Source organism: Bacillus pacificus, from assembly GCF_020861345.1.
Taxonomy (GTDB): Bacteria; Bacillota; Bacilli; order Bacillales; family Bacillaceae_G; genus Bacillus_A; species Bacillus_A pacificus.
On the sequence record NZ_CP086328.1, the window covers coordinates 519,045 to 633,538 of the forward strand.

The following is a 114,494-nucleotide window of genomic DNA, read 5'->3' on the forward strand; positions in this document are numbered from 1 at the left end:
TAGCATTAACGACAGCAGCAGGGATTGTTTCACCAGTTATTCAGCACATGTCTGGTGTGAATTTAGAGTTGCTTGTTATTGCAACCGGAGCAGGTTCATTAATGTTTTCTCACGTAAATGATGCAGGGTTCTGGCTTGTAAAAGAGTATTTAGGTTTGACGGTGAAGGAAACGTTTAAAACGTGGACGGTACTCGAGACATTGTTATCATTTATTGCATTTGGTTTTGCGCTTTTATTGAATATGTTTATTTAGAAGAGCCGATTTAAACGAATAGAGCACACAGAGAAAATGTAATTTCTCTGTGTGCTTTATTCGTTTTTTTGTGCTTTCTATCGCTCTATTACTTAATGGAACGGACATACTGATCTTCTCCATCGTCTTTGACAAAGACTCCTAGCTCATTCAAATCTTTGCGTAAATGCTTCTTTTTTTTCGAGTTTCCTTCTCGAAGGGCATTTCGTCTTTTATATAAAATCGTATTTACACTTTTACTAAATCGCTCATCCTCTAATTTCCATAGACTATAGTCCTGTTTATAAGGATCTTGTTCCACCCATGGAAAACCGTGCAGCAAGAAAATATCTTTAATTTTACGTGGATTTATATCAGATGTTTCACGTAGCCATTCTCGGTCTTCTTGATCAATGACCACCACTTGACGATTCTCTACAAAAACGACTTTTACATTCGCCTTTGTAATTTGTTTTTCTTGCTCATCTTTACTCATATGAATACCTTCTGAATTGATTTTCATCTTTAAAGCTTCACTATAAATAATGAAAGAAAATAAAATCCCTGCAATAGCGCCAATTGACATGAGGATAATTGGAAGCCAGAAAGGGTTAATAGAATGTAAAAGTTCTATAATTTTTGAATCAGAAAAGAGAGGAATCTTTTTTATAATCTCTATTAATTTAGGTGAAAAATATCCAATAACGCCTAAAAGGATTGGACTTACTATAGCAAGTAATTTTTCTAAAAAACCTAATCCAATGACAGATGCCTTTTTCATGTGTAGTTCATCCTTTCTAAATCTATATTTTTTCAAAATCAGGGCATTTAAATAGTGAGTTTCTTCACCATTTTTATGAGCTCATCTGAGTAATTTTCTATAGATATAGATGAATTCGCCTTTAGCATTCTTTCTTCGATTGCTCCTAAAATAAATGAAGCCAATGTGTCAATTCGGAAAGAGTTAGAAAAGACTCTATTTTGTTGACCAGTCTTCAAAATATTTAATAACATCGTTCTAAGTGCATCATCTTCTTCATCGTCTTCAATTCTGTAATAAGGAATATTCTCTTCATTTCTTGCATTAAAGACGATCTCAATTAAGGCAATATTATTTTTGTAATGAGTTTCTTGATAAGCCAAATGTGCTTCAATAAAAGCTTCTAGTTTGTTTATTTCAGATTGGGCTAATAGCACTCGATTGCTAATAAATTCATGTTGTTTCTCAACTAAAAATTGTAATGTCCGATTCATAAGATAAAGCTTATCGTTAAAATGATAAGAAATAAGTCCAGTACTAATCTTAGCTTTTTTTGCTACCTTCGTTAAGCTTAAGTTGTTATATCCAACTTCTTCTAACGTATCAATACATGCAAGAATAATTTGTTCACGCCTAGCCTCTGCAATAAAAGAATCAGTCACGCTATTCAACTCCTGATTTATATAATTTGAATGTATAATCAAAAAACTGATTGGTCGTTCAATTAAATTTTAGTAAGAAATTAGAAGTATGTCAAATGCTTTATGCTTACATCTTGAAAAGGCTAATTCGCCTATCAATGAAGCCCAATTGCCAAAACAAGCCCGTTTTTAAGTAAGCCAAGCTTCCGATTCGCCCTGAAAACATAATATAAATGGAATCCCCTCATTTAGAGCAAGGTGAACTTGTTATGAATGATACTAAAGGAGGAATAGAGTAATGAGCGAAAAGTGTGAACACAGACATGATGATTGTAACCGCAGACATGGGTGCGGAGGCGGTTTTGCGCTTCTAATCGTATTGTTTATTTTATTAATCATCATCGGTGCTAGCTGCTTCGGCGGAGGCGGTTGTGGTTATGGCGGTTACGGCGGCTACGGATATGGTGGCTACGGCGGATATTGCTGCTAATTAAAAACTATTGAAAATGGCCTTGTGCAATACGCACAAGGCCATTTTATTCATATTTTGATCTGCTGTGATAATTTATTAATGTACAGGGAACGAATTAAGAAGAAGAAAGTAATCTCGATCATCCCGAAAAAGGTGAGTACGATACATGTCTCTTTTAGTAATGAGAAAGAAAACATACTTTGTAAAAACTTAACGGCAAATAATGTGTGAACACCAGCAACGATGTAAGGAACGAAAAATAAAATTCCTAATTGAATCGTTGCGGAGCGAAACATTTCTGACTCAGTTAATCCAAGCTTTGTAATCGTAATATACTTTTGTCTTTCAGTTGTTAAGTCATTATACATACGGAAGTATAAAACACTAGCTGCTCCGATAAAGAAAATAAAGCCGAGAAATGTCCAAATAAAGAAAGTGGCAATTGAATTTCTTTTACCGTAAATGAGTTCATCCGTAGCTGTGTAAATGTGAAAAGGAATTTGAGCATGTTCTTCTTTGGTTTTTTTAAAGAAATCACTTGCATCATCACTAATTGTACGTAAAATATTTTTCGTCGGAACGATTGCATTTTCCCAATTCTCTACGAAATAGTTATAAATTATAGTCGTTTCAATATGAGGAATCATATTATTAAATACATAATCTTGTACGACAACTAAATGTGGGAATGCAAAGGATGGCTCGATCCCCTTATTAATAAACCCTTTAATGTGAAATTCTTTTTTATTAGAGTCAAGTGTAATCGTATTTTGTTTTGCAAATGGATTAGATACGAGATTAAGAAGTTCTGGTGAGTAGCGAGAAATAATATAAACTTGTGTAGAATCAAGTGTTATTTCCGGTCTTTTCAATTGTTTAGCAATTGCGTTATAATCACTCATCTTCATAAGCATAATATCTTCTTTTGAAGCTGTATCTTTTAATACTGTAAACTTATATTTTTTATAATCGAAATTGCTATTTGTAAGCTCAGTTTCAATTGTAATAATATGTTTTTGTTCAAGGTAATTGTCACCTTCTGATGTATAAGTGAAGGGGACAGGATACCGCTCTAGTACCGATGCCTTCGTATTATTATTAGCAGCAAATAATCCAATAATAATCGTAAATGCAAGTGCCGATAACATAGAAACGATAAAGAGCACATTAATATTACTACGAGTGCGGCTAGTTAAATCTGAAATCCATAACATATTTATTTGCTTCATATAAAACTTTCTTCGTCTTTTTAAAATCAAGATAAAGAGAAGAAATGTTTGGGAAAAGAATAAATATGTTCCGACTACTACGAGTGGCAAAATAGATAACATGATAAATAATACAGATCCATTTTGAACATTTTTTTCTGTTATGTAGCCTTGCGGATAACCAGCGATATAATAACATACTGCTAAGCAAATTAAAGCGAATATCGAAATGAGTATAGATGGTTTTTTTTCTTTATCGCCTTTTTTAGTCCCTTTAATGAGCTGTGTTGTTTTACGAGTGCGAATGAACATCGGTGTAAACGTAGAAACGATGAAAAATAAAATAATAAAAGTTACGGTTGTAACGATAATTGCTTCTGTTGGCCAATATAAATAGAGGCCTTTTGCACTTGTTAATTTAGAAGTAACGAGTAAGAAAAAGTTAGAAAACACAAGACCGCCTTGAATACCTACAAAGATAGCGAGTATTCCAATGATCATATTTTCAGTAAACAAAAGACGTTTTAATTGTTTTTGGGATATACCGAGAACAGTTAAAATGCCAAATTGTTGTTTTCGTACATTTAAAAATGTCCCAATAGAATATAAGAGAAAGAAGAACGAGAACAAGACGATAACAAACTGTGCCATTCCAGCTAAGTTCATGAGCGGATCTTGTTCCTGTAATTTATTCATAATTTGTAAGCGTGGATGATACGCGTATACAGTAAATGAAAAGAAAACCATGATAGAGAACGCACTACTTACAAAATAAGCGAAATATGCTTTAGAATTACGCGAGACATTTTTAAATGCAAATTGCCAAAATGTCATCCACGTCTTCCTCCTAGTAATGCTAGAACATCCAATATTTCTTGATAAAATTTCTCTCGGTACAATCCGCGGTGTAGTTCATTGTAAAGTTCGCCATCTTTAATGAAAATGACGCGGTTACAATAACTTGCTGCGAATGGATCGTGCGTAACCATTAAAATTGTTGCATCTTCTTCTTTGTTCAATTTCGTAAATAGCTCCATTACGTCAATAGCCGCTTTTGAATCTAAATTTCCTGTCGGTTCATCGGCAAGTAAAAGTGACGGATGATGAATAACAGCACGTGCTACTGCGGTACGTTGTGCTTGTCCTCCTGACACTTCAAAGATACGCTTGTCTAAAATATGATCAATTCCAAGTTTTTTTGAAATGTTATCAAGCTTTTCATCCATTTCTTTTAAAGGAACATTATCTAATGTTAAAGGTAGTACGATATTTTCACCGATTGTTAATGTATCTAGTAGGTTAAAGTTTTGGAAAACAAATCCTAGCTCTTGGCGGCGGAAAATAGCTAACTTCTCTCTACGAAATGTGTGCGGTTTTTTTCCATTAATCACGACATCACCAGCAGTCGGAGAATCAATGGTAGAAATAACATTTAAAAACGTAGATTTACCGCTACCAGATGGTCCCATAATCGCAACGAATTCACCTTTATCTACATGTAAATTTATATTTTTTAAAGCAGTATGAGGGACCTTTCCTTCATACACTTTTGAGACATTTTTAATGTGTAATACTTCTTCCATAATAATCACCTTTCTAATTTTAAAACTTAATGTGTTGTGATAATTTTTGCATATAGAAGGAACGAATTAAAAGGAAAAATAAAATTTCAACTGTTCCAAAAATCACCAGTACGACTGTAATCTCAGCGAAGAACGAGAGATGTAAAACTTCTTGCAGCATCTTTGTCGCAAACATCGTATGAATTGATGCCATAATGTACGGAACAAAGAAAAGAATCGCAAGTTGAATTGTAGCAGATCGTTTCATTTCGGCTTCTGTTAAACCAATTTTTGTAATCGTTACATACTTTTCTTGTTCATTTGTTAAATCTGTATGCATCCTGAAGTAAAGAACACTGCCAGCACCAATAAAGAAAATAACACCTAAGAAAGTACCAATTAAGAAGAACGAAGCGACATTTTGTTTTGTTGTGTATAGAGAATCGCTCGCTTCACTTGCATGGAAAGGCGGGTGCTCTGCTTGAATGTTGTTCCCGTCAGTATTAATTTTGTCTATGAATACCGCGCCGATGTTATTAGCTTTTTCCCAGTCCTTAACTTTAAAGCTATATACACTCATCTGTTTTGAAACAGTGGATAATGCTTCTACATTTTCATCAGATAGTATGAGCAATTGGTATATTAAGCGATTTGGGAATGGGTTATAACTTTTATATTCTTTCACTTGTAGTTGTAAATTGTTTTGCGTAAGTGTAAGAGTATTTTTCTTGTCTTTATTATGAAGCGTTCCAATAACTTGATCATCTAAGTCTTTCATAAGAATATAAGATTCATTCTTATTTACCTTGAGTGTTTCCCAATTTAAAGCCTTAGCAAGTACATTATAGTCACTTTGTTTAATTGCATAATAGAGCTGCGAATTTTCTTCCGCTGAAGATACTTCATATATATCCGTTTTAAATTGTTTATAAGTAAATTGCTCTTCATTAAATCTTTGTTTTAACCAGTTTAAATGTTCATCCGCCAACGTATTTTCAGTATGTGATAAATATGTAAAAGGAAAAGGATTTTCTCTTACTGTATCGAACTTCATAAATTTACCAAAACCATATAAGAATGTAATCATAGTAAAAGCAAGGGTTGATAGCATCGCTACAATAAAGAGCATGTTAATGTTTGTCCGAATGCGCGCTGCTAAATCAGAAATCCAAAGCATATTAATTCGCTTCATATAAAATGTTCTGCGCGTTTTTAATATACGAATGAGTAAAAAACTAATTTGTGAAAAGAAAAAGTATGTTCCAGCTGTAACAAGTGACGGAATGAGAAATATACTGGTGGCGGCGTACAAGAGCCCAACTACGTCGCCGAGCGACATGAAATATAGCGGATTGGCTGCTAGTACGTATCCAGATATTAAACATGTTGCACCAAATAGAGAGATGAGCACAGATGCTTTTCTTTCTTTTTGTTTTGTTCCTTCTTTTAAAAGACGTACAGCCTTTCTCGTCCGAATGAGCATCGGCGTAAACGATGAGACGAGAATGAAGAGTCCTAGAAAAATGATCATAGTTAAAATAATGGCAGCTGTTGGCCAATATAAATATAAACCAGGAACATGTGTAATCTTGGCAGTAACTAATAAAAAGAACTGCGAGAAGACAAGTCCAAGCTGAATGCCGAAAAAGATGGAAAGAACACCAATTAGCATGTTTTCTAGAAATACGAGTCTCTTTAATTGTTTTTGGGATATGCCAAGTACTGTTAAAATCCCAAATTGCTTTTTTCGTACTTTTAAGAAAGTACCGATTGAATATAGTAAAAAGAAAAATGAAAAGAATACAATGACAATTTCTGAAATTGTCATTAATATGTTCAGAGCAGCATTTACGCCTGTCATATGTAGTTTAGGATGAAATAAATAAACCGCAAACGAGAAAAAGATTGCGATAGAGAACGCACTGCTTACAAAATAGGCGAAATAAGCTCTGGCGTTTCGTGTGACGTTTTTAAATGCAAACTGCCAAAATGTCATTTGCCTAGCCTCCTAGTAGGGTGAAGAAGAAAAGGATATAAGAGATACCCTTTTCCTCTACTAAATACATTCATAAAATTTAACCATTCGTATACTCTGATAACTTTTGCATGTAAAAGGAACGAATGAATAAGAAAAAGACGATTTCAACTACGCCAAAAATAATAAGAACAGCTGAAATTTCTTTGAATAGTGATAGATCAATTACATCTTGGAGCATTTTCGTTGCGAACATTGTATGAATGGATGCCATAATGTAAGGGACGAAAAATAAAATACTAAGTTGAATGGTTGCAGATCGTTTCATCTCTTTATCTGTTACACCGATCTTAGAAATCGTTATATATTTCTCTTGTTCGTTCGTCAAATCTGTATACATTCTAAAATAAAGAACGCTCCCCGCTCCAATAAAGAAAATGACTCCTAGAAATGTCCCGATTAGGAAGTACGTGGCACTACCAGATGTGATTCTGTATAATGAACCTGCTGATTCATAGGAGTATATAAGGGCCCCTTCGTGCTGGAATTCTTGTAGATCTTTTTGTATTTTTCGTATAAAATCATCAGCAATTTTATACGTCTTTTCCCAGTTTTGTACTTTATAATTGTACGCTGCTACATGCTTTGTTGTATGTGGCAAGTTATTTACAACAGTATCAGGTAAAATTAAAGTTTGGTATGAAAAATTAGATGGAATGGCCCCTGCTTGTTCATAGCCCTTTACTTGTAATTGCGTATTCGTGCTAGAAAGTGTAATAGACTTTCTATTGTAGCTTGGCTCAAATTCGCTGAATAAGGTTACATAAGCGTTACCTGTTAAGACATATGCTTCATTTTCGTTCATGAATAGTTGTTTCATTCGCAGGGAAGCTGCGAGTTTATTATAGTCACTTTGTTTTATTGCATATATGTCATTATAAGCTGTTATACCTTCATCTTCTTTTAGTGGTGTTTCATATAAATCAGCCTTTATTTTTTTATAAGAGAAATTCTCTTTTTTTAATTGTTGTTCAAGCCAATTTAAATGATCGTCCACAAAAGGATTTGCGTCATAAGAAAAATAAGAGAATGGAAACGGTGAACTTCGCGTAACCTCTAGCTTTGTAAACTTTCCGACTCCATATAGGAACGTAATCATTGTAAAAGCAATTGTAGATAGCATCGCTACAATAAACAGCATATTAATATTCGTTCGGATGCGGCTTGCTAAATCCGAAATCCACAGCATATTAATTCGTTTCATATAAAACTTTCTTCTTTTCTTTAAAATATAAATAAGTAAGAAACTAATTTGAGAAAAGAAAAAATATGTCCCAATTGTCACAAGTGATGGAATCACAAAAATACTTGAAACCATATATATAACGCCTACTTGCGGGTTTATTGAGAAGAAATATTTAGGATTTGCAGCTAAAATATAACCACCTAATAAACAAATCGCACCAAATAGAGAGATGAATATGGATGGTTTTCTTTCTTTTTGTTTCCCACTATTATTCGTTTTTAAAAGGTTTACCGCTCTTTTCGTACGAATTAGCATTGGTGTAAATGAAGATACTGCAATAAAGAGACTCAGAAATACAATTGTTGTTAAAATAAAAGCATTCGTTGGCCAATATAAATATAGTCCTGGTACATGCGTAATTTTCGCTGTTACTAATAAGAAAAATTGCGAAAAGACAAGTCCAAACTGCATGCCGAAAAAGATAGATAAAATACCAATTAACATATTTTCAGTGAAAATGAGTCGATGTAATTGCTTTTTTGATATACCTAAAACGGTTAACACACCAAATTGCTTTTTCCGAACTTTTAAAAACGATCCGATTGAATAAAGTAGAAAGAAGAACGAGAACAAGACAATGATAACTTCTGAAAAAATCATTAATCCTGAAATTTCTGAGATCATACTGAAATTTTGTAATTTAGGATGAAATAAATAAACAGCAAACGAAAAGAAAACAGCAATGGAAAAAGAACTGCTTACGAAATAAGCAAAATAAGCTCTGGAATTACGTGTTACATTTTTAAAGGCAAACTGCCAAAATGTCATAATACGTACCTCCCGCTAGAAGACAAATATGTAGTTTTATTGCAAAAAATGTATGAGAGTAAGTTCTCATACATTTTGCTAGCATATGTTGCGATCATGCTTCGGTCACCTTCTCCGTATGTTCTGCTTGATTATTTGCAGCGTTGTGGAAGATGATTTTAATCGTCGTTCCTTTACCAACTTCAGAATCTAGTTTGACAGAGTGACCTAAATAATCACAAATTTTACTTACGATATAAAGTCCCATACCAGTAGATTCTCCGAATGTACGGCCGTTTTTCCCAGTGTAAAACGGTTCGAATACTCTTCGAATATCTTCTTGCGGAATACCAACACCTTCATCACGAACTTCTAAAATAATATCTTTTCCATTTCGGTAAGCGGATAAGAATACTTTCTTTCCGCGCTCACCAGAGTAACGAACAGCATTTGTCATTAACTGATAGATGATAAATTTTAGCCATTTCGCATCAGAAGCAACCTTTAAATCAGAATGAACTTCTAAAACAGGGAAGACTCCATTACGAATGAATAGCTCTTTTAATCCATTAATATTTTTTGTTACCGTGTCTTTTAATGAAATCGTCTCAACATGGAAGTCTTCATGGAAGTTATTTAACCTTGCCATGTATAAAGCCATATCAAGCCCTTGGTTTAGACGTTCTAATTCTTTTTTGAATTTCGGAATCAAATGTTCATCTTCCATTTCGAGAACCATAAGCTGCATAACAGAAACGGGTGTTTTCATTTGATGCACCCAGTGGTTAATAAATAATTGATGTTCTTGTTGTTTTACTTCGTACGATTGTAGCTCTTTTTGGAATAGACGATACTGCGTGCGCACGAGTTCATTTACACCGTGAGGCATCGGAGCAGTTGCTCTTTCAATAAACGCATCTTCCATTTTTTCTGGTTGCTCACTTAATCTATGGTACATTCTACGATTGCGGACGTAACGGTAAGCGAGGAAACAAATAAATAAGTATAAACTTAAAACGACGAAGTAAAATTTATTATTTTGAAATCCATCTACTGCATCATAAAGAACGAAAATGATACCGAAGTTTAATACGTACAGTAGAAAAAATGCAAAATGATCACGTAAAAATAGCTTCATGCTTATTCACTCCAAGTTGCGTTAAAGCGATATCCAAGTCCACGTACTGTTTCAATAGAGTTCTCAATGCCAAGCTCATTAAACTTTTTACGAAGACGTGTAATGTTTACGTTTAATGTATTTTCCTCAACGAAACTTTCGTCATCCCATAGAGCAGCTAATAAATCTTCACGGCTCGCCGTACGAGGGAATTTAGATAATAACATTTCTGCTAAAATAGCTTCTTTCTTCGTTAAAAGAACTTGCTCAGATCCAAAATGAATTTCTGGACGCTCTGGGAATAGTTTTAAACCTTCTACTTCAACGATACGTTCAGAAATATTTGGTGCATAATCACCGTAAATACGGCGTAATTGTCCTTTAATTTTCGCCATTACAACGTCATAGTGGAACGGTTTTGTAATATAATCATCCGCACCGCTTTCAATCGCCATAATTTGTTCCATTTCACCAGCACGAGCTGAAATGAAAATAATAGGACAAGTAGATTCATGACGAATTTGGCGGCACCAGTAGAATCCATCGAATTTCGGTAAGTTTACATCAAGTAAAACAAGATGTGGTTTCACTGTGTTAAACGATTCCATAATATCATCAAAGTTTTCAGTAACAACAGCGTCGTAACCGTACTTTTGAATATGAGATTGCAGTAATGATGAAATATTTGGATCGTCTTCAACGATTAAAATTTTATACATATGTATATTCCTCCTAAAAAAACAATTGTAGCTATAGTGTATCATGTGTTTCAAGTCTTTTCATTAAGTTGAAAGATAAGCTAGTAAACAGTATATGTCAAAAGCGTAGAAAGTAAAAAAGGGCTTCTTATATAATTGACAATTAACCGAAATCATTTTAACATTTAGATAAATATCTAAATGTCTAATTAGTGAAGGGAAGAAAGACATTGAATCAAGCATTTAAAGCATTAGCAGATCCAACAAGGCGAAAAATTTTAGACTTATTAAAAGAAGGTGATCTAACCGCTGGTGAGATTGCTGAACATTTCAATATGACAAAGCCAAGTATTTCACACCACTTAAACGCACTTAAAAATGCTGAACTTATTCAAGATGAAAAAAAAGGTCAGTTCGTTATGTACTCTCTAAACACAACTGTATTTCAAGATTTATTAACTTGGGTGTTTACGTTTACGAATAAGGGGGAAGAGGGGAAATGAGAAAACATGTATTTCCGTTATTATTAATTGCTTTAACGATTATTGCATGGTGCGTTGCTTGGCCGAATTTACCAGAAGAAGTTCCGAGTCACTGGAATGTTTCGGGTGAAGTAGATGGACATATGTCTAAAATGGGAGGTATGATTTTTGATGTGGCAATTATGGTTTTTATATATGCTTTATTGACTGTATTGCCTAAGATAGATCCGAAGTATAAGAATTATGATAAGTTTTCTAAGGGATATAATGTAATAAATTATAGTGTATTGATCTTATTATTTTTAGTAAATATCATTGGAATTGGAGCTGGATTAGGTTATGACATTCCAATGAATAGTACACCGCATATTCTTGTTGGTCTTTTATTTATGGTTATAGGTAACTATTTACCACAATGTAAACCAAATTACTTTGTAGGTATAAAAACACCGTGGACATTAAGTAACGAGGAAGTATGGAGAAAGACACACCGTTTTAGCGGAAAAGTGTTTGTTGTATTAGGGGTTATTATGATTTTAAGTATTTTTGCCCCCGTAGCGTGGAAAGGTTTCCTAATCATTGGAATTATTGTCGGGGCAGTAGGATTAACGATGGGATATTCTTATGTTGCTTATAAAAAAGAACTAAAAATGTAAACAAAGCTGCTTTTCCTTTCAAGGAAAAGCAGCTTTGTTTTTTATCACTTCTTCAAAACCGGTATCCAAATTTCACTTTTAAAGTTTGGAGAGGATGTATCTTTCTGTTCATTCCACAATATTTCCGGTCCTTCCGCTAGTTCATAGTTTGAGGAAGGAAACCATTCGGAATAAATACGGCCCCATATGTTTTGTAATGTTTCAGGAAATGGGCCGACAGCTTCAAATATAGCCCACGTTGAAGCTGCGACTTCAAGTTGCGCGAATTGCTCTGGACAATCTTTCGTTGTGGCTACTCCAATGTAGTGATCGAGTTCGCCTTTTTCCTCCATTCTGCCTTCAGAAAAGTTAGTAGAAGCACTAATGATTCCATTCGGTGCCATGTTTGAAAGTGACTTTAACGTTTGAATGGACTTTGGATTTAAACGATTCCACATAGAAGCGATTTCTTCATTTACACCGTTAAATACAATCGGTACTCGTTTTGTAATACCTATAATTCGAAATGGTTCTTTTTCTTCAATTCGATAGTTCATTTCGTTTCCTCCTTGGATGGATAATTGGAAGGTCATTGGTGAATAGGCTTTTAAGGAATGACTACTATTTCGGGCCTCTGAAGGTGTTATGCCGTGTAAGTTTTGAAAGGCGCGAGAGAATGAATCTGGTGAGTTGTATCCATATTTGATAGCGACATCAATGACTTTTGCATCGCTATTTTTTAGTTCAAAAGCAGCGAGAGTAAGACGTCTACAACGAATGTATTCTGATAGTGATATGCCAGCTAGGAAAGAAAACATTCTTTTGAAATGATATTCCGAGCAGTAAGCTAGCTTCGCAACTTCTTTAAAATTAATTTCATTTGTTAAGTTGTTTTCAATATATCGCATTGCAGCATTCATATTTTTAAGTGAATCCATATTATGACCTCCTCTGTACATAGAATAGCAGGAACGAAATAGCTCCACCCGACATTTCGTGCACAACTTTGTAGGGTACATTTTGTACCTTACAAAATTGTAATGTTCCTGTAAGGAGAATGAATGGATGGCATGATATCCCAATGTTATAGTAACAAAGTACTTTGATTCATTAGGTTAAATTTTGATTTCTTTGCTTACCGGTCTTACATAACTGTCATGTTTGTGTAAGAAACATCGATAGTGGAAAAAGTAGAGAATGTATATAGTGAAAATAGAGAATAGATGAAATGAGGGATGTCGAGATGAAAACAGTGTTAGAAGCAAAAAATATTGAAAAAGTGTATGACACGGGTGGTAATAAATTTGCAGCGTTAAAAGGTATTAACTTACAAGTAAAAGAAGGTGAGTTCGTTGGAATTATGGGACCTTCTGGTTCTGGTAAGACGACTTTACTAAACGTTCTTTCTACAATTGATAATGCGACGAACGGTGAAATTTTAATTGATGGAAAAGATATCGTGAAAATGAATGATGATAAGTTAGCGTTATTCCGCCGCGATCATTTAGGTTTCATTTTCCAAGATTATAACTTATTAGATACGTTAACTGTAAAAGAGAACATTGCGTTACCTCTTGCGTTATCAAAAGTGAAAGCGAGTGAGATTGATCGCCGCGTTCTTGAAATCTCAAAGAAATTCGGTATTGATCATATTTTAAGTCAGTTCCCATATCAAGTATCTGGTGGACAGAAGCAAAGATGTGCGGCATCACGTGCAATCGTTACAAATCCAAGTATGATTTTCGGGGACGAGCCGACTGGAGCGCTTGATTCTAAATCAGCAACAGATTTACTTGAAAGTATGAAGTCGCTAAATGAATATGACAACTCTACAATTTTAATGGTAACGCACGATGCGTTTGCGGCAAGTTACTGTAAACGAGTTATTTTCATTAAAGATGGTGAGTTATATAAAGAATTGCACCGCGGTGAATTAACGCGTAAACAGTTCTTCCAACAAGTCGTTGACGTAATGTCTTCTATTTCCGGAGGTATGGCTGATGACCTTATCTAGCATTGCCCTCCGCAACATACAGCGGAACTTTAAAGACTACTTTGTATATTTTGCATCTATGATTTTTAGTATCGTTATTTACTTTACATTTAAAGCACTGCAATATAATTCACAAATGGAAAAAGCTGCGGAAGCTTCTAAAAAAATTAGTGGAGCTTTCCAAGTTTCCAGTGTCATGCTAATTATATTCGTAGCGGTGTTCATTATATATTCAAACGGTTTCTTTACAAGGAAACGTAAAAAAGAAGTTGGATTATATTCCTTATTAGGTATTCGTAAAAGACAGATCGGTAAAATGCTCTTTTATGAAAATATGTTAATGGGATTAATGTCTTTAATTATCGGAATTGCGATTGGTAGCGTCCTTTCGAAATTATTCCTTGAACTGCTAGTAAGCATGATGGGATTAAACTTAAACGTTCATTTTGAAGTACCGATAGCTGCCATTATTGATACAGCACTTATTTTCTTTGTGATTATTTTGTATACATCACTTCAAGGATATCGTTTAATTTATCGCTTTAAGTTAATTGAACTTTTCCGTGCAGAACGTGAAGGAGAAGCAATGCCAAAAGGATCTGTCATTATGGCATTCATTTCAGTTGTCTTAATCGGTTCAGGTTATTTCTTAGCATTAATGTTCATGAAGGCAGTTAAATATGCAGACTTTATGGCAGTTGCACTTTATATTTTACTAGCAACAGTATTAGGTACGTACTTACTATTTATGTTCTTTACAGTATTCGTATTGAAACGTGCAAGAACGAATAAATCATCGTTTTATAACGGTATGAATATGGTAACGACGTCACAGCTACTATATCGTATTAAAGGAAATGCAAAGTCACTTGCGACAATTTCTATTTTAAGCGCGGTAACATTAACGGCAGTTGGTACATCAGTTACGATGTATTACAACACATTTACACAGTCAAAAGCAGTTGCACCTTACAGTTACTCTTATGAGAAAAAAGATGCAGAGCTTGATAAGAAAGTAAATGCGATTTTTGCAGAAGAGAAGAAAGATCACCCGATCAAAGATCAATTTGAAATTGAGACAGTTCCTGTAAAAGGGAAGTTTGAAGGAGACAAAGTTGATTTCATTCTTAACATGAACTATAGGATTTCAGAGAAATATCAGTTTATGTCTCAGTCAGAATTTAATAAATTTGCTAAAAAAATCGACGCAGAAACAGTGAATGTAGCTGCTGGTGAAGCATTTATATATGATAGTTCGTATATGGAAGGGCATGAGTTTAGTCCAACATATAAAGGAAATAAAACGGTATTCCAAATTGGAAATGAAACGAAGACATTAACAATCAAGGATGCAAATAATACTGCAATTACAAACTTAGGTGAACTAGTTGTTGTCGTTTCAGATGAAATGTATGAACAAGCGAAGCAAGCATTTGGAACACGCGTTGTAAAAAATATTGATGTAAAAGATGAAAAAGATAGTAAAGTGTTAACAGAAAAATTAACAAAAGTGATGCCAGCTGGTGAATCAGAAATGGTACTATCATTTAGAGATTTCTACACTGGTTTCCATATGGGGCTTGAAGGAACAGGACTAATGATGTTTATTGGAATGTTCTTAGGTCTTGTATTCTTACTAGCAACAGGTTCTATCATTTACTTTAAACAATTAACAGAAGCAAATGCTGATCGTGAGCGTTATGTTGTACTTCACAAAATAGGGGTCACAAAACAAGAAATGAAAAAAGCTATCGCCAAACAAGTAAGCTTTATCTTTGCAATTCCGTTAGTGATTGGAATTTTGCACAGCTTATTTGCACTAAAAGGTTTAGCAACACTAATACAATTTGAAATTATGATTCCGCTTCTAATGAGTATCGGAGTATACGGTGTTATTTATATTGGATATTACTTCTTAACGGTTCGTTCTTATTATAAGATTGTGAGTGCGAAGTAATAAAGGAGCAGCTATCGCTATAGGCGATAGCTGTTTTTTATTCTTCATAAAATCTTAAGAAATCTCCTCAATTTTTGTTAAGAAACGATAGTTATACTTAGAAACAAGTTAAAAACTATTGAACGAATGGGGAGATGGTTACATGCAACTCATAACATTCTTACACGAATTTATTAAACATCCGAAACATACTGGTGCAATTGCGCCAAGTTCAAAAATATTAGCAAGAAAAATGGTAGATGTAATTGATTTTCATAGAGCGAAATGCATCGTAGAGTTAGGGCCTGGTACAGGGGTTTTTACGAAGGAGATTATGAAGAGAAAAAAGAAGGAAACAATATTTCTTCTTATTGAAATTAATGAAGTGTTTTGCAAAGAGCTAAAGAGAAAATATAAAGATGAGCAGAACGTCATTGTTGTACACGGTTCAGCTGAAAATATAAAGAAGTATATGGAAGAGTTCCATATAGAATGCGTGGATTACGTCTTATCGGGATTACCTTTTACCTCTTTACCAGAAGAAGTTTCAAAGCGTATTTTAAACAATGTAATGGAATCGATACAAGAAAACGGTGAATTTATTACATTTCAATATTCACTTGTGAAAAAAGGATTTATACAGCATTTCTTCCCTGAAATTAAGCTAGAAAAAGTGTGGCTCAATTTCCCACCAGCGTACGTCTTTAGCTGTAAAAAAGAGCTAAGGAGAGCATATGCATAATGGAATTACATGAATTATTATCTTATATTGAACAATACGGTTATTGGGCTTTATTTTTCTGTTTATGGTTAGGCATTATCGGTATGCCAATTCCAGACGAAATGATTGTAATGAGCGGTGGTTTTGTATCATCACTAGGGATATTAAGTGTCATTCCTGCGTTTTTATTAACATATTTAGGTGTTGTATCTGGGCTTTCTTTAGGTTATATATTGGGGAAAATATTTGGTACAAAAGTACTTCATAAGCTAATGAAAAAGAAAAAGGCGAAATATCTTTTGAAATCTCAACAAATGGTAGAGAAATATGGTCATTATGCGTTAGTTACAAGTTACTTCATACCGGTTGTAAGACATATCGTACCGTATGTAGTTGGGATGAATAATATGTCATTTAAGATGTATGCTTTGTATTCTTATACGACAGGATTTGTTTGGACACTCGTTTACTTTATGCTAGGTTCTTTATTTGGGAAACATATTGAAAGTATTGTCGCAGTTGCGATAGAGTATGGTGTGTATTTTGGCGTAATTGTCGTTTTGATTGGCAGTTTGTTTTATGTAAAAAGAAGTGCAGTAGTTAGTAAATAGAGGAGGCTGTTCCAAAATACATTTTTGGAACAGCCTCTTTTGTTGTCTCTACTGTCAGTTTTTGTCGGTAAGTCGATATTCCTTGTCGAAACGTCGATATATTGAAAAAATCGTTGATATATTTTGAGTTGTGTTCGATATAATTTCATGTACCTAGATGTGATGCCAAATTTCTTCTGCATTAAGAAAAAGTTAAGAAACTGTACGAGTTTTTATTAAGAAATGCGCTCTATACTTAGAAATGTCATAAATAAAAACATAATGAAAGGCGGAATATAGATGAAAAGATTCATTTTTGGAGCAATGATTGTTATTGTAGCAGGAGCGGCATATTTATTAAATGGGAGTGCTGCAATTGATCGAATGAATCCGTTTATTGATTTAGAGAATCATTACGCAATTATTGATAATGATGGAAAAGAATTAGGCGGAAATAAAGGCCGTGAGTATACAGTGAAAGCCTATGATGAGAAAGGCGAGTCAAAAGAAGTTACGATTAGTGAGGTTGATGAGTTACCGAAAGGTTCGTATTGGCACGTAATTACAAGAGGGAAGTTTTTACATGATAAAGTGCAAGTAACGATAGATAAAATTCCTGATGGTGCGAAGGTAAAGTTAGGATTGTAAGTATAAACCCGATTCTTGATGAGAGAATCGGGTTTGTTATTTTATAGTAAAATAGAGAGGGGAGGAGTGAGAGTGATGCTACTCATTGTTAGTCTTATATTAATTGGGATTATGTGTAGTATGAGGATAGTATCTTTACATATGATAGAACGCCAAAAAATAGAAGAACGATATGTATATTGTCCAAAATGTGATACGAAAATTAGAAAAGGGAATTCTGCTCCTTTTTGTTCGAAATGTAATTTAATATTTTAACTATATTAAATCCAAAATCATAAGAATTGATTTTGGATTTTTCTTTTTAAGAAAATATTAAGAAACCCCATTACTATTTGTTAAGAAAATGTATTTATACTGAATTCTGTTGCTTAAAGAGAACATCACGACTTATAACAGGAGGTACAGATAGATGAAAATAATGTTAGAAGCGAAAGGGATTTCGAAAATATATGATACAGGCGGAAATACGTTTGAAGCGTTGAAAGATATTCATCTGCAGGTGAAAGAAGGAGAGTTTGTCGGGATTATGGGACCGTCTGGTTCTGGTAAGACGACGCTTTTGAATGTCCTTTCTACTATTGATACGGCTTCAAAGGGTGAGATTTTAATTGACGGAAAAGATATTGTGAAGATGAATGATGATGAATTGGCACTATTTCGTCGTAATCATTTAGGATTCATTTTTCAAGATTATAACTTATTAGATACGTTAACAGTGCGAGAAAATATTGCTCTGCCGCTCGCTTTATCAAAGGTGAAGGCGAAAGAAGTAGAATCTCGCGTTGAGACGATTGCGAAAAATTTTGGAATAGATCATATTTTAAATCAGTATCCTTATGAAGCGTCAGGTGGACAAAAACAACGCTGCGCAGCATCAAGAGCGCTTGTAACAAATCCAAGTATGATTTTTGGAGATGAGCCAACCGGTGCGCTTGATTCCAAGTCAGCGACAGATTTATTAGAAAGTATGAAGACATTGAATGAAAAAGATTTTGTGACGATTTTAATGGTAACGCACGATGCGTTTGCGGCAAGTTATTGTAAACGAGTTGTATTTATTAAAGATGGAAAGTTATATAAAGAATTACATCGTAAAGGGATGACACGAAAACAGTTCTTCCAGCAAATTATGGATATGATGTCTTCCATATCTGGAGGTGCGACAAATGAGCTTATCTAGCATTGCACTTCGTAATATAAAACGAAATTTTAAGGATTATTTTATATACTTTGCCTCTATGATTTTTAGTATTGTCATTTATTTTACGTTTAAGGCGTTGCAATACAATTCACAAATAAGTAAAGCCGGAGATAACATCGGACGAGGATTCCAACTTGCGAGTGTCATGCTTATTATTTTCGCTGCGATATTTATTATATATTCCAATGGTTTCTTTACACGAAAGCGAAAGAAAGAGATAGGTCTTTATTCTTTACTCGGTATTCGAAAGAAAGAAATAGGTAAAATGCTTTTTTATGAAAATATGTTAATGGGTTTATTATCGTTAGTAATCGGAATTGTAATTGGTAGTTTACTTTCAAAAGGGTTCCTAGAGTTATTTTTAAATATGTTAGAGCTACATGTAAATGTTCATTTTGAAGTGCCAATTGGAGCGGTTATAGATACAGCAGCTATTTTTTGTTTTATTATTTTATACACGTCGTTTAAAGGATACCGCGTTATTTATCAATTTAAGTTAATCGAGCTATTCCGTGCAGATAACGAAGGCGAAGTCATGCCGAAAGGTTCTAAAATAATGGCTATCATTTCTTTATTATTAATTGGATCAGGTTATTTCTTGTCAGTAACGGCTATTAAAAATTCGAACAATGATAACTTTATGCCACTTGCACTTTACATTTTATTAGCAACAGTACTTGGAACGTATTTATTATTTATGTTCTTTACAGTCTTTGTATTAAAAAGAGGGCGAAACAAAAAATCTTCATTCTATAACGGAATGAAAATGGTGACAACATCTCAATTACTATACCGCATTAAAGGAAATGCAAAATCGTTAGCGACAATTGCAGTATTAAGTGCAGTAACGTTAACAGCGGTTGGAACTTCTGTAACAATGTATTACAACACGTATATACAGGCAAAGAAATATAAACCAGTTAGTTATTCATATGAACTGAAAGATACTCATGTGGATCGTAAAGTAAATAAGATTTTAAAAGAAGAAAAGACTGAAGTCATTCATCAATATGAGTTAGAGACGGTAAAAGTAATAGGAGAATATGGTGATGGAACTTCATTACAATCAAGAACAACAGAAATTATCGCACAATCATCATTTAATACAATCGCAAAATATTTAAATGAAGAAACTGTAGATTTAAAGAAGAACGAGTTGTATGCATTTGATGGCATGTACAGTGAAGGTAAGAGAGATAGTGGCGTATATAAAAATCGAAAAGCTACATTCCCAATTGGAGAAGTAGCGCCAGTACAAGTGAAAGATGTACAAGCACAAAACATTACAAACTTATATGAACTTCTAGTTGTTGTTCCAGACGAAGTATATGAGCTAGCAAAGAAGACAATTGGCTCTCATACCGTGAAAAATATTGATGTGAAGGACGAAAGAAATAGTAAAGTATTAACAGAGAAATTAAAGAAAGTAATACCGGAAGAAGATGCAGAAGGTAAAGAACAATTTAGTGATTTCTACACTATTTTCCGTGAAGGCATTGAAATATCAGGTTTAATGATGTTTAGTGGTATGTTCTTAGGACTTGTATTTTTACTTGCAACAGGATCTATCATTTACTTCAAACAATTAACAGAAGCATATGCAGATCGTGAGCGTTACATCGTTCTTCGAAAACTCGGTGTCACGAGAAAAGAAATGAAAAAGGCAATTGCAAAACAAATGAGATTTAACTTCTTCATTCCTTTAGTAGTTGGTATATTACACACTTTATTTGCGCTGAAAGGATTAGCGACAGTTATTCCATATGAAATTGCAGTTCCGTTATTAATTAGCATCGGTGTGTATAGTGTTATTTACATTGGTTATTATTACGTAACGATTTGTTCTTATTTTAGGATTGTTAGTAAATAAAAAATGGATTCAAACTAAAAAAAGCGTAAGAGAACATAGTGTAAATGATGTTCTTTTACGCTTTTTTATCATTATTTATGTCCTAAAATATGCTCAATCTCATGCAAACTTAATTTACTTGCCTTAGCAATCGTTTCAAGTGGTATACCAAGATCATACATACTTTTAATCATTTGAATTTTTCCTTGTTGAACCCCTTCTTTTCGCCCTTTTTCTATACCTTGTTCTAAGCCCTTTGCTAAGCCTTTTTCCATGCCTTTTTCCATGCCTTTTTCTATGCCCTTTTCCATGCCCCTTTTCATACCTTCTGTCTCTGCATGGGCGAATTTTGCGGCCTCATCCATTAAAACTTTCTCCCTTGCGTCATAGGCTTGTCGGAAAGAGGAATCTTGACTCATACGTTCCCACTTGTTTATTGCTTTTTGTAAAATAGGATCTCGGTTCATAGCAATATCCTCCAATGTTTTAGTTAAGTGTTCATCCTCATTTGCTGAAAGCAATAAAAGCCAACGAACAAATGGATCTTTCCACGGATTTACTTTTTCTTCATGCCATTGTGTTGTTAACTTTGGAATTTCTATAATGTGAATCTCTATGTCATCACTCAAGAGTTTCTGTTGTTGTGTATTCCATAACGTTCCAGTTGTATGAAATTCTTTGTGATCTAAAAACATTATGAAGTTCAATAAATTAATGGTGATGGTTTTACGAAGTGCACTGTAGGGCATACCTTTTTGTAACTGAGATGTGTATAATTTTCCCCAATAATATAAACTGCGTTTCATCATATCATGATTATTATTAAGCTGTATTTCTACATTTACTTTTGTCCCTGTGTCTAATGTTGCTGAGATGTCTAGAATTGATAATTTATCATTTGCGTGTTCTCGGTGTAAATGTGGATCTTCTAATTGTAGAGAAGCAATAGGTGACTCTAAAGACTCTTGTAACATCGCGTTTAAAAAGGCAATGAGAATATCTTCACTACCATTCGTACCAAACAATTGTTTAAATGCAAAATCAATGCGTAAATTCACTAATTGTTGGTTGAACAAATTTTGTCCTCTCCCTTATAATAAGGTGCTTCTTTTCTTCATTGTATCTAATAATAACTAGAGTATGCAAACAAGCCATTCTTCTATTTTTGAGTAGTATTGTTAGAATGTCACAGGCAAGCATATCTATGTTATACTCTAGCGAAATTGAAAAGTTTATCCGACTTTAATGGGCAGTAAGACCCCCACCTCAAAATGCAGCGGAAGCAAAGAAGTTAGGTGGGGGATGAAGAAAAAAACCACTGAATAAAGTTTCACTTTATTCGTGCCAGTTAGCCCATTTAGTATTTAACATATTTTTTTCTTCTTCTGAAATTATATTGTCTTTATACCAGGGCAGATGTTTACATGTAAAATTATCAGCTACCCTTACGGCATTATAAAAACCGTTACTAATAAATTTTTTATTGTAAACAGCAAAAGTCGTATCAATCCCAGCGTTGAAAACTTTAGGGTTATTGTATTTAGTTATAGGAAAAAGCCAATACTGCATTTCCCATTCTGTTACTGTACATTCCTCGTTTGACATGAGGTCCCAGTTGAAATTAGGCGTAGGTATAATGTCTAAAGCAAGTCCGGCTTTAAAGAGTGAAAGCTCAATTGTTAATTGCTTTAAATACTCTAAAAAGTTATCTGGCATTTTTTCATTAAAAGATAAATCAGGATCAGTTACAGCAAAGAAATCTGGAAGTAAATCGAAAAAATAGGGAATTACAAAAAAACGTGGCCCATAGTTCTCTGCATTCTTTACTAAATTATATTTAGTTGATATTTGCTCATAAAAAGCAAGCAGAGCAGGAGCGGTTGAATTATTATCCCAAATCCATATATCTTCATTTTTTATCTTTTTGTTTTCTAATTGTTTTAACATATTTTTTACATAAGTGACATTATTGAAGGCTATCACTATTATAGGAATGTTGGAATTATATTTTAAGTTTTTTATATTAGAAAGACTTAGTTCGTTCTTACATTCGAACATGATTTATAACACCTCCCAGCAAAAATAAAATACACTGCATTAGAAACAACATTCCAATATATGCGTAAGTAAGAGGAATGGAAGCGGTGTGCGGCCTATATATGATGGAAGTAGGAAAAGTAGTTTTGTTAAGGTAGATTGAGTATACGAATAGTGATGAAAGAGGAATTTTTCTAGCTACATGAGAGCACGGTAAACGTTAGATAATATTAATGAAAAGGTGATACATGTGCAAAAAGAGATTTTAAGGTTATTAGATAAAAAGCAAAGTAACTATGAATTTCCTGCCTTTGATAATGAATATATGGATATTTCGCAAGTGAAATTCTCTCTTTTTTTTAAAGATAATAAGGATTGGTTAATGGCGTTTCAACTTGTTGGTGTAGGTTCATTGGGTGTGTTTAATGATATTCAAGTATATGGAGATAGAATTACTCATTCAATGGGTGATGATTGTATTTTACAATTAAATGATGGCGATTATGAGTTGTTTGATGATGAAGGTGAATTTATACCGAATATTTATAACGGCAGTTTAAAAATTCGTGAGCATCATTTTGAATATCAATTTACAGAAGAAGATTATATAAATAATGGAATAGAAGTACAAACGACAGAGCATTATCCAACATACTTTATGCGTATGCTTGCTACTAATAATGAAGCACGAAATTTATTATGGTGGAGTAAAGAAGAGATTTTAGAAGAGTTTGATTTAGAAGGCAACTGGGAAGTAGCGTATGAAACGGAAGAATGGCAACATGTTGAGGAAGAGAAAGTAAGTGAAAATGAATTCTTCCAATCAGTAGCCGCTGCAATAGAGAAGAAAGATCCAAGTGTTATTGTGAATAAGAACGCTAATACACATTGGAAAAATTGGGTGGAGTTTGATTACGAAAACTCATATTAAAATATCTTTCTAATAAAAAAGACGAGCTAAAATGTTAAAACTTTAGCTCGTCTTTTTGTATTACACAACCGCAGGATTATAAATCATCGTAAAGTGCCCTTGTAATACTTCAATATAACAAGGTGTATGCAGTGAGCTTTCTCCATCTGTATCTACTTCTTTTTCTTCTTCTGTTTCAATATGAATGGATTTCGCTTTTACGTGGAAGATGTCATTTTCATTTGAGTCTTCAAATAGTTTCTTTCCGATATAATCTTTAAATGCTTGAATGCCTGTTGATTTTACGACGAAAATATCAAGTGTGCCGTCATCACATTTTACGTTCGGAATAAAGGAAGGAATACCGCCAAGATATTCACCGTTTCCAACCATAACAAGGACAGCTTCGTCTTCATATACTTGTCCGTCGTACGTGATTTTAACTGGGAATGTTTCAGCATTTTTAACAGTTCGAATAGTGCTTAAGTAGTAACCAATTTTACCAAGCTTTGCTTTCTCTTCTGCATCGATATTGTTTGATACTTCAGATACGAGTCCAATGCCCCAGAAGTTTAAGAAATGTTGTCCGTTTGCTTTTGCAACATCAACTGGTTTTACATGTTCCTGTGTGATAAGCTTTGCTGCTTCTGCAATGTTTTGCGGAACGCCGAGTGTGCGAGAGAAGTCATTGCAAGTTCCCCCTGGAATGATTGCAAGTGTAGGTCTAGTTTCAAGAGGCGCTAAGCCATTTGTGCATTCAAATACAGTGCCGTCACCACCAAAGACGATAATTAAATCTACTTTACTAGCAAACTCTTGGCAATATTTCGTTGCATCACCTTGCTTTTTCGTATGAAGGATATGTAAGTCAGGAAAAGTAGCCGCAAGAGGTGGTACGATTTTCGCCAAATTTGTATGTAAGTCGCCTTGTCCAGCTTTTGGATTTACGATGAGGAGTACTTTTTCAAATTTTGTCTTTGTCATATTTCATCTCTCCCTGTTTTTTGTAATGGAAAGAAAGGAGCTGTCCTCATGTATTTCAGAACAGCTTCTTCCTATTTAATAGGGTGCTAAGATTGTCAGTTATTGTCGGTAAGTCGATATATTTAAAAAATCGCCGATATAATTTGAGTTATGGTCGATATATTTAAAAAATCGCCGATATAATTTGAGTTACGGTCGATATATTTTGAAAATCGCCGATATAAATTTCATGTACTATCGATTTTTTAAGTTATACGATTATTCCGTTACAACTGAAGCGATAAATGGTAAGTTACGATATTTTTCTGCACAGTCGATACCGTAGCCAACGATAAATTCGTCTGGAATTTGGAAGCCAACATATTCAGCTTTTAAGTCTACTTTACGACGCTCAGGTTTATCGAGTAATGTACAGAATTTGAGTGCCTTCGGCTTATGCATAAAGAAGTGATCTTTTAAGAAGTGAAGTGTTAAACCAGAATCGATAATGTCTTCTACAACAATTACATTTTTTCCAGTAATGTTTACATCGATATCTTTTAATAGTTTTACTTTGCCAGTTGTTTCTGTTTGATTTCCGTAGCTAGATGCAGAAATAAAGTCGATTGTCACATCGTTTTTAATGTGACGAATTAAATCAGCAGCGAATACGAAAGATCCTTTTAATACAGCGATGACTACGATTTCTTCTCCTTCAAAATCACGTTCGATTTGAAGTGCTAGTTCTTTTACTTTTTCTTGTAATTGTTCTTCAGAAATTAAAGTGTCTTTTATTTCAATATTCATTGGAGTCCTCCTACAGTGTAAAACTTGCGAACATTTCGACTGTAAAGGATAGAAAGGAAAAAGTCAAAGAAGATATAAGTTTTTTACAAAAATACCCACAAAATAGTCAGATGATATGATATACTGATTATAATAAAGAAAACGCTTCCATAAAGGGTGATTATGATGAAAAAGAAAGAGTATACAAGTGCAACATTTATAAAAGCATTACTTTTAACAATTGTTCTTGGCTTGTTAGCTTACATAATTGATGTACCAGCGATTCGGATTTCACTAATTGGAATGACTTTAGTATTAGGCGCAATTTCTCATGGTATGATGTCGCAGCTACAAGAAGCTGGACTTGATGATATGAAAGATCATATAGATAAGAAATAAGAGACCTTCACATATGCATAGTGAAGGTTTTTTTGTTTCTTACAAAAATGTAAGGTAGTTGTAAGGGAAATCGATAGTTGCATAGTAGTGTTTTGGATAAACTATGGGTGTAAGGTAAAAGGCAAGCATATTTTAGGTAAATTCAGTTTTAGGCACTCTATATGTGAAAAAGGAGTAGGAGGGCATGGAGAAACGTTGGACGACCTTTTCTTTTTTAGCAACTAGCAACACCGTAATGCTAGCTGGCGAGATGGATTTTTTGCACTTGTTTGATCGAGAAGACGATCATTCTTCTTCTAAATTTACAATGAAATGGAATAAATGGAGCGAAAGTTGTAGGTTGGAAGAAGAGGCCCCTAACGAAGAGCAAAAAATTATTTTGACAAACCCTATTAAAGCGTGGGTTGTTCAACGTCGTAAGTGTAACGTCAAAAATCACTTAAAGAAAACTGAGCCGAGACAATTAGTTATCGCTCCGGCCCGTTCTACTTCTAAATCACGCGAAAGTAACATGTAAATAATTGAGACACACACCCGAAAAGAGCATTGATACAGTGCTCTTTTTCTTTTTTGCAAAAAGTCTTTTGTTTGAGGAAAAATTTGTTATGATTATGGAGGAATCTTACATTTTACATTTAGTATGAAAATATGAACGTAATAAAATTTGAAAAGGTGTGTGTATGATGAAAACATATAGTGTAATTGCAGTAGCGAGTTTGTTAGCGACAAATCTATTAACATTTCCTTCTAGCTCTCTAGCTGAAATTGAAAATAAAACGAGAAATAGTATAGAAGCTGTATCGCATATGCAGAGCAATGAGAAAAGTGAATTACAAAAACAATTAGAAGCTGCAAAAGAACGAGAAATGAAATTAGAAAAAAGAGAAGAAATTTTAAAACAGCAGGAAGAATTATTTATTAAAATAGATGATTTAAAACAGAAAAAAGAAGAGTTACTGGAACAAGCTGGTGAACATAACGTACAGATAGAAGAAGTGTATCAGGAATTAAATGAGCTGAAAAAGCAGCAAGAAGAACTTGAAGAGAAGAATCCATTACAGGTAAAGAGCAATGATCAAGAGAAAAAAACGAATGAATTAAAAAGCCAAGAAGAACTTAAAGAAAAGGATGGAGTAGAAGTAAAAGAAAACAATGGCCAAGAAGAAAAAGCTCATGAAGAATTTGAAGAACAAAAAAAGAAGGAAGAGTTAAAGAAGCAACAAGATGAATTGCGAAAACAGCAGGAAGAATTGAAGAAGCAACGACTAGAGCTGGAGCAACGAATAAAGCAAGAACTTGAACGAAAACAGCAGGAAGAACAGGCGAAGCAAGAGCTTGAATTAAAACAGAAAGAAGAACAGGCGAAGCAAGAACTTGAATTAAAACAGAAAGAAGAACAGGCGAAGCAAGAGCTTGAATTAAAACAGAAAGAAGAACAGGTGAAGCAAGAGCTTGAATTAAAACAGAAAGAAGAACAGAAGAAACAAGAGTTTGAATTAAAACAGAAAGAAGAACAGAAGAAGCAAGAGCTTGAATTAAAGCAAAAAGAAGAACAGGAAAAGGGAGAAATAGAATTAAAACAAGCTGTAAGTTCGATACAGGCAGCGCCGCAATCATTTCCTGACGTTCCAGGATGGGCACAAGAGTCTGTTTATTATTTAGTTCATAAAAAAGTTATTTCTGGGATGCCAGATGGAACATTTTCACCAAGCAAAGTATTAAGCAGAGCTGAAGCAGCTACAATTATGGCGAAAATTTTAGAATTAGAAGTCAGTGAAGGTGAGAAACCAACTTTTACAGACTCTCAAGATCATTGGGCAACTCCTTATATTGCTGCTGTGGAAAAGGCAGGAGTCATTAAAGGGGAAGGCAACGGGAAATTCAATCCGAATGGTCAAATGACAAGAGCTGCTATGGCAACGATGTTAGTCCAAGCCTATCAATTAGAGAAAAAGGTTCATGAAGAATTACCAACATTATTTCCTGATGTAAAAGATCATTGGGGTGAGAAATTCATTAATATTTTAGTTGGCATGGGTATATCAAGTGGTGTTGATGGAAGACGTTGGCAACCAGATAGATCCATTACACGTGCAGAGGCAGCACAGCTCGTCGCAGTTACAGATAAGTCTAAAGACAATGAGTTGAAGATGAAGAAGGTAAGCATTTCGAAAAAATTCTTTACGTATAACGGACCATCTTTATCATCTGGAATTTCAAAGGAATATGGCCCTAGGGAAGTAACAGTGTATGAAGAGCGAGATGGTGGCTGGATTAGAATTCATACGGATACTGGTTTTAAGTGGGTTTGTTTAGTTGAAAAGAAAGTGAATATGAATAAAAACTTTTTGACGTATAATGAGGCATCCTTATCTTCAGGGATTTCAGGTGAGTATGCTCCGCAAATTGTAACGGTTATTGAAGAAAGAGAAGGAAATTGGATTAAAGTTTATACGGACTTAGGCTATAAGTGGGTCTGTTTAATAGACAAAAAAGTTCAGATTGATAGAGACTTTACTACTTATGATGCTCCTTTCAGATCTGCGAATATACTAGATTATTATGGTCCTCAAGCAGTAACGGTTGTAGAGGAAAGAGGAACTTGGCTTCGTATACGTACATATGCAGGCTATCAATGGTTAGATACGAAAAAAGAAGCGAAGTATTTATCTAAAGTGTTCTTTGCTTATGATAGTCCAAGTTTTGTATCTCGTGTATCAGGAAAGTATGCACCACAGACAGTCGAAGTTTATGGTGAAAGAGAGGGTGGTTGGATTCAAATTCAAACTAGTAATGGGTTAAAGTGGGTTAATGAAGGAAATATTAATCGCAGTCAAGTTATACTGAACGTACCGTCACTGTATCAATTCCCAGAATTGCATAATGGCTGTGAAGTCGTTTCTTTACAAATGCTTGTAGAACATCAAATTGGTCGCTCATTAAATAAAGTAGCATTTGCTTTTGAAATGCCTTTTGATCAAGCGAAATTAAAGAACTATAAAACATCATCACAAATTTGGGGAGATCCAGATGTAGGGTTTGTAGGTGATGTGACGGGAAATACGCCAGGATATTCTATTAATCCAGAACCATTAAAACGTTTGTTAGATAAATATGCGAGAGGAACGAATTTAACTGGAAATGATCTTTCTGTTTTAGAAGACTATGTGAGAAATGGGAAGCCAGTAGTGACGTGGGTAACGGTCGCTTTAAATAATCCAAGAGCGGTTACAACGTGGAAAACACCAGGCGGAAAAATAATTTATGCAAGAATGAATACGCATGCGGTTGTTTTAACAGGTGTGGATGATAATTATGTATACTATAATGATCCGTTCTATGGGACGAAAAATGTAAAAGTGAGTAAGAGCCGGTTTGCAAGTATTTATAATCAAATGGGCAAGAAGGCTTTAAGTGTAGATTAATTTTAAAAGGTTATCCGAAGATGATTTCGGATAACCTTTTTTACAATGAAATCTTTAAATGAAATATATTTCATCTGCATCTTATATTTATATCTCTTGTTTATTCTAGTGATACATCCGATGCGAAGTGATGTAAAACGTATAGAAGGAGAGAAATGAAATGAAAAAGAAACTATTACCAATCTGTGCAATGGCACTTTTAACAGTAGGATATTCTTCAGTAGCAAGCGCGGATACTGGAACAGTAACGAAGGAAGAAGTGGTGCAACAGCAGCAAGATAAGGCTAAAAAAGAAGAAGAGAAAAAACAAGCAGCACAAGCACAAGAAAAAAGTGACATGGCTAAAAAAGAGGAAGCGATAAAGGCTGCACCAAAGAGTGAGGAAGAGAAAAAGAGAATCGCACAAGAACAGTTAAAAAATGATATAGCCAAAAAAGAAGCAGCGCAAGTACAACAAACAAATGCTGCAGCGAAAAAAGAAGTAGCAAAGCCAGCGGTACAAGGTGAAAAATTACCAAATACAGCATCTAATCATGTAGCAATGATGGCACTAAGCGCATGTCTTGTAGGGATAGGGACATTATTTGGTTTGAATCGTCGTAATAAAGTTAAGGCGTAAATAAAATATTGTCCTATAAAGAATGGGATAATTTCATATATTAAAAATGGTAGGTTATTCCTACCATTTTTGGCATGGAGGGATAAAACATGAAGTTACTCAATTATATCGGTATCATATTGATGGCTATAGGACTATGTATGGGATCATATTATGCTATGGAATGGTATAAAGGAAAAAGCTCTGCCGGGCAACTAACGAAAGAAGAAATAAAGAGCCTTAACAACATACAACGTAATCAAATTTCACATGAAACTCCCGTAACTTCTCAAGTGCCTTCTTCTCAAACAGAACATAAAGAAGGGGAAAAGGTTGCACTATTAAATATACCGAAAATAAAGAAGAAGTTTTCTATATATTGGGGAGCAAGTGAGGCAACGTTGAAAAAAGGAGTAGGAATGTTTGTTAGTGATGTAACGACAACGCCATCTGGAGGGGGCCATACTGTACTAAGTGGGCACCGGGATACTGTATTTACAGATTTAGGAGAGTTAAAAGAAAAAGACACCCTTGTTTTAGAGTATGATAATAAAACGTACACATATGAAATTCAAAAGATATGGATTACCGATGCAGATGATCGTACTGTTATTATAAAAAAAGAAGAACCGATATTAACACTGACAACTTGTTACCCATTTAATTATATAGGGGATGCGCCAGATAGATATATTATAGAGGCGAAGTTAACTGCTAGTTATTCAAAGTGAAATTATAGTTTATGAAGGCGGGAGGGAGATATATAAGTTATGTCAAAAAATATTTTAATTGTGGAAGATGAAGATATATTACGTGAAATATTAAAAGATTATTTTTTAAGTGAGCAGTATATAGTGTTTGAAGCAAGAGACGGGAAAGAAGCTTTAGTTGTATTTGAGGAAGAAGAGGTTGATTTAGTTATTTTAGATATTATGTTGCCGAAACTCGATGGGTGGTCCGTTTGCCGAAGAATCCGTAAAACATCCGAGGTTCCTATCATTATGTTGACGGCACGTGTAGATGAAGATGATACGTTACTTGGATTTGAACTTGGGGCGGACGACTATGTGACGAAGCCATATAGCCCACCAATTTTATTAGCAAGAGCAAAAAGGTTGTTAGAGAGTAGAAAAGTGACAAAGCAACTTTTAGAGAATGAAGATGATACATTATCGATTCATGGTATCCATGTCCATTTTCCGTCGCGTACTGTTATGGTAGATAAAACAGATATTAATTTAACACATACAGAATTTGAAATATTAGCGTACTTTATGAAAAATCAAGGGATCGTTTTAACAAGAGAGCAACTCATTTCAAGAATTTGGGGATATGAATTTGCTGGTGATGACCGAACCGTTAATAGCCATATTCGTAATTTAAGAAATAAATTAGGAGAGAAAGCAAAGTACATTACAACTGTAGTACGAACAGGTTATAAATTTGAGGGGAATGTATGAGAAAAGGGATTGTACTAAAATTATTTATCCTCACAACAGCATTATGTATGTTAATTTTAGCGACGATATTTATTGGACAAACGATATTTTTTAAACAATATTATGCGAATAGAAAAGTGGAAGATATTAAATTGAATTTAAATTCCTTCGAAAAAAATTATTTGAACTATGCAGGAAGTGTAGAAGGAATGCAGAAGCTGGAGCAAGACTTTTTAAGAGAAAATAATACGTGGATTACGACATTAGATCAGAACGGGAATTTAAAACATGCAGATGATTTTTATTTTGAGGTAACGATAAATCGTTGGCAACAAAAGAGATTTGGACAACAAATATTCAAAATTCCCCTATACAATCTCGTCAATATAGAGGAGATTGATAATAAACCATCAAATCAATTTTTAGGCCAAGAAATTTATTTTTCTGGAGTGAAAAAAGAAGATCGTTTTATTCCATTTTCTTTCTCTCTATCTAAGGAGAATTTAAATGGATTGAATAAACCGTTAGAAAAAGCATTTAAGGAGAAGATGAAAGCAGTTGGGGAACAAGTTGGTAAAGAAAAGAGGCCGGCCGTTCAGGAACCAGCTGCTCAAGAACTAGATGCTATCATAGGCGGACGTATTACGAAAGTACAATTCCCTGATGTAAAAGGACCCATAAATCCAATTTATAAAAACACTTTATTTTTGGATAGTATAAAAGAATTTCAAACAGATGTAGTATTAAAAGAGAGTAATCAAATCGAATATTCAACAAAGACAATGGACTATGAAAAAAATGATATAAAATATAAATTATTAATGAAACCAATAAAAGAAAAAGATGGATCGGTAACTTATATATATGCGATGGCTTCTTTACAGCCTGTAGATGAAGCTGTACAAATGGTGCAAGATTACTACATTTACATCATTGCATTTGTAGTTGTTCTTATTTTTCTAGCGTCATTCTATTATTCAAAACAAATTGCAAAGCCGCTATTAAAAATAAATGATACAACGAAGAAAATAGCACATTTAGATTTCACAGAACAAATACCGATTACTTCAAAAGATGAAATTGGTGATTTATCAAAAAATATTAATGTATTATCAAATAAACTCCATTCCCATATTGGACAGCTAGAACAAGATATTGAAAAGGAAAGAAAATTAGAAAATACGCGGAAAGAATTCATTTCTGGTGTTTCGCATGAACTAAAAACACCACTCAGTATTATGAAAAGCTGTATTTCTATTTTAAAAGATGGAGTAGCTGAGCATAAAAAAGAATACTATTTTGGGGCGATGGAACGAGAAGTAGATAAAATGGATACGTTAATTTTGGATATGCTGGAGTTAGCTAAATTTGAGTCAGGCACATATAAAATGAAAAAGGATCCATTTTATATCGATACAGTAATGGATGATATATGTGAACACCTTTCTGTAGAAATAGAGAAAAAAGAACTTCATGTTCATAAAAATATAGGTCCATTTGAAGTAGTCGCAAATCAAGGCCGCATTGAACAAGTCATCGTGAACTTCATTACGAATGCAATACGTTATACACCAAATAAAGAAGATATTATTATTTCTACAATAGATGAAAAAGATCGTATAAAAGTATGCATTGAAAATAAAGGTACTCACATTGAAGAAGAGCAATTAGATAAAATTTGGGATCGTTTTTATCGCGTGGATGCAGCTCGTCAGCGTTCACAAGGTGGGACGGGGCTTGGACTTGCCATTTCAAAGAATATTTTAGAACTACATGATGCTGAATATGGGGCAGAAAATACAGAAGATGGTGTGTTATTTTACTTTTATTTACCGAAAAAAGTGTAGACAATATGATCTACGCTTTTTTTAATTATTTTCATATAATCTTTACCTAATCTTTATTTTTAAACGATATAATCTGGTTAGAAAATGAGGTTATGTAAGGAGTCGATGAACCGTGCATAGCAATTGGCTAAGTATAATGGTATTTATTTTCTTTTGTGCATTTATTGTATTTTTAATTGATATTACGATATGAAAAAAGAGCGCTCATTAAGCGCCCTTTTTGTTTGCATTTAGTTGATAAGCACTGATGCTCTTAAATAAGCGTGGTGAAGTAAGGAATAAAAAGATAAGTAAAATGGTACATAGAATATAGGAACCAATCATTGTACTACCATTTACGATTAATGAATATAGCACAGCTGATTGACCTTTCGGTGCATATTGTCCCCAGAAAATAATACCAGCAATAAAGTGGCAGAAATAGCGAGCAAAGCTACCGATAAATGTAGCAAGGATAATATAAGCAAGGACTTTCTTACCTTCGTTTTGTTTTGATGAAGGTTTGTCTTTACGGCTACCTAAACTGGGTTGTTCTAAGTTATTTTCATTAGACGTTAAAAGTGCTTTTTGAATTGGACGATAGAATAAGCCAGCAAATCCGATAAAAGCAAAGGCAATGAAGTACTCAATGAATGCTTGAACAGGTGTTAAAATGTAAGCATCTCCCACGACAATTTGTAATAGTCCCCAAACTAAACCACCTAAGAAAGCCGATTTAAAGCCCCAGCGGTATGCAATAATAAAAATAGGAATCATAGCAAATGAAATGGAACCGCCTGTTGGAAGTTTGATTGATAATGGTAAAATGTCGATGACCAAGGCGAAGGCTGCAAGAATAGCAGATTCGATCATCGCTTGTAAATTGGTGTTACGCATGTTGTCTCCCCCTAAATCCAAGTTGTACAAAAAAGAATAGATATCATAGGAGGATACGAAATACGTAAATAAAAAGAGGTATGTATTTCGGACGTTTGCACAATCCCTGCGTTAGCATTAACTAACAGGTTCGAAGGGTCGGAACGAAGTGTTCCCTCTCAGCGGCATGGCTCCCCCTGTGATAACGAGATTCTTTATTTGCTACTGTTTATTGTAAGTGAAATGGATGAGAATGGCAAATGAATCTGTTATGACAATGATTGAAATAGAATTGTAGTGAAATGTTAATAAATATGAAGCAAAAGGGTATAGTACAAGAGAAATTGGGTGTGGTATAATTTTTTTGAAAATAATTATCATTCTCTTCTGAGGGGGAAGGTTATGAGCTTAGTAGATATTAAAATTGGCGAGAAAGTGTTAGTAAAAAGTATTCAGTCTTTAGATCAGCTATTAAAGCGTAGACTAGCTGCTTTCGGTCTTGCTGAAGGAAGCGAACTTCGCCTGAAACAGAAAGCGATGTTTAAAGGTCCTTGTACATTGGAGTGTCGTGGACAGTTAATTAGTATTCGTCATTGTGACGCGAAAATGATAAAGGTGGAATTAGCGTGAATAAGGTAGCTTTGCTAGGGAATCCGAATACAGGAAAAACATCATTATTTAATGCACTTACTGGTTCTTATGAGTATGTAGGAAACTGGAGCGGTGTAACAGTAGAAAAGAAGGTTGGTAAATTAAAAGATAAGCAAGGAACATTAATTGATTTACCAGGTGTGTATGATTTAAATCCAGTTTCACGTGATGAAGGTGTTGTAACAAACTTTCTATTAACAGAAGAATTTCATCATATGTTAAATATTGTGGATTCTTCGCAGTTTGAACGAAATATGCATTTAACGTTGCAATTACTTGAATTTGGTAAGCCCGTTTCAATTGGTTTAAATATGATTGATGTGGCGAAGCAAAGAGGAATTGTCATTGATGTAAAACGATTAGCAGAACTATTAGGTGTAACAGTCGTTCCTGTCGTTGCAAGAAGTGGAAAAGGCTGTGAAGAATTACTTGCGACTCTTAAAGAAAATGACAAAAACGAGAAAAAGCCATTCATTATTTCATATGGTGTACGAATGGATGAAGGAATTGGAGAAGTAATTTCTCTTTTAGAGAAAGCGAATTATGAGCATCCAAGATGGTTAGCCCTTCAATTTCTAAGTAATAACGAAGTAGTAGAAAAAGAAATGAAAGCATTACCAATCTATAAGGAACTCATAGCCATTCGATCTCGCTTAGAAGAAAAACTTGATTGTACGTTGGAAGAGCATATTTACAAAACTCGTGAAGCGTATATTGAAAAGTTAAAAACAAATGTTATGAAGCATGAGAAAGAAGGAAAAATTCCTTTTTCAGAAAAAATTGATAGATTAATTACACATAAAATTTTAGGACTTCCAATCTTTTTAGCAGTTATGTTTTTTATTTTTCAGGTTACGTTTACGTGGATTGGGACACCTTTATCGGATATGTTAGATGAGTTTTTTGGTGGACAGCTTACGGATTGGGTGACAGCTGGGCTTACAAGTGTTGGAGCTTCTGATTTTATTCAAGCACTCGTTACAGAAGGTATTATTGCCGGTGTTGGTGCCGTATTAGTATTCGTTCCACAAATCTTTGCACTATTCTTTTTCATTTCATTATTAGAAGACTCAGGATATATGGCGCGAATTGCAGTTGTTATGGATCGAATTATGGAGTTCTTCGGTTTAAACGGAAAAGCGTTCATTCCGATGATTATCGGTTTTGGATGTAATGTTCCAGGTATTATGGCAGCGAGAACGATTGAACAAGAAAAAGAACGTTTACTTACAGTTCTTGTAACACCGTTTATGTCTTGTTCGGCACGTTTACCTGTATATGCATTATTTGCGGGAGTATTCTTCCCTCATAGTCAGGCAACTGTTGTGTTCTCCTTATATGTTGCAGGTATTGTCCTTGCGTTATTAGTTACAAAAATTATGTCTCTTACCATTTTAAAAGCGGAAAAATCTATTTTCGTTATTGAACTACCTCCTTACCGCGTGCCACAAGCGAAAACATTATGGTTAAGTACGTGGGAGAAAGGGAAGGGATTTGTTCGCAAAGCAGGTACATTTATCTTCGGTGGTTCTGTTGTCATTTGGCTATTAAATTATGCAGGTCCATCAGGATTTGGTGTTGATATGGGAGACAGTTTCTTAGCAATGATTGGTGGATTTATCGCACCACTATTTGCACCGCTTGGCTTTGGAACGTGGCAAGCTGCAGCATCCCTTTTAACAGGATTTTTAGCGAAGGAAGTGGTCGTTTCTACAATGGCCATTATTTATGCGGTGAAAGAAGATGTGCTTGGAAATGTAATGGGAGCACATTATACAGCATTATCAGCTTATGCATTTATGTTCTTTATTTTATTATATGTTCCGTGTTTAGCGACAGTAGCTGTTATTAAACGTGAAACAGGATCAGCGAAGTGGACGATTTTCTCTGTCGTGTATCCACTCGTTGTTGCTTATGTATTAACGTTCATTATATACCAAGTTGGATCCTTACTCGGATTCTAGAAGGAGATGTATTGTGATGATGGTCAATATTATAATTGGAGCTATCATTTTTGGTTATGCAGCATACACGTTAGTTCATTTTGTAAAGAGAAGTAAAAAAGGAAAATGCGCGGCATGTTCTTTAAATAAGTCATGTCAGTCGAATACTTGTAGTCCGGATATGGAGCAAATTGCTCATAAATAGAAGAAAGCTTTGCGAATGTCGCAAAGCTTTTTTTATTACTTTTTAATTTTTACAAGTTGAGAAGCTTCTACACCATTTTTTCCAGGGAATTCTTTACTTGGATCTTTATCGAATTTTAATACCCCAACAGATTTTTCATCACCTTTTACATTACTGTAAGTTGCGTCATCAACAATTGCATACATATCTGTGTATGCACGGCCACTTCCGATAATTGTGTTGCCTTCATATTTTAATTTTGCCCCATCAAGTGTAGCATTTTCTACTTTTTCTTTAGCAAATAATACACCTTGCTCTGCTGTTACAGCTGGTAATTTATCAAGTGGTTTCGTGTCGTCTTTTTCATCAACTTTGCTAAGTAACTCTTTTTTCACTAGTTCTTCACCAGTTTTCTTATCCATGACAAGAACTTTTTTGCCATCTAATGTTGTCATTTTCATTTTATAGAAGTCTTTTTCTTTCACTTCTTTTTTATTTTTATCCGTAATTTGCTGAACTTGTTCTTCTGATCCGTATAGTACAAAGCCGTTTGCTTTCTCTCCTAATAAAGAACAACCTGATAATGCTCCGAATGAAATTGCTGCTGCTAATCCGATTCCTACTAATTTTTTCATGATGATTTCTCCTTTTATATGTTTTATAGTCAATACAATTTTTGTATTAGTCTTGAAATGATGAGAAGCTTGTTTGTCGCTTCTGGTATTAGTGTATAAGAAATAGGGAGACGTAACTATCGAGTTAGCTTACAGTAACATTACAATAATGTAATTTAGTGAAAGTACATAAAAATGAGTCAATTTTGAAGAGAATTAATGAGAATATATTAGGAATACAATGTTTTGTAGGTAATGTCATATTATATTGGCTGTATTTTGGAAATAACATGTAAGGACATATTAGTTTTGTTATAATAAACACATAGGCTGTAAAAATGAATATTCTTTACTGTAAAGGGAGATTCTTAAGTTTTCCAAGTAGTGAATTTGAAATATGAGGTATATCATAGGAGGAATTTAGATGTCTGTATTTAAACGATTAAGAGATTTAACAATGTCGAATGTATATTCATTAATTGAAAAAGCGGAAGATCCAGTTAAGATGACGGATCAATATTTACGCGATATGCAAGCGGATGTACAAGAAGCTGAGAAAAGTGTAGCAGCTCAAATTGCGCTTGAGAAGAAATTCAAAATATTATTTGAAGAGCAAGAAGCACTTGTGAAAAAACGTGAAGAGCAAGCTCATATGGCTGTTCAAGCTAACAACTTAGATCTTGCGCGCCGTGCATTAGAAGAAAAACAAAATGCAGAGCAAAAGATGAATGAGTATAAAGCAAGCTATGAGCAAAATAAAGTTGCTGCTGATAATCTTCGCCTGAAGCTAGAAGAAATGCGTAAGCAATTAACAGAGCTGAAAAATAAACGTGAAACACTTGTAGCACGTGTAAATGCGGCGAAAGCACAAAAGAATATTAATCAGGCGATGTCTGGATTTGATTCAAACTCAGCGAAAGCTGGTTTAAGCCGTATGGAAGAGAAAGCTCTTCAATTAGAGGCTGAAGCAGAAGCAAGCGGTGAAGTGTACAAGAAAGAAAAATCATTAGATGATGAATTCGCAAGCTTAAACAAAAATTCTGCTGTTGATGATGAATTAGCTCGTATTATGAAGCAGTATGAGAAATAATATAGAATAGAGACAAATGAACCGACATGTCTAAACAAATTCATGTCGGTTTTCTATTATATTTAGAGGAGGTTTTGCAATGACATGGACAAATGTATTAGCCATGCTTGTATGGACTGGAGCGAGTGCAGTCCTTTTATTTGCAATTATGTGGGTTGATTCAATTTTTACAAAATACAATGATTTAAAAGAAATAAGAAATGGGAATACAGCTGTAACAACTCGTTTCGTTATGAAATTATTCGCACAAGGGTACATTTTATCTCAATCGATAACGAAAGCAAATGACTTATGGCAAGCGCTACTTGCATCAGCAGTTTCTTTCGTTATTTTATTAGTGGTAGAAATGTTTATCGAATTTGTGTTAAAGAAAATGGCTGGTTTAGATTTAGAAGAAGGTACGAAAGAAGGCAGTGTTGCTCATGCGATGTTGGCCGGATCATTACATATTGTTGGTGCACTTATTTTAGGTGCTTGTTTATAAAGAGAGAAGGAGGGGTAGCTCATGAGTTTATTTAAACGAATTAAAAATATAATGAAAAGCCCAGAACCGCCGAAACCAGAGAAAAGTTTGTTAACGTTAGCTCCTGGCGATATGGTTGAAGTTTCATTAGTCATGTATGAATTAATTGGGAAAACGAGTATGCATTCTCGTAAAGAAATTGTTTTAACACTGCAAGACGGAAAAGATATTCGTTATTTAAAAATTGAAGACCGTGAAAATACGTATTACAAATTATATACACCAATTGATGGTCGTTTAGATTCGATTGATGAAATTCCGACGACAATTGAAATGGATGATACAGAGTACCATATGGAAGAGCAATATAACGGACGTGTTGTTGTGATGGGGAAAACACCATTCTCAGCTTCAGAGGAACAGTATGTATGGGAGTTCCAATCGGATAATCGAAAATTATTACGTATTGAATGGCAAAATGGTCGCACAATGATGTATGAGGGAGAAGCAATTATTCCTGCTGATGTACAAATTATAAGAGCAACGTAAGGGGGCGTAATCATGTCAAACCGATTGTTTACCATGATTAAATCGTTCGTGATCCCTATACTTGCTATCGTTACATTACTTGTTGTTGCTGGATATGCCTTATCAGGTTGTCAGGGCGGGCAGACAAAGTCGATTCAAGACCGTTATCCGCTTGAATCTGTCGCAAAGGAAGGTAAACAAGAATCTTACGTGTATAGGGCCGCCAATCGGTCAGTTCCTGAAGTCGCAAAGGAACTCATGAATGAAAGAGAACCGAAGCAAGCATCTAAAGAAGACGAAAATCAAATGTTCCTCGTTTATTCTGATAAGATTTATAATCTGCAAAAGGATAAAGAGAAGCCATCTGATACGTTAATTGAAATAAGTAATAAAGAGTTTGTCCGTCAAAATTACCAACCGTCCTTCCTGCAAGGATATATTATGGGTAGTATATTAAATGATATATTCGGTTCGCGAAAATCATCGTACGGTGATTATCGCGGATATAATGACCGACAAAATCATAAACCAGTTATTCCAGAGAGACCGCCTACGAAAGAAGAAAAGAAAACCCCGCCTCCAATTACGAAGGAAGGGAAAGGATCTATCATTAAGCGTGGCGATAATGTAGATTCAAAATCTTCTGTAGGAGATACAGGAAGTATTACGAAAAAAGGAAGCAGCACGCCTCCGCCTTCTACTGGAAGCAAAGGGAAAATAACGAAAACACCAGGTGGTTCGAGCGGATCAGATGTGAAGCCGAAATCATCTATTAAAACGCCGCCAAGGAATACATCTCCTCCGAAAACGAGGGTCGGTGGTTCAGGAAAGATTACGAAGAGAAGATAGTAGAGAGACTGAAAAGTGGAATTTGCTTTTCGGTCTTTTTTGTGGGAATTAATTCCTTATAGCTGGTACAATGAATTTATAAGGAGGAGATTATTATGACTATGTATAAAAGATTTAGTGTAATGATGTTCCTCGTCTTATTCTTAAGTTTATTCATTAGCACAACGATGAAATTTCACTTTGTAGTAGGTATTCTATGGATACTATGTACATGTACTCTTTTTCTGTATGTTCCGCTTCGTTTCCAACAAGAAGTGCCAGCCTTTCAAAAATACGTGGCATGGATTAAAAGTGGAGGAAGATGGGGGGAGTAAAAATATATCAGCGATTATTGGAATATATCGACTTACCGACAAAAACTGACAACAATAACAGAAGAGGGTGTGCCAGCATATTGGCACACCCTCTTTATTCATAATGATTAATGAATATCACGTTTCTTAAAGTTACCGCCTTTTACTTCTGCTACGTCATAAACTGTAATAAAGGCGTGTGGATCGATTTCATTAATAAGTTCTTTCATTTTACTTTCTTCTAAACGGTTAATTACACAAGAGATTTCTTTGAATTTCTCTCTAGAATAACCACCGTATACTTCGTTATATGTTGCACTTCGGCCTAAACGATCGCGAATGGTTTCTACCATCAATTCAGGCTCTTTTGTAATGATTTTAAATGCTTTCGAACCACTTAAACCAACTTCAACGATATGAATCACTTTCGAAGCAATAAAGTAAGCAATTGCTGAAAGGATAGCTCCTTGAAGACCGAATACTGTTGATACGAAAATAAATACGAACATGTTTAAGAATAAAATAAGGTCACTCGTTCCAAATGGTAACTTACGAGAAAGCAATACAGCTAGCATATCGATTCCATCTAATGCCCCGCCATTACGCAATGCTAGTCCCATACCGAAACCGATGATAATACCACCAACAACTGTAACTAATAATGTATCGCCTTCAATAATAGCTGGTATATCATGCATGACAACGGTACCTATTGCTAATGAAGCAATCCCGATAATGGAATAAATCGCAAAGCTTTTACCGATTTGCTTATATCCTAACCAAACGAAAGGAATGTTAATAATTGCGATTAGAGCTCCTAATGGCAATCCAAATAATGTTGAACTAACGATACTTAAACCAGTTACACCACCGTCTGATACGTTATTTGGAATTAATACTGCTTCTAATCCGTACGCTGTGATAAATGCCCCAATAATAATCATCAAAGCTTTAGAAGCAATTCTTAGCTTATTGGGCTTGTTTTTGATAATTTTCTCCATGTAATTTCCTCGTTTCAAACTAGTTTCTTGTTTGTTACATCATTCACACCTAAATTTTATTTTAACATTTAATTTGAAAAAATTCTCCTTTAATGGATGTATGCAGGGAATATTATGACCATATTAACTTTAAAATATTTTTGAAATGAGTATAAGAAATCCCATCCTTTCAAAGGATGGGATGCTATTAAGAAATGATAAAACTAAGCACGGTTAGGAATAAAGCGAAGCCTAAAATAGTTCCACATATTTTCATATGGCGTTTACGTCCCATCACGACAATCGCAACATACTCACGAATCATTGCATTAGGCCAGTAATAAAATGCAGTTTTTGATCCGATTCCTTGGCTATTAAGACCTGCTTGTCTTGCATATATACCAGCGCGGAATAGGTGGAAGTTGTTCGTTGTAAAGATACTATTATACTTACCTTCAGGCTTTAAAGAATCCATAATTTCTTTAGAGAACAACATATTTTGATATGTGTTTACAGAGCGATTTTCTTGCACTGTATGTTCAAGCGGAATTCCTTTTTGAACAGCGTACTTTTGCATCGCTTCTGCTTCAGGAAGACCTTCATCTGGACCTTGTCCACCAGAGAAAATAATTGTTGGTGGCGTATTTACAGCGGCTTGTTTCCAGTAAAAGTCGATTGCTTTATGAATACGACTTGCAAGTAAAGGCGGTACTTTATCATTAATTAAGCCGCTACCAAGAACGATAATGAAATCTTGATTACGTCTTGGTCTGTTGAATTGGTATAAAAAATACGCGCTTAAGAAGTTAGATAAGTGTATAAAGAAATATACTGTTATAAGAGAAATACCAGCGAAAATAGGCTGGAAATGTGATGAGAACAAACTTGCTGGACTTATAATAGGCAATAGCATAAAGAATAATATCCCAAAAGCAGCAAGGAGTGTTAAACAGTTAGTGAAACGTCGTCCTTCTCGCTTCATTAAAATTCTAGCATTCAGAAACAGCCCAAACATTAAGGCAATAATACCGAAAGGAAGCATAATGAGAAGTGCTAAAATAGGTAAAATTATAATATAGCGTAAGACATCACTACTTGAATTCACAGATATAATCACACAAAAAAGAAGGAAAAAACAGATAAAGGTATTAAATAAAAACCCATTTATTATTTTTCGCGGATCCTTTAAGTAAGAGATAAGAAAAATAATAAACAGTATAAGAGGGATAATTCCGAAATACAGCATAAATATAGTACACCTCGACTTGTATAAGAATTTGACATACCTTTTATATTACATGATTTTATAATTGGAAATGAAAGAAAAAGGATTTTGAATTTTCTCAATAAAATATATGGATACATATGTTACAATGTATGTAAAGCGATATATTAAAAGTAAAATGGTTGAAGAGGCACTCTATGGAGTGTCTTTTCTTTTTTGTATGTAATTATGCATATTATATTTATTTTCAAGTGAAGAGGATTAAAATATAAGTGGTAGACATACTTTATAAAGCAGAATTTAATACAAACATTTCCCTCTACTTTTTGTATCTAACAATCGTATAACAATAAATAATTCTGTTTTATAGTGTCTGTTTATGGAAGGTGTCTTCTTTGAAGGCCCTTTTTTTATTTAGTATAGAATGTTTTTACTGTTTGCATAGTGGAAACTATCTATACTAAACATTAGCAATCTTCCGTATAAACATTATCAATTTACTATATATTCCAGTGGTGTTAACCTACATATGAAAGGCTTTCTTTTTCAAAATATTACCCCTAATAAATTTTTGAAGAAGTCAACTGTCTCCAAAATTGCCATTCATGCTTAGCAAAAAAGAATCCTGCAGGATTCTTTTTTGTGTTCGACAGAATATGGAAAAATACATTAACGTTTTGCTAATTGCAAAGAAGCAAACGATGCGGGATATTATGACATTACAAGAGATAGTCCATATTACGGTAAGCATTTAGACCGTGATGGCGATGGAATTGCTTGTGAGAAAAAGAAAAAAGGTAAATAAGAAAAAGCACTCAAATTGAGTGCTTTTTCTTATGGAAACATGCTATTTTTTTAGGCACTTTTCATAAAATGAAAGTAAGGAAATGAAAGTAGGTGACAAAATGCCGTCAGTTGTGGAAGGCGTTATTATTGAAAACTGCAATGGAACGATTAATTTAGGAGATAAATATAACGTGCAGCCGATTGAAAAAACGAAAGCGTATAATGGATCAGGATCATCGAATACAGGAATGAAAGTACAAACATTTAGTGGTATTAGTACAGCAGATGTAGGGGATAGCGACGTGAATGATCAAGGAATACAGTTTACTTTATAGAGAAATATGTAAAATTGCATAAAATGATGAACTTGTCCTGTGCTACAATCTAGCTGTGAGCTGTTAATGATTCTTCTGTATTATAGTTGTTAGATTAGAAATATAACATCTTATCGAAAATCATACGTATAAAAAAGACACTTCAAACGAAGTGTCTTTTTTCATTTTAGTGATACCCTTTAGCAGAGTCTTTATGAATTTTATTTTTAAAGATACTGTAGCTCCAAAGTTGATAGCCAATAACAATTGGTACCATAACCATTGCAACGAAGAACATAATTTTTAAGTTTAATTGACTACCAGCTGCGTTGTATAACGTTGTACTATAAGCATCATTAATACGAGATGGTAACATTCTTGGGAACATACCCGCAAAGCCAGTTGTCATAAACATTGCGATTGTTAAGCAAACGAATGTGAATGCAAGACCAATTTTATGTTTGTACACCATAATTAGTGCGAGTACACTCATTAACATTGCAAGTACTGGAAGAATGAATAGTACTGGATATTCTGTGAAGTTTTGGAATAAATTTGTACGATTTGCAGTTGCTACATAGAAAATAGCTAAAATGATAGCAGCTGCCATTGAAAATGGTCTAGCGATTTTATAAGCACGGTCAGATACTTCACCAGTCGTTTTAATCATAACCCAAAGTGCACCAGATACGACGAATATAGCAGTGAAGAACAGACCTCCTAAAATACCGTAATGATTTAGTAAGCTAAGTAAATTTCCTTCATAGCCATTTTTTCCGATTTGTAGCCCGTAATAAAGATTAGCAAATGTAACACCGAATAGGAAAGCAATTAAGAAACTACCAATTGCAAATGCCCATTTACAAGTTTTTTGCCAAATTGGTGAATCATCTTTATGCATGAACTCAAGTCCAGCAGCACGAGCAAATAGTGCAAGTAATACTAAGAATAACGGTGTATATAAATAACTAAACATATTTGCATATGTGACTGGGAAGGCAGCAAATGTTGCGCCACCAGCTGTAATTAACCACACTTCATTACCGCCCCAGAACGGGCCAATTGCTTCTTGTAATTGATTTCGTTCTTGTCGGTCTTTCGTAACGAAAGGAAAAATCATTCCGTTACCAAGTGCATATCCATCAAGAATAAAGTAAACTGTCCAAATCACGCCCCATAAACCAAACCAGATAATCGCAAGCATATCATGAGACATGAGCTGCACCTCCCTCAGTAGCAGGTTCCTCTAATGCTGCGGGTCCTTTTTTGGCGAACTTCAGCATTAAGTATACGTCTGCGATTAAAAGTAAAGTGTAGAACAAGATTAAACTAATTAATGAGAACCAAATTTGTGGGACAGATATAGGTGATACGGATTCTGCGGTACGCATTAGTTTATATACTGTCCATGGTTGACGACCTACTTCGGCAACAATCCAACCAGCATTAATTGCGATATATGGTAGTAAAACAGACCATATTGTAATTTTTAAGTAACGTTTTGAGTTTTCTAGTTTTCCTTTTCGGTTTAAGTAGAAACCGTACCAAGTTAATGCCATAAAGAACATACCAAGTGCAACCATTAAGCGGAAGCTATAGTACACGAGGTTAACATTTGGACGATCTTCTTTTGGAATATCTTTTAAACCAACAATTTCCCCATCAAATGAATTTGTATAGAAGAAGCTTCCTAACTTTGGAATCGTTAAGAATTCAAAGTTCTTTTCGTTTTTGACATCAGGAATTTGCACAATTGAGAAGCCTTGTCCTTTTCCAGTTTCCCAAACAGCTTCCATTGCAGCACCTTTAGCAGGTTGATATTTAGCCGCTGATACACCAGATTGATGTCCCATAAACGGTGTAATTGTTGCGGCGAATAAGCCTAACATTAAGCCAAACTTAAATGATTTTTTGAAGAATTCAACTTCATTTTTACGTAATAAGTGATAGGCACTAATTGCCATAACGAAGAAAGCACCAACAATATAACAACCAACTACAGTATGGAAGAACATATTCCAAGCGTATGGATTCGTAACGAGTGCCCAGAAATCATTTAATTCAGCGCGGCCGTTACGTACGACGTAGCCAACAGGGTTTTGCATAAAGCCGTTTGCTGTAATAATCCAAAGGGCGGAAATATTTGTTCCAAGTGCAACCATCCACATACAGAAGGCACGGAACTTTGGTGAAATTTTGTCTTTACCGAATAACCATATTCCCATGAAAGTAGATTCTAAGAAGAAGGCAACGAGTGCTTCGATTGCGAGAGGTGATCCGAAAATATCTCCCATATATTTGGAGTACTCAGACCAGTTTGTTCCAAATTGGAATTCCATCGTAATCCCGGTTATAATCCCCATTACGAAGTTAATTGTAAATAATTTACCCCAGAAATTTGCCATTTTGCGGTATGTTGGATTCAATGTGCGGGCGTATTGAGTCTCCATACACGCTACTAAAATCACAAGTCCGATTGTCAAAGGTACAAATAAAAAATGATAAAAAACAGTAATTGCAAATTGAAAACGACTCAGTAACAGAACGTCGGACATAATAAATATTCACTCCTTTTTTACATTATCTACAATCAGTTTATAGTGAAAATGCGTTTAAAGTATGTGAGACTTGTTACAAAGCTGTGTGTATATTTTGAAAGAATTATGTCGATTATCTGAAAATATCTTATTTTTACTATAAAGCGATATCCTTTTTGAGTTTTTCATATTTTGGTACACTATTTATGTAGTGTAAATGAGAGAAAAGAGGGTTCCTTACTATGAAGTCATTAGAAGAGATTTTGCAATACAATGAGAAATTTGTTGAAGAGAAAAAGTATGAAGAGTTTGTAGCGGGGAAATTTCCAAACAAAAAGATGGTAATTATTTCTTGTATGGATACAAGACTTGTTGAACTATTGCCGAAAGCGATGAATATGCGTAACGGCGATGTGAAAATTATTAAAGTAGCAGGCGCTGTTATTTCACATCCATTTGGAAGTATTATGCGTAGTATTTTAGTCGCTGTATATGAGCTTGGCGCTGATGAAGTATGTGTAGTTGGTCACCATGATTGTGGTATGGCAAAAATTCAAGCAAGCAGTACGATTGAGAAAATGAAAGAACGCGGTATAACAGAAGAGAAATTAGATATGCTTCGTTATTCTGGAATCGATTTAGAACAATTCTTGCGCGGTTTCTCTAGTGTGGAAGAAAGTGTAGAACATAGCGTATCAGTACTTCGCAACCACCCATTACTTCCGGAAGAAGTACCTGTTCACGGTCTTGTTATCGATCCTGATACAGGAAAATTAGATTTAGTTGTGAATGGTTACGAAAATTAAGAATGTACTTTGTCATCCTTTTTATCTGGGACAGGATCAAATCCTCCTGGATGGAAAGGGTGACATTTTAATATACGCTTACAAGTAAGCCAAAAACCTTTGAATGCGCCATGCTTTTGAAACGCCTCTAATCCGTAATGAGAACAAGTTGGATAAAAGCGGCAAGTTGGTGGTGTCATCGGAGAAATGAACTTTTGATAAAAGCGTATAATACCAATAAAAATCTGTTTCATAACGATCTCCTTTTCAGCATATTCTTAAAGTATTATAGCACGACTGTACATAATACTTTACTAATGTGCATTTCCGTTATATCATATTGGATATAACGGAATTAAATTAAAAGCGGGAGAGATGTTGTATGCCATCAGTAGAAAGCTTTGAATTAGATCATACGATTGTAAAGGCACCTTATGTAAGACATTGCGGAGTTCACAATGTAGGTAGTGACGGTATTGTAAATAAATTTGATATTCGTTTTTGCCAACCGAATAAACAAGCGATGAAGCCAGATGTTATTCATACGTTAGAACATTTATTAGCATTTAATTTACGTAAATATATTGATCGTTATCCGCATTTCGATATTATCGATATTTCACCGATGGGCTGCCAAACAGGATACTACCTTGTAGTAAGCGGAACACCGACAGTTCGAGAAATCATCGATTTATTAGAACTAACATTAAAAGATGCGGTTCAAATTACAGAAATTCCAGCTGCAAATGAAACGCAATGTGGTCAAGCGAAGCTTCACGATTTAGAAGGAGCAAAACGCTTAATGAACTTCTGGTTAAGCCAAGATAAAGATGAACTTGAGAAAGTATTTGGATAAAGAAAAACTGCCTGTAAAAGGGCAGTTTTTTTGTGTCATGATAATAAATCAAATTATATCGACGATTATTTAAATATATCAACGATTTTTATAATATATCGACCGTAAATCAAATTATATCGGCGATTCGACATGGAATATCGACTTACCGACAAAAACTGACAAAAAATCATCCCTATTTTACTACTTGCTTGTAAATGCGAAAATGCTCAAGATTTCATTCTATACGTAGCGAAGGTAGTTTGATATGAGAACGAAGAGCGTAAGAATAGACACGAAAAAAAAGGAATGCTCATGGATTTTCGTCCAGATATAAATTCGTTAATTCCGACAAGAATAAAGAAACAACTGAGAATAAATTGTACGTATGGGAGAAGTGAGAAATGATCGGTAATCTGGATATAAGTGCAAAGAGAGAGTATGAGAAGCGTGAAAAGTCCTAAAACAATCCGTAATCCAATTAGCATGTAATGTCCCCTTAAATAGATTATTTACCGAAATAGTTCTGAGAAGCTAAGAAATAAAGCACCAGATCCAGCGAGAAAAGCAAATATACCACTAGATTTTCTGTCTTATTTTATTTCCCCTAGTCCTATAGTGAAAGCCATTAACCCTAAGAAAATGAACATGTAAGGCATTATTTCTCTATTACCAGTAAAATATCCATAGATTACTATACATAATGCAATGAGTGCAAAAGTAATCCGTAATCCTTTTAACATGTATATTCCCCCTACTATTTTATATGGCTAATGATGAGAACGATCCAGGTGAAAACTCCAGCACCAATACAAATAAATCCTGTTCCGGAATCCTTTTTCTTTATTTGTTCAATAGCAATGACAAACATTAAAGCTCCTAATAGAAATTGTGAAAGGGGGAGAAAGGTATTTTGCCCCGTATAGAGTCCGATTGCTGAAATAATAATTACAGTGAGCGCGATTCCAATGCGAAGTATACGAAACATATTATGAATTCTCCTTATTATTTTTTGTATAAGGATTATCTTCTAGTTTATCGACGGAATGTTTATAAGCGTAGCCTTTATTAATCGTCATGATGGAGAGTACTAGTATGACTAGGACGATGATAATACCGATAATTAATATTTTAAACATGGAATCCCTCCTTTTCTTTATTTTACATAATTTTGTAATTGATGAAAACAATAGACATAAAAAGGATGAAAGAAGGGTGTTACATGGAGCAGAAAAAAACATATTATATATCAATAGGAAACGGTCAAATTTCACAAGTGAAGACAGCGGATACGTATAATTTTGAGATTTCCGCAAATGATGAGGAAATTACGGAGTTAAGAGAGTACTTTGATCAAGCGTATGTTGAGGATTTAGGTTCATTTGTACGCTCCCACGTTCCATTTGTTGAGTATCATCATGATTCAAATAATGACCGATATGATGAACAACTACAAAAAGCATATAAAATGATTTACGATTTAGGAAATCATGAGACGAAAGAATTAGTCGCGCAAATGGGAATAATCAATGGATTATAATTGGATAATATTATGCAGAAAAGCGAGAATATGCTACAATTTGTGGTAGGAAAAACTTGTAACCATCAATAGGGGAGTAATGGCATGTACAAATTTAAAGATTATTACCACAACACTGTACAATTATCGTTTGAACGTTATCCATTTTCTCCTGAGCCAAAGCATGTTTGGGTTGTATGCCGGTACGGGGATCAATGGTTATTAACGCATCATTTACGTCGCGGTCTTGAATTTCCAGGTGGAAAAGTAGAACTAGGGGAAACACCGGAAGAAGCGGCAGTTCGAGAGGTTCATGAAGAAACCGGCGGCATAGTTTCTGATTTAACTTACTTAGGACAATATAAAGTATCTGGAAAAGACAAAATAATCATTAAAAACATTTATTTTGCAACAATTAGTGCGGTAGAAGAACATACGCATTACGAAGAAACGAAAGGATCTGTTTTATTAACAGACATTCCTGACAACATTAAAACGGATAGAAAATTTAGCTTTATAATGCGCGACGATGTATTGGCGCGTACGATGAAACATATAGAAGAAATCGGCTGTTTTACGAAGTAAAGTGGCCGGTTTCTTTTTTTGTGTGTAAGATTAAATGTAAATATATCTTTACATAATTTTGGTTATATTATACAATTTTGTAAAGATATATTTACATTTTAGGAGGGGGAAGATGGATAAAAGGAAAGAAACGACTGTTACTGTTTCGATGGTTAAGTTAAATATCTATTCATTACTTATAATATTTGCGTTGGCGTTTGGAATTGGTTATTTGCATATATTTCTTTCAGGCGGGGTTCAATTTGAAATTACATTACCAACTATGTTTCTTTTGATTATTGGAATGATTGTTTTCGTTTGTATTCATGAGGCAATACATTTAATTGGATTTCGTTATATCGGAGGTGTTCCGTGGAGTGAACTAACATGGGGCGTCAATTGGAAATTAGGTGTAGCATACGCTCATTCTAAAAAAGAAATTACAGTAAAGCAAATGAAGAAAGTGTTAATGTTACCGTTTCTACCGACTGGAATTTTGCCAATTGTATTGGGATTAGTTATGAATCTGGAGCCACTCTCATTTTTAGGAATTTTACTAACAGCGAGTTGTATCGGTGACATTGCCTTATATCAAAAAGTTTCAAAGTTTCCAGATGATGCGCAAGTTAAGGATCATCCGAGTAAACCGCAGTTTACAGTATATGAGTCATAAAGGAAGAGGAGGCGTCCGGGAAACGAAGCCTCCTTTTACTATTGTCTTGTTTTTGCCTCTATCTCTAAAAACGAAAGCACCTCCAACAAATCATCCACCACACGCGAATGCTCAAAATCACCCCAAAATGAATCTCTTTTCCAAACACCAAGAATCCCTACTTGTTCAGAACCCAGTATATCATTTTCAGGATGATCCCCAACGTAAAGACATTCTTCTGCCTTCACATCTAGCTTTTTTAAAGCTCGTTCGAAAATTTCAGGATGTGGTTTTTTTATTCCTTCCGCTTCTGAAACGAGAATTGTATTTGTATACGTATGTATGTTTAGTGCGCGAAGATTGTTCATTTGAAAGTCAGTAAAGCCATTTGTGATAATCCCAATTTTAATATTTTGTTGTGTTAAACGTTGAAGTAATTCATGCATGTTTTGGAAAGGGATACAATGATGTTGGAAGTTAGTAATGTAGTCGTGCAGCAGTTGCTCTGGTGTTAAAGTAGTAATGTTGTATTCGGAAAGGAGAGTAGCATATACTTTATCCTTCCACGTGTATCCATTATTATCTAGTTCGAGAAATCGAGAACAATACTCGGATTTTTCTATGTTCATTAAATGAGAGGTAAAACGATTATATTGATCATGAATAAATTGTTCTAAAGATTGACGACGATCTAATAGTGTTCCATCTAAGTCGAATAAGACTGCTCGAATCATAGGAAACCTCCTTACAATTTTTATAATTTATTATCGCATATTCATTAAAAAATGATTATGATATTTTTGTAGAATGTATTGATGGAGGAATGTATGAAGAGACTGTATGGCAAGTTAGTAGGGGTTATCGTTGCAATCGGCTTACTAGCAGGGTGCGAGAGTTCTATGAAGAGTGTGAAAGAAAAAGAAGTGTGTAAAACAGAAAAAGAATGCGTGGAAATAGGAGATAAGAAACTTCAAAAAGTATATGAAAAAATAGATGGATTATCTGAGCTTGAAGCAGTAGAGGATTATGAAATAGAAGAGCATGAAAGTGCAAATATGAAAAAGGCAGAGCGGAAAAAAGAAGAAGATGATGATGAAAATTACTTCTTTTTAGCTTCTTATTATATTGATGGTGATGAAATTGTAGATCCTTATTTTGAAAAAATAGAACGGAAACGTTTAAATAAAGTATTTGCTAATGATAAAGAAGCGAAAGAAGAGGTGCTACAACAACGTCAAGATAGAGGGTATCATGAAGATTTATGGGATATGTATCGCACGCTCATTCCAGCAAAATATCGCGGGAATATAACGGAATTTGATCTAATAACGGATGGTTATGACGGTGTTGTTGCTCACGTTATGCCTAGTATAGAGAATCCGAAAGACTGGACTCTTAGCTTAGATACGCTTGATTCTGCGGTAAATATTGATGAAGTGATGAAAACATTAATTCATGAGACGGCTCACGTGTTAACGCTCGGGCATAAGCAAATACCAGTAGATGAAAACTATGTAAAGGATTTTGAAGAGGATAAAGATATTTCGACGTACCGAAATAAATGTGGAACTCTTTTCTTACAAGAGGGATGCGCGAAGGAAAACTCTTATATTAATCAATTTTATAATTCTTTCTGGAAGCCTATTGAGCAGGAGTGGACAGAAAAGAAAGTAGAAGAAAGTGAAGAAACGCAAATTGCATTTTTTAAAGAAAAGCATGATGAGTTTGTATCACAGTATGGAACGACAAATGTAGCGGAAGATATTGCAGATACGTTTACAGCATTTATTTTACAAGATTCAAAAAAGGTGAAAGAAGGATCGGAGTTAAAGTATAAAAAAATCGCCTTTTTCTATCAATTCCCTGAGTTTGTAAAAATGAGAGCGGAAGTGTTGTCGGGATTATATGATGTTTCGAAAACGATAGAACAATACAGCGGAAACTAATGAGAGTTATATATGTTAGCTAACAAAACGTAAAGAATTTTAGTTCTTTACGTTTTTTATGTTGATAAAATTGAAAATTCTGTATTTTTATCAAAAAGAAGAAGGAACTATCATTATAAAATAGAATTAGTATAAAAATGTCACAATTTAGACACAATTATAATGCGCGTGTTATAGGGACTATAAGTTTACTCTCGAGGAGGTAATGAAACGTATGAAAACGATTCTTGCTGTCGCTGGTCTCATTTGGGTAATGTCTCACGGTTTTCCGATTTTTGAAGGGGAGCAAATTCGTAGTGCATTGGATAAAAAGTTTAATGATTATCATGTGATAGATCGAAAAGATAATGTCGTTACAGTACGTGTGAAAGATTGTTTCCATACAGTTACGGTTGCGGATGGAAATGTTAAAAATGAAACAAAGATGTGTGATAAAAAGTAAAAGAAAGAAGCTGACTATAGTCTATCGCTCTAAGTCAGCTTCTTTTTCGTTTCCCAATTAGAAGTTTTTCAAATGCCTCAACAAACACATACATAAGTGTTGCGAGGACGCACGTGAGTAGTACGCTCAGTAAAACAAGTGTGAAATTAAATACTTGGAATCCGTAGCTAATTAAGTAGCCAAGGCCTTGTTTAGAGACGAGAAGTTCGCCGAATATAACACCGACCCAAGATAATCCAACGTTCACTTTTAACGTTGAAATAATGGCTGGGAAAGATGCAGGGAGAACGACTTGTTTATAGCATTGCCATTTATTTGCGCCAAATGTGTCCATCACTTTTATATAGTTAGAATCGACTTCTTGAAATGCGCTGTAAATAACGAGAATGGTAATGATGATGGAAATGATTACTCCCATTGCAATTGACGAAGAAATATTTGGACCGAAGATTACAATGATAATCGGACCAAGTGCTACTTTTGGCATGGCGTTTAGGACGACGAGGTATGGATCGAGTACGCGGGCGAGAAGTGGTAGCCACCAAAGGAAAGTAGCGATAATAGCGCCGAGCACTGTTCCAAGAATGAAGCCTAATCCCGTTTCAAGTAATGTCGTCCATATGTGAACCAAAAGCGAACCGTCCATCCATTTACTAAGGAAGAGCTCCCAAATGCTTGAAGGAGAGCTAAAGAGTAAAGGATCAATCCATTCTTTCTTGCTAGCTATCTCCCATAGTGCAAAGAAAAGAATGAGCAGTAAAAGTTGTAAAGAGCGTGCTAACCATGCGCGCCTGCGTTCTTTTTTCCGAAACTGTTCATGTAGTTGTTTTATATTATCCAAGACGCTCCAGCTCCTTCCATATATTTTGGAAGAGGGATGGGAAGTCATGGTGGTGGCGTGATTCTAACGGTGATAAGGAACGGATGCTTTCTGGGACGATAAATGTTTTTGCAATTTTTCCAGGATTCGCTTGCAGTAAATAAATACGATCACTCATCGCAATGGCTTCTTCAATATCATGCGTCACGAGTAGTGACGTTTTCTTATATTTGTGTAGTAAGCTGAAAACGAGATCTTCTAGTTTCAATTTCGTTTGATAATCGAGCGCTGAAAAAGGTTCATCTAGCAATAAAATTTTTGGGTCGGTCGCTAACGTTCGAACGAGGGCGGCACGTTGACGCATACCACCGGATAGTTCACGAGGATATTGCTGCTCTACATCATGTAGACCGACTTGCTTTAAAAGCTGTAAAGTATGTTCTTTCGTCTGTTCATCGTAAATTTTTCGTATATGAAGTCCAAGCATAATATTTTCTTCAATTGTCTTCCAAGGAAACAAGTAGTCTTGCTGTAACATATATCCCATAGATGAAGTTTTCGTTGTAATGGGCTCACCATCTAAAAAGACGATACCTTCAATTGGATCAAGAAGCCCGGCAATAATGGAGAGGAGTGTCGTTTTGCCACAACCACTTGGGCCGAGTATCGAAATGAATTCGCCTTCTTCCACTTGTAAGCTCATATCTTCGAGAATCAATTTGGCATTCTCTTTTGCGAAAAAGCAGTGAGAAACGTTACGTATTTGTAAAAAACTCATACACTTCGCCTCTATTTCTTAATAACGCTTTCGGCAATTTTCGTATTGACGAGCGCTTCATGTGGAACTTCTTTTTGTAATTCGCCAGCGTCTTTCATAATCGTTTGGAGCTGTTTCCATTCTTCAGCATCTAATAGTGGATTTGTCGCATAAGAATGTTGCTTTTTATACCGTTCAATTACTTTTACTGTAATGTCTTTTGAAGTGTCTTTAAATAACGGAGAAACGGCATCAGCAATTTCTTCTGGGCTATGAGTATCAACCCATTGTTGTGCTTTATAGAGCGCCCGTGTGAATTTTTCAGCAGCAGCTTTATCTTTCTTTAAGAAACTTTCTTTTGCCATGAACGTTGTATACGGAACAGTACCAGATTCATTTCCGAACGAAGCGACGATATAACCTTTACCTTCTTTTTCAAATATACTTGCAGTCGGTTCAAAGAGCTGTACAAATTCTCCGGTACCAGATGCAAAGGCATTTGCAATGTTAGCGAATTCGATGTTTTGGATTAAATTTGTATCTTTGTGAGGATCAATGCCATTTTTCTTTAAAACGTATTCTCCAACCATTTGTGGCATGCCGCCTTTACGCTGTCCTAAAAACGTAACACCTTTTACGTCATTCCAATTAAAAGAGTCTAATTTTTTACGCGAAACTAAAAATGTTCCATCTGTTTGTGTAAGTTGTGCGAAGTTAATGACTGGGTCCTTTGCGCCTTGTTGATGAACGTAAATAGATGTTTCAGAACCGACGAGAGCAATATCAATCCCGCCAGATAATAGGGCGGTCATCGTTTTATCTCCACCAGCTGTTGTTTGGAGGTCAACATGTAATCCTTCATCTTTAAAAAATCCTTTTTCAATCCCGACATATAACGGGGCATAGAAGAGAGAATGGGTAACTTCGCCGACGCGAACATTTTGAGTTTGTTCTTTCGTATCTTCTTTTTTACTACTGCAAGCAGCAAATGTGAAGACAGCTAGTAACATGATACAAAAAACAGCTATTAATTTTTTCACTATATAACACCTCCTAGAAGTCACTCTACAAGCATGATATGTAGGTAAGTGCCCATATGTGAGTGTAGATAGCAGGAATTTTTTTGGGGATAAAGAAGTACAAATATAAGGGGTGATAAAATGGAGTACGAATATGATGATAGCGTACATTTACATCTTGATTATTTCGGAACAGAATGCGATATGGAATCGATTGCTTATAAGCGGAAGAATGAAGACGTGTGGGATGTATATTTTAATTTTGGAGCATATGGTCTTCAGAAAGATGGGATTGAGACGGGGAAATTTATGGACGAATATGCTGGTTATTACGTTTTTTCTGTACATGCTCGTGATCTTAGTTGGGAATTTGGAAGTGCTCAATTTGAAGAGTGGGTTTTGAAAAATCATATCGTAGAAAAATCGCTGCAAAAATAAGGAGGAATTTTGTGGTCGATTTTCTTATTTTCTTGTTTATTTTTGTAGTCGGGTTTTTTATTATGCAAGTGCTCATTTACCGATTTGCAAAGAAAAACATCCAAAAATACACAAAAATAAAATGGCTTCATTTATGGCTAGAGATGAATATGAAAAAAGGACCGAGATTAGATTTTTTTGATTTTGTAGTTATTGTACTCGTATGTATCGTATGGAAAATATGGCTGTTTCCTTTTATATAATACTTTATCCCGCATTAACGGGCAGCCCGCCCCGCACCTCAAAATTGAGCGAAAGCAAAGAAGTTAGGTGGGGGCGGGTTCTTTTGTTATAGTAATAGTTGTAAAAAACTTGAAGTTATAAGTGAAATAGTGAGTAGTGTTGTGAAAGATATTTTGACAAATACAGAAACACATACATACGGAATTAAAGTGTGATTACAGAATGGACAAATTGGCTGTGTGCAAAGTGTGGGGTAATAAGAAAGAGGTCGTCCACCGTTGGACGACCTCTTTCTTATTATGCTTGGTTAGTGCGGAAGAATGGAAGCTTCTGCACAATGTGAATTAATCCGTATGCAAGAATTAAGCACATAAGGGGATTAATGAAAAATCCATAGCGATTAATTGCTAAGAATAAGTTTGAGAAGATAATGTAAATAATAGAACTTGCTACTAGCATCATAACGCGTTTATGTTTAAATGAATTTAGCATGAAGCAGAAGCTGCTCAAGAATGTGCCGATAATAAACACTCTATGACATAGTTGCATAAAGTTATGAATACGGTATTGGTCTACAGCAGGAGCTGTTTTGAATAATTCAATTGTTTTACCGACAGTGAACCAAGAGAACCAATAAGTGAAGTCCGTCTTAAAGCCGTTCTTGATTAATTCTTTTGCGTATGCCCCTTTGTCATCTAAGCCTTTGGCTCTCATTTCATTTACTATATTTTCATATCCAATTTTATTAAATGGATCAGCACCCGCAATTAGTGGGTCAGCACCTTGGGTTGAGAATAAAATAAATTGGTTGAGTGCTAAATAGTTACGAACAACCCATGCACCAATAATAAAGAAAGGTCCGATAAACCATAACAATCCGATTCGAATGGAGTCTTTAAATCCATATGTAAATAACACAACAAGAACAGGAATGAGCATCATTGGAGCTGGATTTGGACGGAACATAAGTAAAATTGAAACGACAATTCCAAACCATATATGGAATTTCACTTTATTGTATTTCCATGCGAGAACAAATACATATACACATAACGCTAATAAGAATATGGATGGAACTTCTGTTAGCAATGTACGGAAGTATGTATAGTTACTTGGATAAATAGCATATAAAATACTTGCAACAATTCCATAAATGTTTTTTTCGAACAATTCTTTTCCTATTAAGAATACTAATAGCACTGTGCATAGGTTCATAATCATGTTAATAACAGTTGCTACGTAATAGTAAGGAATTGATGTAATATCAGAAATAATCATAGCGCCAGCTAATAGTAATGGCTGACCTGGTGTAATATATGCATTTTTCCCTGGAACTTCACTAGGTTCTAAATACACATAACCAAATACACCATGTTTTAATAGTTGTTCAGCTGTTAACGAATAGTTAAAGGCATCATTTGCACCATATGTTACTTTGACTAACTCTCCATCTAATCCTGGCTGTTTTACTAAACAAAAAACGTGCAACAGGAAAGAAAGCGCCAAAATTGCATATACCGCTTTAGGCAAACTCTTAAACTTAGTAAGCAAAAATGAGCAACTCCTTTTTTATTAATTCTTTCGTATTTTCATGTGAAATCTTTAATAGTATTAAGGATTTCCAAAACATAGTTATTATATCATAAAGTGGAATGCTGAAATTAAGTTTTTCAAGAATGAGTATTAACTGGTGATTAAGGGAATATTAAGACAATACATTTATGATAGAAGCAAGTATGCAGACGAAATATGTCATATATGTTATTTTAATAGAAATAGTTCTTTCGATGCGGGGGAAATTAAGACATAGAAACGAGGGAATGAATTGAATTATGGTTTTACACTTTTTGATCTTCCAAAAAGAAATATATTAATTTCTAGCATTATAAGTAGTATGGTGACTTTATTAGTAATAACTATGCTGTTTATGATTTTAAAGGTTTTTAATTTAGACATAATGAAAGCTCAATTAAATCAAAATCTTGTTTTAATTGTCATGATGATTTTCATATGGGGCATAACATTTTATATTTCACATTTTAATAAAAAAGAGATGTCTACACTTAGGGCATCCCTACGAGTGCATTTTATATTATTTTTACTAGCTCATACAGTAGCGTTATTTTATATTGTCATGCAAGTTAATATGAGTTTCATAGAGGCAATGAATTGGATTTACTTGTATAACATGCAGTTTATATTAAGTTTTGTAGCAATTTATGCAATATACATTCTTGTTTATAATGTAATAGGCAAGGTTTTTCTAAGTATGATTTTAACGAGCTGTACGTTAGTCATTTTAGGTATTGTGAATTATTTAAAGCTTATTTTTAGAGGTGATCCGCTGTATCCTTCTGATTTCACACAAATTATGCATATGCAATCTGTTATACCGATGGTGATGGACTATTTTAGCTGGAGTTATATTTTTGTCATTATCTTAAGTATCGTGGCTTGTATTGTAGCAGGGATATATATGAGAAGATATATTCAAAATGTAAAGACTCATCTAGGAATAAGAGCTTTATTAGTAGTAGGATCTATTTTTGTTCTATATGCGTACGGTAATTTTGCGAACACATTTATGAATAAAGTATTTCAAAAATCAGGTGTAGATTTTGTTTTGTGGGATCAAAATGAGAACTATGCTTCAAATGGTTTTGTACTTGGGTTTATTAGCAATTTAGATACAACAGTTATGGAAAAACCAAAAAATTATTCTAAAGAAAATATGCTTCAAATAGCAAACGATATAAAAAAACAATATAGTGGAAATATAGGGAGCCAAAAGAAAAAAGAGAAACCGAATATTATTTTTGTAATGAGTGAATCGTTTTGGGATCCGACGAAAGCAACTAACCTTTCTTTTAGTGAAGATCCTGTACCAAATTTGCATCATTATATAGAAAACTTTCCTGGTGGACAAACTATTTCTCCTACATTTGGGGGAAATACGGCGAACGTTGAATTTGAGGCATTAACGAGTTATTCAATGAGTTTGTTAAAGCCAGGTTCTATACCATATCAGCAGGTTATTACAAATAAGAAAGAAATTCCATCAATCCCTACGGCGTTGAAAAAAGAAGGGTATTACACAAGTGCAATTCATTCATTTGGTCGCACATTCTTTAAACGTGATGATGTATATAAGGTGTTAGGATTTGATAAATTTAATGCAGCTGATACGATGGAAAATGTAGATGTTGATGGAGATTATATTAGTGATTTAGCGATGAGTAAAGAGATAATTGCTGAGTTAGAGAAGCAAAAACAACCTACATTTATTCATGCAGTTACGATGCAAAATCATTTTCCATTTACAGAAGGCCGATTTGGTGAAAACCTAATAGAAATTAGCGGGCTAGAAAATGAAGAATCAAAGGGAGAATTAGAGACGTATACAGAAGGGTTAAGACGTTCAGATGAGGCCCTTCAATATTTAATAGAAAAACTAGATAATTTAGATAGACCTACATTATTAGTATTCTTTGGAGATCATCTTCCATCATTAGGAACAAATAAATCTTTTTATAAAGAAAATGGGTATATAACGAATGAAAAAACACCGAGCGAACGTTTAGCGATGGCCCAAACGCCGCTATTAATGTATGCAAACTTTGATATGCCAAATGATAATTTAGGTGTAGTAAGTCCAATTTATTTTTCCAATCTTATTTTTGATTATGCAGGATTAAATAAATCCTTATTTTATCAATTTTTATCGGCATTTTACAAGGAAATACCGGTACTTAGAGATGAATTAAAAGTTGATAAAAATGGAGAAGTAATCAATGATTTAACAAAGAAACAAAAAGAAATGTTAGAGCAATATAAAATGCTCCAATATGACTTACTCGTCGGAAATCAATATAGTAAAGATATCCTCTTTAAATAAAGTAAAACTTTAATCAGTGGGGGTTTTCTTCATCCCCCACTGATTATCAGCCCTCACCAATTGGACTTTTATGGGCAGCCCGACCCCCACCTAATTTCTTTGCTTTACTGAATTTTGAGGTGGGGGTCTTACTGCCCGTTAAAGCGGGATAAAAGAAACAAAAAGAACTTGTATAACGATACAAGTTCTTTTTTATAGTATTTAACGGGGTAACCAGACAAGCTGGGTTTAGGGAGTATTACTTGTACATTTAGTATAAATGAAAATGTAATCGTTTTATCAATTGATTTGTGAGAAATGTGTGAATTTTAACGTTTTTGAAAACTACGTTCCTATCGATACGATTTGGCATAGATTTTTATGAATGTAAAAACTTTATAAGTTCTTCGTTTAATTCATCCGCTTGATCGATTGGGGAGCCGTGACCACTATTGGTGAGAGGATGTAACTGAGAATTTTTAATCCGCTTTTGCGTAAGTTCAGCGCTTTTGTATGGGATAAGTTGATCGTGAATACCGTGGAATATTTTTGTTGGCACGTTAATTTTACTTAAATCTTTCGTTACATCTTCATTTGCGGCTGCTTGCAATATTTTGATGAGAGCATAGGAAGCAGACTGCATACCGAGATAAGAAAACCATTCTAACGTAGCGGATCCTAAGTTTCTATTAAAAAATGATAAAGACACATCATTTAAAAATTTAGGTAGATTAGCATACATTTGATTAATGAGAGTATCTGCTTGTTCTTTTGGGACACCATAGGGAGATTCTTGATTTTTAACGAAAGAGGGGGAAACGGCATCGATTAATACAAGTTTAGAAATACGTTGACCATTATAGCGAGACATGTACCGAATGGAAAGAGCACCGCCTACTGAGAAACCGACTAATGTAGCATTTTCGACTTGAAGTGCTTCTAGGACAATGGCGATATCGTCTGCTAAACGATCGTATGTGTAACCAGTCCATGGTTTATCGGATTGCCCATTTCCGCGTATATCCATAGCGATGCAGCGGAAATCGTGCTGTGGTAATACGTTGAGCTGATATTGGTACATTTGATGATTTAAAGGCCAACCGTGAACGAAGAACACGGTTTTACTACCGGGACCGGGATTAACATCTTGCACAAAAATATGCACATCTTTCTCGACGGTAACAAACATGAATGAGCCTCCTATTCATACGCCAGGAGCGTAGGTTTTCGTTCTATTAAGACACCAAACTTTCCTTCATTTTTTACCATTTATATAAAATCTCTCCCACATAATATACGTATTATTGTTTATAATTTTTATGATTACATATCGTCTGAAAGTATTAAAACGTTGGGATGATTTTCCTCAAATGTTCGATTTATCTTTGTTTGTATAAGAAAATCATTTATTATAATAAATGGTATTCTTCGAGATATTATGTTGAAGGGGTGTTGAAGTGAAAGAAAGTTTTCTATCATATAAAGAAGAAGAAAGGAATGCCAAAATCTTTTTGTGGGTGCTATACGTCATTGTTGTTTCATACCAAATTCTCTATGCAATCGTATTAGAAAATAAATCACTAACGGATAAGGGACATAGCATACTATGGCAAGTTATTTGCGGAACTGCAATACTCGGTGTAAATGTATATTTAATAAAAAGAGAGAAAGTGAATTTTGTGAAATATGCATGTGTATTTGCATACATAGGAATAGAAATTGCTAACATATTTTCGTATATGCTTTATAATAAGGCGGCATTTGATGGGGGAAATATAATAGAAATTATTTTCATCTTCTTTGTACCTATATTTTTAAATAAAAAATATTTTGTGTTTGTACTTTCAACTATTGTAGGGAAATATGTAATTTACTTATTTGTATTAAAGGAAGTAAAAGGATTTATGTACCTCATTATGTATACACTCATATTAATAGCGGCATATATCATTTTAAATCGATTTATACAATACCTTTCAGCGGTAAAGGAAAGTATTAAGATTGCTAGTGAATCACAAAAATTAGCAGTAATCGGAAAGATGGCAGCGACAGTGGGACATGAAATTAAAAATCCACTTGCTTCATTAAAAGGGTTTACGCAATTACAACGAGAGAAGCATGAAGAGGACCCTATTTATAAACAGATGATTTTTGAAATAGAAAATATGAATAATATGATAAGTGAATTGATGGAAGTTGCTACATGTAAACCCTCTATTTATAAAAAACATAATATAGGTGAAATTGCATTACAAGCAGTAGCAATTCTTCGAGAAAAAATGAATGAATCTACTGTCCAGCTTATGTCTAATATCGAAGAAAAGATAATAGAAGTTGAATGTGATGAGCGGAAAATAAGAGGAGTCTTTCTATATGTCATAAAAAATGCTCTGGAGGCAATGGAGCAAGGTGGCACATTAGAGTTACGATTAGAAAATAAAGGACAAGATTATGTAATATTAAGTGTAATCGATAATGGTTACGGTATTAAGAAAGAAAATGTGGCTCGTGTTACAGAAGCTTTTTATACAACAAAACAAGATAAAATTGGTTTGGGACTTACGGTAGCAGATCGAATTGTCAACGAACACCTTGGTACGTTACATATTTCAAGTGAAAGAGATAAGGGAACGAGAATAGATATTATTCTTCCAAAAAAGTGTGGAAATAATGAAATACAAGTGGGAGAAAAGCTAGGAGTTACCATATGAATAAAGACGGTATATTTAAAAATGAAGAAATGAAGGCGCTGAAAATATATTTAAGTTTATTTTTCATTATATTTTTTGTATACGATCTTGCCTACGAATTTATTGTACCTTTAATAGGAGGAGAGCAAGAAGGAGTAGGACAATTTGAAGATGGTTTAGGTTTATGGCTTTATTTTCTGATGGTGTTTTTATTTTGCACTGGAATATACTTTATGAAATGGAAAAATCCATTTGCAGTAAAGTATATTATTCTAATTGGGTATAATCTATTAGATTTTATCCATAATATTATGATTTACTACGGTAGTGATGCTGAGTTTGATGGTGGGAATATAGTAGAAGGATTTTTTATTTTATTTGCCCCACTTTTTGTGAATAAAAGATATTTTTGGTTAGTTCCGAGCATACTTGTTGGAAAATATGCTCTTATAGGAATCATGATTCACTCATCACTCGTTTTAATCCCGATGGCATTATATAGCGTATTTACTATCATATGTTGGATTATGTTTTTAAGGTTCCAATCTTACGTTCGTACGTTTGAGATGATGAATAAAGAAATACAACAAACAGAAAAATTAGCAACTGTTGGGAAAATGGCTACAGTTATTGGTTCCAAAATTAAAAGACCTTTAGCTAATTTAGATAAATTTGTAAATAAGCAAGCGGTTAAATATCCAGAGGATAAAATATATAGTGATATTATGAAACAAGAAGTAGAACGAATTCATACAATCGCTACAGAACTTAGTGGATTTGAGAAATCTAAATCAATAGAATCAGAAGTTCATAATATAGGAGAAATTATCGCTTATGTTATTCGAGTTATGGGGAAGCCTGCTTTAAATCAAGGTGTGCACATACAAGGTATTTATAGTAAAGACATACCATCGATTACATGCGATGAAAAACGATTAAAACAAGTGTTTTTTAATCTAATTAAAAATGCGATTGAAGCAATGTCAGTTGGCGGAACGATTACGATTAAAGTGACTGTAGAAGATGCAATCATTGTTCAAGTTAAGGATGAAGGTTGCGGCATTCCAAAAGACAAAATCCCGAAGCTAAATGAAGCCTTTTACACAACAAAAGAAACGGGAACAGGTTTAGGCTTAGTAGTTACAGAAAAAATTATTAAAGATCACAACGGTAAAATAAGTTTTGAAAGTGAAGTTGGGGTTGGAACGACGGTGAAGGTTGTATTGCCGATATCATGAAAAGTTATTTTAAAAAGGGAGATCACTTATTTGAGAGTGAACTCCCTTTTTTTTTGAATAAAAATTCGAAATTGTTCACACTATTAGTGCAGCATGCGAAAAAATCCAAAATATGGTTATTTTACAGTGAAAGTATATAATGAACTTGTCTGTTATTTGTTGACCCGAATCTTGGGTCTTTTTTGTGGAATAAATGGTTTTAAGTGTGGGTTATATGTCAGTGATTAGAAAAATAGAATATACAGCACTCGCAGTAATTCCAGGGTTAATATAAAGGGATATAGCATCTCCTCTCGAAACAAGGTTTCCAGTTGTAATACTAGTCCAAGTTACAGTAGCGGGACCTACTGCGGGAGTAGGATTAAATACTTGAATTTGTCCGGAACCAGTATCCGTCGGTTTAATGGAAAATACTATAGTTCCGGTAATTTTGTCTGTGGTAGTTAAAGTAATAGTAGTTAGAATGTAACTGGAAGTAGGAGCAGTGAGGTTTGTAGGGACATTCCTGCAAATATCAATTGTATAAACAGCAGCAGGTAAGTTATTTACATTTATAGACGCCGTAAAACCAACTATACTACCAGATCCAGCAGTGACATACGGAATAACATTGGAGTCAATTCCAGGAGATCCCGCTATACGTTGAAAACCAGCATTTGTTCCTTGAAACACAATACTTTTTGCTGAAGCACTACCAGCGGAGCCAGTGGGTCCAGTACTTCCAGTGATGCCGGTGGGTCCGGTGTTTCCGGTAGATCCGGTGTTTCCGGTAGGTCCAGTATTCCCGGTGGGTCCAGTGATGCCAGTGGGCCCAGTGATGCCAGTGGGTCCAGTGATGCCAGTAGATCCGGTGTTACCAGCAGGTCCGGTGCTCCCGGCAGGTCCAGTATGTCCAGTATTCCCGGTAGGTCCAGTGATGCCGGTGGGTCCAGTGATGCCGGTGGGTCCGGTGCTTCCAGTGGGTCCAGTGTTGCCAGTGGGTCCAGTGATGCCGGTGGGTCCAGTGATGCCGGTAGATCCGGTGATGCCAGTGGGTCCGGTGCTTCCAGTGGACCCAGTGATGCCAGAAGGTCCGGTGCTTCCGGTGGGTCCAGTGATGCCAGTGAATCCGGTGCTTCCAGTGGGTCCAGTATGCCCGGTGGGTCCAGTGATGCCGGTGGATCCGGTGATGCCAGTGGGTCCGGTGCTTCCGGTAGATCCGGTGATGCCAGTGGGTCCAGTGCTTCCAGTAGATCCGGTGTTACCAGAAGGTCCGGTGATGCCAGTAGATCCGGTGCTTCCAGTGGGTCCAGTATTCCCGGTGGATCCAGTGATGCCAGTGGGTCCAGTGATGCCGGTAGATCCGGTGTTACCAGCAGGTCCAGTGCTTCCAGTAGATCCGGTACTCCCAGTAGGTCCAGTGTTCCCGGTAGATCCAGTGCTTCCAGTGGGTCCAGTAGCCCCACTTTCTACTAATACGATATAATCTGGGGATACATTCGGAAATCCTTGAGGTGCATCCTTTTTTACAACATAGCCGCTGCTCGTATAAGTAACAACTTGTCCGGCTTTATAGTTGGGAGCGGCTGCAAGACTAAAGGCGGTAGTACTTTGTAAGCCAGCTCCTGGACCCCCAGTAGCGCCGGTAGCTCCAGTGGGTCCAGTGATGCCGGTAGGTCCGGTGATGCCAGCAGGTCCAGTGCTTCCAGTGGATCCGGTGATGCCGGTGTTACCAGTGATACCAGCAGGTCCAGTGATGCCGGTAGCTCCAGTGGGTCCAGTGCTTCCAGTGGATCCGGTGATGCCAGCAGGTCCGGTGATACCGGTAGATCCGGTGTTACCAGTGGGTCCAGTAGGCCCACTTTCTACTAATACGATATAATCTGGAGATACATTAGGAAATCCTTGAGGTGCATCCTTTTTTACAACATAGCCGCTGCTCGTATAAGTAACAACTTGTCCGGCTTTATAGTTGGGAGCGGCTGCAAGACTAAAGGCGGTAGTACTTTGTAAGCCAGCTCCTGGACCCCCAGTAGCGCCGGTAGCTCCAGTGGGTCCAGTGATGCCGGTAGGTCCGGTGCTTCCAGTGGGTCCAGTATTCCCGTTAGAACCACTGGGGCGTCTGCCGTCGCAACTAAAACAATTACGTGGGTACATGCATGTTCTCCTTTCTATATTTTGAAAATCTAGTTTTTAAAATAGAACTACTATATGTATATTAGGAATTCTATATTTTTGTGTGGTTGATTGTATTGTGTGTTTAGATTTTAACAGTAGGGTGAAAGTGTATTGTATATCGAATTTTTTCTATTTTAAGTTTAGTAAAAAGAGATAGCTAAATTAGCTATCTCTTTAAAAATTTATAACCACCATTTTTCCTGTGGAACCAAAGTAACATCCACTTCAAAATTCTCTTTAAACCAATCATACATCAATGTTTCTTTCACTAAATATTCAGAGGCAGAGTGTGATACACCGATGAGTGACATATTCGTTTCTTTTACGTAATCCATAATGAGCGAGTATTTCTGTTTACCGTAATTATTGTCGATATGGCAATGGATTTCCCCAGTAATATATGCTTCAGCACCTTTTGCTTCTGCTTGTTTCATGAGAGAAACGACATCGCCACATCCCGCAATAATTGCAATTTTTTTGATAGAATCATGTTGTTTACCTTCGAAGTCTGTATAAGGAATATGGAAGAGATTTTTTAGACGCTTTTGGAGTGCTTCTGTGGATGTTTCATCTATTTCACAAATAAGGCCAACTGGCTCTTGTTCTGGGCCTTCATATGCAAAGCCGTCAACTACGTGAGCATGTAAGACTTTTGCAATTGAAATGCTCGTTCCATGCGTTTGATGAATATCCATTGGTCCGTGACATGTATATATAGAAAGTTGTTTTTCTTTTATCGCTTGCAAATATTTTTCAGGTATTGGAATAAAACCACGACCTGATTTTCCAAGCGGATCACCGCATTCCATTACAAGTGGGTGGTGCATAAAAAGTAAATCACCAGATGTGGATTGTGAAATGAATGTTTCAAGAACGTCATTTGTAGGAAAAACAGCTAAAAATACTTTATTTACAGTTTCAGCTCCTCGTATCATAAGACCGTTAAATAGCTCAATAAAATTGGCTTCAAAAAAATTTTGCCATGGAAATGGGATAGGATCATATACGGCCGGGATAAATCGACTAAAGGCACTGTCTTTTCCGTATTTTTCTATTTCGAATAAATGATTGAGTGATTGTTCTATTTCTTTTAAAGTTGGCATGTTATCCTCCTTGAATTAATTAGATGTTTTTGTTTTTCATAGCAAAATAAGAAGCGGATAGAAAACAAATAAAACCTAAAATCCAACCAATAGAAGGAGTATAGGGAAATATATGGTGTAATACTATACCGCTAGAAATAAAAAAGCTACCGAGTAGACCTAGGAAGATGGGGTATCGTAGTAATTTGAGCATGAGTGATACAACCTCCTTTACTACATACATTGTATATTGTTCATAATTTTCTGTATATATCTTTTAAAAAAAATGATGGTACAATATATGAAGGATACGAGAAGAGAGGATGAAGATTAGAGTATGTACGTTACTGTAACAGAAGCAGCATATAAAAAGATTGTGGATACGATTCCAAATGAAGCGAAATATATAAAGTTATTTTACGATAATGAAGGTTGCGGTTGTGTAATGAGCGGAATTATCGATTTAGTAGCTGTAGCAGAAAAAGATGAGCGCGATGTGGATATTGAATCAAGCAAGTTTAGCTTTATCGCAGATCGCACAAAGCTTGTATTTATGGATGATAAGTTAACAGTTGATTGGCATGAAGGTGGAGGGACTTTTCAACTGAAGAGCCCGAGCCAATTTTATAATCCAAATATGAAGTTACATGTTCGAGTGTAGTAAAGGAAAGGTGGTTCCAAAATGTATTTTGGAACCACTTTTTTTATTGAATAAGCTGCTATTTTTGTCGTTTTTTGTTGATAAGTCGATATATTTAAAAAATCGCTGATATAATTCGAGTTGCGCTGATATATTCGAAAAATCGCCGATATAATCGGAGTTACGCTGATATATTCAGAAAATCGCCGATATAATTTCATGTACCAAAACGTTTCATACAATACAAAGGTTTTTTCACATAATGAAATGTACATATGATTGAATTTTCTGTATAATCATATTTGCGGAGGGGATACGCATGAGAAGATGGGGAATTGAATTATTAATTTTAGCAGTCGTTATTATTTGGGGGATTAATTTTACGATTGCGAAATATGGACTTTTAGAATTTACAGCAATTGAATTTACTGCACTTCGGATGATATCAGCGGCACCGCTTATGTTACTCCTTACATTTTTTATTGAAAAGTCGGTTTATATGGAGCGCAAGGATATACCTAGATTAATTATCGTTAGCGTTGTAGGTATTGTACTGTATCAAACGTTATTTATGGAAACTGTAAAATATACATCCGCTACAAATGCCTCTTTACTCATTTCTATTTCACCTATTTTTACAACTGTATTTGCGATTATCTTAAAACAAGAAAAGTTTTCTTCTCGAAAGCTTATCGGTTCAATCATTGCCTTTTGTGGTGCAGCCTTAGTTTTAGTAGCTGGGAATTCACTTGCTAGTTCTTTTTATGGAAATGGGATTGGACTCATTACATCAATATGCTGGGGGCTTTATCCTGTTTTAGCAAGCCCATTAATTAAAAAATATTCAGCGCTACGTGTTACCGCATGGTCAGCACTAGTTGGCGCGATTCCACTCTTGCTTTTAAGTGGACCATACGTATTTATAATGCCATTTCACATTACACATGGAATAACACTATTCGCTTTACTATATTCTATTTTCTTTGTAACAGTGTTCGGTTTAGTGATGTGGTATGTTGGTGTTCAAAAAATTGGAGCGTCACATACGATGGTATATATGTATATAACGCCACTTGTAGCTGTTTTATTTGCAGCTGTATGGGCAAATGAAGATGTATCGTTTCAACAAATAATCGGTGGAATTATTATTTTCTTCGGTTTATGGTTTGTGAAATCGGAGAAAGTAAAAGTGCATTCTACTGCGGGGGAACCTATATCAAAATAGGAAAACAGATCACCTATGATCTGCTTTCCTATTTTTTTATTTTTGGTAAGAATATGAGAAATAAGATAGCAGTAACAAGAGGAATTAAGTTTAAAAATGGAATACGGAAGAGTGTGATAAGAATAATACCTGGAAGAAGGACACCGAGGACAGCGTAGAAAATACTATGGTTTTTCGTGTACCAATACAATGAAAGTCCAATAAGTGCAGGGATAATGAGGTGAATGAGAGCCATTAAAAAATAAATCATTAGACGCCCCCTTTATTTGTGTACTTATTACATCATATCCGTATGTTCATAGATTGATATCAATTTTTTCATAAATGGACGAAAAATGTTTGAAAAAACGTCACAAATTATGAAAATATGATGTTGGAAATCTTGTATAATATTATTTTCTAAAAACATTTAAACAACATAAACATTGTGTTTATGTTGTTTTTTAATTTGAGTGAAATGGGTTTAAGTAGTATGAACTTGAAAGAAGTCTTTCGTTGGATAGATAAAAATTACTGAAGAAGAGGAGAACAGCATGATTAGTATGTCGTTAAGGTCGTTTAAAATTCAATCGTATTATATACTAGGTTTTCTTTTGCTAGGCTGGATGGTAACACCGTTTTCAGCACATTTTTTAGGTGCAGGAATTGGACTTATTGTAAGTATGTATTGCGTGTGGCTTTTAGGGAGACGAATTGAGAAGCTTGGAGATAGTATCGTAAAGAAAACGAAAGCACCGACGCTCGGTATGTTTAATCGTTTTGCGGCTGCTATTTTGGGCGCTATTATTATGTACGAAATTGAGCACCATATGGTTATGTGGGCATTTGCAGTAGGGATTATGGGCGGTTATTTTTTAATCGTCGTTAACTTAGGTTATTATAGTATGAAAGATGAAAAGGAACTAACCAAAAGATAAAAAGCCTCTTTTTAGATGGAATAGAGGATCTAGCGAGGGATATATCCGTAAGTTATATGTGTAAAAATGAATTTACCCTGGAATAAGGGATCCGGCGATGAATAGTACAATAGGAAGCGAAACTTTTCATAAAATACAGGTTTCTGCTTCCAATAAGTTAACATAAAATCACGTAATAGTATGACTTTTATGTTCTTTAAAAAAGTTGGATATAATACAAAAAACTATTCCGATAATTAGAATAATATATTTTATTGTTTCGCTTGTATGCTCAAATACATTAACGTTAAGCATTACAAGTCCCCAAAACATTTGAATCGCTCCGTAACTGAATAAAATTTTTCCTGTACGAGAAAAATTTTTCATAAGCTTCACCCTTTCCTGTATATGTAAATTATAGCATAGGAAACTAAAAACGAATGATTATAAAATGAATTTTCTGTAATTTTATAGGTGACGGTAAGTGATTTATGAGCTAAGTCACTATATAAGATATAGAAAGAAGCTTACGTAAAAAACGTAAGCTTCTTTTTTATGTAAGTGTGTGTAACCGTTAAGCCGCATTGGGTTTTGTCGGTGAGTACGCGAAACTTTACGGTTACACGACACTTATTCATATGAGTAAAGGGTGATTCCAACAGAAAGTTTGTACTTAAGCGATTGGGCCGCCTAAGTTAATAATGTCTTCAGATACGCTGTCGAACTTTTTGAAGTTAGCTTTGAATTCATTTGCAAGTTCGATTGCTTTTGCTTTGTAAGCAGCTTTATCAGCCCAAGTTTGTTCAGGCATTAACACTTCGTCAGGTACACCTGGTACGTGAAGTGGAACTTCAAGACCGAAGATGTCATGTTTAGCTGTTTCAGTTTTCGCAAGTTCACCGTTTAATGCTGCTTGAATCATTGCACGAGTGTAACCTAAGTTCATACGTTTACCAACGCCGTATTCGCCACCAGTCCAGCCAGTGTTTACTAAGAATACTTTCGCATCGTGTTTCTCGATTTTTTCACCAAGCATTTCAGCATAGCGAGATGCATCAAGTGGTAAGAATGGTGAACCGAAGCAAGTTGAGAATGTTGCTTGCGGAGATGTAACACCGCGCTCTGTTCCTGCTAGTTTACTAGTGTAACCACTTAAGAAGTGGTACATAGCTTGTTCTTTTGATAACTTACTGATTGGAGGCAATACGCCAGATGCATCAGCAGTTAAGAAGATAATTGTATTTGGGTGTCCTGCAACACTTGGCAGTACGATATTGTCGATCGCATGCATAGGGTATGCAGCACGAGTATTTTCTGTTAAAGTAGTATCGTTATAGTCTGCGATACGCGTTTGGTCATTAATGATAACGTTTTCTAAAACAGATCCAAATGTGATTGCATCGAAAATTTGTGGTTCTTTCTCGTGAGAAAGGTTTACACATTTCGCGTAGCAACCGCCTTCAATATTGAATACACCGTTATCAGACCAACCGTGCTCATCATCACCGATTAATTTACGGTTTGGATCAGCAGATAATGTTGTTTTACCTGTTCCAGATAAACCGAAGAATAGTGCTACATCGCCTTCTTCACCTACGTTTGCAGAGCAATGCATAGAAAGAATATCTTGTTCAGGTAATAAGAAGTTCATAATAGAGAAGATTGATTTTTTCATTTCTCCAGCGTATTCTGTACCACCAATTAGTACGATACGTTTTTCGAATGAAACCATAATAAATGCTTCAGAGTTTGTGCCGTCAACAGCTGGATCAGCCTTGAAATTCGGTGCAGAAACAATTGTGAACTCTGATTCATGAGTTGTTAATTCTTCTTCAGTTGGACGAATGAATAATTGATGTACAAATAGATTGTGCCATGCATATTCATTAATAACTTGAATTGGTAGGCGGTAATTGCGGTCAGCGCCTGCAAATCCTTTGAAGACGAATAACTCTTCTTTCTCTTTTAAGTATTCTAAAACTTTCGTATATAATTTATTAAAATGTTCTTCAGAAATCGGTTGGTTCACTGCTCCCCAAGCAATTTTGTCAGCAACCGATGCTTCTTTCACAATAAATTTATCTTTAGGAGAACGTCCTGTATATTTTCCAGTTGAAGCAGAAACGGCACCAGTCGAAGTTAATTTCCCTTCATTTCGCATTAATACTTTTTCCACTAATTGCGGAACACTTAGTTGAATCTGTGCATTGCTTCCGTTCAATAATTCGTGTAAACCAATTTGGACATTCACAGTACTCATATTTATATACCATCCTTTTCATTTAATGAAATATTTCTCGTAATCCCCAACAAGAGTATAACACAATTATATAAATAATGTATACTATTTATTTCTTTTTGTTTGTGTGAATGCATTATTTCCTTATTAATATTTCATTTCAGGCGCACTGAGAAAAACTTTCAGGAAAATGTGAATATTAATTGACAAATGAATATCATTTCTTTAGTATAGGTTGGGACGGATACTCTCTTATCCCGAGCTGGCGGAGGGACAGGCCCGATGAAGCCCAGCAACCTCACTTGTATTGGTAAACACAAGTGAATAGGTGCTAAAACCTGTGCGAGGCTACAGGTCTCGAACGATAAGAGCGAAGGGCAAAAAGCAGTATGCAAGTAGCAAATTAAACCTTTCCTCTCTATTATGTAGGAAAGGTTTTTCTGTATGCTTGTGTGGGAGAATAAATGTATGTCGCAATCTGTGGCAAATTAAGGATGAGTTCCGTACAATATATACAATTACTGTAGGGAGGTTTACCACATGACAAAAAAACGTCATCTGTTCACATCTGAGTCTGTAACTGAAGGACATCCAGATAAAATTTGTGACCAAATTTCTGATTCAATTTTAGATGCGATCTTATCAAAAGACGCAAATGCACGTGTAGCTTGTGAAACAACTGTAACAACTGGTTTAGTATTGGTAGCGGGGGAAATTACGACTTCTACTTACGTAGATATTCCAAAAATCGTTCGTGAAACAATTCAAGGCATTGGTTACACACGCGCAAAATACGGATTCGATGCAGAAACTTGTGCAGTTTTAACATCTATCGATGAGCAATCTGCTGACATCGCTATGGGTGTTGACCAAGCGCTAGAAGCACGCGAAGGTCAAATGACTGACGCTGAGATTGAGGCAATTGGTGCAGGAGACCAAGGTTTAATGTTTGGTTTCGCATGTAATGAAACACAAGAGTTAATGCCACTTCCAATCTCGCTTGCTCACAAATTAGCTCGCCGTTTAACTGAAGTACGTAAAGATGATACATTATCATACCTACGTCCGGATGGAAAAACGCAAGTTACAGTTGAGTATGATGAAAATGGTAAACCAGTACGTGTTGATACTATCGTAATTTCTACACAACATCACCCAGATGTTACATGGGAAGAAATCGATCGCGACTTAAAAGAGCACGTAATTAAAGCTGTAGTACCAGCAGAATTAATCGATGGAGAAACAAAATTCTTCATTAACCCAACTGGCCGCTTCGTAATTGGTGGACCACAAGGTGATGCTGGTTTAACAGGACGTAAAATCATCGTTGATACTTACGGTGGATACGCTCGCCACGGTGGCGGTGCATTCTCTGGTAAAGATGCAACAAAAGTTGACCGTTCTGCAGCATATGCAGCTCGTTATGTTGCGAAAAACATCGTAGCAGCTGGTCTTGCTGAAAAAGCAGAAGTACAACTTGCATACGCAATCGGTGTAGCACAACCAGTATCAATTTCAGTTGATACATTCGGCACTGGTAAAGTATCTGAAGACGTATTAGTAGAACTAGTTCGTAACAACTTCGATCTTCGCCCAGCTGGTATTATTAAAATGCTAGACTTACGTCGCCCAATTTACAAACAAACAGCAGCTTACGGCCACTTCGGACGTACTGATGTAGATTTATCATGGGAACGTACAGACAAAGCTGCAGCTTTAAAAGAGCAAGCTGGTCTATAATATATGAAAAAAAGCTTTGCGCGGTGAGTGCAAAGCTTTTTTTATTTATAATTACGTTGGAATAAAGCGAAGAGTTCAATGTCATGCCAAGTGCCGTTGCGGAATATAGCTTCTTTACAAGTTCCTTCATGTTGAAAACCGAGTGATTTATATAATTTAATTGCTCTATCGTTAAAAGAAAATACTCGTAAAGAAAGGCGATGTAAATTTAATTCTAAAAATGCATAATTCAATAATAAGGTGAAAGCTTCCTTCCCATAACCTTGCCCCCAGTAATCCTTTTTACCAATATCAATAATGCATTCAGCGTTTCGATTATACGAATCAATATGAATTAAAGAAGTAATGCCAATTGGAAGGTTCGTAGCTTTTTCTTCAATGATATAGCTCTTAGCGTTTGGAGAATGAATAAATTGCTGGCAAAGTTTTTCTGTATCTTGAAAGGAATATTTATCAAGGTTAAGTGTAGTTGAACTCATAACGTCTATATCATTATGCCATTTATAATACGTTAGAATATCATCTTCGGAAAACTTTCGTAACTGGATACGGTTTGATTCAAACAATATAAGCCCACCTTTTGTATTTACTAGTTTTTGTTCATTATTTCAATACACGAGCTACAATAAATGTGTCCTTCTAGTTCAATATATTTTCTTATATTAGTCATACCACTTGGCGGAAATGGCATATGAATCCACGCTTTTTCATACGTTTTTATTTCTTTCCCGCATGATTTACAAAGGATTATATATAATCAGCCTTTCATTTGACGTGCTTTGCCCGCGCAAAAAGCACTGCTTAGTAAAAATAGTGTTGCAAATATAATGCTCACCAATGTCGCGTATGGGATTGCTCCTTTTAAGGAAAAGCCGACAGTGATGGAAGCGACGAATAAGAGGATGAATGTTGTTGTTAATTTTTTGTATAGTTCCATAATGAATCTCCTTTTTAAGAAGTATATAGTGTCATCTATCTGATACATATGTGGAAACTATTCCTGTAGAGTGAGTAATACCACCATCAGGCATAATAGCATACAATTTTAAAAAGTTAATATCGAACCCGTAAGCGATGCATTGAAAAAGGGATAATATAATTAAGAATGGTATAATGGGTACGTATCGTTTTATATTTTGAATCATGAAAAGCTCCTTTATATGGATAAATATACTTATATTGTATCATGTTGAATTCTTTGATTCATACATAATTTTACAATGAAATGAAAGGAAAGATAAAAAAATGAGCGTAACCGAACATAAAAAACAAGCACCAAAAGAAGTGCGTTGTAAGATCATAACGATTTCCGATACACGTACAGAAGAGACAGATAAGAGCGGACAACTATTACATGAATTGTTAAAAGAAGCAGGGCATACAGTGACTTCTTATGAAATTGTAAAAGATGATAAAGAAAGTATTCAGCAAGCAGTTTTAGATGGTTATCATAGAGAAGATGTAGATGTTGTATTAACAAATGGCGGTACTGGCATTACGAAACGCGATGTGACGATTGAAGCAGTATCAGCGTTATTACATAAAGAAATTGTTGGATTTGGTGAGTTGTTCCGCATGATTAGTTATTTAGAAGATATCGGAAGCAGCGCAATGTTAAGTAGAGCGATTGGTGGTACAATTGGGCGCAAAGTAGTCTTCTCGATGCCAGGATCTAGCGGCGCAGTTCGTCTTGCGATGAATAAATTAATTTTACCAGAATTAGGTCATATTACATTTGAGTTGCATCGCCAATGAGTAAGTGGGCTGGAATTGTATTAGCGGGCGGTATGTCGAGTAGATTCGGTGAGCCGAAAGCATTAGCAAGCTGGCAAGGGAGTACGTTTATTGAGCATATTTTGAAAGTGATGACAAGTGCGCTCCAAGAAGTTGTAGTCATTAGTCATTCTCATATAAAAGAGCGAGTAGAGCAATTCGTACAAGTTCCTGTTATCGAAGATATTCCGCATTATAAAGGGGACGGACCACTTGCTGGAATTGTATCAGGAATGGAATATATAGAAGCAGATTGGTACGCTATTATGCCATGTGATGCGCCAAATGTTTCGCAAGAATGGTTTACCATTTTGCTCGAGCAAACGAGCAAGGAATACGATGCGGTTGTACCTATTATTAATGGAAGGAAACAACCGTTACTTGCGGCGTATCATAACCGCGTGAAAGAAAAGATTTATGCTTTGCTTCAGGAAGAAAAAAGAAGTATGGGTCAGCTTTTATCACAATGTAATGTGAAATATATTGCTGGTGAAGATGTACAAGCAAATGCGGATTGGTTTATAAATGTGAATACGAAAGAAGAATATGTGCAGGCTCAAAAAGACCTTTCAAATGAATGAAAGGTTTTTTGGTATACAGAAATTGGGGAACAATTACTGTATAAAGGTATGTGAGTAAGTTGATTTTAAGGGGAATTTCTTAAAATCACTATACAGTTAAAATACCGTATAACCATATTTTAATTTTTATGGGTTTTTATTACAAGTCTATTTAGTTATGTTTATTTTTGTTATAATGAATATAGGGATAATGTGATATTTCACCTTGTGTATTATTTATCCGACTTTAATGGGCAGTAAGACCCCCACCTCAAAATTCAGGAAAAGCAAAGAAGTTAGGTGGGGGGCGGGCTGCCCATAAAAGTCCGATTGGTTCAACTAATAATCAGTGGGGGATGAAGAAAACCCCCACTGATTAAAGTTTCACTTTATTTAAGTAAAGTTTACAACTGTGTAATAAACTCCCTTCGTTTTTTGAAGGGAGTTTTTCTATTTAAGCAAGTAACTCTGATGCGTTATGTTGAAGGACTTCTTCATATTGGTTAAGCAAGTCACGAAAGATCTCATCCCAGCTTTTTGATTTCGCATAAGATGAAGCTGCTATTCCCATCTGCTCCAGTTTTTCTTCATTTTGTAATAAAGAATAAATGGATGATAGAAATGCGTCCTCATTTTTGGGCGGACAAAGAACCCCCGTTTTTCCATCTGTAATAATATTTTTAACCCCGCCACTATTTGCACCGATGACAGGTGTGCCGCATGCAAGCGATTCAAGTACGACATTTCCAAATGTTTCAGTAGTTGATGGAAATACCATCAAGTTAGAACAAGCATATGCTTCAGCTAAATCGGCCCCTTGTAAATAGCCAGTAAACGTGACATTTGTTTTCGGAACAGCTTCACGCAAATTTGTTGCTAGAGGACCGTCTCCTGCAATGAGCCAATGAATATCGTTTCGAGTATGCGTTGATTTAACGATAAGATTTTGCAACGTATCAATATCTTTCTCAGGAGCAATCCGTCCAATATAGGAAAGGACGTACTTCGCTGTAATATTATATTTTTTTCGGAATAGGTCTGTATTGTAAGCTGGATGAAAGAGATTGCAATCTACACCACGTCCCCATATGGAGAGGGCCTGAAAGCCTTTATGTTTTAATTGATGTAATGTTTCAGGGGATGGAACGAAATTTTTTTGCATATGACTATGAAACCATTTTAAATAGTTCCAAAGCATATTGGAGAGAAATTCGATTTTGTAATAACGTAAATAAGCATCGAAATCAGTATGATAAGAACCGACAACTGGTATGTTTAACTTTTTTGCATAATACAATCCACAAAGTCCCATGTTGAAAGGTGTAGCAATGTGAATCATGTCAGGTTTAAAGGAAAGAAGTTCTCGTTTAATGCGCGGAGTAGGAAAAGAAAAGCGACATTCTGGATATAATATTGTTAACGGGATACTTCTCATCTTGTTCACATTCGCTACGAAATTATCTTCAGCTGTATGCTGAGGAGCGAAAACAGAATAGGCGATTTTTTCTTTCTGAAAATATCGTGTTAACCGCTCTAACGTTTTCGCAACCCCGTTCACTTGTGGGGTAAAAGTATCGGTAAAAATGGCGACTCTCATCATATCACTCCTTTATGTGAAAAGTGGGATGAATTGATAAAAAGAGATGATGCCAGAGCAAGTGCCGAGGCACATACCGACGAATACATCAGACGGATAGTGAAGCCCTAAATAAATGCGCGAAATACCAACGCATAATGCTAACGGTAATAGGAAAATAAGTAAGCTTGGATTATAGCAAATAAATGGAATAAAGACAGAGAAAACAGCTGTTGTGTGACCAGACGGGAAAGAGTGGTCTTGTAATGGATGGACTGGATATTTTGCATCCTGAATTGTTAAATAAGGACGTTTTCGTGGATACCATCTTTTTAATATTTGCACAGGGACATGGCTAATTGCTAACGAAATAGCAGTTGCAATTGCAGCTTGGTGCAAAGTTCCATCTGCGAAAATTAAAAAGAACAGTGTGAGTGCGATGGAGAAAGTCGCGCCACCGATATGAGTAATATTGCTGAAAAAGACGTTTAACGTTTTTTGATCAAAGTATCGGTTAATTCCTTTGAAAATGTAACATTCTATTTTATACAGTCCACTGACCTTCATGAAAATTCTCCTCCCTCGTTTACATATATATGGAGATATTAGCTTTTATTTTAATAAGATTTTGTTGAGGGAGTAATAATGTTTTGTAAAGAAAAAGTTAGATTTTATATAAAAAAGCTGCCAGTGTTATGGCAGCAGTAAAATCATTTTTGTAGTGATTTATAATATTGACCTTTTTCAACGTATTGCGTGCGAATTCGCTCCATGTCTTTACGGTCTTCCTCTGTTAATTCACGAACGACTTTCGCTGGACGACCGAAAGCTAACGTGTTCGGCGGGATTTTCTTTCCTTGTGAAACGAGGCTGCCAGCACCGATAAAGGCTCCTTCGCCAATTTCAGCACCATCTAATATAATAGATCCCATTCCAATTAAAGCATCTTTTTTAATATGACAGCTATGTAAAATAACTTGATGCCCAACTGTAACGTCATCTTCTAAAATAAGAGGATACTGTGGGCTTTGGTGGAGTGTACATTGATCTTGTACATTTACCCGGTCTCCGATGATTGTTGGTGAAACATCGCCGCGTATGACTGTATTAAACCAAATACTTGATTCTTCGCCAACGGAAACATCACCTGTAATGGTAACGTAGTCAGCGATAAAAGCACTACTCGCAATTTTCGGATTTTTTTCTTTATAAGGATATATCATGTAAAGCCTTCCTTTCCTAGAGACTAGTTTCAGTGTATCAAATTATGAAAAAGAGTGAAATGGAGGAGGTTCGTATGTGGAATTACGAAGCGGAGGAAGCAAAGGCTGTAATCGTTATTGTGCATGGAGCGATGGAATATCACGGACGTTATGAAGCCGTTGCGGAAATGTGGAATCATAACGGCTACCACGTTGTGATGGGAGACCTTCCGTCACATGGAACGACTTCAAGAAATAGAGGACATATTGATTCATTTGATGAATACATAGAGGAAGTTAAATTATGGGTGAAAGAGGCAAGAAAGTATAGGTTGCCTATCTTTTTATTTGGTCATAGTATGGGTGGTCTTATCGTCATTCGTATGATGCAAGAAACGAAGAGAGAAGATGTAGACGGTATTATTTTAAGTTCGCCATGTTTAGGCGTATTAGCTGGACCTTCTGCACCGCTGCAAGCTGCCTCAAAAATATTAAATATTATCGCACCAAAATTGCAATTTGCAACGAATCTTACAGTGGAAATGTCAACTCGTAATCATGAAGTGAGAGATGCGATGGAGAATGATTCATTGTTCTTGCGCAAAGTATCAGTACGTTGGTATAGTGAATTGATTAAGTCTATCGAAATTGCCCATAAGAAAATAGATGATTTTCCAGATGTTCCGCTCTTGCTAATGCAAGCATGTGAGGATAAACTTGTAGATAAAACACGTGTCCGCACTTGGTTTGATAATGTTAAAATAAGTGATAAGGCTTTTAAAGAATGGCCGAATTGTTATCATGAGTTATTAAATGAGTATGAGCGTGATGAAATTTTGAATTATATTCAGGCATTTACTGAAATACGCATCAATAACATAATAGAAACAAATAAGTAAATTATTTGTACATTGAATAGAGGAGATGAAGGAAGAAGTGAACGTACCGAGTAATCCCATAACGCTCATGGCGAAAGTATACCGTGATGTGTTTCCGGTTGTACACCATGAGCTAGCGATGTGGAAAGAGCGTGCCTACCATATTCCGAATGATGAGCTTCATAGTCAGGCAATCGCAAGTATTGAGCATAAAACGTTTCATTGCGAAGGCGGTGGTATTTTAGCGCTATTAGCAAATGAACACCGAGAGGAATGTATTCGTTTTATCGTAGCGTATCAAACGATCAGCGACTATTTAGATAATTTATGTGATCGCAGTACATCACTTGATCCAAATGATTTTGCCGCGTTGCATGAATCTATGTTAATGGCATTATCACCTGAAGTAGAAGGTGGCGGTAATTATTATCGCTATCGTGATGATCAAGATGATGGTGGTTATTTAGACGAACTTGTTGAAACATGCCAAGATGTTTTAAAGAAAACGAAGCACTATGACAAAATTGCTCCTATTCTTCATGAACTTGCTTGTTATTATTGTGATTTGCAAATTCATAAACATGTAAAATTAGAAGAAAGAGAACCACGATTACAAACATGGTTTGAAGCGCATAAAGAAAACTTACCGGAGATGAGTTGGTTTGAATTTTCAGCATGTGCTGGTTCTACACTTGGAATCTTCTGTCTTGTCGCATATGCCTTCCATGATGAATTACATGATGAAGATATTGCGAAAATTAGACAAGGGTACTTCCCTTACGTACAAGGACTTCATATTTTACTTGATTATTTCATTGATCAAGAAGAAGACCGTATAGGTGGAGATTTAAATTTCTGTAGTTATTACGAAAACGAGCAAGTGATATTAGATCGTATGAAACATTTTGTAGAAGAAGCAGAGAAGAGCATTGGTGACTTGCCTCATGCGAAGTTTCATCGCCTTATAAGCCGAGGATTACTTGGTATTTATTTATCAGATCAAAAAGTATCAGCACAAAAGAATATGCACAAAATGGCACGGCGCATTGTAAAATACGGGGGGCTCACTTCACGATTCTTCTATTGGAACGGGAAGATGTACCGAAAGAAAACAGCGCAGTGATGAAGAAAACCACTCATGTAGAGTGGTTTTTTGTTATAATATGGTAAAAGTGGTGGCGAAATGAAGCAATTGTTTCAAAAGCTATATGACCATATTGAAATAACATTACTCGTGCTACTTTCCGTTTCATTTGTAACTGGAATGTATATGATGATGAATAGGCCAAGTGGTCCTACTATGATGGATTATGTAGCCCAAGTTATTATTGCATTGATTATTATAGTAGATATTATCTTTTTAATAAGTGGTAGAAAAAAAGAAAATAGTAAATAAAAAGCATTTGTACACGGTAGTACAAATGCTTTTTCATTATGAGCGTATTTTTGAAAATACATATATAAGAAGTTCAATCGCAAAAATAACTAACACAGATAGTCCAAATAAAGGCATGACAGCGCCTAGTATAACCATCATGATAAAGAAAACGATTATGCTTTTCTTATCTCTTTGCTTTGGCGGTGCTGCTAATTTTCCTTTCGGTTTTCTTGCTAACCACATTTTTACTCCGTAATAAATGAGAAGTAATAAAGATAATGTCGTTAGTAAGCATAATATTTTATTGGGCCATCCGAATAAATGACCTTCGTGAAGCGGGATACCGTAAGTGAACCATTGTGCAAATAAGCCATAATCACGATAGTCCGTTTTGGAAATAAGTTCTCCGCTATATTGATCAAAGTAAGCTGTTATTTCTTCATTTGGTGCCACATCCATGCCCGTAATACCAGAACCGCTTGATTTCGAAACGGTGAATACACCTTTCGGATCAGTTGGTAGTGAAATAACGTATGGCTTCTTTATTTCAATTCCTTTTTGTAATGTATCAACTGAAATTGCTTTTGGCTCATTCGAATTCGATTCAGGAGGAGCTTCTTTTCTAGTTGCCCACGGCAATTCTTTTACCTTTGATTCAGGCGGTGCCATATACAACTTTGGATATCCGATCGATTCATTCGACGATGCAATTTTATAAATTTGGTTACCCATAAATCCTGACCATGGCAATCCAGATGCAACTAACAAAACGAGAGGAATTGTAAATATAATACCGATAATAGAATGACGTCGTTTTGCTTTTTCTCGCTTATTGGATGCCGGTGTGTTTTTGAATTGGCGTATACTCATATAGAGCCCAGTAGCAATTAAGAAGATTGTCCAACATGCCGCAAGTTCTACAGTATAGTTGACAACAGTGCCACCAACTAAAAGAGAACTATGTAATTCTCGCATGACATTGGCAAACGTTTCACTTGCGTTTTGATCTCCGACAATTTGATTATTACTATCTAAATACACATACTTTTGTTGTCCAGTATACTCATTTGCAATCGTAAGTCTCGTATTGTAATCCCCATTAAACTCACTAATTTTCGCCACACTATAATGTGGATATTTTTTCTCTGTTAAGGAAATAGAATCAGCCATCGAAATAGATTCTGTTTGAGCACTCTTCCCAAAATATAAATCTTTATAGATGAAATCCTCAACCTCTTCCCGAAATAAATACCCAATTCCGCTCAGTGACAACGTAATAAGAAGCGGTGTAATAAAAAGCCCAGCATAAAAATGCCAACGCCAAAAAATGTAATGAAGCGAACGATTTACTTTCATACTTTCAGTTCCCCTAACCTTCCCTATATGAATAACTACTTATTTAATATAGCGAGATTAAGTGTGATTACTTTGAAAGAATTGTGAAGAAAGTTAAAAGTTTTTAAGGATTTTTATTGGCGAGACATACAATGTTCTATGCAAAGTGTAGTTGAATGAATTAGCTCTTCATCTCCTTTTTGTAGCCTGATTTGAAGCGCTTTTTGAAAATAAGTAAGCGCGGTGTGGAAGTCACCCTCATCTAATTTGCTTTTTCCATAATGTTGGTAGAAGAAGTCTTTATAAGTAGGAACGTTCGGCAACATATGTTGAAGCTCGGTAAAAAGTGTATTTGCCGTATGGAAATTTTGTTCCCAATGATATGTATGTGCGAGACGAAGTTTGTTAATAAAAATCCCTTGGATGTTGTCTGTTTGTGTGTAATATTCAATGGCCTCCTGTAAGTAATACTTACTGTCAGAAAGGTTGCCAACGATTCGTTCATAAACACCGATTAATCCGCAGTTTTTTCCGTATAACGATTCTTTATGTAAATGTTCTTTCAAAAATACAATCCCTTGCTTCATTTCAGCAAGGGATATAGGTTTTTCTCTAAGGTTTTCGTCAAATGTGTATCCCATTTCAAAAGGTATATTCACTGGGGCCTCCTTATATTTCCTACATACATCCTAACAACCGCTTTCGCAAGACATTGAGAAGAATCAACAAAATCCTCACTCGCCACCACATTCAAATCGGTACATGCGATAATTGCCGTATCAACTACCTCTCTCAATTGTAAAACGAGCGCATTCCACAATTCGCGAGCTTCTTCAACCTCTCCAGATTTAATATAAGTAATGATTTGATTAATCATCTCCTGCCATGTTTCATGATGAATGTACTCTATATCACGTTTTGTAATCCCATCTTGGTAAATCCCAGCTTGAACAGTTGCTTCTGTTGCAAGAAGAGCGACTCTTTTTACGTTTTTAGGAATTGCTTGTAACGTTTCATCGACTATATTTAAAATCGGGATAGAAAGAGATTGCTGTAATTCTTCAAAATAAAGATGCGCTGTATTACACGGCATAGCGATAAAGTCTACGCCAGTACTTTCAAGTTTTTGTGCGCCTTTAATAATCGCTTTTTTCATCGCTTCGTGATCAATAGGGCGATCCATATAAAACGGTGTTGGGCACGAGTAAATCATCATATGAGGAAAGTCCATATCATGCTTTGCTCCGTATATTGTTTGGCACTTTGCTACAACTGTATCGACGAATGGCCCAGTTGATTTTGGTCCCATTCCTGCTAGTATTCCGATCATTGTTTTGTCTCCTTTCATATGTAATTAAAAACGTTTTTTGCGAACGATAAACAGAAATAAGGTAAATAATAAAAATGAATATACGATAGCCCAAGCTGTGAGCCATAGCGTGTGAGTCAGTATATTATATTTGTATTGTCCAAGCATGAGAAAGCTTTCGACAGGTGGTAAAAACCATAGTAACTCTTTTTTAAACCGGATAGATGCAATCGTTATAAGCAATATAAATGTAAGGCTAAGCCAAGCAGTGCCTGCTTTTTGAATCGTATTTCTAGTAAATAATGTTGCGATTGAAATTCCTAGTATAGAGAAAGACATATGAGCGAGAAATCCGACTAAAAATAAAGAAACTGTCATTTTTTCATTAAACATTTGCAAAATAATGGGATAGATTACGGATATAAAAGATAATACAGTACAAATGAGAAGAGCCGTAATATATTTCCCAACGTATAATGCGGAAATGTTATTTGTATGTGAAATAGTGATTTGCTCTTGTACAGGATCTTCGGTATGAAAAATCGTGACCGTAATCCAGGCAGATAATAAATAAAGCGCGAGAGCTGTTTCTAAGTATGTCGGTACAATAGGAGTCGGTTTATATGCATATACAAAAAGTAAGCTCATGAAGTACATCGCAATAGGAGGGACGTACTTATACGATTTTGTATAGTCGAGAAAGTGATAACGAATAAGAGCAAACATAATAAACCTTCTTTCGATTTAAAAGTTAGGTTGTAGCAGTGTGATAGATGCTTTTTTATGTAATAAAAACTGAAGTATGTCATTTGTATATTCTTTTTCGATGTGCAATTGAATAAGGTTTTGATTTGAATTGTGTGCAACGTGTATAAAACCGGATTGTTTTTGTAGTTCTATCGCTGAAAATGTTTCGTGAACAATTGCTTCAATATAGACTTGTTCTGCTCCTTTTTGTGCAGAGATATTTTCTGTGATTGTATGATTTGCTAACGTCACAATTCTATCAGCGAAGTTTTCTAATAGTTGTTTTTCGTGACATGTAAATAGCACGGATATACCTTGTTGTTTTAATGAGAGTAAAATATGTTCTAATTCTTGCTGAGAGTTAGGATCGAGCCCAGAAAGCGGTTCGTCTAAAATTAATAAATGTACGTCCGTAAGTAACGCTTGCATAATGCCTGTTTTTTGTTTCATACCTTTTGAAAAGTTTCGTACAACGGAATGCCTTGCATGAAGTAAATGAAACCTTTCAAGAAGCAGCGGGATTTTATCTTTTACATATTTTGTTGATAAACCGTGAATGTGACCGAGATGATATAGATAATCTTCTAATGTAAAACGAATCCCTTCAGGAAAATGTTCAGGTACATAACCGATTTGTATATGTTCTTTCCTTTGAATTGTCCCTGCCGTATGTGAAATAAAGCCTGCAATTATTTTGAGTAGAGTACTTTTTCCAGTCCCGTTCCCGCCAACAATGGCGAGTGCTTCTCCTTCTGGAATGGATAAATCAATGTTGTCTAGTATAAGTGATTTGCCGTACTTCTTTTGAATTCCCCTTAGTTCTACTAGCAAAGTTCTATCCTCCTATACAGTGTATATATCCATTATATAGGAGAATAACAAAAAGACGTGCAATAAGTGCACGTCTTTTTTTGTTATGTTTTGTCGAATCGTCGATATATTTAGCGCTTCTCAATCGCCACAATAAATGGCGGGTTATTTTGTTGGTTAATGAAGCCGTAGCGCAGTACGTGTGCTTGTTTTTGGTCTAATTCTTCGGCAAATTTGAGAACAGCGTCGCGTTCTACTTGTCCTTCTGGATGTCCGTGGTAAATAACAAGGACGATGATTCCTTCAGGGGCCATTACTTCTAGTAATTGTCCGATCGCTGAAATTGTTGAGTTCGGTTTTGTAACGATATGCTTGTCTCCGCCTGGAAGATAACCTAAGTTGAAAATTGCGCCTGTTACTTTTCCTTTTGCATCTTCTGGTAGTACGGATAGAAGTGTATCGTGACTATCGTGAACTAAAACAGTGCGTTCGAAAAGTTCTTTTTCTTTTAGACGCGTCGTCGAGCTTTCAATTGCCTCTTTTTGAATATCAAATCCAAATACTTTTCCGTTATCGCCAACGATTTCAGCTAGGAAGCAAGTGTCATGACCGTTTCCTAAAGTTGCATCTACAGCGTAATCGCCTTCTTTTACTGCCGTTTGCAAGAGAGTGCGAGCAAACGGTAATACACGTTCTAATTTCATTTTTGTTTCTCCTCATTTGCATATTTTCCTTGCCAGCTTCCGCGGCGTACAAATTCTGCATCGATGGAATTTAATACTTCCCATTTATTTAAGCTCCACATTGGACCAATCATTAAATCAGGTGGACCGTCACCTGTGATGCGGTGCACAATTACGTCCTCTGGAATTATTTCAAGTTGGTCAACAACGAGACTTACGTAATCCTCAAGAGAAAGGAATTCTAGTTGTCCTTTTTCATATTGCTTCACCATTGGCGTTCCTTTTAATAAATGAAGTAAATGAATTTTAATTCCTTGTACATCAAGCTTCGCTACTTCACGAGCTGTTTCCATCATCATGTCGTAATCTTCAAGAGGAAGACCGTTAATAATATGAGAACAAACTCGAATGCCGTGCTTACGTAATTTATTTACGCCTTCAACGTAAGAAGGATAATCGTGAGCGCGATTAATAAGATTTGCAGTACGTTCATGAACAGTTTGTAATCCGAGTTCAACCCAAAGATATGTGCGTTTATTTAAGTCCGCTAAATATTCAACGACATCGTCTGGTAAACAATCTGGACGAGTTGCGATAGAAAGACCGACAACGTCTTTTTCAGCTAGAAGCGGTTCGAATTTTTCTTTTAATACTTCAAGTGGTGCATGTGTATTTGTGTAAGCCTGAAAATAAGCGATACATTTTCCATCTTTCCACTTTGAGCGCATTTTTTCTTTCATTTCATGATATTGCGTTATAACATCATCGCGGCGATCGCCAGCGAAGTCACCAGATCCAGCAGCACTGCAAAATGTACAACCGCCATAAGCAACTGTACCGTCACGGTTCGGACAATCGAAGCCAGCATCTAATGAAACTTTAAAGATTTTTTCACCAAATTCATTTCGTAAATGGTAATTCCACGTATGATAACGTTTATTGTCGTTTGTATATGGAAAAGGGTTTTGAACCTTCATTACTTTCCCTCCTAAGCCGAGTCAAAATGAAACAAAATCCATTATAACATACTCATAAGGTTCATATGGAAGGGACACACTAAAGGGGAATTGAAGCAAGGAGGGACAATTATGGCAGAGCGTCAATCACTTGAATCGTATATTACACAAGCGGAACAAGCTGTGGAATATGCGAAAGAACAACTAAATCTTGGTATGAGACAAGAGCATTATAATACGATGGAGTATTCAGATGCGCAGTTACAATTAGAACAAGCATATAACGATTTACAAACGATGCAACAACATGCGAATGATGAGCAACGTGAGCAATTAAATAGAGCACGTATGGCAATTCGCCAATTGCAACATCAAATGATTATTACACCGCACTAATAAGGAGTGAATGTAATGGCGAAACGTTCAGATCAAAATAATCCAGAACAAAAAACGCAAAATGGACATAACGCTGAGTTTTCAAATGAACTTGATCCGATTGTGCAAGTGAAGCAGCGTAATAGTAAAAAAGGACAACCTCAAAAATCGAAACAATCAGAGTAAACCAGGTCGCAATATGACCTGGTTTTATTTTTGCTATATGACAATAATGTAAGATTTTTGTAAGGTTTGTCGATAGTTGTAAGACTACATTTCCAGTAGAGTAGGGGAGGATTAAATTTTGGACAAGGAGTTGCTTTATGGGGAACAATATGACAAACAAACGAATTGATGAGTTAGATTACATTCGTGGCTTCGCATTACTGGGGATTATTTTAGTAAATATTCTTGCACTACTTAACATTAAAATCCCGGATCCTAATACAGTAGATGCGAGTTATCAAAGATTTCTATACTTATTTGTAGAAGGGCGTTTCTTCTCAATCTTCTCATTCTTATTTGGAGTGGGATTCTATATCTTTATCTCTAGAGCAATTGCAAAGGGGAAAAATGGATATGTTTTATTTTTCCGCCGTTTAGTTGCACTATTTATTTTCGGTTTGATTCATCAAATGTTTCAGCCTGGAGAAGCACTAGCGTTATACGCAATTTGCGGGTTAATCGTTTTACCGTTTTATAAGGCGAAAAAACAAGTGAACTTAGTCATTGGTCTTATTTTGACAATAGCTTTTAGTGTAATGGGAGTTAAAGAATTATTACCACTTGGCTTAATTTTATTAGGGCTTGCTGCAGGACAATATCGTGTATTTGAAAATCTTACGCAGAACATAAAGAAAGTCGCTATTTTTACAGGTATTATGTTTGTTTTAAGCGTAATAGCTGTATGGTATCAATATGGGCACGTTCCTGCTGAACCATTTATAAATGGGATAATGGAAATTGAAGACGGAACAATGGATGCTGCAAGCCAATTTTTAAAAATTGGTATTACAGTTGGACCAATTATTTCAGCTTTCTATATTGGAGCATTAATTTTACTACTTCAATTAAAACCAGTTCAAACATTGTTAGCGCCACTGAAATATTATGGTCGTATGGCTTTAACGAATTATATTGGACAAACTGCAATGATTTTAATCGCAGGAAGTGTATTTAACTTTGCAGGTAACTTAACGTACATGCAGACGTTATATGTATGTATCGCAATTTATGCAATTCAAATTGTGTGTAGTGTGATTTGGATGAAAATCTTTAAAATGGGTCCATTAGAATGGATTTGGCGTGTTATTACGTATTGGACGGTAACACCTTTAAAGAAATAAAGTGGGATAAAGAGAGAAGTGGGCTGTTCCTTTTGTGGAGCAGCTTATTTTTATTGTCAGCTTTTGTCGATAAGTCGATATATTAAAAAAATCGCTGATAAAAGTAGGAGAATCGTCGATATATTTGAAAAATCGCCGATATAATTTCATTTATCGATTCAATATGTCACTAGTATTAATAGCCAAGCTTACAAGTACACCTTTGTTATATTACAAAAGTGTAAGGTAATTGTAATGTTAACAAATAGCAGTTCATCTCCAAAAGGCGCAAAATAGGTAATGGAAAAACAAGCGTAGGAGGATATATATGACGAAACCAGTTGTAGACGTGAAAAACGTTCAAAAAGTGTACGGTAAAAAAGGTGAGAATCAATCACATGCATTAAAAGGTGTATCATTCTCAATTCAAGAGGGTGAGTTTGTTGGGATTATGGGACCATCTGGTTCTGGTAAAACGACATTATTAAATGTAATTTCAACGCTAGATAAAGCAACGGGCGGCGTTGTTGAAATTGCAGGAACGGATATTACACAAATGAAGCAAGGTGAGCTTTCAGATTTCCGTTCACAAAAATTAGGATTCATCTTCCAAGACTTTAACTTATTAGAGAACTTATCTATTTACGAAAACATTGCACTTCCACTTTCTCTTCAAGGTGTCTCGTCGCGAAATATTGGGCCAAAAGTAGAAAAGGTAGCAGATATGTTAGGCATTTCAGCAATTCTTCAAAAGTATCCATCTGAAGTATCTGGTGGACAGAAACAACGTTCAGCAGCGGCGCGTGCATTAGTGCATGAACCTGCAATTATTTTAGGGGACGAGCCAACAGGAGCGCTTGATTCTAAAAATGCAACGAGTTTACTTGATGCGATGACAAACTTAAATAAAGATCAAGGTGTATCCATTATGATGGTTACACATGATCCGTACAGTGCAAGTTACTGTCAGCGTATTTTATTCATTCAAGATGGTGAGCTATATAAAGAAATTCACCGCGGTGGTACACGTGAAGAATTTTATAAAGAGATTTTAGATGTGCTTGCAGACTTAGGCACACAAAAAGCGTAAGAAAGGAGGCTCCAGTATGTTATTTAAACTTTCCATGTCAGGACTGAAAAGTAAGCTGAAAGATTACATCGTCTTACTTGTCGGCCTTGTCATGTCGATTTCAATTTTTTATATGTTTCAAACGTTAGCTCTAAATAAAGCGTTTATTGAATCTAACTCAGTTATTCAATCAATTGGATTTGTATTCCAGGCAGGTTCATTTTTACTTGCTATTATAACGTTCTTCTATATTTTATATGCGAACTCTTTCTTATTATCTCTTCGTCAAAAAGAGTTTGGTATGTATATGATGTTAGGAGCAAAAAAGCATAAAGTTACATTACTTATGTTTATCGAAACAATCGTATTAGGCGCTGCGTCTCTTGCGATCGGTATTACAGTTGGTGTAGGACTTGCAGAAGGTATCGGTCAGTTATTAATGAAACAATTAGAATTTGCTGGTGAAGGCTATAAAGCATTTTACCTTCCATCAATGATTGTTACTTGTATCTTCTTCTTCGCACTATTTGTATTATCAGCAATTATGAATAGTATTAAGTTATCACGTATTTCTGTATTGCAACTTGTACATGAAGATGCACAAACAGAACGTGTTGCGGTAAAAGGAAAAATGACAGGTGTAGTTGCATTCCTTGCGGTTATTTTATTAGGTATTGGATATGCATCGATGATAAATATGGAAACGTTAAGAGAAATGGGAATCCTTATTGCATTAATTACAACAACAGCTGGTACTTACATGCTATTTGGCTCACTTCTTCCAGTCATTATTAAAAAGTTAAAAAGTAATAAAAAGCGTAGTGAAAAGGGACTTAACGCTTTTACATTTGCACAATTAAACTTCCGTATTAATAGTTTAACAAAGGTACTTGCAACAGTAGCAATGTTAGTTGCTCTTGGAGCCGGTGCAATTTCAGGTGGTATGGCATTTAAAAATAACGTTATAAAAACGGTTGATGGATTTGAAATTTATGATTCGATTATTCATAATCCTACAGCTGAAGAGAAGAAAATTTTAGATGGTATATCATTTAAAAATAAAACTGAGTATCGTTATAAAGTAGACGACAAATATATTTATTATGTAAAAGAAGATTTAGAGAAACATAAACCATTCATTCGAGATGGTGTAGGGAAGGAAAGTTTCGGTAAATATAAAGAAGTTTCAGGAGAAGCTCCAGTAGGTACAGTAGCAGGAGCAGTGCAAGATCAAAATGAAAAAGCAATGCCTGAAGAATGGGAAGAGGTATTTAGAACAATTCAACCATACTATATATACAAAGATCATGCCGTTAAAATTGTAGATCAAAAAATGTACGATACTGTAAACGGTAAAGAAGGAATTGTATTTACTGGAAAAACAGATGATTTCGTAGCATACACAAAAGAATGGAAAAAACTTGACGAGTTGCAGCTAGATAAATATAAAAATGTAAAAGCTGAACAAATGAATAGTAAATATCAAATGTATGACATGTTCTATGGTCTTGCGAGCGGGACAGTATTTATGGGATTCTTCCTTGGAATTGCGTTCTTAGCAATGATGGCAAGCTGCCTAATGTTTAAAATTCTTTCTGGTGCATCAAAAGATATTACACGTTATCAAATGCTTCGTAAAATCGGTGTGCGCCGTGAATTATTAACAAAATCCATTTATAAAGAGTTATTCTTAGTCTTCCTATTCCCAGCGATTGTAGGTATCGCTCACGTATTAGTTGGTATGAATATTTTCGGATTTATTTTAGTTGATCCGTACTTCCGTATTTGGGTACCAATCGTAATTTTCGTAGTTATTTATGCGATTTATTACTTCATTACAGTTCAATTGTATAAAGGAATTGTTCTTCCGAAAGAAGATTAATAATAAAAACCGAGCAAAAACGCTCGGTTTTTATTATTTTCAGAAAAAACACTTCAATGTTACTGAAATATATAATATAATGTAAGTAAGTAACATAATATAAAAGTAGAAGCAGCTGGAAAATGAAAGGAGGAATCCGATCTGTAGAAAGAGGCTGAACTTTTATCCCCCCTATTATTCCTACCCCTACTGTATTTGCACAATTATAAATTTCCAAACCTAAAAGTATATTGTAAAAATAATGGATAATACATGGAAATCTCATAGCGTGATAAGGTAAAATGGACAACATGATGAGAAAATTACCGTTCATAAGATGAGGAGAATACATGTATGGAAGTTGTAGAGGCATTAAAAGATATAAGCCAAATTGAGGCTATGAAAAAGTATTTAAAAGAGCACTCTCAGCGAGATTATCTTTTATTTGTTATTGGAATTAACACTGGATTAAAGATTACTGAGCTACTTAGTATGAAATTTGAAGAGATATTAAATGAAGATGGAACTGTTAAAGAGTTTTATTCTCTTCCTGTGAAAGATGAAAAGTTTAAACAAGATATTTATTTAAATACAAAAGTAAAAGAAGCACTTTTAGAGTACGTACAATCTATTGATGTGAAAAGAGAAAACTACGTATTTCAATCTAATAAAACGAAAAATTCAATTACGCGTCAACAAGCGTATCGTGTAATTCATAATGCTGCTGAAGCGGTTGGGATTGTTGGAAAAATTGGAACGAACTCAATGAGAAAAACATTTGGATTTCACGCGTACAAAAGGGGAATAGCAATTGCGCTATTGCAAAAGCATTTCCATCACGCGACACCTTCAGAGACATTAAAGTATTTGGGAATCTCAAAAGATGAAGAATTTAAAACAGAGATTGATGTAGATTTGTAAAAGCCGTAACTAAAAACTTTAGGAGGCGGAAATTATGAATATTAGAGAGAGTGAATTACCGGGCATTGGCTGTAAATTTGAAGTTATAACAAAAGGTAATGAAAAAATGGTTATCGTTATTCATGATGATGGCCGAAGAGAAATGTATCATTTTGATGCGGATCATGATGAGAGTATTTCAAGCATTTCTCTTCGTGATTCTGAAGCGAGACAAATTGCAGCTATATTAGGCGGAATGGTATATAGACCACAAGCATTAGACACGATTGAGATGGCTTTTGAAGGATTATCAATTGAATGGTTTAAGGTGGAAAATCATGCACCAGTCGTACAAAAAACAATTGGTAGCTTACATGTCAGAAAAACATATAACGTAACGATTATTGCTATTTTAAAAAAGAATATGAAGAAATTCTTTAATCCAGGTCCAGACTCTATTATTGAAGCTGGCGATATGCTCGTGTTATCGGGTGAAAGACATGAAGTGAAAAGAATTATTAATGAATTGCTTTCATCAGGAGGTGATTCATAATCGATGGATACTTTAATCTTTGAAGTTGGAACTGCGTTAGTATTAGTAGCTTTTGCAGCTATCCTCGCTGCGAAGTTAAAGTTCTCGATTATTCCGTTTCTCATTATACTCGGTATGTTAGTGGGGCCTCATGCCCCCGATTTAGGACTTATCGATTTAAGGTTTATTGAAAGCGGAGAAGTTATTTCCTTCCTCGGCCGTGTTGGCGTCATATTCCTCCTATTCTATTTAGGCTTAGAATTCTCAATAAAAAAATTAATTAAATCAGGAAAATCAATTGCTTTTGGGGGGACTGTCCACATATCACTTAATTTCATATTAGGTTTGCTTTATGGATATGTTATGGGCTTCCCCTTATTAGAGACGTTAATTATTGCTGGAATCATTACAATTTCATCGAGTGCAATTGTTGCAAAAGTAATTGTTGATTTAAGAAGATCTGGTAATAAAGAGACTGAATTAATATTAGGAATCATCATGTTTGATGATATTTTTTTAGCTGTATATTTATCGGTCGTTTCAGGGTTAGTACTCGGTGGTGCCACATCATTTGTAGGTGCTCTTACATCGGTGTTAATCGCAGTAGGGTATATGCTACTATTCTTTGTAATCGCTAGAAAAGCTACGCCGTTTTTAAATAAAATATTAGATATTTCCTCAAATGAAATTTTTATTATCGTAATATTCGCTATTTTATTCTTCGTAGCAGGATTTTCAGAAACGATTCATGTCGCTGAGGCAATTGGAGCGTTATTGTTAGGACTCGTCTTTTCTGAAACAGAGCATAGCGATCGAATTGAGAAGCTTGTCGTCCCATTCCGTGATTTCTTTGGAGCCATATTCTTTTTCAGCTTCGGTTTAAGCATAGATCCGTTTTCGCTTGGAGGAGCAGTCTGGTTGGCATTAGGAGCAGTTTTCATTACTCTAATCGGCAATTTTACTGCTGGAATGATTGCAGGACGTAAAGCCGGGTTATCCCATAAGGCTTCTACGAATATAGGTTTAACACTCGTGTCACGCGGGGAATTTTCTATTATTGTAGCGAATATCGGCATTGCCGGTGGCTTAATGGCAGCGATTAAACCGTTCTCTGCTTTATATGTTTTAATATTGGCATCGTTAGGACCGTTAGTAACGAAAGAGTCTGGGAGAATATACTCGCTACTAGATAAGGTGTTTAAATGGAGTGCGAAAGAACGTGCAAAGCGAGAAAAGGAAGTTGGATAGTATAAAGAGGCTGCATGAACTTCATGCAGCCTCTTTATATAGTGTTGCTGTTGTCGTTTTTTGTCGGTAAGTCGATATATTTTAATAATCGCTGATATATTTCGAGAATCGTCGATATATCTTAATAATCGCTGATATATTTCCAAAATCGCCGATATATTTTCAAACAGCAATCAATATAATTTCATTTACCGACAAACCATTATCTGAATTTCATCAACTATTAATCAGTTGCCTTCCTATTTAAAAACGACTACAATTTTACTGTTATAGATGAACGAAAAAATAGAATAGGAGGGGAGACTATGCCAAGGAAAGTATGGCTATTAGTAGCTGGGATGATTATTAATGTCACAGGTGCTTCTTTTTTATGGCCTTTTAATACAATTTATTTGCATGATCACCTAGGAAAATCTTTATCTGTGGCCGGAATGGTATTAATGATCAACTCGCTTACTGGTGTAATCGGAAACTTGCTCGGCGGTGTTTTATTTGATAAATGGGGCGGTTATAAATCAACTTTAGTAGGGATTGTCATTACACTCGTATCGATTTTAGGTCTTGTGTTCTTCCACGGTTGGCCTTTATACGTTGTGTGGCTAGCGTTAATCGGTTTTGGTTCTGGAATGGTCTTCCCATCGATGTATGCGATGGTTGGTACGGTTTGGCCAGAGGGCGGAAGACGAGCATTTAATGCGATGTATGTTGGACAAAACGTTGGTATTGCGATTGGAACAGCGTGTGGTGGATTAGTTGCATCGTATCGTTTTGATTATATTTTCTTAGCGAACTTTATTTTATACTTTGTTTTCTTCTTAATTGCTTTTATTGGATTCCGTGGTATGGAAGACAAGAAAGAGCCAGGAGTACAAAAAGAAGTGGAAACGAAAAAAGGTTGGTCGCTTACACCTGGATTCAAAGCACTTCTTATCGTATGTGTAGCATATGCTTTATGCTGGGTTACATACGTACAGTGGCAAGGAGCGATTGCAACACATATGCAAGAATTAAACATTAGCCTTCGTCACTATAGTTTATTATGGACGATAAACGGAGCGATGATCGTTTGTGCGCAGCCGCTAGTTAGTATGCTAATTCGCTGGATGAAGCGTTCTTTAAAACAACAAATTATGATCGGAATCATCATTTTTGCGGCTTCATTCATTATTTTAAGTCAAGCGCAGCAATTTACGATGTTCCTCGTTGCGATGGTAACATTAACAATAGGTGAGTTATTCGTATGGCCAGCAGTTCCAACGATTGCAAATATACTTGCGCCAAAAGATAAGTTAGGATTTTATCAAGGTGTTGTAAATAGTGCGGCGACTGTAGGGAAAATGTTCGGGCCGGTCGTTGGCGGAGCAATTGTGGATTTATACAATATGGAAGTATTGTTTATAGCAATCATGGTAATGCTTGTAGTAGCGCTTATCGCAACGAGTATTTATGATAAACGAGTAAAAGTAGAAGAAACAGTTGAAGAAAAAATTGCAGTTTAGTTTGACGGAACATGTTCACATGTTTTAGAATATATTTAAATAAAACAACCTTTAGAACAAGGGAGATAGCTCGGCTGTCTTAAGACGAATTCGTTAGTTATTAAAAGTAACGATTAACCGAGAAGCCCCGCTTTAAGTAAGCTCTTTAGAGATACTGAGTGGAGGGTAGTTCAAATTAACTCATATGTGTAATAACAGTGAGAAGGAGTAGTAGTAATAGAAGCTGGTTTAGAGAGTTGACGGTCGGTGCAAGTCAATCCACGTTTCGTTATGAACTCGCCTTTGAGTTGCAGTTGTGAAACTAATAGTAGCAATTGCCGTTAATCCACGTTACGGATCTAAGCGAATGTATATTTGTACATTAATTTAGGGTGGTACCGCGGGAATCTATAACCTCTCGTCCCTTTCTAGGGATGAGAGGTTTTTTGTATTTTGGGCGGTGAAAATAAATAGAATTTCAAGGAGGGTATCTCATGAGCTTTAATCATCAAGAAATTGAGAAGAAGTGGCAAGGGTACTGGGAAGAGAATAAAACATTCCGTACGCCAGATGAGACAGAAAAACCAAAATTTTATGCACTAGATATGTTCCCATATCCATCAGGTGCAGGCTTACACGTAGGACATCCAGAAGGTTATACAGCAACAGATATTTTATCTCGTATGAAGCGTATGCAAGGATATAACGTTCTTCATCCAATGGGATGGGATGCATTCGGTCTTCCAGCAGAGCAATATGCACTTGATACTGGAAACAGCCCAGCTGAATTTACAGAGCATAATATTAATACATTCCGTAACCAAATTAAATCATTAGGTTTCTCTTACGATTGGGACCGTGAAGTAAATACAACAGATCCAAACTACTACAAGTGGACACAATGGATCTTCCTAAAACTATTTGAAAAAGGCTTAGCTTACGTTGATGAAGTACCTGTAAACTGGTGCCCAGCACTTGGTACAGTACTTGCAAACGAAGAAATCATTGACGGTAAGAGTGAGCGCGGTGGACATCCAGTTGAGCGTCGTCCGATGAGACAGTGGATGTTAAAAATTACAGCTTACGGAGATCGTCTATTAGAAGATCTAGATGAGCTTGATTGGCCAGAAAGCTTAAAAGATATGCAACGTAACTGGATCGGTCGTTCTGAAGGTGCCGAAGTACACTTCAATATCGATGGTACAGACGAGAAGTTCACAGTTTTCACAACGCGTCCTGATACACTATTCGGTGCAAGCTACTGTGTACTTGCTCCGGAACATGCACTTGTTGCTGATATTACAACTGCTGAACAAAAAGAAGCTGTAGAAGCTTACATTAATTCAGTAAAAATGAAGAGTGATTTAGAGCGTACAGAACTTGCGAAAGAGAAAACTGGTGTATTCACTGGTGCTTACGCAGTTAACCCAGTAAATGGTGAGAAATTACCAATCTGGATCGCTGATTACGTTCTTGCAACTTACGGAACAGGTGCTGTAATGGCAGTTCCAGCTCATGATGAGCGTGACTATGAATTCGCATCAACGTTCAATCTTCCGATGAAGGAAGTTGTAAAAGGCGGAGACATTACGAAAGAAGCATACACAGGTGATGGTGAACACGTAAACTCAGCATTCCTTGATGGTTTAAATAAAGAAGAAGCAATCGCAAAAATGATTGAATGGCTTGAAGTAACGAGCGCAGGAAATCAAAAAGTAACATACCGTCTACGTGACTGGTTATTCAGCCGTCAACGTTACTGGGGTGAGCCAATTCCAGTTATTCACTGGGAAGATGGCACAATGACAGCTGTAAAAGAAGAAGAATTACCATTAGTTCTTCCGAAAACAGACAACATCCGTCCTTCAGGTACAGGTGAATCACCACTTGCTAACATTGACGAGTGGGTAAATGTTGTTGATCCTGAGACTGGTAAAAAAGGTCGTCGTGAAACGAACACAATGCCACAATGGGCTGGTAGCTGCTGGTACTACCTACGCTACATCGATCCAAACAATAGCGAAGCACTTGTAGATCCTGAAAAAGTAAAACAATGGCTTCCAGTTGATATTTATATCGGCGGAGCAGAGCACGCTGTACTTCACTTACTATATGCTCGTTTCTGGCATAAAGTATTATACGATATCGGTGTAGTTCCAACGAAAGAGCCGTTCCAACAATTATTCAACCAAGGTATGATTCTAGGTGAAAACAACGAGAAAATGAGTAAATCAAAAGGTAACGTTGTAAACCCTGATGATATCGTAGCAAGCCACGGTGCAGATACACTTCGTCTATACGAAATGTTCATGGGACCATTAGATGCTTCAATCGCTTGGTCTGAAAATGGTCTTGACGGAGCTCGTCGTTTCCTAGACCGCGTATGGCGTCTATTCGTTCAAGATAACGGTGAATTAAGTGAGAAAATTACTGATGCACCAAATAAAGAGCTTGAAAAAGCTTACCACCAAACAGTGAAGAAAGTAACAGAAGACTATGCAGAGCTTCGCTTCAACACAGCGATTTCTCAAATGATGGTATTCATCAACGATGCATACAAAGCTGAAACACTTCCGAAAGAATATGTAGAAGGTTTCGTAAAAATGATTGCACCAGTTGCACCTCACATCGGGGAAGAGCTATGGAGCAAACTTGGATACAATGAAACAATCACATATGCAAGCTGGCCAACATTTGATGAGTCTAAACTTGTAGAAGATGAAGTTGAAATCGTTGTTCAAGTTATGGGTAAAGTTCGCGCAAAACTAACAATGAGTAAAGACGCATCAAAAGAAGAAATGGAACAACTTGCACTTGAAGCAATTAAGGACCAAATTGAAGGGAAAACAGTTCGTAAAGTAATTGTAGTTCCTGGAAAACTTGTTAACGTTGTTGCAAACTAATGTATGAAAGAAAAGCTCAGAGCGCTTATGCTCTGAGCTTTTTTGTGTAGAAAATAATTTCAGGATCCCCTTCATCTAAGTTTTCAACTATTCCACTACGTATAAAACCGTTCGCATTAAAAACTTTTTGCATACTTTCATTTGATTCGTTCGTTGAAGAAAATATTTTTTGAGTAGGAGAATGACTTAGCATATATGAGAGTAACGAGCTTGCATAGCCTCGCCTTCTTTTTGTTGGCGAAACGATGATTAATGAGAGGAAAGTACAATCAAAGAAATTTGTATCGTATGTTAGAAAACCGGAAATAGAATTATCTTCTTTTACGATGACGCATCGTCCCTCATCAATAGAGTGCTTAATATAATTTCGTCTACTATCATTTCCGATTACATCAATATCTATATGTACGATTGAATCTAAATCATCGATAGAAGCTTTTGTTACGTTCTTCAATGGAAATACCCCCTAGAAAAAATATTCAGTTAATTAATTTTACCATGAATGAAGAAAAAGGAGCGGAATTCCCATACAGACAAACACCTATTTTTCTATAGGAAATATGATAAAAAAGGTAGGCTAAATTGAGTAGAAGAGGTGAAAGGAATGAAAGGGATGGACAATAATGCACCACATGGTTTTTTCGGAGGTGGTTCGGATAGTTATGAACAAATGATGTTAATGGGAGGAGCTGGCCAACAAGGATACGGTGGTATTCCGAGCTGGATGGGCGGAGGAGCAGGAGGTTTTCCGACATCGGTAGCTGGTATGCAAACTGGAATGCCTACATTAATGGGGGGCTTTTCGACATCAGGGGCTGGAATGCCTACAGTAACAGGAGGCTTTCCAACATCAGTAGCTGGCGTACAGACAGGAATTCCAGTAGGGGTACCAACTACATTCCCATCTTTCGTTGGAGGGGTACAAACAGGATTTCCGGTACCGGGAGTAGGTGTTGTGGCAGGCGGAGTAGGTGGTTATCCGCAAGCTGTTCATGGTCATCATGTACATCACCATCACCACGGTCATCATGGTCATCATCACCACCAAGGTCAGCACGGCCATCATGGTCATCACCATCACCAAGGTCAGCACGGCCATCATGGTCATCACCATCACCAAGGTCAGCACGGTCATCATGGTCATCACCAAGGCCAACACGGCCACCATGTACATCATCACCAACAACAAGTACATCACCACGGTCAACACCACATTCATCCGCAAGCTGTTCTTTATCAAACACATCAAGGCCACCAACACGGTCACCATGGTCATCACCAAGGCCAACACGGTCACCATGGTCATCATCACCACCAAGGCCAACACGGTCACCATGGCCAGCATCACCACCAAGGCCAACACGGTCACCATGGCCAGCATCACCATCAAGGTCAGCACGGTCATCATGGCCAACATGGTCATCAAGGTCAACAACACCAACAACATCAACAACATCAACAACATCAACAATATCAACAGTATCAACAACAACAATCTTCTCCTTGGACAGGTGGAATTGGGGCAGGAGGAGCAGGGGCAGCGGCAGGAGCAGCTAGCATTGGTGGAGCAGCAGGGCATGCTGGACACGTGGGTCATTAATGAATTGCAGAAAAAAAGACATAATAAAAAACTGCTAGGAAATCCTAGCAGTTTTTTTCAGCTTCTTGGCGTTGACGTTCGATTTCAGCACGAAGTTGTGGCTCTGGTGCTTGCCAGCCTTCAGGTTTTAGAATTTTGCCGTCGCCTTCGCGGAATCTTGGTTTCCCATCAGGGAATAGTTTTGCCATGTTTGCATTATTTACAATTTCGAATCCTTTATCAGGACGTACGCCCATTTCGGCAAACGTGCCGAATGCAAAGTAAATAAGGTCAATCAGTGCATCGTATTGATCTTCAACAGTCGTTGCTTCTAGAAATTCTTCTAGCTCTTCTTGCATAAAACTCGCACGGATTTTTGCGCGTTCTTCTGTTAATTTTGTTGGAGTATTTGTCACAGGATGTCCGAATACTTCATGCATTTTCGCAACAAGTTCGTACCCTTTATCTAGACCTTTTTCGTTTGTCATGTTGTTTCATCCTTTCTCGCTTAGTGCCGAATCTCATTGTAACATAAGGTGATTATGAAATGAAAAGAACATCTTATAGAAAATAAGATGCTCGCCTGTTATTCTTCTTTCTTAATTAAAATGGATAAAATAAGATCGATGCCAAATATACCAACGAGTAACATTGGTATAACGACAAGTAAATAACGTGTGAAGGAAACATTTTTTAAATATGTATGAGCAAATAAAAAGACGCCGAGAAATAAAATACCATTTAAAATAGGCTTTACTAATTTTTTAGACATAAGCTCCCCCATAAATATCTTCTCTCTCTATCTAAAATAAAAACTCCTCTTTCCGTTGTATCATGCTGGAGAGAGGAGTTCAATCATTTCTCATTCAATTACACCAGAATTTGTAATATTTACGGTGTATTTTACAGTGACAGGGACATCTTTGTACAGCTGTCTCCATTTTTCTAATTTGAATGGGCGATAATGTTGCTTATATTTAGCTCCTAGCCCGAGAGGATCAACGCCTAAAGATTTAAACTGCTTAATTAATTTAGCAGCTTGTTTATCTAATTGTTTTTGGATGTTTTTTTCAATGTTTTTTGTGTTCTTGTTATTTTCTAAGTTAATTTGCTTCGATAGTTCTTGAATACGTGCATCAAGATGAACGTGAATGAAGAAAGAAGGCTTCCCGTTTTTAATTTTTATATCGTAAGTTGGAACAGAACGAATATTATTAATCATTACGTACGCGGAATCCGTTTTGAATTCATGTGAATCTAATTTATGTTTCTCTAATAGTCCTTTAAAGATGAACATATCTTTTTCTGCGATTTTCCCGATATATTTATCCTTTTTAAAAAGACCAATTCCGTTGATTTTTATTTTATCACCATGCTTCTTTAGAATGGGAATATAGTAGTCTTGCCCTTCTTGATAATAACGGAATGCTCCTACATGCAGATTATCTGTTGGTAAAGGACCGGTCTCCATATTATGTTCTAACAACTTTTTTATATAAATTGCAACGTTGTATGAAGTCGAATATTTGCCTTTTAAAAGTTCAGTACCATTCCCCTCTAATAAACCAACATATAAAGCGTTCCCTATGTTTACATCTCGAAGTAATGTATCGAATGAAGTAGACATTCCTGTTTTGGCAAGTTTTATCGTATATAGAGCGACACGCATTTGCCCACTAGCAAACGGTTGAGAAGACTCTAACGATGTGTCTGCTTTTACTTGTTTTACCGCATTTGCGGTGCCTTCAAAAACTTGAACTTTATTTCCTTTTTTCTGAATGGGACAAACGAATGTCACTTTTACTTTTTTATCTTTTGCAACATCAAATACTGTTCCTTGAATAAGTTGTACATCATCGATAATATTTTTTTGTAAACACCCAGTTAGACTGAAGAGTGTTATACAAGAAATAAGTATTAATTTACTTGTGCTTTTGATTTTTTCCATTTTCTTTTCACCCACACAATAATAAATAGAATTGGGATGTATACATAAATGAGCCAAAAACTAACCTTCGATGCATTACTAATAAAGTTATTAATATCGTGTCTGTTTGTTAAAAGTTGCGAAACAATGAGCGTGATAAAGATAAAAGCGATTAAAACACCTCTTTGCTTTACGCGGAATATTTCGTGAGTTGCTCTCATTGACGCCCATAAGGGGAGGATAAAACTTGAAATAATAACGAGTGCATAGCCTGAAATTGCAATATATTCGAGTCTTTCTATAAACGGTAATTGAATGACTTGAGTCATAGAAAGTTGCGGCCATATCGTTTTTAACAATTGTTTTTCACTAAAAAATGCAAAGGCTAAAAGGGTGCTAAATACATATAGAAGATTTGAAAATAGTGCTCCGAGCTGAGCGTATTTATGAGATTGCATAGGCTTTTTCACAAATGGATACACCATGAGGTAAATCTCAAAACCGGTCATACTGTAGATTGACACTTGAGCGGTTTTTAAAATGTCTGAAAAAGAATGGGTGAATATAGGGAGTAAATTATCCCAATGTGAATATTTCAAAACGAATAAGCTTAGAAATAAATATCCTAATGTACCACCAACAGAGATGACGCAAATACCGGTAATTACACGAAATCCAGAAGAGATAATGTAATAGCTAACTAAGCACAAAAAGAGTGTTAACATAAAGGTGGAAGCAGTAGGAAACATCCATACTTGAATAATTTCAACATACGTTCGAATAACCGAAATACTGACGATTAAAAAATAAGCTGCAAAGATGATATTAAAGACATTCCCTATCCACTTTCCAAACGTTTGCCTTTGTAAATCAATTAAATTTCCATTTGTTTCTTTTAATAAAAAATACATCATCCATATAAGAAGATGGATACAGAGCCCTGTGATTACAACGCCCATCCATCCGTCGTAACCAGCGGCCTTTGCGGTGATTCGAGCGAAACCGAGAACGCCAGCACCGAACTGTGCACCGTGAATTAAGAAGAAAACGAAGATAGGAGATATTTGATATTTTTCTTGAACTTTACTCATCGAATGCACCTCATTTCTTAATCATCAAAGTCTGATCTATGTTTTGTTGAAATGCCTTTTGCTGCTTTTTTTACATGTTGTGGTCTTGCTTGTACATCACGTGTATCAATCATTGTTAAAGGGAAACGAATCCAAGAATCTTTAACAGATTGTTGTCTTGTTGGGTAGAACAAAGCGTACGGCTTGCGTAAAGAAGTAAGTCTAAATAGATGGGTAAATAAAAAGATAAATCCAAGAGAAATCCCGAAGAGACCACCTATTTCTGCAAATATGAGAAACGGGAAACGTAGTAATCGAACCGCATTACCCATTTTATAAATAGGTGTAATAAAGGAAGCGAGTGCTGATAAAGCAACGATAATTAATAAAATATTACTCGTTAAACCAGCTTGTACAGATGCTTGTCCGATTACGATACCGCCTACAATCCCAAGCGTTTGACCAACTTTCATCGGTAACCTCGCGCCAGCTTCTCTCAGTAAGTCGATTGCTAGTTCTAAAAAGAGTGCTTCAATTAAAGGTGGGAATGGTACTTGTGCTCTTGATAAAATTAAAGTTTCAAGTAAATCACTCGGAATGAGTTCATAATGATAATTTAAAATTGCAACGTATAACGGTGTAGCGCATATTGAGAATAGAACGGCGATAAGTCGTAAAATTCTTGAAAATGTAGCGTATAGCCAAGAGACGTTGTAGTCTTCTGGTGAAATGAAAAAATCGAAATAGGATACAGGTGTTAGTAAAACACTTGGAGAACCATCAACAAAAATAGCGATTTTCCCATCGATTAGTGCTTTTGTAACTCTATCAGTGCGTTCTGTATTGATATAGAGAGGAAAAATCGATTTTTCACCCATTAATTCTTGTATATAAGCACTATCATTAATTTGATCATATTCAAGAGCGCGTAATGACTCTTCTAGAAAATCAACATTATCTTTTTCAGCAAGGTTGTCTAAATACATCATGACAACTTTTGTTTTGGAAAACTCACCAACAATCATCTCTTTTGTTTGTAAATCTAAAACAGGAAGACGTTTTCGAACTAAATTAATATTTGTATCAATATCCTCTACAAAACCTTCTTGCGGACCAATAACAGTCGATTCGTTTAAAGGAGGAGTTGGTGCACGATAATTATCAATTGCAATATTTGCGAGCATACATTTTTGATCTTGTTGATTTACTTGAACGATCGCATGCCCCTTTAACACCATGTCCTCAATTTTTTGTAAATCGTTCGTAATTGTAATGCCGCTCATCGGAATATGCTCTTTCAGCTCTTCTAGTGAAGCATTAGGTCGTTCTAAAAGAGTAGGCATTAAATACTTTTGCAATTTCTCACCATCAAGAGAAGGACGATAGTAAGAAATCCAATAAGGCATCGTTTCATCGTCAGATGTGTGATAATTAACGAAATCACTAGACTTTTTGAGTTTCTCTATTAAATCTTGTAGAGAATGAATACGATCTTTTTCTGGTTTCGAAAAATCATAGATACTATTACCTTTAGAATTTTGCTGTTTACCTTGATCGGAGTTGTCTTGTTTAGAGCTTTGTTGTTTATCCTGATCAGAGTTGTCTTGTTTAGAGTTTTGTTGTTTATCTTGATCTGAGTAGTCTTGTTTAGAATCTTGCTGTTTACCCTGAGTTGAGTTGTCTTGTTTAGAGTTTTGTTGTTTATCTTGATTCGAGTCATCTTGTTTAGAATCTTGCTGTTGATCTTGAGAAGATGCGTCTTGTTTAGAACTTTGCTGTTTATCCTGATTTGAGTCGTTTTGCTTAGCGTGTTGTTGTTTATTTTGATCACGGTCATCTTGTTCAGAGTGTTGCTGTTTCTCTTGATCCGAATGATCTTGCTTAGAGCGTTGTTGATCCTGATTGGATTCATTTTGCTTAGTATGTTGTTGCGGACCTTGAGAAGACTCCTTATGTCCCTCTTTTTTTTGCTCGCCATTGTTATCTTTATTATGCTTCATACTTCTATTCAGTTTTTTGTTATCACCCTCTTGATTGTTAGCGTGTTGCTCCGAGTTATCTGTTTCGTTTTTCTCTGTTGTATTTGATTTTTTTTTCTTACGTAGCCAATTCCAAATCATATGTATGCCCTCTTTAATTGTGTAATATAGTGCTATTTTGTGGCTAATTTTGTATATTATTCATTTATTTATGAAAAGAAGGAGGAGATTGGTTTGCATAGAAAAAATCCTTTAGTAAGCAGTACATACTATGACGAGAAGAGGGCGAGTCTGTGCAAATTGTAAAAAAGGAGAAATTTATTTTAAAGGAGTTTACATTTGAAAATGGTAGGACAATTCCTGTTCAAATGGGGTATGAGACTTATGGTACTTTAAATAGAGAAAGGTCAAATGCGATTTTGGTTTGTCATTATTTTAGTGCAACTAGTCACGCAGCAGGAAAATATACAGCGCATGATGAGGAGTCTGGCTGGTGGGACGGTTTAATTGGACCGGGAAAAGCAATTGATACAAATAAATACTTTGTTATCTGTACTGATAATCTTTGTAATGTGCAGGTGAAGAACCCGTATGTAATTACAACGGGACCGAAATCGATTAATCCAAAAACTGGAGATGAATATGCGATGGATTTTCCGGTTTTTACATTTCTTGATGTAGCTCGTATGCAATATGAGTTAATAAAAGATATGGGAATCGCAAGGCTACATGCTGTAATGGGGCCGTCAGCTGGCGGGATAATTGCGCAGCAATGGGCTGTTCATTATCCTCATATGGTAGAGCGGATGATTGGTGTTATTACGAACCCGCAAAATCCAATTATTACGTCGGTAAATGTAGCGCAAAATGCAATTGAGGCTATCGAGCTGGATCCAAGTTGGAAGGGCGGAAAATATGGAGAAGAGCAGCCAATGAAGGGGCTTCATTTAGCAAATAGAATGATGTTTATGAACGCGTTTGACGAGCATTTTTACGAAACGACATTTCCTCGTAATAGTATAGAGAAAGAGCCTTATGAAACATTTTCTGCATTAACATCATTTGAGAAAGAAATTAACAAAGTGACAAATAGAAGTATAGCTTTAGTTGATGCAAATTCATGGATGTATACCGCGAAAGCAGTTTTATTACATGATATTGCGCATGGATTTTCGTCTTTAGAAGAGGCACTGTCTAATATAGAAGCAAATGTACTTATGATTCCGTGTAAACAAGATTTGCTTCAGCCGTCACGTTATAATTACAAAATGGTAGACATGTTGCAAAAACAAGGGAAGTATGCGGAAGTGTATGAGATAGAAAGTATAAATGGACATATGGCGGGAGCATTTGATATTCATTTATTTGAAAAGAAAGTTTATGAATTTTTAAATCGGAAAGTGTCTAGTTTTGTGTAGAAAATAAATGATGTGAAAAAGGTGCAATGTATGTAGTAGGCACCTTTTTTTACATGATTTGTAGGCGAAAAATATATGTGGCAATTGCTATACCGAAGAATGCGATACTAAGCAATAGAAATAAGAATGACATTTCTTGTGGTGATTTTATCTTTCTATTATTTTTCATACTAAGTGCAATAATTGCAGCGATTAAGAAAATGATGCCCATAATGAAAAGGAAAAGTGTCATTTTCATTGGCTCCTTTCATAAAACAAGTATATTGAGGATACAATGCAAGGGTTATGTTTGTAAAGAATAAGTTTTGCGAGAAAATTGAGAAATAGTTTTTCGATTCTTTGCGTTCTTTCTTTCGCGTGCTAAAATTGATAGAGAATGTTCGTTAAAAAAGAAAATAAAGGTTTTATTTTATATAAGGAGGAACAACATATGACAGAAGTTAAAACAATTACTACAGAAGAGGTGCAAGAGCGTTTAGAAAAAGGAGAAACGTTATTTTTAGTAGACGTAAGGGAAGATGAAGAAGTAGCGGCAGGAAAAATTCCAGAAGCTGTACATATTAAAATGGGCGATATCCCAAATAAAGTAGATTTCTTTGATAAAGAGAATGAATATATCTTTATTTGTCGTTCGGGAATGCGCAGTGAAAATGTATGCCATTATTTAAATGAGCAAGGATTTAAAACAGTGAACATGGTAGGCGGCATGCTTCAATATGAAGGAGAAACGAAATAAGTAGTTTAAAAAACTTGAAACGAGTCTGTTTCAAGTTTTTTTCTTTTGCATACAGTGTACAAAAGGGGGATAGGTAAATGGGGATTAATATGCGTAAAGTGAAAATTATTAACAATACAGGAGCCGTTAATGTTGGCGACTGTTATAATATCGCGCCTTTTGCTGTATCGAAAGCTTATGCGGGTGCTGGAGGATCAAGTGCGGCTATTTTTTTAAATGGAAAAAGGCAGCCACCAGAGGTGATTCGAACATCAGTATTTCTTCCACCATTATCAACGAGTACACGTACATTGGGTTAATAAAGGAAAGGTAGAGTGTTAGTATGCCAGCACATATAAAAGAGTTTGTTATTGTGAATAACACTGGGAATATATTTACGGGTGATAATTTGAGTGATACGTCATTTACTGCTTCGAAATCCTATAGTGGTTCAATGGGATGCACTTGGATTGACGTTGTTACAGTAATAGGGACGGAAACGAAGCTTTGTTTACAGCCAGGAGATTCTGTCACAACAACGTATACGAGAGGTACTCCTGCTGGTACTGTAACAGGAACAAATATGGGGCAAAGTGTAAATGCATCGGGTATAGCACAAGCTGTCCCTAATACAGATAATATGGATTCAGTTGCTGGACTCCCTTAAGGAATTAAGGGAGTTTTTATTATTTAAAATAAAAATAGTCTTTGAGATTATTTTTGTAAATACATATTAAGAAGAGGTTTGTAATGTAAAAAAAGATGGTGTGTAGGTGGTGAAAGTGTGAGAGAGAGCGATAATAAAAGGCAACAACATTCGTTAAACCCTAATTTTAGAATTTCACCAGAACTTATTGGGCCCACTTTTCCTCCCGTTCCAACGGGATTTACTGGTATTGGGATTACTGGTCCAACCGGTCCACAAGGCGCGACTGGCCCACAAGGACCAAGAGGATTTCAAGGTCCGATGGGAGAAAGGGGGCCAACAGGGCCTCAAGGTGTGCAAGGTATACAAGGACTGGTTGGGCCAATAGGTGCAACGGGATCAGAAGGACAGCAGGGGCCACAAGGATTGAGAGGACCACAGGGAGAAACCGGAGCGACAGGATCTCAAGGAGTACAAGGGTTACAAGGGCCGATTGGTCCAACTGGAGCGACTGGAGCACAAGGAATACAGGGAATACAAGGATTACAGGGGCCAATTGGAGCGACAGGACCTGAGGGACCTCAAGGAATTCAAGGAGTGCAAGGAGTACCGGGAGCAACCGGTCCACAAGGAATACAAGGAGCACAAGGGATACAAGGACCACAAGGACCGAGTGGAAATACAGGAGCAACCGGAGCGACTGGTCAGGGGATAACCGGTCCGACGGGAGTAACTGGTCCAACAGGGATAACTGGCCCATCAGGAGGACCTCCTGGTCCGACGGGGCCGACTGGTGCGACAGGTCCGGGCGGTGGACCGAGTGGAAGTACAGGAGCAACCGGAGCAACGGGAAATACTGGGGCTACAGGAAGTACAGGGGTAACAGGAGCAACGGGAAGTACAGGTCCGACTGGAAGCACGGGAGCACAGGGCTTGCAAGGAATACAAGGGATTCAAGGGCCAATTGGGCCAACAGGTCCAGAAGGTCCGCAAGGAATTCAAGGTATTCCTGGTCCGACGGGAGTAACCGGTGAACAAGGAATTCAAGGAGTTCAGGGTATTCAAGGAGCAACGGGAGCAACAGGGAATCAAGGTCCACAAGGTATACAGGGGGCTATAGGGCCACAAGGTGTAACAGGGGCAACCGGAGATCAAGGTCCACAAGGAATACAAGGAGTACCAGGGCCATCAGGAGCAACAGGCCCACAGGGAGTGCAAGGGATACAAGGTCCGATGGGTGATATAGGACCAACAGGTCCAGAAGGTCCAGAGGGACTTCAGGGGCCGCAAGGAATACAAGGTGTGCCAGGGCCAGTTGGAGCGACGGGTCCAGAGGGTCCTCAGGGGATACAAGGAATTCAAGGAGTGCAAGGAGCAACAGGCCCACAAGGTCCACAAGGAATTCAGGGAATACAAGGTGTGCAAGGGATAACGGGAGCAACTGGAATACAAGGAGCAACTGGAATTCAAGGGATACAAGGGGAAATAGGAGCAACGGGTCCAGAGGGGCCCCAAGGAGTGCAAGGTGCTCAAGGGGGGATTGGTCCAACAGGTCCGATGGGACCACAAGGAGTGCAAGGAGTACAAGGAATTCAAGGAGCGACGGGCGCACAAGGAGTGCAAGGTCCACAAGGAATTCAAGGAATCCAAGGTCCGACGGGGGTAACAGGAGATACGGGAGCAACTGGGGTAACAGGGGAAGGCACTACAGGCCCAACAGGAGTAACCGGTCCAACAGGGGTAACAGGCCCATCTGGAGGACCAGCCGGACCGACGGGCCCAACGGGGCCATCAGGTCCGGCGGGAGTAACAGGTCCATCTGGTGGACCACCTGGCCCGACAGGAGCAACCGGGGCGACAGGAGTAACAGGAGATACTGGGGCGACAGGATCGACTGGAGTGACAGGAGCGACAGGAGAAACGGGAGCAACCGGAGTGACGGGTTTACAAGGTCCGCAAGGAATCCAAGGAGTGCAAGGAGAGATAGGTCCGACGGGCCCCCAAGGTGTTCAAGGTCCGCAAGGAATCCAAGGAGTAACGGGGACAATAGGAGATCAAGGTCCGCAAGGGGTTCAAGGCCCACAAGGCGACATAGGTCCAACCGGCCCACAAGGAATTCAAGGTCCCCAAGGAATTCAAGGAATCCAAGGAGCGACAGGGGGAACAGGAGCACAAGGCCCACAGGGAATCCAGGGTCAGCAAGGTGACATAGGTCCGACTGGGGCACAAGGTCCAACTGGAATCCAAGGGATACAAGGAGAGATAGGTCCAACCGGTCCAGAAGGCCCAGAGGGACTTCAGGGTCCGCAAGGAATCCAAGGTGTTCAAGGGCCAGTTGGAGCAACGGGTCCAGAGGGTCCTCAGGGGATACAAGGCATTCAAGGCGTGCAAGGAGCAACAGGTCCACAAGGTCCACAAGGAATTCAGGGAATACAAGGTGTGCAAGGGATAACGGGAGCAACTGGAGCACAAGGAGCAACTGGAATTCAAGGGATACAAGGGGAAATAGGAGCAACAGGTCCAGAGGGGCCCCAAGGAGTGCAAGGAGTACAAGGAATTCAAGGAGCGACGGGCGCACAAGGAGTGCAAGGTCCACAAGGAATTCAAGGAATCCAAGGTCCGACGGGGGCAACAGGAGAAACGGGAGCAACAGGTGCGACAGGGGAGGGCACTACAGGCCCAACAGGAGTAACCGGTCCAACAGGGGTAACAGGCCCATCTGGAGGACCAGCAGGACCGACCGGCCCAACGGGGCCATCAGGTCCGGCGGGAGTAACCGGTCCATCTGGTGGACCACCTGGCCCGACAGGAGCAACAGGTGCGACAGGAGTAACAGGAGTAACAGGAGATACCGGTGCGACAGGCTCAACTGGAGTGACAGGAGCGACAGGAGCAACGGGAGCAACCGGAGTGACGGGTTTACAGGGTCCGCAAGGAATCCAAGGTGTTCAAGGAGAGATAGGCCCAACCGGTCCACAGGGTATTCAAGGTCCGCAAGGAATCCAAGGAGTAACGGGGGCAACGGGAGCACAAGGTCCCCAAGGAGTTCAAGGCCCACAAGGCGACATAGGTCCAACCGGCCCACAAGGAATTCAAGGTCCACAAGGTCCTCAAGGAATCCAAGGAGCGACGGGGGCAACAGGAGCACAAGGCCCACAGGGAATCCAAGGTCAGCAAGGTGACATAGGTCCGACCGGCCCACAAGGTCCACAAGGAATCCAAGGCCCGCAAGGAATTCAAGGTCCAACGGGAGCGACAGGAGTAACCGGAGCGACAGGTCCCCAAGGAATTCAAGGCCCACAAGGAATTCAAGGCCCGCAAGGAATTCAAGGTCCAACGGGAGCTACAGGAGCAACCGGAGCGACAGGTCCCCAAGGAATTCAAGGCCCGCAAGGAATTCAAGGCCCACAAGGAATTCAAGGTTCAACGGGAGCTACAGGAGCAACCGGAGCGACAGGTCCCCAAGGAATTCAAGGCCCGCAAGGAATTCAAGGTCCAACGGGGGCAACAGGAGCAACCGGTTCACAAGGTCCAACTGGAGATACAGGTCCAACCGGAGCTGGAGCCACTGGAGCCACTGGAGCGACCGGGGCGACGGGAGTTAGTACAACTGCAACGTATGCATTTGCGAATAATACATCTGGAACCGCTATTTCCGTTTTATTAGGTGGTACGAATATACCATTACCGAACAATCAAAATATTGGCCCAGGAATTACTGTCAGTGGAGGGAATACTGTATTTACAGTTGCGAGTGCAGGGAATTATTATATAGCTTATACAATTAATCTAACGGCAGGATTACTTGTAAGTTCCCGTATAACTGTAAATGGCAATCCGCTTGCAGGAACGATAAACGCCCCGACAGTGGCTACTGGTTCCTTTAGTGCAACAATAATTGCTAACTTGCCTGCTGGAGCCGCTGTTAGCTTGCAATTATTTGGAGTAGTTGCAATAGCTACATTATCTACGGCAACGCCAGGAGCTACTCTAACGATTATTAGATTGAGTTAATAAGAAGAAAACCTTGGGGCTTCTATGCTTCAAGGTTTTTTATCTCCTTATTTGTATGTAGTCTTATTGATTAGGAAAGTTTTACTTTATTCACATGAGCAAAAACATCGCGGTTCGAAAATATATTATAATAGAATGAAAAGAGAGAAATTTGGCAGAAAGGGAGGGTGGCGATGCAGGAGATGGTTACAGATTTTTTTGGACGCCCGCTTCAAGATTTACGTATATCTGTCATTGATCGTTGCAATTTTAGATGTACATATTGTATGCCAGCGGAAGTGTTTGGGCCAGATTATGCTTTTTTGAAAGATGAGTTTTTACTGACGTTTGATGAAATTGAGCGATTGGCAAGATTATTTGTTAGTATCGGTGTACGAAAAATTAGACTTACTGGTGGCGAGCCACTACTTCGTAAAGATTTAACAAAACTTATTGCACGTCTCATGAAAATTGACGGGCTATTAGATATAGGGTTAACGACCAATGCAATTCATTTAACGAAGCAAGCAAAAGTATTAAAAGAAGCTGGATTACATAGAGTAAATGTTAGTTTGGATGCAATAGATGATGATGTATTTAAGGCTATTAATGGCCGGAATATTAATACGAAACCTGTTATAAAGGGAATTATGGCTGCAAAAGAGGCTGGGCTTGATGTAAAGGTAAATATGGTTGTGAAAAAAGGGATGAATGATCATCAAGTACTTCCAATGGCTGCGTATTTTAAAGAGCAAGGAATCTCGCTTAGGTTTATTGAGTTTATGGATGTTGGTAGTACAAATGGATGGAACTTTGATCAAGTCGTTACGAAACGAGAGTTAATTGAGATGATTCATCGCGTGTATCCGCTTGAGCCAGTTGAAGCACATTATTTTGGTGAAGTTGCGAAGCGATATCGTTACGTTGGAACAAATACTGAAGTCGGTTTTATTACTTCTGTTTCTGAGTCCTTTTGTTCCTCTTGTACGAGAGCGAGAATTTCAGCAGATGGAAAGTTTTATACTTGCTTATTTGCGACAGAGGGACTCGACCTAAGGGAACTTCTTAGAGGAAATCTTTCGGATGAGGAGTTAGTAAGCGTTATACAAGATGTATGGATGAATAGAAAAGATAGGTATTCGGATGAACGGACGGAAGAAAGTGCAAAAAATCGTCCGAAAATTGAAATGTCTTATATAGGAGGATAAGAAAGGAGGCTATCGTATGCAGGAGCGATATTCAAGGCAAATATTATTTTCTGGTGTTGGAGAAGAAGGACAGAGAAAAATTAGAGAAAAGCATGTGCTTATTATTGGTGCGGGAGCTCTTGGTGCAGCAAATGCAGAAGCGATTGTTAGAGCAGGTGTTGGAAAAATAACAATTGCGGATCGTGATTATGTAGAGTGGAGTAATTTACAAAGGCAACAATTATATACAGAAGAAGACGCAACGCAGTATAAACCGAAGGCGGTAGCAGCGGCAGAGCATTTAAAAGCGATTAATTCTGAGGTGGAAATAAATCCGGTTGTGACGGATGTAACAGTGCAAGAAATGGAAGAGTTAGTGAAGGATGTAGATTTAATATTAGATGCGACAGATAATTTTGAAACGCGTCTTCTTATTAATGATATTTCACAAAAGTATAATATTCCGTGGATATATGGTGGTTGCGTTGGGAGCTACGGAGTAACGTATACAATTTTACCAGGAAAAACACCGTGTTTCCGCTGTTTAATGGAGCATCCGGCGAGCGGAGCAACATGTGATACGGCTGGTATTATACAGCCGGCAGTACAATTAGTAGTTGCGCATCAAATAACGGAAGCGCTGAAAATATTAGTAGAAGACTATGGGGCACTTCGCGAAACGATGTTATCGTTTGATCTCTGGAATAATCAACAGATGGCATTTAAAGTGAATAGGCAGAAAAAAGAAACGTGTTTATCTTGCGGAAGATTACGTACATATCCGAGTTTAACATTTGAAGCACAAACGAAAA

Annotated in this window: 123 protein-coding genes, 3 pseudogenes, 2 riboswitches and 1 other annotated feature (2 of these 129 cut by a window edge); of the genes and pseudogenes, 71 read left to right on the plus strand and 55 right to left on the minus strand. The window is 36.3% G+C overall.

Features of this window, described 5'->3' with window-relative positions:
* A protein-coding gene (gntP, locus tag LMD38_RS02650; RefSeq protein WP_000356148.1) for a gluconate permease GntP crosses the window boundary here: on the plus strand, positions 1–254 show its end. The gene continues 1,072 nt to the left of window position 1, outside the view; only the last 254 of its 1,326 coding nucleotides appear in the window; its start codon lies beyond the left edge, outside the window; it ends in the stop codon at positions 252–254.
* 88 nt (positions 255–342) lie between these two features.
* On the opposite strand, the gene LMD38_RS02655 is transcribed toward gntP, so the two are convergent.
* Positions 343–1,014 carry a YqeB family protein gene (locus tag LMD38_RS02655; protein ID WP_062822597.1) on the minus strand — a complete coding sequence of 224 codons (672 nt, stop codon included), beginning with the start codon at positions 1,012–1,014 and terminating at the stop codon, positions 343–345.
* 47 nt (positions 1,015–1,061) lie between these two features.
* Positions 1,062–1,655 carry a TetR/AcrR family transcriptional regulator gene (locus tag LMD38_RS02660; RefSeq protein WP_062822598.1) on the minus strand — a complete coding sequence of 198 codons (594 nt, stop codon included), beginning with the start codon at positions 1,653–1,655 and terminating at the stop codon, positions 1,062–1,064.
* 277 nt (positions 1,656–1,932) lie between these two features.
* Between LMD38_RS02660 and LMD38_RS02665 the strand changes: the two genes are divergently transcribed.
* On the plus strand, positions 1,933–2,124 hold the full coding sequence (locus tag LMD38_RS02665; RefSeq protein WP_001290390.1) for a YjcZ family sporulation protein: 192 nt from the start codon (positions 1,933–1,935) through the stop codon (positions 2,122–2,124).
* Between the two features lie 50 nt (positions 2,125–2,174).
* Here LMD38_RS02665 and LMD38_RS02670 read toward each other — a convergent pair whose 3' ends face one another.
* The 6 genes from LMD38_RS02670 to LMD38_RS02695 all read right to left on the minus strand — a co-directional run bounded on the left by LMD38_RS02670 (position 2,175) and on the right by LMD38_RS02695 (position 10,740).
* Complete coding sequence (locus tag LMD38_RS02670) at positions 2,175–4,148, minus strand: FtsX-like permease family protein (RefSeq protein WP_062822599.1); 1,974 nt, start codon at positions 4,146–4,148, stop codon at positions 2,175–2,177.
* Positions 4,145–4,897, minus strand: a complete 753-nt coding sequence (locus tag LMD38_RS02675) for an ABC transporter ATP-binding protein (protein ID WP_000393244.1) — start codon at positions 4,895–4,897, stop codon at positions 4,145–4,147. Before LMD38_RS02675 ends, LMD38_RS02670 begins: the two co-directional genes overlap by 4 nt.
* A gap of 19 nt (positions 4,898–4,916) precedes the next feature.
* The gene (locus tag LMD38_RS02680) at positions 4,917–6,872 is read right to left on the minus strand and encodes an ABC transporter permease (protein WP_062822600.1); all 1,956 of its coding nucleotides are present in this window, start codon (positions 6,870–6,872) and stop codon (positions 4,917–4,919) included.
* A gap of 79 nt (positions 6,873–6,951) precedes the next feature.
* Complete coding sequence (locus LMD38_RS02685; protein ID WP_062822601.1) at positions 6,952–8,925, minus strand: FtsX-like permease family protein; 1,974 nt, start codon at positions 8,923–8,925, stop codon at positions 6,952–6,954.
* Between the two features lie 94 nt (positions 8,926–9,019).
* Complete coding sequence (locus tag LMD38_RS02690) at positions 9,020–10,042, minus strand: sensor histidine kinase (RefSeq protein ID WP_000765345.1); 1,023 nt, start codon at positions 10,040–10,042, stop codon at positions 9,020–9,022.
* A gap of 2 nt (positions 10,043–10,044) precedes the next feature.
* The gene (locus tag LMD38_RS02695) at positions 10,045–10,740 is read right to left on the minus strand and encodes a response regulator transcription factor (RefSeq protein WP_062822602.1); all 696 of its coding nucleotides are present in this window, start codon (positions 10,738–10,740) and stop codon (positions 10,045–10,047) included.
* Between the two features lie 209 nt (positions 10,741–10,949).
* Here LMD38_RS02695 and LMD38_RS02700 point away from each other — a divergent pair, with 209 nt between their 5' ends.
* Positions 10,950–11,222, plus strand: a complete 273-nt coding sequence (locus tag LMD38_RS02700) for an autorepressor SdpR family transcription factor (protein WP_001070523.1) — start codon at positions 10,950–10,952, stop codon at positions 11,220–11,222.
* The gene (locus tag LMD38_RS02705; protein ID WP_062822603.1) at positions 11,219–11,857 is read left to right on the plus strand and encodes an SdpI family protein; all 639 of its coding nucleotides are present in this window, start codon (positions 11,219–11,221) and stop codon (positions 11,855–11,857) included. The genes LMD38_RS02700 and LMD38_RS02705 overlap by 4 nt, the downstream gene beginning before the upstream one ends.
* Before the next feature lie 44 nt (positions 11,858–11,901).
* On the opposite strand, the gene LMD38_RS02710 is transcribed toward LMD38_RS02705, so the two are convergent.
* A complete protein-coding gene (locus LMD38_RS02710; protein WP_062822604.1) occupies positions 11,902–12,774 on the minus strand; it encodes an AraC family transcriptional regulator in 873 nt (290 codons plus the stop codon).
* A gap of 305 nt (positions 12,775–13,079) precedes the next feature.
* Here LMD38_RS02710 and LMD38_RS02715 point away from each other — a divergent pair, with 305 nt between their 5' ends.
* From LMD38_RS02715 to LMD38_RS02750, 8 genes are all read left to right on the plus strand, one after another.
* Positions 13,080–13,850, plus strand: coding sequence for an ABC transporter ATP-binding protein (locus tag LMD38_RS02715; RefSeq protein ID WP_000859654.1), 771 nt, complete (start codon positions 13,080–13,082; stop codon positions 13,848–13,850).
* Positions 13,837–15,786: an ABC transporter permease gene (locus LMD38_RS02720; RefSeq protein WP_016718764.1), complete on the plus strand. Its 1,950-nt coding sequence runs from the start codon at positions 13,837–13,839 to the stop codon at positions 15,784–15,786. Before LMD38_RS02715 ends, LMD38_RS02720 begins: the two co-directional genes overlap by 14 nt.
* A 142-nt stretch (positions 15,787–15,928) precedes the next feature.
* A complete protein-coding gene (locus LMD38_RS02725) occupies positions 15,929–16,507 on the plus strand; it encodes a class I SAM-dependent methyltransferase (RefSeq protein WP_062822605.1) in 579 nt (192 codons plus the stop codon).
* Positions 16,507–17,097 (plus strand): DedA family protein, encoded by a 591-nt coding sequence (locus LMD38_RS02730; protein ID WP_073530082.1) that lies wholly within the window; start codon positions 16,507–16,509, stop codon positions 17,095–17,097. Before LMD38_RS02725 ends, LMD38_RS02730 begins: the two co-directional genes overlap by 1 nt.
* A 279-nt stretch (positions 17,098–17,376) precedes the next feature.
* Positions 17,377–17,724: a YxeA family protein gene (locus LMD38_RS02735; protein ID WP_016718761.1), complete on the plus strand. Its 348-nt coding sequence runs from the start codon at positions 17,377–17,379 to the stop codon at positions 17,722–17,724.
* Between the two features lie 75 nt (positions 17,725–17,799).
* The gene (locus LMD38_RS02740) at positions 17,800–17,979 is read left to right on the plus strand and encodes a hypothetical protein (protein WP_000924675.1); all 180 of its coding nucleotides are present in this window, start codon (positions 17,800–17,802) and stop codon (positions 17,977–17,979) included.
* A gap of 154 nt (positions 17,980–18,133) precedes the next feature.
* Positions 18,134–18,904: an ABC transporter ATP-binding protein gene (locus LMD38_RS02745; RefSeq protein ID WP_062822607.1), complete on the plus strand. Its 771-nt coding sequence runs from the start codon at positions 18,134–18,136 to the stop codon at positions 18,902–18,904.
* Positions 18,891–20,795: an ABC transporter permease gene (locus tag LMD38_RS02750; RefSeq protein ID WP_016718759.1), complete on the plus strand. Its 1,905-nt coding sequence runs from the start codon at positions 18,891–18,893 to the stop codon at positions 20,793–20,795. The genes LMD38_RS02745 and LMD38_RS02750 overlap by 14 nt, the downstream gene beginning before the upstream one ends.
* 71 nt (positions 20,796–20,866) lie before the next feature.
* Here LMD38_RS02750 and LMD38_RS02755 read toward each other — a convergent pair whose 3' ends face one another.
* Together LMD38_RS02755 and LMD38_RS02760 are read right to left on the minus strand one after the other, a co-directional pair.
* Positions 20,867–21,850 carry an Rpn family recombination-promoting nuclease/putative transposase gene (locus LMD38_RS02755; RefSeq protein WP_062822608.1) on the minus strand — a complete coding sequence of 328 codons (984 nt, stop codon included), beginning with the start codon at positions 21,848–21,850 and terminating at the stop codon, positions 20,867–20,869.
* Between the two features lie 259 nt (positions 21,851–22,109).
* Positions 22,110–22,832 (minus strand): glycosyltransferase family protein, encoded by a 723-nt coding sequence (locus LMD38_RS02760; protein WP_016718757.1) that lies wholly within the window; start codon positions 22,830–22,832, stop codon positions 22,110–22,112.
* 229 nt (positions 22,833–23,061) lie between these two features.
* Between LMD38_RS02760 and LMD38_RS02765 the strand changes: the two genes are divergently transcribed.
* A complete protein-coding gene (locus LMD38_RS02765; protein WP_062822609.1) occupies positions 23,062–23,742 on the plus strand; it encodes a DUF7003 family protein in 681 nt (226 codons plus the stop codon).
* 60 nt (positions 23,743–23,802) lie between these two features.
* Here the strand turns inward: LMD38_RS02765 and LMD38_RS02770 are convergent, their stop codons facing one another.
* Both LMD38_RS02770 and hpt read right to left on the minus strand, forming a co-directional pair.
* Entirely contained in the window at positions 23,803–24,705 is a 903-nt protein-coding gene (locus LMD38_RS02770; protein WP_062822610.1) for a diacylglycerol/lipid kinase family protein, read from the minus strand.
* A 258-nt stretch (positions 24,706–24,963) separates the two neighbouring features.
* Positions 24,964–25,491 (minus strand): hypoxanthine phosphoribosyltransferase, encoded by a 528-nt coding sequence (hpt, locus tag LMD38_RS02775; RefSeq protein WP_001019304.1) that lies wholly within the window; start codon positions 25,489–25,491, stop codon positions 24,964–24,966.
* Between the two features lie 162 nt (positions 25,492–25,653).
* Between hpt and LMD38_RS02780 the strand changes: the two genes are divergently transcribed.
* From LMD38_RS02780 to LMD38_RS02810, 7 genes are all read left to right on the plus strand, one after another.
* Positions 25,654–25,869, plus strand: coding sequence for a hypothetical protein (locus LMD38_RS02780; protein ID WP_029141217.1), 216 nt, complete (start codon positions 25,654–25,656; stop codon positions 25,867–25,869).
* A gap of 184 nt (positions 25,870–26,053) precedes the next feature.
* On the plus strand, positions 26,054–26,386 hold the full coding sequence (locus LMD38_RS02785; protein ID WP_000415599.1) for a hypothetical protein: 333 nt from the start codon (positions 26,054–26,056) through the stop codon (positions 26,384–26,386).
* A 166-nt stretch (positions 26,387–26,552) separates the two neighbouring features.
* Positions 26,553–29,294 carry an S-layer homology domain-containing protein gene (locus tag LMD38_RS02790; RefSeq protein WP_080454438.1) on the plus strand — a complete coding sequence of 914 codons (2,742 nt, stop codon included), beginning with the start codon at positions 26,553–26,555 and terminating at the stop codon, positions 29,292–29,294.
* Positions 29,295–29,454: 160 nt separating this feature from the next.
* Positions 29,455–29,913 carry an LPXTG cell wall anchor domain-containing protein gene (locus LMD38_RS02795; RefSeq protein WP_016718752.1) on the plus strand — a complete coding sequence of 153 codons (459 nt, stop codon included), beginning with the start codon at positions 29,455–29,457 and terminating at the stop codon, positions 29,911–29,913.
* A gap of 89 nt (positions 29,914–30,002) precedes the next feature.
* Positions 30,003–30,623, plus strand: coding sequence for a class D sortase (locus tag LMD38_RS02800; protein ID WP_000771564.1), 621 nt, complete (start codon positions 30,003–30,005; stop codon positions 30,621–30,623).
* A 39-nt stretch (positions 30,624–30,662) separates the two neighbouring features.
* Positions 30,663–31,352, plus strand: a complete 690-nt coding sequence (locus tag LMD38_RS02805) for a response regulator transcription factor (protein ID WP_061183685.1) — start codon at positions 30,663–30,665, stop codon at positions 31,350–31,352.
* The gene (locus LMD38_RS02810) at positions 31,349–33,178 is read left to right on the plus strand and encodes a sensor histidine kinase (RefSeq protein WP_001225333.1); all 1,830 of its coding nucleotides are present in this window, start codon (positions 31,349–31,351) and stop codon (positions 33,176–33,178) included. The genes LMD38_RS02805 and LMD38_RS02810 overlap by 4 nt, the downstream gene beginning before the upstream one ends.
* 207 nt (positions 33,179–33,385) lie before the next feature.
* Here LMD38_RS02810 and thiT read toward each other — a convergent pair whose 3' ends face one another.
* Complete coding sequence (gene thiT, locus LMD38_RS02815) at positions 33,386–34,054, minus strand: energy-coupled thiamine transporter ThiT (RefSeq protein WP_062822612.1); 669 nt, start codon at positions 34,052–34,054, stop codon at positions 33,386–33,388.
* A gap of 85 nt (positions 34,055–34,139) precedes the next feature.
* A riboswitch (TPP riboswitch) is annotated at positions 34,140–34,241 on the minus strand.
* Between the two features lie 194 nt (positions 34,242–34,435).
* On the opposite strand from thiT, the gene LMD38_RS02820 reads away from it, so the two are divergent.
* From LMD38_RS02820 to LMD38_RS02830, 3 genes are read left to right on the plus strand one after another with little or no spacing between them, the layout of a single operon-like run.
* The gene (locus LMD38_RS02820) at positions 34,436–34,663 is read left to right on the plus strand and encodes a FeoA family protein (protein ID WP_000060512.1); all 228 of its coding nucleotides are present in this window, start codon (positions 34,436–34,438) and stop codon (positions 34,661–34,663) included.
* Positions 34,660–36,648 carry a ferrous iron transport protein B gene (gene feoB / locus LMD38_RS02825; protein WP_062822613.1) on the plus strand — a complete coding sequence of 663 codons (1,989 nt, stop codon included), beginning with the start codon at positions 34,660–34,662 and terminating at the stop codon, positions 36,646–36,648. The genes LMD38_RS02820 and feoB overlap by 4 nt, the downstream gene beginning before the upstream one ends.
* Positions 36,649–36,664: 16 nt before the next feature.
* Positions 36,665–36,832, plus strand: coding sequence for a FeoB-associated Cys-rich membrane protein (locus LMD38_RS02830; protein WP_000989581.1), 168 nt, complete (start codon positions 36,665–36,667; stop codon positions 36,830–36,832).
* A 35-nt stretch (positions 36,833–36,867) separates the two neighbouring features.
* On the opposite strand, the gene LMD38_RS02835 is transcribed toward LMD38_RS02830, so the two are convergent.
* Complete coding sequence (locus tag LMD38_RS02835) at positions 36,868–37,446, minus strand: lipoprotein BA_5634 family protein (protein WP_000737465.1); 579 nt, start codon at positions 37,444–37,446, stop codon at positions 36,868–36,870.
* Between the two features lie 403 nt (positions 37,447–37,849).
* Between LMD38_RS02835 and LMD38_RS02840 the strand changes: the two genes are divergently transcribed.
* From LMD38_RS02840 to LMD38_RS02860, 5 genes are all read left to right on the plus strand, one after another.
* Positions 37,850–38,515: a PspA/IM30 family protein gene (locus LMD38_RS02840; RefSeq protein ID WP_000110282.1), complete on the plus strand. Its 666-nt coding sequence runs from the start codon at positions 37,850–37,852 to the stop codon at positions 38,513–38,515.
* 79 nt (positions 38,516–38,594) lie between these two features.
* Positions 38,595–38,999, plus strand: a complete 405-nt coding sequence (locus LMD38_RS02845) for a DUF350 domain-containing protein (RefSeq protein ID WP_062822614.1) — start codon at positions 38,595–38,597, stop codon at positions 38,997–38,999.
* Positions 39,000–39,020: 21 nt separating this feature from the next.
* Positions 39,021–39,527: a DUF4178 domain-containing protein gene (locus LMD38_RS02850; protein WP_000051759.1), complete on the plus strand. Its 507-nt coding sequence runs from the start codon at positions 39,021–39,023 to the stop codon at positions 39,525–39,527.
* 12 nt (positions 39,528–39,539) lie between these two features.
* Entirely contained in the window at positions 39,540–40,355 is an 816-nt protein-coding gene (locus LMD38_RS02855; protein ID WP_000071211.1) for a DUF4247 domain-containing protein, read from the plus strand.
* A gap of 95 nt (positions 40,356–40,450) precedes the next feature.
* On the plus strand, positions 40,451–40,669 hold the full coding sequence (locus tag LMD38_RS02860; protein WP_000180109.1) for a hypothetical protein: 219 nt from the start codon (positions 40,451–40,453) through the stop codon (positions 40,667–40,669).
* Between the two features lie 107 nt (positions 40,670–40,776).
* Here LMD38_RS02860 and LMD38_RS02865 read toward each other — a convergent pair whose 3' ends face one another.
* Together LMD38_RS02865 and LMD38_RS02870 are read right to left on the minus strand one after the other, a co-directional pair.
* Positions 40,777–41,649, minus strand: coding sequence for a YitT family protein (locus LMD38_RS02865; RefSeq protein WP_000411247.1), 873 nt, complete (start codon positions 41,647–41,649; stop codon positions 40,777–40,779).
* A 187-nt stretch (positions 41,650–41,836) separates the two neighbouring features.
* Positions 41,837–42,874 carry a YdcF family protein gene (locus tag LMD38_RS02870; protein WP_062822615.1) on the minus strand — a complete coding sequence of 346 codons (1,038 nt, stop codon included), beginning with the start codon at positions 42,872–42,874 and terminating at the stop codon, positions 41,837–41,839.
* Positions 42,875–43,526: 652 nt separating this feature from the next.
* Here LMD38_RS02870 and LMD38_RS02875 point away from each other — a divergent pair.
* Together LMD38_RS02875 and LMD38_RS02880 are read left to right on the plus strand one after the other, a co-directional pair.
* A pseudogene (locus LMD38_RS02875) lies at positions 43,527–43,658 on the plus strand (excalibur calcium-binding domain-containing protein); the annotation flags it as partial.
* 82 nt (positions 43,659–43,740) lie between these two features.
* Positions 43,741–43,974, plus strand: a complete 234-nt coding sequence (locus LMD38_RS02880) for a spore germination protein (protein ID WP_011040784.1) — start codon at positions 43,741–43,743, stop codon at positions 43,972–43,974.
* Between the two features lie 166 nt (positions 43,975–44,140).
* On the opposite strand, the gene cydB is transcribed toward LMD38_RS02880, so the two are convergent.
* Positions 44,141–45,169: a cytochrome d ubiquinol oxidase subunit II gene (gene cydB, locus LMD38_RS02885; protein ID WP_000017662.1), complete on the minus strand. Its 1,029-nt coding sequence runs from the start codon at positions 45,167–45,169 to the stop codon at positions 44,141–44,143.
* On the minus strand, positions 45,159–46,508 hold the full coding sequence (cydA, locus tag LMD38_RS02890) for a cytochrome ubiquinol oxidase subunit I (protein WP_001286198.1): 1,350 nt from the start codon (positions 46,506–46,508) through the stop codon (positions 45,159–45,161). Before cydA ends, cydB begins: the two co-directional genes overlap by 11 nt.
* Positions 46,509–46,732: 224 nt before the next feature.
* Here cydA and LMD38_RS02895 point away from each other — a divergent pair, with 224 nt between their 5' ends.
* Positions 46,733–47,296: a beta-class carbonic anhydrase gene (locus tag LMD38_RS02895; RefSeq protein ID WP_000838160.1), complete on the plus strand. Its 564-nt coding sequence runs from the start codon at positions 46,733–46,735 to the stop codon at positions 47,294–47,296.
* Here LMD38_RS02895 and yidD read toward each other — a convergent pair.
* Positions 47,293–47,529: a membrane protein insertion efficiency factor YidD gene (gene yidD / locus LMD38_RS02900; RefSeq protein ID WP_000809329.1), complete on the minus strand. Its 237-nt coding sequence runs from the start codon at positions 47,527–47,529 to the stop codon at positions 47,293–47,295. The genes LMD38_RS02895 and yidD overlap by 4 nt on opposite strands.
* 128 nt (positions 47,530–47,657) lie before the next feature.
* Here yidD and luxS point away from each other — a divergent pair, with 128 nt between their 5' ends.
* A complete protein-coding gene (gene luxS, locus LMD38_RS02905) occupies positions 47,658–48,131 on the plus strand; it encodes an S-ribosylhomocysteine lyase LuxS (protein ID WP_001141369.1) in 474 nt (157 codons plus the stop codon).
* Positions 48,132–48,622: 491 nt separating this feature from the next.
* On the opposite strand, the pseudogene LMD38_RS02910 reads toward luxS, so the two are convergent.
* From LMD38_RS02910 to ytzI, 3 genes and pseudogenes are all read right to left on the minus strand, one after another.
* Positions 48,623–48,853 (minus strand): annotated as a pseudogene (locus LMD38_RS02910) (YczI family protein).
* Between the two features lie 14 nt (positions 48,854–48,867).
* On the minus strand, positions 48,868–49,098 hold the full coding sequence (locus tag LMD38_RS02915; RefSeq protein WP_061183693.1) for a DUF3953 domain-containing protein: 231 nt from the start codon (positions 49,096–49,098) through the stop codon (positions 48,868–48,870).
* A gap of 1 nt (position 49,099) precedes the next feature.
* Positions 49,100–49,249, minus strand: a complete 150-nt coding sequence (gene ytzI, locus LMD38_RS02920) for a YtzI protein (RefSeq protein ID WP_014893459.1) — start codon at positions 49,247–49,249, stop codon at positions 49,100–49,102.
* A gap of 83 nt (positions 49,250–49,332) precedes the next feature.
* On the opposite strand from ytzI, the gene LMD38_RS02925 reads away from it, so the two are divergent.
* The 3 genes from LMD38_RS02925 to LMD38_RS02935 all read left to right on the plus strand — a co-directional run bounded on the left by LMD38_RS02925 (position 49,333) and on the right by LMD38_RS02935 (position 50,866).
* Entirely contained in the window at positions 49,333–49,650 is a 318-nt protein-coding gene (locus tag LMD38_RS02925) for a hypothetical protein (protein ID WP_000435820.1), read from the plus strand.
* Between the two features lie 84 nt (positions 49,651–49,734).
* The gene (mutTA, locus tag LMD38_RS02930) at positions 49,735–50,214 is read left to right on the plus strand and encodes an antimutator 8-oxo-(dGTP/GTP)ase (protein ID WP_000276386.1); all 480 of its coding nucleotides are present in this window, start codon (positions 49,735–49,737) and stop codon (positions 50,212–50,214) included.
* A gap of 112 nt (positions 50,215–50,326) precedes the next feature.
* The gene (locus LMD38_RS02935) at positions 50,327–50,866 is read left to right on the plus strand and encodes a DUF3267 domain-containing protein (protein ID WP_062822616.1); all 540 of its coding nucleotides are present in this window, start codon (positions 50,327–50,329) and stop codon (positions 50,864–50,866) included.
* Positions 50,867–50,904: 38 nt separating this feature from the next.
* Here the strand turns inward: LMD38_RS02935 and LMD38_RS02940 are convergent, their stop codons facing one another.
* Positions 50,905–51,579: an HAD family hydrolase gene (locus LMD38_RS02940; RefSeq protein ID WP_062822617.1), complete on the minus strand. Its 675-nt coding sequence runs from the start codon at positions 51,577–51,579 to the stop codon at positions 50,905–50,907.
* 93 nt (positions 51,580–51,672) lie between these two features.
* Between LMD38_RS02940 and LMD38_RS02945 the strand changes: the two genes are divergently transcribed.
* Both LMD38_RS02945 and LMD38_RS02950 read left to right on the plus strand, forming a co-directional pair.
* Entirely contained in the window at positions 51,673–52,791 is a 1,119-nt protein-coding gene (locus tag LMD38_RS02945; RefSeq protein WP_062822618.1) for a zinc metalloprotease, read from the plus strand.
* Between the two features lie 214 nt (positions 52,792–53,005).
* Positions 53,006–53,233 carry a hypothetical protein gene (locus tag LMD38_RS02950; RefSeq protein WP_000849109.1) on the plus strand — a complete coding sequence of 76 codons (228 nt, stop codon included), beginning with the start codon at positions 53,006–53,008 and terminating at the stop codon, positions 53,231–53,233.
* Positions 53,234–53,267: 34 nt separating this feature from the next.
* Here LMD38_RS02950 and LMD38_RS02955 read toward each other — a convergent pair whose 3' ends face one another.
* From LMD38_RS02955 to LMD38_RS02965, 3 genes are read right to left on the minus strand one after another with little or no spacing between them, the layout of a single operon-like run.
* A complete protein-coding gene (locus LMD38_RS02955) occupies positions 53,268–54,074 on the minus strand; it encodes an ABC transporter permease (protein ID WP_000368793.1) in 807 nt (268 codons plus the stop codon).
* A complete protein-coding gene (locus tag LMD38_RS02960) occupies positions 54,067–54,831 on the minus strand; it encodes an ABC transporter ATP-binding protein (protein ID WP_000009044.1) in 765 nt (254 codons plus the stop codon). The genes LMD38_RS02955 and LMD38_RS02960 overlap by 8 nt, the downstream gene beginning before the upstream one ends.
* Positions 54,832–54,842: 11 nt before the next feature.
* Entirely contained in the window at positions 54,843–55,850 is a 1,008-nt protein-coding gene (locus LMD38_RS02965) for an ABC transporter substrate-binding protein (protein ID WP_049113375.1), read from the minus strand.
* 120 nt (positions 55,851–55,970) lie between these two features.
* On the opposite strand from LMD38_RS02965, the gene LMD38_RS02970 reads away from it, so the two are divergent.
* The 3 genes and pseudogenes from LMD38_RS02970 to LMD38_RS02980 form a co-directional block, all read left to right on the plus strand.
* Complete coding sequence (locus LMD38_RS02970) at positions 55,971–56,267, plus strand: DUF3986 family protein (RefSeq protein ID WP_000455572.1); 297 nt, start codon at positions 55,971–55,973, stop codon at positions 56,265–56,267.
* Positions 56,268–56,278: 11 nt separating this feature from the next.
* The gene (locus LMD38_RS02975; RefSeq protein ID WP_000227423.1) at positions 56,279–56,509 is read left to right on the plus strand and encodes a hypothetical protein; all 231 of its coding nucleotides are present in this window, start codon (positions 56,279–56,281) and stop codon (positions 56,507–56,509) included.
* A gap of 120 nt (positions 56,510–56,629) precedes the next feature.
* A pseudogene (locus tag LMD38_RS02980) lies at positions 56,630–56,704 on the plus strand (DUF2196 domain-containing protein); the annotation flags it as partial.
* An 82-nt stretch (positions 56,705–56,786) separates the two neighbouring features.
* Here LMD38_RS02980 and LMD38_RS02985 read toward each other — a convergent pair.
* On the minus strand, positions 56,787–58,040 hold the full coding sequence (locus tag LMD38_RS02985; protein WP_000956217.1) for a glycosyltransferase family 39 protein: 1,254 nt from the start codon (positions 58,038–58,040) through the stop codon (positions 56,787–56,789).
* Between the two features lie 274 nt (positions 58,041–58,314).
* On the opposite strand from LMD38_RS02985, the gene LMD38_RS02990 reads away from it, so the two are divergent.
* Positions 58,315–60,384: an LTA synthase family protein gene (locus LMD38_RS02990; protein WP_062822620.1), complete on the plus strand. Its 2,070-nt coding sequence runs from the start codon at positions 58,315–58,317 to the stop codon at positions 60,382–60,384.
* A gap of 358 nt (positions 60,385–60,742) precedes the next feature.
* Here LMD38_RS02990 and LMD38_RS02995 read toward each other — a convergent pair whose 3' ends face one another.
* Positions 60,743–61,552, minus strand: coding sequence for an alpha/beta fold hydrolase (locus tag LMD38_RS02995; RefSeq protein ID WP_228920173.1), 810 nt, complete (start codon positions 61,550–61,552; stop codon positions 60,743–60,745).
* A 268-nt stretch (positions 61,553–61,820) separates the two neighbouring features.
* On the opposite strand from LMD38_RS02995, the gene LMD38_RS03000 reads away from it, so the two are divergent.
* The gene (locus tag LMD38_RS03000; protein WP_062822621.1) at positions 61,821–63,074 is read left to right on the plus strand and encodes an ATP-binding protein; all 1,254 of its coding nucleotides are present in this window, start codon (positions 61,821–61,823) and stop codon (positions 63,072–63,074) included.
* Positions 63,071–64,291, plus strand: coding sequence for an ATP-binding protein (locus LMD38_RS03005; RefSeq protein ID WP_062822622.1), 1,221 nt, complete (start codon positions 63,071–63,073; stop codon positions 64,289–64,291). Before LMD38_RS03000 ends, LMD38_RS03005 begins: the two co-directional genes overlap by 4 nt.
* A gap of 210 nt (positions 64,292–64,501) precedes the next feature.
* Here LMD38_RS03005 and LMD38_RS28790 read toward each other — a convergent pair whose 3' ends face one another.
* Positions 64,502–66,028 carry a collagen-like protein gene (locus LMD38_RS28790; protein ID WP_392387682.1) on the minus strand — a complete coding sequence of 509 codons (1,527 nt, stop codon included), beginning with the start codon at positions 66,026–66,028 and terminating at the stop codon, positions 64,502–64,504.
* Here LMD38_RS28790 and LMD38_RS03025 point away from each other — a divergent pair.
* Positions 65,937–66,152, plus strand: a complete 216-nt coding sequence (locus LMD38_RS03025; RefSeq protein WP_262464760.1) for a hypothetical protein — start codon at positions 65,937–65,939, stop codon at positions 66,150–66,152. The two genes, LMD38_RS28790 and LMD38_RS03025, sit on opposite strands and share 92 nt — an antisense overlap.
* A gap of 478 nt (positions 66,153–66,630) precedes the next feature.
* On the opposite strand, the gene LMD38_RS03030 is transcribed toward LMD38_RS03025, so the two are convergent.
* Positions 66,631–67,551 carry a Nif3-like dinuclear metal center hexameric protein gene (locus tag LMD38_RS03030; protein WP_016718732.1) on the minus strand — a complete coding sequence of 307 codons (921 nt, stop codon included), beginning with the start codon at positions 67,549–67,551 and terminating at the stop codon, positions 66,631–66,633.
* A 19-nt stretch (positions 67,552–67,570) separates the two neighbouring features.
* Complete coding sequence (locus LMD38_RS03035) at positions 67,571–67,774, minus strand: hypothetical protein (protein WP_074567776.1); 204 nt, start codon at positions 67,772–67,774, stop codon at positions 67,571–67,573.
* 93 nt (positions 67,775–67,867) lie between these two features.
* Here LMD38_RS03035 and LMD38_RS03040 point away from each other — a divergent pair, with 93 nt between their 5' ends.
* Positions 67,868–68,191, plus strand: coding sequence for an iron-sulfur cluster biosynthesis family protein (locus LMD38_RS03040; RefSeq protein WP_000289576.1), 324 nt, complete (start codon positions 67,868–67,870; stop codon positions 68,189–68,191).
* 298 nt (positions 68,192–68,489) lie between these two features.
* Entirely contained in the window at positions 68,490–69,395 is a 906-nt protein-coding gene (locus LMD38_RS03045) for a DMT family transporter (RefSeq protein WP_016718731.1), read from the plus strand.
* 28 nt (positions 69,396–69,423) lie between these two features.
* Here the strand turns inward: LMD38_RS03045 and LMD38_RS03050 are convergent, their stop codons facing one another.
* On the minus strand, positions 69,424–69,645 hold the full coding sequence (locus LMD38_RS03050) for a hypothetical protein (RefSeq protein ID WP_000639044.1): 222 nt from the start codon (positions 69,643–69,645) through the stop codon (positions 69,424–69,426).
* Positions 69,646–69,928: 283 nt separating this feature from the next.
* Between LMD38_RS03050 and LMD38_RS03055 the strand changes: the two genes are divergently transcribed.
* Entirely contained in the window at positions 69,929–70,312 is a 384-nt protein-coding gene (locus tag LMD38_RS03055; protein ID WP_000624920.1) for an ATP synthase subunit I, read from the plus strand.
* Between the two features lie 168 nt (positions 70,313–70,480).
* On the opposite strand, the gene LMD38_RS03060 is transcribed toward LMD38_RS03055, so the two are convergent.
* Together LMD38_RS03060 and pckA are read right to left on the minus strand one after the other, a co-directional pair.
* Positions 70,481–70,678 carry a hypothetical protein gene (locus LMD38_RS03060; RefSeq protein WP_014893464.1) on the minus strand — a complete coding sequence of 66 codons (198 nt, stop codon included), beginning with the start codon at positions 70,676–70,678 and terminating at the stop codon, positions 70,481–70,483.
* 286 nt (positions 70,679–70,964) lie between these two features.
* Positions 70,965–72,551 carry a phosphoenolpyruvate carboxykinase (ATP) gene (gene pckA, locus LMD38_RS03065; protein WP_000108802.1) on the minus strand — a complete coding sequence of 529 codons (1,587 nt, stop codon included), beginning with the start codon at positions 72,549–72,551 and terminating at the stop codon, positions 70,965–70,967.
* A gap of 228 nt (positions 72,552–72,779) precedes the next feature.
* Positions 72,780–72,901, plus strand: a riboswitch (SAM riboswitch).
* A gap of 169 nt (positions 72,902–73,070) precedes the next feature.
* On the opposite strand from pckA, the gene metK reads away from it, so the two are divergent.
* Positions 73,071–74,270 carry a methionine adenosyltransferase gene (gene metK, locus LMD38_RS03070; protein ID WP_000163115.1) on the plus strand — a complete coding sequence of 400 codons (1,200 nt, stop codon included), beginning with the start codon at positions 73,071–73,073 and terminating at the stop codon, positions 74,268–74,270.
* A 41-nt stretch (positions 74,271–74,311) separates the two neighbouring features.
* On the opposite strand, the gene LMD38_RS03075 is transcribed toward metK, so the two are convergent.
* From LMD38_RS03075 to LMD38_RS03085, 3 genes are all read right to left on the minus strand, one after another.
* Positions 74,312–74,836: a GNAT family N-acetyltransferase gene (locus LMD38_RS03075; RefSeq protein WP_000464115.1), complete on the minus strand. Its 525-nt coding sequence runs from the start codon at positions 74,834–74,836 to the stop codon at positions 74,312–74,314.
* 191 nt (positions 74,837–75,027) lie between these two features.
* Positions 75,028–75,207 (minus strand): hypothetical protein, encoded by a 180-nt coding sequence (locus LMD38_RS03080; protein WP_000424805.1) that lies wholly within the window; start codon positions 75,205–75,207, stop codon positions 75,028–75,030.
* 31 nt (positions 75,208–75,238) lie between these two features.
* Positions 75,239–75,415, minus strand: coding sequence for a hypothetical protein (locus LMD38_RS03085; protein WP_011040774.1), 177 nt, complete (start codon positions 75,413–75,415; stop codon positions 75,239–75,241).
* Positions 75,416–75,515: 100 nt separating this feature from the next.
* Between LMD38_RS03085 and LMD38_RS03090 the strand changes: the two genes are divergently transcribed.
* Together LMD38_RS03090 and LMD38_RS03095 are read left to right on the plus strand one after the other, a co-directional pair.
* Positions 75,516–76,025, plus strand: a complete 510-nt coding sequence (locus tag LMD38_RS03090) for a MogA/MoaB family molybdenum cofactor biosynthesis protein (RefSeq protein WP_016718727.1) — start codon at positions 75,516–75,518, stop codon at positions 76,023–76,025.
* A complete protein-coding gene (locus LMD38_RS03095) occupies positions 76,022–76,624 on the plus strand; it encodes a molybdenum cofactor guanylyltransferase (protein ID WP_061183701.1) in 603 nt (200 codons plus the stop codon). The genes LMD38_RS03090 and LMD38_RS03095 overlap by 4 nt, the downstream gene beginning before the upstream one ends.
* Positions 76,625–77,057: 433 nt before the next feature.
* Here the strand turns inward: LMD38_RS03095 and LMD38_RS03100 are convergent, their stop codons facing one another.
* From LMD38_RS03100 to LMD38_RS03110, 3 genes are all read right to left on the minus strand, one after another.
* Positions 77,058–78,200 carry a glycosyltransferase family 4 protein gene (locus tag LMD38_RS03100; RefSeq protein ID WP_062822623.1) on the minus strand — a complete coding sequence of 381 codons (1,143 nt, stop codon included), beginning with the start codon at positions 78,198–78,200 and terminating at the stop codon, positions 77,058–77,060.
* 12 nt (positions 78,201–78,212) lie between these two features.
* Positions 78,213–78,746, minus strand: a complete 534-nt coding sequence (locus tag LMD38_RS03105) for a phosphatase PAP2 family protein (RefSeq protein ID WP_016718724.1) — start codon at positions 78,744–78,746, stop codon at positions 78,213–78,215.
* Between the two features lie 143 nt (positions 78,747–78,889).
* Positions 78,890–79,402: a gamma carbonic anhydrase gene (locus LMD38_RS03110; protein WP_000640209.1), complete on the minus strand. Its 513-nt coding sequence runs from the start codon at positions 79,400–79,402 to the stop codon at positions 78,890–78,892.
* Between the two features lie 74 nt (positions 79,403–79,476).
* Here LMD38_RS03110 and LMD38_RS03115 point away from each other — a divergent pair, with 74 nt between their 5' ends.
* From LMD38_RS03115 to LMD38_RS03125, 3 genes are read left to right on the plus strand one after another with little or no spacing between them, the layout of a single operon-like run.
* Entirely contained in the window at positions 79,477–80,280 is an 804-nt protein-coding gene (locus tag LMD38_RS03115; RefSeq protein ID WP_016718723.1) for an alpha/beta hydrolase, read from the plus strand.
* A 37-nt stretch (positions 80,281–80,317) separates the two neighbouring features.
* Positions 80,318–81,382 carry a tetraprenyl-beta-curcumene synthase family protein gene (locus tag LMD38_RS03120; RefSeq protein ID WP_001102457.1) on the plus strand — a complete coding sequence of 355 codons (1,065 nt, stop codon included), beginning with the start codon at positions 80,318–80,320 and terminating at the stop codon, positions 81,380–81,382.
* 60 nt (positions 81,383–81,442) lie between these two features.
* Positions 81,443–81,655, plus strand: coding sequence for a hypothetical protein (locus LMD38_RS03125; protein WP_062822626.1), 213 nt, complete (start codon positions 81,443–81,445; stop codon positions 81,653–81,655).
* Positions 81,656–81,691: 36 nt separating this feature from the next.
* Here LMD38_RS03125 and LMD38_RS03130 read toward each other — a convergent pair whose 3' ends face one another.
* The 7 genes from LMD38_RS03130 to LMD38_RS03160 form a co-directional block, all read right to left on the minus strand.
* Positions 81,692–82,993 (minus strand): PepSY-associated TM helix domain-containing protein, encoded by a 1,302-nt coding sequence (locus LMD38_RS03130; RefSeq protein WP_062822627.1) that lies wholly within the window; start codon positions 82,991–82,993, stop codon positions 81,692–81,694.
* A 113-nt stretch (positions 82,994–83,106) separates the two neighbouring features.
* Positions 83,107–83,631 carry a hypothetical protein gene (locus LMD38_RS03135; protein ID WP_016718720.1) on the minus strand — a complete coding sequence of 175 codons (525 nt, stop codon included), beginning with the start codon at positions 83,629–83,631 and terminating at the stop codon, positions 83,107–83,109.
* A complete protein-coding gene (locus LMD38_RS03140) occupies positions 83,628–84,302 on the minus strand; it encodes an aspartate/glutamate racemase family protein (protein WP_062822628.1) in 675 nt (224 codons plus the stop codon). The genes LMD38_RS03135 and LMD38_RS03140 overlap by 4 nt, the downstream gene beginning before the upstream one ends.
* Before the next feature lie 24 nt (positions 84,303–84,326).
* The gene (locus LMD38_RS03145; protein ID WP_000457756.1) at positions 84,327–85,007 is read right to left on the minus strand and encodes a hypothetical protein; all 681 of its coding nucleotides are present in this window, start codon (positions 85,005–85,007) and stop codon (positions 84,327–84,329) included.
* 18 nt (positions 85,008–85,025) lie between these two features.
* The gene (locus LMD38_RS03150) at positions 85,026–85,859 is read right to left on the minus strand and encodes an ABC transporter ATP-binding protein (RefSeq protein WP_016718718.1); all 834 of its coding nucleotides are present in this window, start codon (positions 85,857–85,859) and stop codon (positions 85,026–85,028) included.
* Positions 85,860–85,969: 110 nt separating this feature from the next.
* Entirely contained in the window at positions 85,970–86,542 is a 573-nt protein-coding gene (locus LMD38_RS03155; RefSeq protein WP_016718717.1) for a tRNA 5-(aminomethyl)-2-thiouridylate-methyltransferase MnmM, read from the minus strand.
* Positions 86,539–87,498, minus strand: a complete 960-nt coding sequence (locus LMD38_RS03160; RefSeq protein ID WP_000868033.1) for a tRNA modification radical SAM protein MnmL/YtqA — start codon at positions 87,496–87,498, stop codon at positions 86,539–86,541. Before LMD38_RS03160 ends, LMD38_RS03155 begins: the two co-directional genes overlap by 4 nt.
* A 111-nt stretch (positions 87,499–87,609) precedes the next feature.
* Here LMD38_RS03160 and LMD38_RS03165 point away from each other — a divergent pair, with 111 nt between their 5' ends.
* The 10 genes from LMD38_RS03165 (at position 87,610) to leuS (ending at position 99,168) form a co-directional block, all read left to right on the plus strand.
* Positions 87,610–87,873: a YtzC family protein gene (locus LMD38_RS03165; RefSeq protein WP_000840873.1), complete on the plus strand. Its 264-nt coding sequence runs from the start codon at positions 87,610–87,612 to the stop codon at positions 87,871–87,873.
* 15 nt (positions 87,874–87,888) lie between these two features.
* Positions 87,889–88,038: a hypothetical protein gene (locus LMD38_RS03170; protein ID WP_001129340.1), complete on the plus strand. Its 150-nt coding sequence runs from the start codon at positions 87,889–87,891 to the stop codon at positions 88,036–88,038.
* Between the two features lie 137 nt (positions 88,039–88,175).
* Positions 88,176–89,198 (plus strand): DUF418 domain-containing protein, encoded by a 1,023-nt coding sequence (locus LMD38_RS03175; RefSeq protein WP_061183705.1) that lies wholly within the window; start codon positions 88,176–88,178, stop codon positions 89,196–89,198.
* Positions 89,199–89,505: 307 nt separating this feature from the next.
* Positions 89,506–90,267, plus strand: a complete 762-nt coding sequence (locus LMD38_RS03180) for an ABC transporter ATP-binding protein (protein WP_000165859.1) — start codon at positions 89,506–89,508, stop codon at positions 90,265–90,267.
* Positions 90,268–90,283: 16 nt separating this feature from the next.
* Positions 90,284–92,128, plus strand: a complete 1,845-nt coding sequence (locus LMD38_RS03185) for an FtsX-like permease family protein (protein ID WP_062822629.1) — start codon at positions 90,284–90,286, stop codon at positions 92,126–92,128.
* A 333-nt stretch (positions 92,129–92,461) separates the two neighbouring features.
* Positions 92,462–93,028 (plus strand): tyrosine-type recombinase/integrase, encoded by a 567-nt coding sequence (locus tag LMD38_RS03190; RefSeq protein ID WP_000454214.1) that lies wholly within the window; start codon positions 92,462–92,464, stop codon positions 93,026–93,028.
* A gap of 34 nt (positions 93,029–93,062) precedes the next feature.
* Positions 93,063–93,560 (plus strand): cation:proton antiporter regulatory subunit, encoded by a 498-nt coding sequence (locus LMD38_RS03195; RefSeq protein ID WP_001026046.1) that lies wholly within the window; start codon positions 93,063–93,065, stop codon positions 93,558–93,560.
* A 3-nt stretch (positions 93,561–93,563) separates the two neighbouring features.
* Positions 93,564–94,787 carry a cation:proton antiporter gene (locus tag LMD38_RS03200; protein ID WP_016718713.1) on the plus strand — a complete coding sequence of 408 codons (1,224 nt, stop codon included), beginning with the start codon at positions 93,564–93,566 and terminating at the stop codon, positions 94,785–94,787.
* Between the two features lie 305 nt (positions 94,788–95,092).
* Positions 95,093–96,286 carry an MDR family MFS transporter gene (locus LMD38_RS03205; RefSeq protein WP_016718712.1) on the plus strand — a complete coding sequence of 398 codons (1,194 nt, stop codon included), beginning with the start codon at positions 95,093–95,095 and terminating at the stop codon, positions 96,284–96,286.
* Between the two features lie 188 nt (positions 96,287–96,474).
* Positions 96,475–96,694: a binding site (T-box leader), on the plus strand.
* 65 nt (positions 96,695–96,759) lie between these two features.
* Entirely contained in the window at positions 96,760–99,168 is a 2,409-nt protein-coding gene (leuS, locus tag LMD38_RS03210) for a leucine--tRNA ligase (RefSeq protein ID WP_000009457.1), read from the plus strand.
* A gap of 25 nt (positions 99,169–99,193) precedes the next feature.
* On the opposite strand, the gene LMD38_RS03215 is transcribed toward leuS, so the two are convergent.
* The gene (locus LMD38_RS03215) at positions 99,194–99,622 is read right to left on the minus strand and encodes a GNAT family N-acetyltransferase (RefSeq protein ID WP_000800320.1); all 429 of its coding nucleotides are present in this window, start codon (positions 99,620–99,622) and stop codon (positions 99,194–99,196) included.
* A 150-nt stretch (positions 99,623–99,772) separates the two neighbouring features.
* Here LMD38_RS03215 and LMD38_RS03220 point away from each other — a divergent pair, with 150 nt between their 5' ends.
* Complete coding sequence (locus LMD38_RS03220; protein WP_227585408.1) at positions 99,773–100,768, plus strand: hypothetical protein; 996 nt, start codon at positions 99,773–99,775, stop codon at positions 100,766–100,768.
* 44 nt (positions 100,769–100,812) lie between these two features.
* Here the strand turns inward: LMD38_RS03220 and LMD38_RS03225 are convergent, their stop codons facing one another.
* The 5 genes from LMD38_RS03225 to LMD38_RS03245 form a co-directional block, all read right to left on the minus strand.
* Positions 100,813–101,235 carry a pyrophosphohydrolase domain-containing protein gene (locus LMD38_RS03225; protein WP_000180554.1) on the minus strand — a complete coding sequence of 141 codons (423 nt, stop codon included), beginning with the start codon at positions 101,233–101,235 and terminating at the stop codon, positions 100,813–100,815.
* 98 nt (positions 101,236–101,333) lie between these two features.
* Complete coding sequence (locus LMD38_RS03230) at positions 101,334–101,519, minus strand: hypothetical protein (protein ID WP_000038779.1); 186 nt, start codon at positions 101,517–101,519, stop codon at positions 101,334–101,336.
* A gap of 90 nt (positions 101,520–101,609) precedes the next feature.
* Positions 101,610–102,695 (minus strand): spore germination protein GerHC, encoded by a 1,086-nt coding sequence (gene gerHC / locus LMD38_RS03235; protein ID WP_016718709.1) that lies wholly within the window; start codon positions 102,693–102,695, stop codon positions 101,610–101,612.
* Positions 102,665–103,765: a spore germination protein gene (locus LMD38_RS03240; protein WP_016718708.1), complete on the minus strand. Its 1,101-nt coding sequence runs from the start codon at positions 103,763–103,765 to the stop codon at positions 102,665–102,667. Before LMD38_RS03240 ends, gerHC begins: the two co-directional genes overlap by 31 nt.
* Before the next feature lie 17 nt (positions 103,766–103,782).
* A complete protein-coding gene (locus LMD38_RS03245; RefSeq protein ID WP_080454440.1) occupies positions 103,783–105,864 on the minus strand; it encodes a spore germination protein in 2,082 nt (693 codons plus the stop codon).
* 152 nt (positions 105,865–106,016) lie between these two features.
* Between LMD38_RS03245 and LMD38_RS03250 the strand changes: the two genes are divergently transcribed.
* Positions 106,017–107,141: a homoserine O-acetyltransferase family protein gene (locus LMD38_RS03250; protein ID WP_062822633.1), complete on the plus strand. Its 1,125-nt coding sequence runs from the start codon at positions 106,017–106,019 to the stop codon at positions 107,139–107,141.
* Between the two features lie 49 nt (positions 107,142–107,190).
* Here the strand turns inward: LMD38_RS03250 and LMD38_RS03255 are convergent, their stop codons facing one another.
* Positions 107,191–107,373 carry a hypothetical protein gene (locus tag LMD38_RS03255; protein ID WP_000171883.1) on the minus strand — a complete coding sequence of 61 codons (183 nt, stop codon included), beginning with the start codon at positions 107,371–107,373 and terminating at the stop codon, positions 107,191–107,193.
* 198 nt (positions 107,374–107,571) lie between these two features.
* On the opposite strand from LMD38_RS03255, the gene LMD38_RS03260 reads away from it, so the two are divergent.
* From LMD38_RS03260 to LMD38_RS03285, 6 genes are all read left to right on the plus strand, one after another.
* Entirely contained in the window at positions 107,572–107,877 is a 306-nt protein-coding gene (locus LMD38_RS03260) for a rhodanese-like domain-containing protein (protein WP_000141203.1), read from the plus strand.
* 77 nt (positions 107,878–107,954) lie between these two features.
* Positions 107,955–108,176, plus strand: a complete 222-nt coding sequence (locus tag LMD38_RS03265; RefSeq protein WP_000512597.1) for a spore germination protein — start codon at positions 107,955–107,957, stop codon at positions 108,174–108,176.
* Positions 108,177–108,199: 23 nt separating this feature from the next.
* Complete coding sequence (locus tag LMD38_RS03270) at positions 108,200–108,523, plus strand: hypothetical protein (protein ID WP_001110853.1); 324 nt, start codon at positions 108,200–108,202, stop codon at positions 108,521–108,523.
* 117 nt (positions 108,524–108,640) lie between these two features.
* Positions 108,641–112,516, plus strand: coding sequence for a BclA-related collagen-like exosporium protein (locus tag LMD38_RS03275; RefSeq protein WP_228920177.1), 3,876 nt, complete (start codon positions 108,641–108,643; stop codon positions 112,514–112,516).
* Between the two features lie 173 nt (positions 112,517–112,689).
* Positions 112,690–113,703 (plus strand): GTP 3',8-cyclase MoaA, encoded by a 1,014-nt coding sequence (gene moaA / locus LMD38_RS03280; protein WP_001157146.1) that lies wholly within the window; start codon positions 112,690–112,692, stop codon positions 113,701–113,703.
* A gap of 16 nt (positions 113,704–113,719) precedes the next feature.
* Positions 113,720–114,494: the 5' portion of a molybdopterin-synthase adenylyltransferase MoeB gene (locus tag LMD38_RS03285; protein ID WP_062822634.1), read on the plus strand. Its footprint extends 239 nt past the window's final position; the window shows 775 of its 1,014 coding nt (coding positions 1–775); the start codon lies at positions 113,720–113,722; the stop codon falls past the right edge of the window.

What these genes read in the sequence shown, in the direction of transcription:
- LMD38_RS03105 (WP_016718724.1), bottom strand. Translation starts at nt 78,746, where the DNA reads ATGAAGGTCAGTGGACTGTATAAAATAGAATGTTACATTTTCAAAGGA.
- LMD38_RS02675 (WP_000393244.1), bottom strand. Translation starts at nt 4,897, where the DNA reads ATGGAAGAAGTATTACACATTAAAAATGTCTCAAAAGTGTATGAAGGA.
- LMD38_RS03050 (WP_000639044.1), bottom strand. Translation starts at nt 69,645, where the DNA reads ATGATTTATTTTTTAATGGCTCTCATTCACCTCATTATCCCTGCACTT.
- LMD38_RS02715 (WP_000859654.1), top strand. Translation starts at nt 13,080, where the DNA reads ATGAAAACAGTGTTAGAAGCAAAAAATATTGAAAAAGTGTATGACACG.
- LMD38_RS03030 (WP_016718732.1), bottom strand. Translation starts at nt 67,551, where the DNA reads ATGCCAACTTTAAAAGAAATAGAACAATCACTCAATCATTTATTCGAA.
- LMD38_RS02945 (WP_062822618.1), top strand. Translation starts at nt 51,673, where the DNA reads ATGAAGAGACTGTATGGCAAGTTAGTAGGGGTTATCGTTGCAATCGGC.
- LMD38_RS03180 (WP_000165859.1), top strand. Translation starts at nt 89,506, where the DNA reads ATGACGAAACCAGTTGTAGACGTGAAAAACGTTCAAAAAGTGTACGGT.
- LMD38_RS02860 (WP_000180109.1), top strand. Translation starts at nt 40,451, where the DNA reads ATGACTATGTATAAAAGATTTAGTGTAATGATGTTCCTCGTCTTATTC.
- LMD38_RS03125 (WP_062822626.1), top strand. Translation starts at nt 81,443, where the DNA reads ATGAAGCAATTGTTTCAAAAGCTATATGACCATATTGAAATAACATTA.
- LMD38_RS02690 (WP_000765345.1), bottom strand. Translation starts at nt 10,042, where the DNA reads ATGAAGCTATTTTTACGTGATCATTTTGCATTTTTTCTACTGTACGTA.
- LMD38_RS02995 (WP_228920173.1), bottom strand. Translation starts at nt 61,552, where the DNA reads ATGTTTGTTACCGTCGAGAAAGATGTGCATATTTTTGTGCAAGATGTT.
- LMD38_RS02840 (WP_000110282.1), top strand. Translation starts at nt 37,850, where the DNA reads ATGTCTGTATTTAAACGATTAAGAGATTTAACAATGTCGAATGTATAT.
- luxS (WP_001141369.1), top strand. Translation starts at nt 47,658, where the DNA reads ATGCCATCAGTAGAAAGCTTTGAATTAGATCATACGATTGTAAAGGCA.
- LMD38_RS03045 (WP_016718731.1), top strand. Translation starts at nt 68,490, where the DNA reads ATGAGAAGATGGGGAATTGAATTATTAATTTTAGCAGTCGTTATTATT.
- LMD38_RS02820 (WP_000060512.1), top strand. Translation starts at nt 34,436, where the DNA reads ATGAGCTTAGTAGATATTAAAATTGGCGAGAAAGTGTTAGTAAAAAGT.
- metK (WP_000163115.1), top strand. Translation starts at nt 73,071, where the DNA reads ATGACAAAAAAACGTCATCTGTTCACATCTGAGTCTGTAACTGAAGGA.
- LMD38_RS02705 (WP_062822603.1), top strand. Translation starts at nt 11,219, where the DNA reads ATGAGAAAACATGTATTTCCGTTATTATTAATTGCTTTAACGATTATT.
- LMD38_RS02750 (WP_016718759.1), top strand. Translation starts at nt 18,891, where the DNA reads ATGAGCTTATCTAGCATTGCACTTCGTAATATAAAACGAAATTTTAAG.
- LMD38_RS02830 (WP_000989581.1), top strand. Translation starts at nt 36,665, where the DNA reads ATGATGGTCAATATTATAATTGGAGCTATCATTTTTGGTTATGCAGCA.
- LMD38_RS03175 (WP_061183705.1), top strand. Translation starts at nt 88,176, where the DNA reads ATGGGGAACAATATGACAAACAAACGAATTGATGAGTTAGATTACATT.
- LMD38_RS03270 (WP_001110853.1), top strand. Translation starts at nt 108,200, where the DNA reads ATGCCAGCACATATAAAAGAGTTTGTTATTGTGAATAACACTGGGAAT.
- LMD38_RS02940 (WP_062822617.1), bottom strand. Translation starts at nt 51,579, where the DNA reads ATGATTCGAGCAGTCTTATTCGACTTAGATGGAACACTATTAGATCGT.
- cydB (WP_000017662.1), bottom strand. Translation starts at nt 45,169, where the DNA reads ATGTCTCATGATATGCTTGCGATTATCTGGTTTGGTTTATGGGGCGTG.
- LMD38_RS03205 (WP_016718712.1), top strand. Translation starts at nt 95,093, where the DNA reads ATGCCAAGGAAAGTATGGCTATTAGTAGCTGGGATGATTATTAATGTC.
- LMD38_RS03225 (WP_000180554.1), bottom strand. Translation starts at nt 101,235, where the DNA reads ATGACAAACGAAAAAGGTCTAGATAAAGGGTACGAACTTGTTGCGAAA.
- LMD38_RS02745 (WP_062822607.1), top strand. Translation starts at nt 18,134, where the DNA reads ATGAAAATAATGTTAGAAGCGAAAGGGATTTCGAAAATATATGATACA.
- LMD38_RS02665 (WP_001290390.1), top strand. Translation starts at nt 1,933, where the DNA reads ATGAGCGAAAAGTGTGAACACAGACATGATGATTGTAACCGCAGACAT.
- LMD38_RS03240 (WP_016718708.1), bottom strand. Translation starts at nt 103,765, where the DNA reads ATGAGTAAAGTTCAAGAAAAATATCAAATATCTCCTATCTTCGTTTTC.
- LMD38_RS03190 (WP_000454214.1), top strand. Translation starts at nt 92,462, where the DNA reads ATGGAAGTTGTAGAGGCATTAAAAGATATAAGCCAAATTGAGGCTATG.
- LMD38_RS03200 (WP_016718713.1), top strand. Translation starts at nt 93,564, where the DNA reads ATGGATACTTTAATCTTTGAAGTTGGAACTGCGTTAGTATTAGTAGCT.
- LMD38_RS03145 (WP_000457756.1), bottom strand. Translation starts at nt 85,007, where the DNA reads ATGTTTGCTCTTATTCGTTATCACTTTCTCGACTATACAAAATCGTAT.
- LMD38_RS02835 (WP_000737465.1), bottom strand. Translation starts at nt 37,446, where the DNA reads ATGAAAAAATTAGTAGGAATCGGATTAGCAGCAGCAATTTCATTCGGA.
- pckA (WP_000108802.1), bottom strand. Translation starts at nt 72,551, where the DNA reads ATGAGTACTGTGAATGTCCAAATTGGTTTACACGAATTATTGAACGGA.
- LMD38_RS02845 (WP_062822614.1), top strand. Translation starts at nt 38,595, where the DNA reads ATGACATGGACAAATGTATTAGCCATGCTTGTATGGACTGGAGCGAGT.
- LMD38_RS03130 (WP_062822627.1), bottom strand. Translation starts at nt 82,993, where the DNA reads ATGAAAGTAAATCGTTCGCTTCATTACATTTTTTGGCGTTGGCATTTT.
- LMD38_RS02850 (WP_000051759.1), top strand. Translation starts at nt 39,021, where the DNA reads ATGAGTTTATTTAAACGAATTAAAAATATAATGAAAAGCCCAGAACCG.
- yidD (WP_000809329.1), bottom strand. Translation starts at nt 47,529, where the DNA reads ATGAAACAGATTTTTATTGGTATTATACGCTTTTATCAAAAGTTCATT.
- LMD38_RS03085 (WP_011040774.1), bottom strand. Translation starts at nt 75,415, where the DNA reads ATGATTCAAAATATAAAACGATACGTACCCATTATACCATTCTTAATT.
- LMD38_RS03005 (WP_062822622.1), top strand. Translation starts at nt 63,071, where the DNA reads ATGAATAAAGACGGTATATTTAAAAATGAAGAAATGAAGGCGCTGAAA.
- LMD38_RS03155 (WP_016718717.1), bottom strand. Translation starts at nt 86,542, where the DNA reads ATGAAATTAGAACGTGTATTACCGTTTGCTCGCACTCTCTTGCAAACG.
- LMD38_RS03185 (WP_062822629.1), top strand. Translation starts at nt 90,284, where the DNA reads ATGTTATTTAAACTTTCCATGTCAGGACTGAAAAGTAAGCTGAAAGAT.
- LMD38_RS02870 (WP_062822615.1), bottom strand. Translation starts at nt 42,874, where the DNA reads ATGCTGTATTTCGGAATTATCCCTCTTATACTGTTTATTATTTTTCTT.
- thiT (WP_062822612.1), bottom strand. Translation starts at nt 34,054, where the DNA reads ATGCGTAACACCAATTTACAAGCGATGATCGAATCTGCTATTCTTGCA.
- LMD38_RS02720 (WP_016718764.1), top strand. Translation starts at nt 13,837, where the DNA reads ATGACCTTATCTAGCATTGCCCTCCGCAACATACAGCGGAACTTTAAA.
- LMD38_RS02670 (WP_062822599.1), bottom strand. Translation starts at nt 4,148, where the DNA reads ATGACATTTTGGCAATTTGCATTTAAAAATGTCTCGCGTAATTCTAAA.
- moaA (WP_001157146.1), top strand. Translation starts at nt 112,690, where the DNA reads ATGCAGGAGATGGTTACAGATTTTTTTGGACGCCCGCTTCAAGATTTA.
- LMD38_RS03060 (WP_014893464.1), bottom strand. Translation starts at nt 70,678, where the DNA reads ATGAAAAATTTTTCTCGTACAGGAAAAATTTTATTCAGTTACGGAGCG.
- LMD38_RS03100 (WP_062822623.1), bottom strand. Translation starts at nt 78,200, where the DNA reads ATGAGAGTCGCCATTTTTACCGATACTTTTACCCCACAAGTGAACGGG.
- LMD38_RS02655 (WP_062822597.1), bottom strand. Translation starts at nt 1,014, where the DNA reads ATGAAAAAGGCATCTGTCATTGGATTAGGTTTTTTAGAAAAATTACTT.
- LMD38_RS02785 (WP_000415599.1), top strand. Translation starts at nt 26,054, where the DNA reads ATGGAGAAACGTTGGACGACCTTTTCTTTTTTAGCAACTAGCAACACC.
- hpt (WP_001019304.1), bottom strand. Translation starts at nt 25,491, where the DNA reads ATGAATATTGAAATAAAAGACACTTTAATTTCTGAAGAACAATTACAA.
- LMD38_RS03140 (WP_062822628.1), bottom strand. Translation starts at nt 84,302, where the DNA reads ATGATCGGAATACTAGCAGGAATGGGACCAAAATCAACTGGGCCATTC.
- LMD38_RS02805 (WP_061183685.1), top strand. Translation starts at nt 30,663, where the DNA reads ATGTCAAAAAATATTTTAATTGTGGAAGATGAAGATATATTACGTGAA.
- LMD38_RS03255 (WP_000171883.1), bottom strand. Translation starts at nt 107,373, where the DNA reads ATGACACTTTTCCTTTTCATTATGGGCATCATTTTCTTAATCGCTGCA.
- LMD38_RS03165 (WP_000840873.1), top strand. Translation starts at nt 87,610, where the DNA reads ATGGCAGAGCGTCAATCACTTGAATCGTATATTACACAAGCGGAACAA.
- LMD38_RS03170 (WP_001129340.1), top strand. Translation starts at nt 87,889, where the DNA reads ATGGCGAAACGTTCAGATCAAAATAATCCAGAACAAAAAACGCAAAAT.
- leuS (WP_000009457.1), top strand. Translation starts at nt 96,760, where the DNA reads ATGAGCTTTAATCATCAAGAAATTGAGAAGAAGTGGCAAGGGTACTGG.
- LMD38_RS02790 (WP_080454438.1), top strand. Translation starts at nt 26,553, where the DNA reads ATGAAAACATATAGTGTAATTGCAGTAGCGAGTTTGTTAGCGACAAAT.
- LMD38_RS03160 (WP_000868033.1), bottom strand. Translation starts at nt 87,498, where the DNA reads ATGAAGGTTCAAAACCCTTTTCCATATACAAACGACAATAAACGTTAT.
- LMD38_RS02695 (WP_062822602.1), bottom strand. Translation starts at nt 10,740, where the DNA reads ATGTATAAAATTTTAATCGTTGAAGACGATCCAAATATTTCATCATTA.
- LMD38_RS03110 (WP_000640209.1), bottom strand. Translation starts at nt 79,402, where the DNA reads ATGATATATCCTTATAAAGAAAAAAATCCGAAAATTGCGAGTAGTGCT.
- LMD38_RS02895 (WP_000838160.1), top strand. Translation starts at nt 46,733, where the DNA reads ATGAAGTCATTAGAAGAGATTTTGCAATACAATGAGAAATTTGTTGAA.
- LMD38_RS03230 (WP_000038779.1), bottom strand. Translation starts at nt 101,519, where the DNA reads ATGTCTAAAAAATTAGTAAAGCCTATTTTAAATGGTATTTTATTTCTC.
- LMD38_RS02865 (WP_000411247.1), bottom strand. Translation starts at nt 41,649, where the DNA reads ATGGAGAAAATTATCAAAAACAAGCCCAATAAGCTAAGAATTGCTTCT.
- LMD38_RS03040 (WP_000289576.1), top strand. Translation starts at nt 67,868, where the DNA reads ATGTACGTTACTGTAACAGAAGCAGCATATAAAAAGATTGTGGATACG.
- LMD38_RS02795 (WP_016718752.1), top strand. Translation starts at nt 29,455, where the DNA reads ATGAAAAAGAAACTATTACCAATCTGTGCAATGGCACTTTTAACAGTA.
- LMD38_RS03095 (WP_061183701.1), top strand. Translation starts at nt 76,022, where the DNA reads ATGAGTAAGTGGGCTGGAATTGTATTAGCGGGCGGTATGTCGAGTAGA.
- LMD38_RS03055 (WP_000624920.1), top strand. Translation starts at nt 69,929, where the DNA reads ATGATTAGTATGTCGTTAAGGTCGTTTAAAATTCAATCGTATTATATA.
- LMD38_RS03080 (WP_000424805.1), bottom strand. Translation starts at nt 75,207, where the DNA reads ATGGAACTATACAAAAAATTAACAACAACATTCATCCTCTTATTCGTC.
- LMD38_RS02810 (WP_001225333.1), top strand. Translation starts at nt 31,349, where the DNA reads ATGAGAAAAGGGATTGTACTAAAATTATTTATCCTCACAACAGCATTA.
- LMD38_RS03260 (WP_000141203.1), top strand. Translation starts at nt 107,572, where the DNA reads ATGACAGAAGTTAAAACAATTACTACAGAAGAGGTGCAAGAGCGTTTA.
- LMD38_RS02970 (WP_000455572.1), top strand. Translation starts at nt 55,971, where the DNA reads ATGGAGTACGAATATGATGATAGCGTACATTTACATCTTGATTATTTC.
- LMD38_RS02730 (WP_073530082.1), top strand. Translation starts at nt 16,507, where the DNA reads ATGGAATTACATGAATTATTATCTTATATTGAACAATACGGTTATTGG.
- LMD38_RS02685 (WP_062822601.1), bottom strand. Translation starts at nt 8,925, where the DNA reads ATGACATTTTGGCAGTTTGCCTTTAAAAATGTAACACGTAATTCCAGA.
- cydA (WP_001286198.1), bottom strand. Translation starts at nt 46,508, where the DNA reads ATGTCCGACGTTCTGTTACTGAGTCGTTTTCAATTTGCAATTACTGTT.
- LMD38_RS03025 (WP_262464760.1), top strand. Translation starts at nt 65,937, where the DNA reads ATGCCGGTAGGTCCGGTGATGCCAGCAGGTCCAGTGCTTCCAGTGGAT.
- LMD38_RS02735 (WP_016718761.1), top strand. Translation starts at nt 17,377, where the DNA reads ATGAAAAGATTCATTTTTGGAGCAATGATTGTTATTGTAGCAGGAGCG.
- LMD38_RS02780 (WP_029141217.1), top strand. Translation starts at nt 25,654, where the DNA reads ATGATGAAAAAGAAAGAGTATACAAGTGCAACATTTATAAAAGCATTA.
- LMD38_RS02770 (WP_062822610.1), bottom strand. Translation starts at nt 24,705, where the DNA reads ATGACAAAGACAAAATTTGAAAAAGTACTCCTCATCGTAAATCCAAAA.
- LMD38_RS02710 (WP_062822604.1), bottom strand. Translation starts at nt 12,774, where the DNA reads ATGGATTCACTTAAAAATATGAATGCTGCAATGCGATATATTGAAAAC.
- LMD38_RS02855 (WP_000071211.1), top strand. Translation starts at nt 39,540, where the DNA reads ATGTCAAACCGATTGTTTACCATGATTAAATCGTTCGTGATCCCTATA.
- LMD38_RS02760 (WP_016718757.1), bottom strand. Translation starts at nt 22,832, where the DNA reads ATGTTCGAATGTAAGAACGAACTAAGTCTTTCTAATATAAAAAACTTA.
- LMD38_RS03265 (WP_000512597.1), top strand. Translation starts at nt 107,955, where the DNA reads ATGGGGATTAATATGCGTAAAGTGAAAATTATTAACAATACAGGAGCC.
- LMD38_RS02680 (WP_062822600.1), bottom strand. Translation starts at nt 6,872, where the DNA reads ATGACATTTTGGCAGTTTGCATTTAAAAACGTCACACGAAACGCCAGA.
- LMD38_RS03035 (WP_074567776.1), bottom strand. Translation starts at nt 67,774, where the DNA reads ATGTATGTAGTAAAGGAGGTTGTATCACTCATGCTCAAATTACTACGA.
- ytzI (WP_014893459.1), bottom strand. Translation starts at nt 49,249, where the DNA reads ATGTTTAAAATATTAATTATCGGTATTATCATCGTCCTAGTCATACTA.
- LMD38_RS03220 (WP_227585408.1), top strand. Translation starts at nt 99,773, where the DNA reads ATGAAAGGGATGGACAATAATGCACCACATGGTTTTTTCGGAGGTGGT.
- LMD38_RS03115 (WP_016718723.1), top strand. Translation starts at nt 79,477, where the DNA reads ATGTGGAATTACGAAGCGGAGGAAGCAAAGGCTGTAATCGTTATTGTG.
- mutTA (WP_000276386.1), top strand. Translation starts at nt 49,735, where the DNA reads ATGTACAAATTTAAAGATTATTACCACAACACTGTACAATTATCGTTT.
- LMD38_RS03245 (WP_080454440.1), bottom strand. Translation starts at nt 105,864, where the DNA reads ATGATTTGGAATTGGCTACGTAAGAAAAAAAAATCAAATACAACAGAG.
- LMD38_RS02915 (WP_061183693.1), bottom strand. Translation starts at nt 49,098, where the DNA reads ATGTTTCGTATACTTCGCATTGGAATCGCGCTCACTGTAATTATTATT.
- LMD38_RS02800 (WP_000771564.1), top strand. Translation starts at nt 30,003, where the DNA reads ATGAAGTTACTCAATTATATCGGTATCATATTGATGGCTATAGGACTA.
- LMD38_RS02725 (WP_062822605.1), top strand. Translation starts at nt 15,929, where the DNA reads ATGCAACTCATAACATTCTTACACGAATTTATTAAACATCCGAAACAT.
- LMD38_RS02925 (WP_000435820.1), top strand. Translation starts at nt 49,333, where the DNA reads ATGGAGCAGAAAAAAACATATTATATATCAATAGGAAACGGTCAAATT.
- LMD38_RS02880 (WP_011040784.1), top strand. Translation starts at nt 43,741, where the DNA reads ATGAAAGTAGGTGACAAAATGCCGTCAGTTGTGGAAGGCGTTATTATT.
- LMD38_RS02960 (WP_000009044.1), bottom strand. Translation starts at nt 54,831, where the DNA reads ATGAGTTTTTTACAAATACGTAACGTTTCTCACTGCTTTTTCGCAAAA.
- LMD38_RS02935 (WP_062822616.1), top strand. Translation starts at nt 50,327, where the DNA reads ATGGATAAAAGGAAAGAAACGACTGTTACTGTTTCGATGGTTAAGTTA.
- LMD38_RS03090 (WP_016718727.1), top strand. Translation starts at nt 75,516, where the DNA reads ATGAGCGTAACCGAACATAAAAAACAAGCACCAAAAGAAGTGCGTTGT.
- LMD38_RS03195 (WP_001026046.1), top strand. Translation starts at nt 93,063, where the DNA reads ATGAATATTAGAGAGAGTGAATTACCGGGCATTGGCTGTAAATTTGAA.
- LMD38_RS02740 (WP_000924675.1), top strand. Translation starts at nt 17,800, where the DNA reads ATGCTACTCATTGTTAGTCTTATATTAATTGGGATTATGTGTAGTATG.
- gerHC (WP_016718709.1), bottom strand. Translation starts at nt 102,695, where the DNA reads ATGGAAAAAATCAAAAGCACAAGTAAATTAATACTTATTTCTTGTATA.
- LMD38_RS02950 (WP_000849109.1), top strand. Translation starts at nt 53,006, where the DNA reads ATGAAAACGATTCTTGCTGTCGCTGGTCTCATTTGGGTAATGTCTCAC.